This window comes from Peribacillus sp. NPDC097675 (assembly GCF_050277655.1).
In the GTDB taxonomy this organism is placed as follows: domain Bacteria; phylum Bacillota; class Bacilli; order Bacillales; family DSM-1321; genus Peribacillus.
Window position 1 is genome coordinate 288357 of sequence record NZ_JBNNSK010000001.1, and the last position, 115343, is coordinate 403699.

Sequence of the window (115343 nt, forward strand, 5' to 3'; positions counted from 1 at the left end):
ATAAAATGACCTGGCCCATAGATAAAGTAGCCTCGATAATCGGCAGGACCGAAGAAGAACTGAGACAGTCGATTTTGGAAGCGAAAGATCCATTCGTTTTTGGTGGGGATGAACCAATCGAGCTTACGGTGAATCAATCGAAAGCCATCAATGAATTGAAGATTCCAGGAGTATTTGCCGTGAATGAAAAGCTCTATCATGAACAAATACCTGCAGCACAATTGATTGGTACGACGAATATATCGGATGCCGAAAAGAAAAAGCGTTATCCGGATATGCAACTTTCCCCGGATACGAAAATTGGCAATACAGGTTTGCAAAGGACATTTGATGAATTTTTGCTTTCCGATGGAGAATCCAAGCTCGTGTTTCATGTAGACGCCAGTGGAGGTCCGATGTTCGGTGTGGATGTTAAATATGTGGAACCAGCAAATCCCCTTTATCCGGTGAAGGTCATTACGACGATTGATAAAGGCATTCAAGAAAAAGCTGAGAAACTTGTAGATGAACGCGGGATAAAAAAAGGCGGACTCGTACTGATTGACATTGAAAAAAGCGAAATCGTGGCCATGGTGTCCCGTCCCGCCCTTAATAAAAAAGACCCGAATGGTGAGGGAGCCATCAATATGATGCTGACTCAAAAGACACCGGGGTCAGTCTTTAAAACGGTTACGGCAGCAGCTGTCATTGATTACGAGGCTGCGAGCCCGACTAGAACGTTTGATTGTGATAGAACGATTGAAGGAGAGGCAGATAAACAGAGGGAGCTCGGCCGGTTGAATTTTGAGAATAGTTTTGCTCAGAGCTGTAACAGGACGTTTGCCGAGTTGTCAAAGGAAATAGCCGTAAAGGACCCGTCCTTTTTAGATAAATATGCGGAAATGTTAGGGGTCACTGGTCAAACAGGTTGGCAGGGGGATGTCTATCATACGGCCGTCACTCAGTTGTATCATGAACAAAAAGGTAAGGTATGGCATGATGAACAATTGAAGAAGGATCCGAAAATGATTGCCAAAACGTCAATCGGGCAACAGGATGTCCAAACCACGCCACTTGCCATTGCCAATATGATGGCGACCATTGCAAGAGGCGGGAAGAAAGAACAGGTGAAGGCGGTGTCGAAGGTGGAATTCGACAATGGTACGACAGTAGTCGATTTTCCTAATCAGATAATGGCTGGTGATACCATAAAACCTTATACTGCCATGAAATTGCAACATCTTTTACGAAAAGTGGTCACGGAAGAGAAAGGAACGGGGGCTTCTTTGCAGGACCTTCCTGTGGAAGTCGCGGGTAAATCGGGGACTGCTCAGACGAACATCGAAAAAGGAGAGCTCAATAAATGGTTTGCCGGTTATTTTCCATATAAGAATCCAAAATATGCCCTGGTCACGGTGAATCTTGAAACAAATGAAAGTAGTTCCAGCATGACCCCTCTATTTTCAGATATTGTAAAGGTTCTATATAGCAAGGACCAGGATATACGCGAGAATTGACGAAAAGTGTAGGAAACCTTCCCCTTCTATCTCAAGCTGAATCATGATAGAATGAGGCTGAAAGTAAAGGTAGGGAGGAATGGACCTTGGGCTCTAGATTCCATCAGAGAGATCAAAAACGAAAATTAAATAAAATATATAATATTGCGATTACAGTCGTGACGATTTTAATTGTCATTGTGGCAGCCACTATCTTCCTTAGTGATGAGGATTCCACAGATAAGGTTACAACTGAACCGAAACAAATCACTGAAAAGAATCAGAAGAAAGCTGAACAAACTAAAGAAAAAGAAGATGCACCAGGAGTCGAGCAGGATGAAGCCGATGATGAAGATTCAGAAGCGATAGACTCTACAGACGAAGAAAAGGACAAGGATGCCGAGCTTGTTGAAGTGGAGGCAAGCGGAGATAGCAACGTCGAGAAGGCTTATACGAGTGAGAACTGGCAACCTGTTGGCACAGAACAATCCGGTGAACATGCGACAAGTTTTGAAAAGGATTCTGTTGACTGGAATGAAATGCGAAAAGCGATTGCCCTTGGAGCTGGGGTGGACGAAGGTAGCATGAAGTTATGGTGGTTGCAAAACGGGGGATCCCCTAATACGGCCATCGGTACTGCTTCAGATGGAAATGAATCTCAAACATACCGTGTACATATCGAATGGGTGGAAGGTTCAGGCTGGAAGCCAGTCAAAGTGGAAGAATTGAAAGTGAATGATAAAAAGTAATGGTGAAGAATGAAGAACCCCCGATTAGCGTTTGCTTATCGGGGGTTCTTTTTCATTTTTTTGCTTTAAAGTGAACGACGGCGCTATAAAAGCGTCGGCCTTCTTCGCTGACAAACATTTGGTGTGAAACCGAGTGGACATGAAGCAAGATTGCTTTATTGATCTCTATCTGAGATTGGATTTTTTCTTCTAATTTCTTAATGCTTTCCGCTTCGAAGAATTCAATTTTATCTTCGAATAAGTTTAAGTCGAGTTGGAAATCCATTCTGTATTCCTCCAAGAATTTGATAGTGTTAGTGTACCATCAAATCTGGTATAACTGCCTAAAAAAATATGAACCGTTTTTATTTAATCTCATATTCTGTTTCTAGGCATGATTATTTATCATAAAAAGGTGATTAAAATGGGCAGAGAGTTTTTGAAGCTATTCGATGAATGGTCTAAAACGTATGATGAATCCGTCGAGGGACAGGATCTGGAATATCAAGAGGTTTTTAGGCACTATGACAAGATATTAGATCGTGTCGCAAGCCGGTCTCACGGTCATGTGTTGGAGTTCGGGGTTGGTACGGGGAACTTGACCGAGCGGATATTAGTAGCAGGTCTCACGGTATCTGGGATTGAACCGTCGGCCAGCATGAGGGAAATAGCGAGAAGGAAACTACAAAATAAAACAGAAATCGTTGACGGTGATTTCATTGAATTTCCTAGACCGAAACAAGTTGATTCTATCGTTAGTACGTATGCTTTTCATCATTTAACGGATGAAGAAAAAGAAAAAGCGATTGCCAGCTATGGAAAGTTACTGAATGCTGGTGGTAGAATAGTGTTTGCGGATACCATGTATCAATCGAAAGAATCGCATGAACAAGCGATTAGAGATGCAACGGATGCAGGCTTTCATAATTTGGCGAACGATTTGCAAACGGAATATTACACGACGATTCCTTTTTTGGAAAAAGTGCTAGAAACACATGGTTTTAAAGTGAATTTTGAGCGCTGCAATTCATTTGTCTGGATTATGGAGGCGGAAAAATTATAGGAAGAGGTTTTTACTAATGAAGGTAGCCATAATCGGAGCAATGGAAGAAGAAGTTACGATTTTACGTGATAAATTGGAAGGGTTGGAGCAGGTGACGATTGCCGGTTCTGAATTCAACACAGGAACACTTAACGGTATGGAGGTCATTTTACTAAAATCGGGAATTGGAAAAGTGAATGCAGCTATGTCGACTACGATTCTTTTAGAAAAATTCAAACCAGACGCGGTCATTAACACGGGTTCTGCAGGAGGATATCATCCTGATTTGAATGTGGGGGATGTCGTCATTTCAACTGAAGTGCGCCATCATGATGTTGACGTAACGATCTTTGGCTATGAATATGGTCAAGTGCCGCAATTGCCTGCGGCTTTCATCCCGGATGAAAAGCTTTTCGCTATAGCGGAAGAGGCTGCTAAAGAAATTAAGGATATCCAAGTCGCGAAAGGATTAATCGTGACGGGGGATTCATTCATGAATGACCCAGTCCGGGTTGAATTCGTCAGAGGCAAGTTCACTGATTTATATGCAGTGGAAATGGAAGCGGCAGCTATTGCACAAGTAGCACACCAATTCCAGACACCGTTTGTCATTATCCGTTCGCTTTCAGATATCGCTGGCAAGGAGTCCAATGTTTCCTTTGATCAATTCTTGGAAACGGCGGCGCTTCATTCAGCGGAACTGATCCTAAAAATGGTTAAAAAAATGAAATAAGTAATAAAACGGCATGTGATCAGCGGGAACCCTCCCGCTGATTATTCTTTATCTTTAAACCAACTAAGTTGGTATGAAAACTTAGAGAGGATGTCCACTATGAAGGTCATTCATAACATTCATGATTTGATTGGAAAGACGCCATTGATGGAAATCACTTCTTTTCCACTACCGGAAGATGTCCGGATTTATGCCAAATTGGAATTCCTAAATCCTGGTGGAAGCGTGAAGGATCGGCTCGGTCAAGAGCTCTTGAAGCAAGCGTTTGCTACCGGAGAATTAAAACGAGGCGGAACCATCATCGAACCGACGGCTGGAAATACAGGGATTGGTTTAGCCTTGGCTGCGATTAACCGCGGCATCGATGTGATTTTTTGCGTACCCAAGCAATTCAGTACCGAGAAGCAGGAATTAATGCGTGCCCTAGGTGCCAAAGTGGTGCAAACAGCTACAGAAGAAGGCATGAAAGGAGCGATTGCAAAATCAAAGGAACTCCTTGCCGAAATTCCAGGTGCCTATAGCCCGCAGCAGTTTGCCAATCCTTCCAATCCAGAAACGTACTATAAAACACTTGGCCCGGAAATATGGGAGCAACTCGAATGCAAGGTTGATGTGTTTGTTGCCGGTGCGGGAACAGGGGGGACCTTCATGGGGACATCACGTTATTTGAAAGAACAGAACCCGGATGTCAAAACCGTCATTGTCGAACCAGAGGGATCCATTTTAAATGGCGGGAAAATAGGACCACATAAAACGGAAGGAATCGGTATGGAGTTTTTGCCACCCTATATGGATGAAACTTATTTTGACAACATTCATACGATAAGCGATCAAGATTCCTTTGCCATGGTGAAAGAACTGGCCCTGAAAGAGGGGCTGCTTGTCGGGAGCTCCTCCGGTTGTGCTTTTGCGGCAACGTTGATCGAAGCAGAAAAAGCCCGTTCAGGAACGAATATTGTCGTCGTTTTTCCGGATTCAAGTGAACGATATTTAAGCAAGAATATTTATCAGGGAGGCCAATGACATGAGGAAAAAGACACAATTGATTCATGGTGGCATTTTCGGTGATGAAAAGACGGGAGCCGTTTCGGTACCAATCTATCAGGTGAGCACATACAAACAGGATGGTCCTGGAAAACACCGGGGCTATGAATATTCCCGTACCGGCAATCCGACCCGGAACGCTCTTGAGGAATTAATCAAGGAGCTTGAAGGGGGAGAACGGGGATTTGCTTTTGGATCAGGGATGGCAGCTATGACGGCTGTGATGATGCTCTTCAATCAAGGGGATCATATCTTACTCACTGATGACGTATATGGTGGCTCTTTTCGGGTGATGACAAAAATCCTGAACCGGTTTGGGCTGGAGGCGACCTTTATTGATACGAGTGATATGGACTCTATAGAAAAAGGAATCAAACAAAATACGAAAGCGCTGTTCATAGAAACCCCGACGAATCCACTTTTGAAAATTACCGATCTTGAAGAGCTTTCTAAAATAGCCAAAACACACCACCTGCTTACCATCGTAGATAATACGTTCAGTACCCCATATTGGCAGAATCCGCTTACGCTTGGTGCGGATATCGTCCTTCATAGTGCAACGAAGTATCTGGGAGGTCATAGTGACGTTGTAGCCGGCCTTGTCGTTGTAAATGATGAAAAACTAGGCGATGACCTGCATTTTGTTCAAAACTCTACAGGAGGCGTGCTGGGGCCTCAGGATTCCTGGTTATTAATGCGCGGAATGAAAACGCTTGGCATCCGAATGGAAGAACACGAAAGAAACACTACCGAAATCGTCCGTTTTCTAACGGGGCATGAAGCAGTTTTAAAGGTTCATTATCCAGGTCTCCTTAACCATCCCAACCATGAAATTTCCAAAAAGCAATCCCGTGGTTTTGGTGGCATGGTCTCATTTGATGTCGGCAGTGGGGAAAAGGCACAACAAGTGCTTGAGAAAGTGAAATACTTCACCCTTGCCGAAAGCCTGGGAGCGGTGGAGAGTCTCATATCCATTCCTGCATTGATGACACATGCCTCGATTCCAGCTGAACGACGGAAAGAATTGGGAATCACAGATGGATTGATACGAATTTCGGTCGGTCTAGAGGATGTAAAAGACCTGTTAGAAGATCTCGAGCAGGCACTAGAAGGATAATTGAGAAGTACCAGACACATCTTCTTGCCAATATTTACACCCTATCATCTGGAATTAATATGGTAGAATGAGATATAGCAAACTTACTAGTTAGAAAGATGGTGTGAATGGTATGAAAAAATTCCGTAAGAATCCAACGACGACAGCTCTACGTTCAAAAATGACGGATTTCAAACGATTTGCAATCACCTTATTATGTGTAGGGGCGTTCTTTTATATAGGGACGATACTTCCTACTAGCGATAAAACGGATGCATACACCAATGTTTATATGGGAGCGACTGTGCTATTCCTCAGTTTGTCCATCCTCTTTTTTTCTGTAGCCAAAAAATATAAAAGAATTTTGGACGAAATTGATGACCAAGATTCTTTTCAAGAATAGAAGTAAGCCTGCTCCTCCCTGTGAAATGGGAAGAGCAGGCTTTTTTAGTCTCCAGTTTATAAACAAAACATATAAATGAAAAATTTTCTAAAAAATGCAAAAAGTCTATTTACAAATCGCTTTTTATTGGATATACTTACCAAATAATATTCCAAAAGGAGGTCGAAGAAGATGAGAACATATTTACTTGAATCCGATATCATGCAGATTAGCTGGAGCGCACCAAAATACACTCATTTACTATTCGACCTGTGCCATGCGGAATATTCTTAAAGCAAATTGGCTTTATTAATCATTCAGACATAATGGCCGCAGGGAGAATCCTTATATCCTGCGGCCTTTTTATATTTTTTGAAAATCCCGCAGGAGGAAGGAACTTTCTGCGGCCTTTTTATGCCTTTTTGGTAAGCCGCCCCCTTAAAGGAGGTGATATTATGACACTGCATATGCTGTTTTTTACCATCACGATCAAAATGAAAAAAATGACGGCCGAGGAATGTTTGCAAGAAGAAAGGATCAGGAAATTACGTGATGCACACCTAGATAAAGCAATGAGGCATCGTCCTTTTTTCTAATCTATGATGCACAGTAGAGGGATTACAAAATTAAAGAAAGGTGGAGATCATATGATTAAATTGGCGTGTATAAAAGGAGAAAAACGGTGCTACTGGCAGGAGAAGGATACCGGCTAACGAATAAATGGATGATTTCACAGTATCGTCATGGTTTGTATGAAAAGTGTTCATAATAGCAGCGGTTGGCAACCATGAATACATGGTAAATTGATGGTAAGTTAAAATAACAAGGAGTGATTCAAGATGTTCTCAATCGTCATGGTCCTGGTTGTTACGACTGTCATTGGAACAGTAATCGCTGTGAATGTTTCTGTCGATGCCGATAAACCGCTGCACAACATCATGGACTATCTAAAATAGAAAAAACTCGGCGTTTTAGCCGAGTTTTTTCTATTTTAACAGCATGGCCCCGGACCTCCGCAGCCCCCGAATCCGAATCCACCAGGAATGAACCAGAATCCGAATAACAGCAGTAAGATGACGAGGACGACGATCAAGGCGATGCCAAGACCGAATCCACCTCCGCCATAACAAGGTGGTGGGCATGGAGCACCGTAATTATATCCGTATGGTCCATAGCCATATCCCATACAAATCCCTCCCTTCCTCTAAATTCCCTATCATTATATGTAAGTTTGTCTATGTTTGATTGGGATTATAAAAGAGGAATTACTAAATGGATTTCGTCTCCACGATTATGTTAATGTTTTTGGTGTTTTTTCTCAATATCGACATAGAGCTAGACCATGAATTGGTGAAAAGTTTACTTGGAATGGATGGATGTTCTTAAAGATTTAGTTCACTATTTGATCAACAACAGTATTTCTTTTAGTGGTACAGACAAGAACAAGCCCACAAGCGCATAGGTATGGATAGGGAACATCCAAAGAGGCGGGAGGATGAAACCAATGCCTGGAATACTTACTGCAGTCGGTTATCTCATCAAGGAATTTTACTTATTAGTTTCCTATGTGAAGAATAATGCTTTTCCCCAGCCATTATCATCACAGGATGAGAAGAAGTATCTTAAGCTTATGAGTGAAGGGGATGGGGAAGCTCGTAATATTCTCATTGAGCACAACCTTCGGCTTGTGGCCCATATCGTCAAGAAATTCGAAAATACGGGTGAAGATACCGAGGATCTCATTTCAATCGGTACAATTGGGTTGATTAAGGCTATCGAAAGTTATTCCGATGGAAAAGGAACGAAACTTGCCACTTATGCAGCACGTTGTATTGAAAATGAGATACTGATGCATTTACGCGCAACAAAAAAAACCAAGAAGGATATTTCCCTGCATGATCCAATCGGTCAGGACAAAGAAGGAAATGAGATTAGTTTAATTGATGTGTTGAAATCAGAATCAGAGGATGTCATTGATACGATTCAGCTCAATATGGAAATAGAAAAAGTGAAGAAGTATATTGACATTTTGGATGAACGTGAAAAGGAAGTCATTGTCGGACGGTTCGGATTGGATTTGAAAAAGGAGAAAACGCAGAGGGAAATTGCTAAGGAACTTGGCATTTCTCGAAGCTATGTATCACGGATTGAAAAGCGTGCCTTGATGAAGATGTTCCATGAATTTTATCGAGCGGAGAAAGAAAAGGAAAAGAAGGCGAAAGGATAACGTTTGTGCAAAACAAAGAGAGTGCGGAGGGTTGCTTCCGCACTCTTTTTGTTCCTATTTATTACGAATCAGGTCTGCAAAGGCATGGTAGATTTCCATACCCTGGAACAGGAAAAGACGTGATGCAGTTATTGAAAAGACTCCAATCATGATTAGGCGGAACCACATATCCATCACTCCTCGATTTTTTGTTTGTAAATCAGTGAGAGTGAGTAGCGATGTAATTCCCTTGATAAAAGACTGGACTGAAAAATCGTTGGCGATAATTTGAGAGAAAATAAAGGAAGCGACAACCGAATGATTCAATCACGAGCAATATGATGATGACTTGGCAGATGTTTAGGAAAGGGGTAAGTGGTAACTTCTTCTCGGCTTTTACAGAAAGGTGGAAGTCATGGTCTTCCTCAAGGGTCAACAGCTGACTATGATGGGCCAGTGGCAATGCCAAGAGTAGGAGGACAATAACTGAAAAGTGGATAAAGAGCTTCATAAGGGCCACCACCTTTTCGGAATGATTCGTCCCTTAATCATATCATGTTTATAAAAAGGGAAACGCAAAATAATTAGACAAAAACTTACTAAATACCCCTTATGAATAGGAAAAAATGGATGTACCCTCTATAATATAATGGTGTTGTCGATAAATAGGAGGCGGTTAAGAATGGGGTATGCTTTAAATTGGGATTTGGATGTCTTTTTTAAAGGGGGAAGCTCTTCAGGTGAATTCCTGCAGCTTTTGGAGGAAATAAAACAAGACGTCGAGATATTAGATCGCCTTGTATTCGAGATCGATCCAAAGGGTGATGAAACGGCTTTGAAAGAGGCCCTGGATCTTTATAAAATCACCCGTATGAAAGTGGCCCAGGCAGGTTCTTTCATTGGATGTCTCGAGGCTCAAGATGTTCAGGACAAAAAAGCGAGCCAGTTGAGGACGAACGTTTTGAAGGTAGAGGCATCCTTGCGAATGGTTTCATTCCGCCTGGATGAAAAGCTGGTTCAGTTCAATGATGACTGGTTCGAGGATATCCTCAAGAAAGAACCATTGAATGAACTTGCCTATATTTTGAATGAGCGTCGAGACCGTGCTAAAGAAAAACTTTCCGTTAAAGAAGAGTCTTTGATTACCCAGCTATCCATGGACGGATTTGAGGGGTGGAGCCAGATGTATGACACGATCGTCGGTTCGATGAAGGTTCCGTTTAAGGGTGAGGCACTCTCTGTTGGACAGGCGGCAAATAAATTTTCGGTGCCGGATCAAAGTGTTCGGAACGAATTGTTTATTGCTTGGGAAAACGCCTGGGAAGAAAAGAGTGAGTTGTTTGCAAGGACTTTGAATCATTTAGCGGGCTTTCGAATCAACGTGAATGAAAAAAGGGGTTGGGACGACATATTGAAGGAGCCCCTTGAAATCTGCAGGATGGAGAAAAAGACCCTTGAAAGCATGTGGGAGGTCATAGCTGACAATAAGGATCCACTTGTTCGGTATTTACAGAGAAAGGCTGAATTGCTTGATTTGGAGAAATTAAGCTGGTCTGATTTGGATGCACCGATTGCTGTTACAGCCACATCAAATGTTATGGATTATCAAGAAGGGGCAGATTTCATCATTCAACAATTCTCTAAGTTCGGAAGTACCTTAGCGGAATTTACTCAAATGGCCTTCGAAGAGAGCTGGGTTGAGGCGGAGGATCGACCAGGCAAAAGACCAGGCGGATTTTGTACAGGATTTCCGCTGGACAATCAATCACGGATCTTTATGACCTATTCGGGAACCCCATCGAATGTATCGACATTGGCCCATGAGTTGGGACATGCCTTCCATTCACATGTAATGGGAGATATTGATCCGTTAAATCGTTCTTATGCCATGAATGTGGCTGAAACAGCGTCAACATTCGCTGAGATGGTCGTATCGGATGCAGCTGTGAAAACCGCTACCACTGAGGAAGAAAAGCTGATTCTTTTAGAAGATAAAATTCAGCGTTCTGTATCATTACTAATGAATATTCATGCTCGTTTCATATTTGAGACCAGGTTTTATGAGGAAAGAAAACAGGGATATGTTAGTGCCGACCGCTTAAATCAATTAATGGTCGAATCACAGAAGGAAGCATTTGGGGAAGCACTATCTGAATATCATCCGACATTTTGGGCCTCAAAGCTTCATTTTTATATCACTGATGTGCCCTTTTACAATTTCCCATACACTTTCGGTTACCTCTTCTCATTAGGCATTTATGCGAAAGCCTTGAAAGAACCGGATGGATTTGAAGAGAAATATATAGCTCTACTTAGGGATACAGGGGCCATGAATGTAGAATCCTTAGCTGAGAAACATTTAGGCGTCGATATAACCACCCGTGATTTTTGGGAAGAAGCGGTTTCCGCCTGTATGCAAGATGTCGAGGAGTTCATGCGTTTGACCGATCCCCTTGTTCGAAAAGCGTAAAGAAACAGTGGATATAAGGACAAAAAAGCGGGTGCTTTAGGGCACCCGCTTCAATAAGCAATCAGACTTTTCTCAATTTAACTGGACTGACCATTAGTAATGATAATACAATCATAAGAAAGAAGAAAAAAGCTGGGTGGAAATATGGAATGGCAAGGTAGCTGAACGTGGCTACACAGCCAGCAACAGTGATGGGTACGCCAGTGAAATATCCATTATTCTCACTTATATTAAAGCGAGCGAGACGGAATGCACCGCAACCGATATAGAGAACAGTGACAAATGTACCTGGTGCCCCAAATTCTATTAAAATTCCTTGATATAATAGTAGAGCCGGTGCTACACCAAAAGAAATAATATCACACATGGAATCAAGCTCTTTACCTAATTCAGATTCAATGCTAAACTTCCTCGCAACCATACCATCAAAACGATCCGCTAGGGCAGCAAGGAAAATTAAAAGTAAACTGAAATTTAATTGGCCGTGAAGCACTGCTATTATCGCAAATCCACCGAGGGATAAATTCATTAAGGTTATTATATTAGCCGTTTGGTTTTTTAATTTTTTTATGGTTTGATCTAGGGCTTGTAGTAAAAACATCTTTTCCCTCCCTTCGAATAAAACAAAATAAAGTAAAGATTAGTAAACATAAGTATTTATTATATAATAATATTTTAATTAATACAATTTATGCAAGTGGTTTTTGAATTTCATAATAATTTGGAGTGGTGTTTAGGTGTATCAAACATTTTATCGTATTCTTATAGAACTTACGAACGGAAGGGTATCATCCGGCCTATTGAAACAGTTCAGTCAATCGAAGTTGAGTAAACCTTTGATTCCCTTTTATATAAAACAATTCAACCTTAATCAACAGGAATTCGGGGATGACAAGAAGTCCTATACTAACCTGCATGATTTATTTACGAGACAGCTAAAACAGGGGGCAAGGCCCGTTACGACAGAAAATTCTTCAGTGGCCAGTCCAGTGGATGGTGTACTCGAGGATGCTGGGGAAATTCGCACTGATAAAAAAATTGTGGTTAAGGGAAAGGTATATTCTATGGAGGAAATGGTGGGGGATGCTCAATTTTTAGAAAAATACCTAGGCGGTAAATATCTCGTGTTATACTTAAGTCCAAGCCATTATCATAGGATTCATGCGCCCATATCCGGTTCTGTCGTCAAAAGATGGACACTTGGGAAAAAATCATATCCTGTCAATAAATGGGGGATGAAATATGGTAAGGAGCCCTTGGCTAAGAATTATCGTACGATAACAGAACTGCAAAACGAGGCAGGCTGCTTGACGATGGTGAAGGTCGGGGCGATGTTCATCAATTCCATCGTCATCACGGATGATTCACAGCAATTAGAAAAAGGTCAGGAATTCTCTTATTTTAGCTTCGGTTCCACTGTGGTTCTTCTTTTTGAGAGAGATCGGTTTCAACTTGTTGAAAAAATATCCATTCCCGCTGAAGTCAGAGTCGGAGAAACGATTGGACATTTGACAGTCAAGGAAGAAGGGGTATAAAAATAAAAGGCTAACATCTATTTTGTCAGCCTATGTTCCTCATATTAAAATAATGAGCGGATCCTATGTGTTAAAGACCTTCGATGAATTTCCGTTTCGATCAAACGGATGAAATCTGAGCTAAGCTTTAAGTTTCTTGCTTTAAAATAGGATTCCAGCAACAAATCATCAGATAGTTTTTGCATTAGATCGCCATTTACGGCTGCCACCTCCCAAAAATTATGAGGAATATTTTATGTTTTTAGTCATATATTAGTAAGTTATCTTTGGTGTACCCCTACTGTATCAGAAATAACCGTGGAGAACAATCGTTCTGTTATCCACAGTCAAAAGTGGATAACCTGTGGTTAAGTTGTTTACAAAGTATGGAAAGAGATACATATCGCTATGGAAAATGTTAGTAAAGTTATCCACAGGTTGCTTAAAGGCAATATTTGTCGAAAACTTTTGGGAATTTTTAGGATTGTCTAGACTGCCAAAAGAAGTCGATTTATTTGGTTTGATTGAAAAATGCCTTTTCATATTAGAAAACATACATTATGATATTTCTTTACCATTAGACCTTCTTTCTCGATTTTTTTGAAAGTAAGCCAAAAATTCGATATGATAGAGACGGTAAATTTCAAAGTGAATATAGAGGTGTGTCAGTATGCTTAAATTATTTTTGCCAAGTGAACATGTTCAAAGCATTTTTGATATAGATCCTGATAAGTTGAAAGAAAAGGGGGTAAAAGGGGTTATTACCGATTTGGATAATACTCTTGTGGAATGGGATAGACCGACTGCAACCCCTGAATTAATCATTTGGTTTGATAAGTTACGTGCCCACGGGATTTTAGTAACGATCGTATCGAATAATAATGAGAAGCGCGTTCGTGCTTTTTCCGACCCTCTCCAGATCCCCTTCATTCATCAGGCTAGAAAACCGATGGCAAGAGCCTTCCATAAGGCAAGGAAGACGATGGGCTTGAAGTTAGAAGAAACGGTGGTGGTCGGGGATCAGCTGTTGACGGATGTACTTGGAGGAAATAGAGGTGGATTCCATACCATCCTCGTGGTCCCGGTAGCGCAAACGGATGAATTCCGGACAAGAATCAATCGTTATTTTGAAAGAAAAATCATGGCGTTCTTTAAAAGAAAAGGAATGATAGAATGGGAGGAACACAATTGAACAATCATCAAGAATTAGTATGCATCGGGTGCGGCGTTACGGTCCAGTCGGAAGATCCAAAGGAGTTAGGATACGCCCCTCAATCAGCACTGGAAAAAGAGAGTATCATTTGTCAACGTTGCTTTAAATTAAAGCATTATAATGAAGTACAGGATGTTTCTTTAACGGACGATGACTTTTTGAAAATCTTGAATAAAGTAGGGGAAACGGATTCTTTAATTGTTAAAATAGTCGATATCTTCGATTTCAATGGAAGTTGGTTGCCGGGGTTACACCGATTCGTCGGCCAAAATGACGTATTATTGATAGGAAACAAGGTCGATTTGCTTCCCAAATCCGTAAAACCTAATAAATTGATTAATTGGATGAAGAAATCTTCAAAGGAATTGGGACTGAATCCAATTGATGTCCTGCTCGTCAGTGCGGAAAAGGGAAAACATGTCCTTGAAGCGGCTGAAGCGATAGATAAGTATCGGAATGGGAAAGATGTCTACGTTGTAGGTTGTACGAACGTGGGTAAATCAACTTTCATCAATCGCCTCATTAAAGAAGTGAGCGGAGAAGGAGATATCATCACGACTTCTCATTTTCCCGGCACAACTTTGGATATGATTGAAATACCTTTGGATGATGGACAAGCCTTGATTGATACACCAGGAATCATCAATCATCACCAAATGGCTCATTATGTGGATAAACGTGACTTCAAAGTAATTATGCCGAAGAAGGAAATCAAGCCTAGGGTTTATCAGCTCAATGAAGCTCAAACATTGTTCTTCGGTGGCTTGGCCCGTTTGGATTATGTTTCCGGAGGCAGACGTTCCCTAACTTGTTATCTTTCAAATGAGTTGAACATTCACCGCACGAAACTGGAGAAAGCGGATGAACTATATAAGAATCACGCTGGAGAACTGCTAACGCCTCCACGTCCTGATCAATTGGAAGAATTCCCAAAATTGATTCCACATGAGTTTACCTTAAAAGAAGGTAAAATGGATATTGTGTTTTCAGGTCTTGGATGGGTTACGGTCAATGAGCCAGGAGCAAAGGTCGTTGCGCACGTTCCAAAAGGCGTAAATGTAATTGTCCGTAAATCATTAATCTAAAACCATAGGGGATGTAGCATTCTATGAATAAGATATATGGGGTAATAGGAGATCCAATAGCTCATTCGATGTCTCCGGACATACATAATGATGCTTTTGAAAAAGAAAATATAAAGGCCATTTATCACCATTTCCATGTGAAGCCAGAGAGCTTGCCTGATGCGATAAAAGGCATGAAAGCCCTTGGTGTATCAGGGTTTAACATCACCATTCCACATAAGACCCCAGTCATCCCACTTCTTGATGAAGTAGATGATTTGGCACGTGCCATTGGGGCGGTAAATACAGTTTTTAACGAAAAAGGCCGTTTTATAGGGTATAATACAGACGGAATAGGATTTTATAGATCTTTATGCGATGAAATATCAGGTGACATTAAGGCTAAAAAAACGTTAGTGATCGGAGCGGGCGGTGCTGCACGTGCGATTTATTTTACCCTTGTGAAAGAAGGCGTAAAGCAAGTTGATATTGCGAACCGGACGAAGGAGAGGGCAGCCCACCTTGTTTCTGATTGCCCATATGATAAAGAATCAAAGGCGCTCACGATTGACGAGGCGGAACAAAGCTTATCACATTATGATTTAATCATCCAAACAACATCTTGTGGGATGAGTCCAAAGTTGGATCATTCCCCAATGAGGTTAGACCAGCTTAAGGCTGGTGCATTTGTCAGTGACATTATCTATAATCCTTTGCAAACGCAGTTTCTTCGTGAAGCCAAAGAAAAAGGAGCGGAAACGCTAAATGGACTTGGCATGTTCGTCCACCAGGCTGCGTATGCTTTCGAGATTTGGACCGGAATCAAGCCGGATACATCAAGAATGACAGATATTGTCTTGAACAAACTAGGAGGTAACACATGTTAACAGGAAAGCAGAAAAGATTTTTACGTTCAAAGGCCCATCATCTAAATCCAATTTTCCAAGTTGGAAAAGGCGGGGTCAATGATAACCTCATCAAGCAAATCGGTGAGGCGCTAGAAGTCCGTGAATTAATTAAGGTGAGCATACTTCAAAACTGTGAAGAGGAACGCAACGATGTAGGACGTGCCTTATCAAAAGGTGCAAGAGCTGAATTGGTTCAAATCATCGGTAATACCATCGTATTATATAAAGAATCAAGAGAAAACAAGCAAATTAAATTACCTTAAGGAACTTACCTATCTTATGAAAAAAATTGGAATTCTTGGCGGTACATTCAACCCTCCTCATATCGGACATTTAATTATAGCTAATGAAGTGCTGGATGCTCTAGAGTTAGATGAAGTCAGATTTATGCCAAATCATGTTCCTCCCCATAAGGAAAAAACGGAGGAAGTTACGGATTTGGACAGGATGGCTATGCTTGAAGACGCTATAGCCGGGCATCCCTCTTTTTATATAGAAGGTATTGAAATTGAACGAAAAGGCACATCATATACACATGATACAATTAAATTGCTGAAAGAGCGTGAACCTGATACAGAATTCTTTTTCATCATTGGTGCGGATATGATAGAGTACTTACCTAAATGGCATCGGATTGACGAACTAGTGGATATTGTGCACTTTGTCGGGGTCAAACGGCCAGGCTATAATGAAAAAACGGAATATCCTATCACGATGGTTCAAGTACCGCAGATGTTCATTTCTTCCTCTATGATCCGGAGAAAATTACGGACGGGGAAAACCGTTAAATATTTATTAGCCGATCCAGTGGTGAAGTATATTAAAGGGAATGATCTATATGAATCGTGAGGAAGCGTTAGCGCGTGTCAGAGAACAAATCACCGAGCGCAGATATATTCATACATTAGGCGTGGTCGAGTCAGCCATGGAACTCGCAGAACGTTATGGCGCAGATGTTAAAAAGGCAGAACTGGCAGCCATTTTCCACGATTATGCGAAATTCCGTCCAAAAGAGGAAATGGAGCAAATCATTGTCTCTGAAAAAATGGCACCGGACTTGCTGGAATACAATATGGAGCTATGGCATGCTCCCGTTGGTGCTTACCTGGTGGAAAAAGAGGCCGGAATCACCGACCGTGAGATATTGGATGCAATTGCCTACCATACATCTGGTAGGGTAGGAATGAGCCTTTTGGATAAGGTCGTTTACCTTGCTGACTATATTGAACCTGGGCGTTCTTTTCCAGGTGTAGATGAGGTCAGGCAGACAGCCAAGGAAAACTTGGATCATGCGGTCATTCAGGCTTTACGGAATACAGTTGTATTTTTGATGAAAAGAAATCGGGCAATATACCCTGATACTTTTAAAACATATAATGATTTAATCATGAATTTGAAGGAGAAGATGTAATGACTGAACGTGAACTATTAACAATTGCAGCAAAAGCGGCGGACGATAAAAGAGCGGAGGATATCGTTGCTTTAAATATGCAAGGTATTTCTTTGGTGGCGGATTACTTTTTAATCTGTCATGGTAATTCTGAAAAACAAGTACAGGCCATTGCCCGTGAAATGAAGAGCAAAGCGGATGAGGCGGGAATCAATGTTAAACGTCTTGAAGGTTTCGACGAAGCAAAATGGGTACTAGTTGACCTAGGCGATGTCGTGGCACACGTTTTCCATAAAGATGAGAGAAACTATTATAACCTCGAACGTCTTTGGGGAGATGCACCTTTCGAAGATCTTGAGGGTGAACTGACTCAATGACGTACGAACGCTTTGCCTATGTATACGATGAATTAATGAAGGACGCTCCCTATGAAAAATGGTTATTAATTCTGACGGCGAAGCTAGAGCAATATGGAATAGAGGGAAGGAAAGTTCTGGACCTTGCCTGTGGTACCGGTGAGATAACCGTTGAGCTGGCACAACACGGCTTTGATGTATCCGGGGTGGACCTATCCGATGAAATGTTGATGGTGGCCAATGAAAAGGCGGCGAAGCAGGGATTATCGATTCCTTTTTTTCAGCAGGATATGGCAGAACTTGAAGGGCTCGGTCTATACGACTGTGTCACGATTTTTTGTGATTCTCTGAATTATCTTCGCGAGGAAGCTGATGTTGTAAAAACGTTCAGCCGGGTTCATGATCATTTGAAGGAAGGCGGATTATTTTTATTTGATGTCCATTCGATTTATAAAATGGAAGAAATCTTTCAAAATAATACGTTTGCTGTCAGTGATGAAGAAGTCTCTTACATTTGGGACAGTTTCCCGGGAGAAGAACCCTACAGCGTCGAGCATGACCTTAGCTTTTTTGTAAGGGACGATCAAAGCGGTTTGTACGACCGTTTTGATGAATTGCATTACCAGCGTACCTATTCGATAGAACAGTATAAAGAATGGCTACAACTTGCAGGATTTGAAACCCTGGAAATACTGGCGGACCTTGAAGAAGCACCACCCGTTGAAGAAACCGAACGGATTCTTTTCGTAGCCAGGAAATAATATGGGAAATAATAAGGGTCAGACCCCCTTTCGTGTACGAAAGGGGGTCTGACCCTTATTTATTTTTTCATTAAGAAGGAGTTTTGATTTTGGCTCCGAATATTAATAAGGATGGCCAAATTGTTTTTCGACTTCTTCCAAGTCTTCTGCGAACTTTTCATGTGTTGCATGAAAAAGATGATGAAACATCTCTCCGGTTTCTGCTTCTAATACCTTGATCCCTTCACCCGTTATCCCGCCTTTTACGCACACCTTTTCCTGTAAAGTCGGTAAGGTGTAAATGCCTTTGCCCAGTAGTTCCCCCAATCCTATCAACATGTTCCCAGTTAAAGTGGTTGCCGTTTTTTTATCAATTTTCGTGGTATCGACCGCCCCTTCAATAAAGGCCTGTGCTAAAAAGCTAAAGAAGGCAGGACCACAGCTGACGATGTCTGAAGCCACCCGGGTGATGTCATTTTCAATGATAATCGGTTCTGAGATGGACGAGGCCAAATCATGTAGCAATTTCCGCATCTCATCGGTGCATTTTTCACTGAAACTAAGTAACGACACGCCTGAGCCTACCCGGTTCGTTATGCTGGGGATGAAACGAGCACATGGCCCCTCCACCTCTGCCTCCAGCTGCGCGACAGAAAGCGGGCTTGTAATTGAAATCAGTACTTGTTCCTTTTTTATGTGGTGTTTTATATCTTGCAAAAGGCTGTGGATCTGTAGGGGTTTTACACACAGAAAGATTAAATCCGCTTTTTGGATTAGCTCAGCTGTGCTTGTTGCCAATTGGATGCCATGGTGCTTTTCCTTCAGTGCAGCAGCTTTAGAAAGCGTTCGATTGGTAATGATTAAATCAGCTGGCTCCAGTATATCCGCTTCAAGCCAAGCTTCTATCAAAATCGTCCCCATATTTCCCGTACCGATTACTCCAATTTTCTTCATGCCTTCAACTCCCTTCAAAGAAGCAAAACTTCTCATTAAACACTATGTAGATTTACCCTGTCTTATGCCAAAGCAATGATGAAACCGTACCGAGGGAGGCTCGATGAATGGATACAATCCTCAAAAAGAAAATCTCGTTGATTGCTGTTGCCGTAGTTATAGTAGCAATTGGCTTTTATCTTTTTTATCAACCTGAAAAGAAGCCGGGTGAAACAGAAGATATCTTTGCCATTTCAACAAGTGAAGAGACAACTGATGAAGTAAAACCGAAAACCGAGGCAGGACCTCAAATTATGAAAGTCGATGTAAAAGGAGCTGTGCAGGCTCCTGGCGTATTTACCGCTCAAGCAGGTGACAGGGTAATCGATTTGATATCAGAAGCGGGCAGTTTTACAGATAAGGCGGATAAGGACAAAGTGAACCTCGCTCAACTTGTGGAAGATCAAATGGTCATTTACGTACCAAAGAAGGGTGAGGAAGGGGCAGAAATCCCAGGAGGAATGCCTGCTACACTATCAAATGGGTCTACGGGTACTGACGGAGCAGCTGGTAGTTCGGGTGGCCAGGTGAACTTGAATACCGCTACACAAGCAGATTTAGAAACGCTTTCTGGGATTGGTCCATCAAAAGCAACGGCCATACTGGAATACAGGGACTCTATCGGAAAATTCAAGCAAGTAGAGGACTTGAAGAATGTGTCTGGGATAGGGGATAAAACGTTTGAAAAGTTAAAGGAGTCTATTTCGGTCCAATAAATACTGGCAATGGCTACACAAATGGCCGGGAAGAAGGTAGAATTGTAGAAAGAAATCTTACTGAGTTAAAGGGGACGACAACATGAACCGGATTAGCTGGGATCAATATTTCATGGCTCAAAGTCATTTGTTAGCTTTAAGAAGTACGTGTACTCGCTTGACTGTGGGTGCAACCATTGTGAGAGATAATCGGATAATTGCAGGAGGTTACAACGGTTCGATAGCTGGAGGGACCCACTGTATTGATGATGGTTGTTATATCATTGATAATCATTGTGTCAGAACGATACATGCGGAAATGAATGCGCTTTTACAATGTGCTAAATTTGGCGTGCCGACTGCGGAAGCAGAAATATATGTGACGCATTTTCCCTGCTTGCAATGCTGCAAATCGCTCATCCAGGCCGGGATTAAGGCTGTATATTATGCAGAGGATTATAAAAACCATCCGTATGCCATAGAATTGTTCGAACAGGCCGGAGTCAAGATGGAAAAGGTTGAAGCCAAAGGGGCCATCGATTTAAATGGTAAAGAGAAACAGGAATTTGTTCTTTCATTATTGAGTCAACTAGAACAAACCGGCCTAGAGAAAGAGGCTGTTTCCAATCTGGAAAAACAGGCCAAGAGGTTGTTCAATTAGTTTATGATAAGGAGGTTAGCATGAAAAGGCACCTTCTTTTTTTAGCTGTTTCGGCCACGTTAGGTGTTATGGCCCATTCATATTTTAGCTTGAAGCTTTTAATCTGCATCTTGTTTTTCTTTTGTTTTCTTTATTACTGGAGCGGTGGAAAGGGGAAGGTTCTTACTCTCCATGTTGTCACCATGGGCATCTTTTTAGGTTCCGCTTCAGTAACTGACATTCGAAACCAATCCATCTATGAGGGGTCGGAAAGTCATTTCCTCGTAACCTTTACTTCTCAGTTAAAACTTGATGGGAACTTACTAAAAGGTTTTATCACAAGTGGACAAGGTGAACATCTCCTATTACGGTATAAAATAGCTTCCGAACAAGAAAAAGAGGGGGTGATAGAGCACCTGCAAACCGGAATATCCTGTCCGGTACAGGGTAGTTTGCAAGTGCCTGAACCACATCGTAATGAAAACAGCTTCGATTATCAACGATATCTTTCCCTTCAGCATACCCATTGGATTTTAAAAGCCCATTCTATCTCTTTTTCTAAATGTAAGAAAGAGAAGAATTCTCTTGTCGTTTCGATTCAAAATTTTCGAATGAGAGGAATCTCGTATATCAAAGAACACTTTCCAAAAGAATCTAGCGGCTTCGTCACAGCACTTATTTTTGGTGATCAGAGTGAAATTGATGAAGAGGACCTGACGAATTATCAACGTCTCGGTCTTGTCCATCTACTGGCAATCTCGGGGCTTCATGTTAGCCTATTGACGGGCATGTTATTTTATCTAGGAATTCGTATTGGAATTACCCGTGAGAGAATGATTTTCCTCATCCTGGTCTTTCTACCGATTTATACGCTCCTGTCCGGAGGAAGTCCCTCTGTCCTGCGCTCCTGTTTAATGGCCATGCTGTTCTTTATCCTGATGCTCTTTAAAAAAAGATTGTCAGCGAGTGTTGCGATTGGCGTGATTTATATGGTTTTACTTTTTCTTCAGCCTAACATGCTCTATAATATTGGCTTCCAGCTATCCTTCGCAGTCACATTCTCCATTATCATGTCTTCGCGCATCTTCTTACACTATCCACAAAAGACCATTCAGCTTTTCATCATTAGTTCCATCTGCCAATTGGCAGCCCTTCCGATATTACTTTTTCACTTTTTTGAGGTATCCATTCTTGGTGTCCTGTTAAATGTCTTGTATGTACCTCTGTATTCCGTCATATTGCTGCCATTTTCATTGCTTACAGTTGTGGTGCATCTTGCCATACCACCTCTCGGTCAGCTGCTTATTTCCCTGATTAATGTGACATTCATGCTCTGTAATCGTGCGGCAGATGTGGCCACGGGTTTACCGATGGCATCGCTTGCCTTCGGTAAACCCAGTTTTATCATGATGTTGCTTCTGGTATTGTCTGTATTGGGCCTGTTTGTGTGCTGGGAGGTCTCATTTCGTACAAGTAAACTTTGGTGGGCAATGTTCATTTTCCTTTTGCTCCTTCAATTCAATTTTCAAAAGCTGTCTCCTTTCGGTGAAGTGCATGTTATTGATGTCGGTCAGGGAGACTCGATTTTAATAATCCTGCCGTTTAACGCGGGGAATTATCTAGTAGATACAGGGGGCCAAATAACATTTCCCTTAGAGGCATGGAAAAAGAAGCGAAAGACCTATAATACAGCAGAAGATACCATCATTCCGTTATTGAAAAGTAAAGGAATCCATCATTTGGACAAGCTGATTTTGACGCATGCGGATGCCGATCACATGGGCAGTGCCAAAGAGTTAATTGAACATTTTAAGGTTGAGGAATTGATTATTGGCGGATGGAGTGTAGACCAATATCAAGATAAAGACTTTATCTCGGTTGCTCGGGATAAGGGGATTAGTATGAATATGGTGAAAAGAGGAGATTCATGGAAGGTTGATGGTGCTGCGTTCCATGTTTTGAATCCATACAAAAAGGAAGAGAATACGAATGAGGCCTCTATTGTTTTGTACGCGGAAATAGGTGGATTCTCCTGGTTGTTCACGGGTGATATGGGGGAATCGGGTGAAAAGGAACTCATCGATACGTATCCACAATTACGGGTTGATATATTGAAGGTGGGCCATCATGGCAGCAAAACGTCATCCTCCATTCCTTTTCTTGAACAATTACACCCTAAAGCCGCTATCATTTCGGTAGGAAAAGAAAATAGGTATGGCCACCCTCACGATCAAGTGATGGAGACGATGGAAGAAAATAAGGTCAACGTGTTCAGGACGGACGAAGACGGAGCCATCATTTTCAAGTATTCCAAAAATGGTGGAACCTTTCGAAAGATTCTCCCATAGTATGTAGAAATCCAAAAGAAAGAGACTGCATCAGCAGCCTCCTTCAGGGAAAAATAAGTGCATGTTAAAATTAGGATCCTACTGCTTTAATGACGACAGCAATGGTGAACATGGCAGCGAAAAATACAAATGAACCGATGAATCCCATAGCAGAATCCGCGACGTCATCAGTCTTCGATTGGACATTCTTTTCGAATTCGTTCATTGTTTATCCCTCCTATTTCTGCTAATAGTATAAAACATTACCAAAAATAAATCCACAGGTCACATTTCTTCATTTCCTATACTGACAAGAGTTGTCACTTATAGTCTGCCTATTTGAGGTCAAAATAAAAGTACAAACAAAAGCAAGCGCGTGATTGTTCTACATGAATATCTATCGCTATCAAGAAAGTATTCCTAGGGCCTTTCTTGATAGCGTTCATATAGATCCGGAACTAGACCTTAAGGGGCTAGTTCCCTTTATAGCTTGTCAAATGGCTCATCCACCTATACCATTAGAGAAGAATACATAAAAAAGAGGCTGATTCTATTGGTATTAGACGTTTGGAAAAATATAAAAAAAGGGCAATTCGCTCCTATCTATTTGGTATATGGAACCGAAGCCTATTTAATTAATGAAACGAAGCAGCTGTTGATAGAGCACGTCCTTCAGGAAGATGAAATGGACTTTAACTTTTCTCAATTTGATTTAGAGGAAATTCCGATTGAAACGGCCCTAGAAGATGTAGAGACTCTTCCATTTATTGGTGAAAGGCGTCTTGTCTTCATGCAAAATCCATTTTTCCTGACTGCCGAAAAATCAAAGTCCAAGGTTGAACATAATGTGAAAAGATTAGAAGCCTATCTATCAGACCCAGTTCCATACTCTATTGTCGTATTGACGGCTCCTTATGAGAAACTGGACGAACGAAAGAAAATCACCAAAGAACTGAAACGTAAGGCTGTTCTTGTGGAAGCGAAGAAGCTTGGTGATCGTGAGTTGAAGGTATGGGTCAAAGAACGGGTCGCAGAGTACCATGTTCAGATTGATGACCAAGCAACGGAACTTCTTTTGGAGTTGGCTGGTACGAACTTGATGATGCTGACGAACGAATTAGATAAAATGGCATTGTATGTAGATGATGATAAGAGGATAACGGTCGAAGTCGTCGAAAAATTAGTGGCTAAATCACTTGAACAGAATATCTTTACACTTGTGGATTCAGTCTTGCAACGAAGAATGGAAAGTGCCATGACCATTCTCCACGACTTACTTCGGCAAAATGAAGAGCCCATTAAGATTTTAAGTGTGATGGCTGGACAAGTGAGGCTCATGTATCAAGTGAAGGAGCTCTCGCGACAAGGGTATAGTCAGCAAAAAATCGCTGGACAATTGAGGGTGCACCCATACAGGGTGAAACTGGCTCTTGAAAAAACAGGTAAATTCCAGGAACGAGAGCTGCTAAGCATTATTGATGACTTAGCGGAAGCAGATTATAAAATGAAAACCGGTCAGGCGGACAAAGCAATCACGCTTGAGTTATTACTATTGAAATTTAGATGAGGTTTTAAAGAGGGGACAGATTCATTCTGTCTTCTTTTTTTTGGGGTACAAAAAAAACGACCCGGAAGAGTCGTTTCGTTTTCATTAAGCGTTAAGAGCGTTAAGTCTTTTCGCTAAACGAGATTTTTTACGGGCTGCCGCATTTTTATGGATTAATCCTTTAGATGCAGCTTTGTCTAATTTTACAGCAGCTGTTAAAAGAGCTTCTTTAGCAGCTTCAACGTTTTCACCAGCTAATGCAACTTCAGCGTTTTTCACTGTAGTACGCATAGTAGATCGAACTGTAATGTTATGAACGCGTTTTTTGTCGTTAGTTTTCACACGTTTAATAGCAGATTTAATGTTTGGCATTCCGTTCACCTCCTACAAAGAAATCGAGATTATATGAACTCGACTTTTCAAATCCATATCAAATAGCACAAGTGATATTCTATCAGACTGCTTAAGATTATGCAATACTCCAGATTGAGAATCGAAAAGTAATTATATTTCCGAAATTTTTTCATCTCGTCATAAAGTATTGTACCAAAAAAATGAATAATACAAAAGCTAAAATGAAAGAATGTTTAAGAGAAGATAAAAATACTAGATTTGAACCCATTTAAAGAGCAGGAGGCGCTATGGTGAAAGAGTTGGACCTAAGTAATTATGGTATTCGGACAGATCTGGCAATTGAGGCGAAGGAAATTGCTCTTGAAATGAAAGGTGTTGTTGAAGAAAAAGATGTCTCTCATATCGAGGGTGTGATCATAAAAGAAAAAGAAGTGGATGATTTAAAGATTTCCTTAGTTGAGGTTACAGCTGAGGGGGAAAAGGAGATTGGAAAAAAACAGGGGAGCTATCTGACAATCGAGGTCCAGGGCATCCGACAGCAGGATACGGATACACAGCAACGGGTTGAAAAGGTATTCGCCAATGAGTTGGCCTATTTTTTAAAAAGGAACAAGCTTTCAAAAGAAAGTAGCTGCTTAGTCGTGGGTCTGGGGAATTGGAATGTGACACCAGATGCTCTAGGTCCTGCTGTTATTGAAAATTTGGTCGTCACTAGACATTTATTCGAGTTGCAGCCGGAGTCGGTTAAGGAAGGCTATCGCCCAGTCAGTGCGATTTCCCCGGGTGTGATGGGGTTAACGGGAATCGAGACGAGTGACATCATCAAAGGGGTCATTGAAAAAAGTAATCCTGATTTCCTTATCATCGTAGATGCCCTGGCAGCACGTTCGATAGACCGGGTGAATTCAACGATTCAAATAACGGATACAGGAATCCATCCAGGTTCCGGTGTCGGAAATAAGCGCAAGGAATTGAGCCAGGAGACTTTGGGTGTTCCGGTGATCGCCATTGGTATCCCGACCGTCGTGGATGCCGTATCGATCACGAGCGACACCATTGATTATATCTTGAAACATTTTGGCAAGGAGTTGAAAGAGGGAGATCGTCCTTCTCGTGCATTGGCTCCCGCAGGTTTCAATTTTGGGAAAAAGAAAAAACTAAAGGATGAGGATATGCCTGGAGAGCAGGAACGGCAGACTTTTTTGGGATTGATTGGTGTGCTTCCTGATGAAGAGAAGCGGAAATTGATCTATGAGGTGTTGTCACCGCTCGGTCATAATTTAATGGTCACACCCAAGGAAGTCGATGTATTCATCGAAGATATGGCCAACTTAATAGCAAATGGTTTGAATGCTGCCCTGCATGAATCAATCAATCAGGGCAATGCAGGCTTTTATACCCGCTAACAGTTTAGGTGCCCAAAAATGGTGTTCTACCCTTTCTAGCAAAGTCATAAGTATTAGTAGACAAGCTATAGAGAGGGTGGACGGATGAAAAGGAGAAAATCTCCAGGTATTATTACAGCTATTCATGGATCAACGATTGTAAAAACTTTTCTAAGTATTCTAGCTTTGCTTCTTTTTGTTTTTTCCGTCAGCGGAATCATGACGTCGCTAAGGCCGGAGTATCGCATCACATCGAATTCCGTACATACCGTTGCAAACCAATTCTCAGGTAAGATGCTGTTTTCGATACTGGCCAATGAAAATCATTATTTCTTCAGTGCGTTGCCTGAAGGGAAAGAACAATCGATTGTCATGGAACAGTTAGTGAAGCTTTCGACCAATATCTCAATGGAGGATCCTCGCAGCTTGCTAGGTCGGGAATTACCAGGCTTCTCAATTTTTGATAACGAGATTCTGGTGGCAGGTGAAGGAACGAACTATACGAATATGCCGTATGAATCTCCACCACCTTTAGAAGTGATGAATGATAAAAGAGACGCATCACTGCAAAATCTGGATGAAATAGAAGAACCGGATAAGAAAACAACGCCTAATCAACCCAAACAAACGACCAATGGCCGCAAGGTGGTAGAAATTTATCATAGCCACAATCGGGAGTCGTATCTTCCTTATCTGAAGGGTGTAACGAATCCTGACCTTGCCTACCATTCTGAAATCAATATTACAAAACTCGGAACACGAATGACGGCCGATCTCGCCGATAAAGGGATAGGCTCCTCTCTCAATAAGACGGATGTGATGGGGAACTTGAATAACAAGGGCTTGAATTTTACAAAAGCGTATCAGGAATCACGCAAAACCGTGCAGACTGCAATGGCGAATAATAAGAATATAGAATATCTCATTGATATCCATCGTGATTCAAAACGTAAAAAGCATACGACCATTACCATAAATGGTAAAGAATATGCCAAGATAGCTTTTGTTGTCGGAGGGGATAACCCGAATTACGAAAAAAATGCGGCACTTGCCAATAAACTGCATAAAGCGTTGGAAAAGAAATATCCAGGAATTTCGCGCGGAGTCATGAAACAGGGTGGAGCAAGAAATAATGGAGTCTATAATCAAGATTTGACAGGTAATGCGATGCTCTTGGAAATTGGCGGCGTCGATAATACATTTGAGGAAATGTATTTAACGGTCGACGCATTCACTGATGTGTTCAGTGAATTGTATTGGGATGCTAAATCTGTCGATGGTATCAAGGGAGAATCGGAAGCGCAGTAATTTGGAAGGAGTCTCTATCATGGTTCGATTTTGGTTGAAATGCATGGGAATAGTACTTGTTTTGTTTTTAGGTGTACTTATCGGGATGCAGCAGGCGAACGATGGCATGAAAAAAATGAAAGGGTATGAAGACCCTGCTTTGAATAGTGCTTTCACCATCAACCAATCGGAACAGGGAGAGGTGGAGGCGGATATCCTTGGACAAAAAGTGACGAGTCATGATATAGAAACGAAAAAAGAAAAACTGGAAGAAATGAAGGCATATAATTTCTTCTCATCTCTTGGTAAAAGTCTTGGTGAAATGGTATCAGGGGCCTTTAACGCACTTTTCAATATGATTTAGAGAAAAAGAAACTCTCCGAAAAGCCGCATTCTAATCTGAATGCAGCTTTTTTTGCTATTTCCTTCTACATAATGGTCTATCCTTGTAACTATTCTGTTGAATCTTGCATTTTCTATTGATATAATGAAAAATAGTGTATTGTGTCGACTATTAGGAGTGAACGTTATGAATAGAGAAGAGAAACTAAAAAGACAATCAAAGATTCGTAACTTTTCCATCATCGCTCATATTGATCATGGTAAATCAACATTGGCGGATCGTATCATAGAAAAGACGAACGCCATGACTCAACGTGAAATGAAGAGTCAACTGTTAGATTCTATGGACTTAGAACGTGAGCGTGGAATTACGATTAAATTGAATGCGATTCAATTGAAATATAAGGCGAAAGATGGCGAAGAATACATCTTCCATCTTATCGATACACCGGGGCACGTGGATTTCACGTATGAGGTTTCACGAAGCCTTGCTGCTTGTGAAGGTGCAGTTCTTGTTGTGGATGCTGCACAAGGCATCGAGGCCCAGACGCTTGCCAATGTTTATTTAGCATTGGACAATAACCTGGAAATCTTACCTGTCATCAACAAAATTGACTTGCCAAGTGCCGATCCTGAGCGGGTCCGGGGTGAAATCGAGGATGTAATCGGTTTGGATGCATCTGATGCAGTTTTATGCTCGGCTAAAGCTGGAATTGGAATCGAGGATATTTTAGAACAGGTCGTAGAATTGGTACCGGCACCTCAAGGCGATCCAGATGGACCGTTCAAAGCGCTTATTTTTGACTCTGTGTTTGATGCTTATCGTGGTGTAGTAGCTTACATCCGTGTTGTTGAGGGATCTATTAAAGTGGGCGATAAAATCAAAATGATGTCCACTGGTAAGGAATTCGATGTGACTGAATTGGGCGTCTTCAATCCGAAAGTTCAAATGCTTGATGAACTGACCGTAGGGGATGTAGGTTTCCTGACTGCAGCCATTAAAAATGTCAGTGATACAACTGTAGGGGATACGATTACGAGTGCCGTTAATCCTGCGACGGAAGCTTTACCGGGTTACCGGAAGATGAATCCGATGGTTTATTGCGGGTTATACCCGATTGACGCATCGAAATTCAATGATTTACGTGATGCATTAGAGAAACTAGAGTTGAATGATTCAGCTTTGCAATTTGAGGCAGAATCGTCTCAAGCGTTAGGATTTGGTTTCCGTTGTGGATTCCTTGGACTTCTTCATATGGAGATCATTCAAGAACGGATCGAACGTGAATTCAAAATCGATTTGATCACGACGGCTCCGAGTGTTATATATGACGTTATCCTTACAGATGGAACGTCAATTAAGGTGGATAACCCATCTAACATGCCGGATCCACAAAAAATCGAAAACGTCGAAGAACCTTATGTAAAAGCGACAATGATGGCGCCAACGGAATTTACAGGTACCATCATGGAAATCTGTCAAAATAAACGCGGTAATTTCATCGATATGGAATACGTTGATGAAACACGCGTAAGTATCCATTATGAGATTCCATTATCAGAAATCGTCTATGATTTCTTTGATCAATTGAAATCCAATACAAGGGGATATGCATCATTCGACTATGAGTTGATTGGGTATAAACCATCCAAGCTTGTGAAGATGGATATCTTATTGAATGGTGAAACGGTAGATGCATTGAGTTTCATTGTTCATAAGGACTTTGCTTACGAACGTGGAAAAATCATCGTTGAAAAGTTAAAGAAATTAATTCCAAGACAGCAATTTGAAGTGCCGATTCAAGCGGCTATCGGACAAAAGATCGTGGCCCGTTCTTCCATTAGCGCCATGCGTAAAAACGTACTGGCTAAATGTTACGGCGGCGATATTTCCCGTAAACGTAAATTGCTCGAAAAACAAAAACAAGGTAAAAAGCGGATGAAACAGGTTGGTTCTGTTGAAGTTCCACAAGAAGCCTTCATGGCTGTCCTGAAAATGGACGATACGACTCCAAAAAAATAAATGATAGTAGAAAAAAGAGGGTAGACAGGATCTAGCCTCTTTTTCTATCGGTTCATTCGAATAAACAAAGGTTGTGAACTTAATGATTAAAAGTGCTTACCTCCATATCCCATTTTGTGAACATATTTGCCATTACTGTGATTTTAATAAAGTATTTCTTCAAGGGCAGCCGGTTGATGAATATCTACGGATGATGAAAAGGGAAATGGAAATGCAACTGGCTAAATACCCGACAAAGAAATTGGATACGGTCTTTGTTGGTGGGGGAACACCCACTTCACTTGATGAAAAGCAGCTGTCCTTCCTTTGCGAGGCCATTAGTGAGACCCTTCCTTTCGATTCCAAGCAGGCTGAATATACCTTTGAAGCCAATCCTGGGGACCTTTCGAGAGAAAAGCTTGAGATTCTCTATCAAGCAGGTGTGAACAGGCTTAGTTTTGGGGTACAAAGTTTTAATGATGAATTATTGAAGCGCATCGGACGAACACACCGGGCATCTGAAGTTTATGAAACGATTCAGTTAGCTCAGGATGTCGGTTTCACCAATATTACGATCGACTTGATTTATGGATTACCGGGCCAAACGATGGAAGATTTTGAGGATACCCTAGCTAAGGCGCTTGCCCTGCAATTACCTCACTACTCTAGTTATTCTTTAATCGTCGAACCAAAGACGGTCTTTTACAATCAAATGAGAAAAGGTACATTGAAACTCCCTCCTCAAGAGCTCGAAGCTTCCATGTACGAGCGTCTGATGGAAGAGATGGAAAAGCATGGCCTTCATCAGTATGAAATCAGTAATTTTGCACGTCCTGGTTTTGAAAGTAAGCATAACCTGACATACTGGAATAATGTAGAGTATTATGGCATCGGTGCCGGAGCACATGGGTACACCAGTGGAAAAAGAGTGGCCAATCATGGTCCTGTAAAAAAATACATCACGCCTTTATTGGAAGGGGAGTTACCAGTTTTAGATGAACATACTGTGCCTCTTTACGAAAATATGGAGGAAGAGATGTTCTTGGGACTTCGAAAAACAAAAGGAGTCTCTCTTGAAACCTTTAAAGAGAAATTTTCTGTTGAAATGAAGGAGGTTTTCGGGAAAGAACTCGAAGACCAAATAAATAAGGGATTACTCAAGCTTGACGGTGGCTTTATTAGCCTTACGGAACGTGGGAAATTGCTTGGCAATGAAGTATTTCAAGCGTTTTTGGGTGTAGTTGAAACGGAATGATGGAAACCTACACAACTATAAACAATAAATTAGCGGTTTTCATTATTGACATCATAAGCGTCATTTGATAATTTATTAGTATATTAGCACTCAATAAGACAGAGTGCTAACAGAGGTGATCATACATGCTAACTGATCGTCAATTATTGATTCTTCAAGTGATAATCGAGGATTTTATCCATTCAGCCCAGCCAGTCGGATCACGAAGCTTGTCGAAAAAAGATGAAATTACGTTCAGCTCTGCCACTATTCGCAATGAAATGTCTGATCTTGAAGAACTTGGTTTTTTAGAAAAAACCCATACATCTTCAGGTAGAGTTCCTTCTGAAAAAGGGTATAGATATTATGTGGATCATTTACTTTCTCCTCAAGCTCCAAAAAAGAATGAAATGAAATTATTGAAATCCGTTTTTGTTGAGCGAATATATGAACTGGAAAAGATAGTCCAGAAATCAGCTAAGATTCTCTCAGAATTGACGAATTATACGGCAATTGTTCTTGGCCCGAAAGTCAATGAACATAAGCTTAAAAAAATTCAGATCATTCCATTGAGTCCTGAAACGGCAATAGCGATCATCATCACTGACACAGGTCATGTGGAAAATCGAATGATTTCGCTGCCTCTCTCTTTCGATATCAACGAAATTGAGAAAGTGGTCAACATTTTAAATGCCAGGTTAGTTGATGTACCGCTTGTCGAACTGAAGGATAAGATCTATAAGGAAGTGGCCGTTTTATTGAGTAGTCACATTCAAAATTATGGATCGATCGTTTCTGTTCTCGCGGACACACTTACGGATACCAAACCGGAGAAAATATTTTTCGGCGGAAAAACGAATATTTTGAAGCAGCCGGAGTTCCACGACATTGCAAAAGTCAGCACTCTTTTATCCATGATTGAGCAGGAACAAGGGTTTTATGATCTCATCACAAAGAACCCAGCTGGCATTCATGTCAAGATTGGCCGTGAAAATCAAAATACGGTGCTCGAAGACTGTAGCTTGATTACAGCGACATATTCAATCGGGCAGGAACAAGTGGGTACGTTAGCCATATTGGGCCCAACTAGAATGGAATATTCGAGAGTCATCAGCCTACTTTCTTTTTTCTCGAAAGATTTAACGACACTGATGACAAAGCTGTATCAAAAATAGGAGCCAAGGTAATAGTAAGGTGGCGGTACAAGGGTTGCCACCCCAACTATTACTTAAGCATAAATTGTATAATCCTTTAGGGGAGGTGAGATTGTGGAAAATAAAAACAATGAACAAACATTAAACAATGAAACAATCGAGGAAAGCACTGAGGAAGCGATATTCGCTGAAGAAGTGAATCCAACGGAAGAAACACAGGAGGAAACTCCAGTAGAAAAAGATGAGCTACAGGTAGCTCAAGAAAAAATTCAAGAACTAGAAGCCCGAATCGAAGAAATGGATAACCGTTATCTTCGTTTGCAAGCTGATTTTGATAATTCAAGACGCCGTGCAAAGCTTGATATGGAAGCGGCTCAAAAATATAGAGTGCAAAGTATAGCTGGAAATTTGGTAGAGGCTCTTGATAATTTTGAAAGAGCGACCAAAATCGAAGCAGATAATGAACAGACGAAGTCCCTACTTCAAGGACTGGAAATGGTCCATAAAGGCATTGTCGATGCATTGGCTAAAGAAGGTATTGAACCGATTAGTTCTGTCGGTGAGGAATTCGATCCTCGTTTGCACCAAGCGGTCATGCAAGTCCAGGATGAAAACTTTGGTTCGAACATCGTTGTGGAAGAATTCCAAAAAGGATATCTTCTTAAAGACCGAGTGATTCGTCCGGCCATGGTAAAGGTAAACGAATAAAGAAATCATTACATATAAATATTGGGAGGTAGTGTAACAATGAGCAAAATTATTGGTATTGACTTAGGAACTACAAACTCTTGCGTATCTGTACTTGAAGGCGGGGAACCAAAAGTTATCCCGAATCCAGAAGGAAACCGTACAACACCATCTGTAGTGGCATTCAAAAATGGAGAGCGTCAAGTAGGGGAAGTGGCAAAACGCCAAGCAATTACGAACCCTAACACAATCATTTCCATTAAACGTCATATGGGTACTAACCATAAAGAAGTAATCGAAGGAAAAGAATATTCACCTCAAGAAGTTTCTGCAATCATCCTTCAATACTTGAAATCATATGCAGAAGAATATCTTGGCGAAGAAGTAACTAAAGCGGTTATCACTGTACCTGCTTACTTCAATGATGCAGAACGTCAAGCAACTAAAGATGCTGGTCAAATTGCTGGTCTTGAAGTAGAACGTATTATCAACGAACCTACAGCTGCTGCACTTGCTTACGGCTTGGATAAAACGGATGAAGACCAAACGATACTTGTTTTTGACCTTGGTGGCGGTACATTTGACGTATCCATCATGGAACTTGGAGACGGAGTATTCGAAGTTCGTTCTACAGCTGGTGACAACCGCCTAGGTGGAGATGACTTTGACCAAGTAATCATTGATTATTTAGTAGAAGCCTTCAAAAAAGAGAATGGCATTGATCTTTCAAAAGACAAAATGGCTGTTCAACGTTTGAAAGATGCAGCTGAAAAAGCTAAAAAAGACCTTTCGGGTGTAACTTCAACACAAATTTCATTACCATTCATCACAGCTGGAGATGCTGGCCCACTTCACCTTGACGTAACGATGACTAGAGCGAAATTCGATGAGCTTTCATCAAGTCTTGTTGAACGTACAATGGGACCTACTCGTCAAGCATTGAAAGATGCTGGTCTTTCAGCTTCTGAAATTGATAAAGTCATCCTTGTTGGTGGATCTACTCGTATTCCTGCAGTTGTTGAAGCAATCAAGAAGGAAATCGGTCAAGAACCAAGCAAAGGCGTTAACCCTGATGAAGTAGTAGCAATGGGTGCTGCGATTCAAGGTGGCGTGTTAACTGGTGACGTTAAAGACGTGGTTCTTTTAGACGTAACTCCTCTTTCACTTGGAATCGAAACAATGGGCGGCGTATTCACTAAATTAATCGACCGTAATACAACGATCCCAACAAGTAAATCCCAAGTGTTCTCAACAGCTGCTGATAACCAAACAGCTGTGGATATCCATGTTCTTCAAGGTGAACGTCCAATGTCAGCGGATAACAAAACGCTGGGCCGTTTCCAATTGAGCGATATTCCACCAGCACCACGTGGAATTCCACAAGTTGAAGTAACATTTGATATCGATAAAAACGGTATTGTTAATGTTCGTGCAAAAGATTTAGGCACAAACAAAGAGCAAGCCATCACAATCAAATCATCTTCAGGTCTATCTGATGAAGAGATCGATCGTATGGTACGTGAAGCAGAAGAGAATGCTGAAGCGGATAAGCAACGTAAAGAAGAGGTTGAACTTCGCAATGAAGCTGATCAACTTGTCTTCCAAACGGAAAAAACGCTTAAAGATCTAGAAGGTAAAGTAGACGAAGCGGAAGTTACGAAAGCGAATGAAGCGAAGGATGAACTGAAAGCAGCAATCGAGAAAAATGAGCTTGAAGAAATCCGTACGAAAAAAGACGCTTTGAATGAAATCGTTCAAGCGTTGACTATGAAGCTTTATGAAGAAGCAGCTAAAGCTCAACAAGCAGCTCAAGAGGGTGCTGGTGAAGGCGAAGCTCAAGACGATAACGTCGTTGATGCTGAGTTCACTGAAGTGAATGAAGACGAAAAAAAATAAAAAGTAACCCGTTTGGGAAGCTAAAATAAATGGGCAGTGTAAGGCTGTCTGATTGTAGAAAAGTCAAAGTCAGGATATCTTGGCTTTGGCTTTTTTTACAATGCATGGAACGAACTTTAGGAATGATAGGAATTATAAAGAAAAAATAGCAGGTTGAGGGGATATTCTTCTTCTTTTACAAGAAAGTGTTCAAACTGTTTATGCTTTTCTAGTTGATTATTATCTTCTGACAGTGATAATATAATCTTTATGTGAATCGAATCGGGAGTGGATTTAGATATGAGTAAACGCGATTATTATGAGGTATTAGGTCTTTCGAAGAGTGCTTCGAAGGAAGAAATCAAGAAAGCGTATCGAAAGCTCTCCAAACAATATCATCCTGATATTAATAAAGCAGACGATGCTGCGGATAAATTCAAAGAAATCAAGGAAGCTTACGAAGTATTAAGTGATGAGCAGAAAAAAGCCCATTATGACCAATTTGGACATACAGATCCAAACCAAGGCTTCGGGGGCGGTCAAGACTTTGGTGGTTTTGGTGGATTCGAAGATATTTTCAGTAGTTTCTTTGGTGGCGGAGGACGCAGAAGAGATCCGAATGCACCACGTCAAGGAGCCGATTTACAATATACGATGACACTTACTTTTGAAGAAGCAGCTTTCGGGAAGGATACCGAAATTGAGATTCCTCGAGAAGAGAATTGTGATACGTGTAAAGGCTCAGGTGCAAAGCCTGGTACAAAAGTCGAGAACTGTTCACATTGTCACGGTACCGGTCAATTAAATGTTGAACAAAACACGGCATTCGGGCGTATCGTAAACCGCAGAGCCTGTCACCATTGTCAAGGAACAGGAAAAATCATTCCACACAAATGTTCAACATGTAAAGGTGAAGGGAAAGTTCAAAAACGTAAAAAAATCCAAGTCAAAGTCCCTGCTGGAATTGATGATGGTCAGCAGCTCCGTGTAACTGGTCAAGGGGAACCTGGAATCAATGGAGGTCCATCTGGAGATCTCTACGTAGTATTCCATGTTCGTACCCATGAATTCTTTGAACGGGATGGCGATGATATTTATTGTGAAATGCCGATTACGTTCACCCAATCAGCCCTAGGTGACGAAATTGAAGTACCAACACTGCATGGCAAAGTTAAATTGAAAATTCCTGCAGGCACACAAACGGGTACACGCTTCCGCTTGAAAGGAAAAGGTGTTCCAAATGTAAGAGGATATGGCCAAGGTGATCAACATGTCATCGTATTAGTGGTCACTCCAAAGAAATTAACGGAAAAACAAAAAGAACTTCTTCGTGAGTTCAATGAAATCAGTGGTCAATCAGGTATTGATGAACAAGAAGATGGCTTTTTCTCAAAGGTAAAGCGTGCTTTTAAAGATAGATGATTAAAAGTAAAAGAACAAATCGGGAGTTGGTAGATTATGAAGTGGTCTGAATTTGCAATCCATACAACAAATGAAGCGGTAGAACCTGTTTCAAATATCCTTCATGAGGCAGGTGCAAGCGGAGTTGTCATTGAGGATCCTCTTGAATTAGTCAAAGAACGTGAAAATGTCTTTGGCGAAATCTACCACCTGAACCCAGATGATTATCCGGACGAAGGTGTATTGATCAAGGCATATTTGCCTGTTAACAGTTTTCTAGGCGAAACCGTTGATGCTATTAAAGAATCAATCAATAATCTTCTGCATTTTGAAATTGATCTCGGTAAGAATGTTGTTTCAATTAGTGAAGTGAATGAGGAAGAATGGGCAACGGCTTGGAAAAAATATTATAATCCCGTCAAAATTTCTGAACGGTTCACCATTGTTCCCACTTGGGAAGAATATATGCCAGTTAGCAGTGACGAATTGATCATCGAATTAGATCCAGGCATGGCATTCGGGACGGGAACACACCCAACGACCGTTATGTGTATCCAGGCACTTGAACGTACCGTCGTGCCAGGAGACCTTGTGGTTGATGTAGGAACAGGTTCTGGAGTCTTGAGCATTGCAGCGGCTTTGTTGGATGCAAAAAGAGTTCAGGCACTTGACTTGGATGAAGTGGCTGTTCAGTCTGCCATTCAAAATGTTGAGCTGAACCACGTCCAGGAAAAGGTTTCGGTATCACAAGGGAACTTATTAGACGGAGTGGATGAACAAGCGGATGTCGTTGTGGCCAATATTTTGGCCGAAGTGATCATGCGCTTTACGGACGATGTTGCGAAAATTGTGAAACCAGGTGGGCATTTCATTGCCTCGGGAATCATTCAACCTAAAAAACAAGATGTAAAGGCTGCAATCATAGAATCTGGATTCACCATTGAGGAAACTATCCAGATGGAAGATTGGATAGCATTCATTGCTAAAAGAAACGATTAAATGAAGAGTTACTCTGATTATTTATAAGATAATCAGAGTACCTTTTTTTACAGGTGAACCTTGTAAGGCAGAGAGCAACCAGGAGAAATTCTTTGATTCTGGGTATGAGTTTTTTAGATTAGATGGAGTAGGTGACACTGTGCAGCGATATTTTCTAAATGAAAAAGCTTTTCAGGATCAAACCGTGATGATTACGGGTGATGATTTTCACCATATTGCAAGAGTCATGAGAATGGAACCAGGAGAGCGTATCCTGACTGTAAAAGGTAATGGTTTAATTGCGGTTACGGAAATCTCTGAAATTACGAATGATACAGTTATAGGAAACATTTTAGAATGGAAGAATGAAGAAAAAGAACTGCCCATCCAGGTGACGATAGCGAGCGGTCTGCCTAAAGGGGATAAGCTGGAGTATATCGTTCAAAAAGGGACGGAGTTAGGTGCTCTTAAGTTTATCCCTTTTATTGCGGCTCGTTCGGTGGTAAAATGGGACCACAAAAAGGTCGGCAAGAAGCTAGAAAGACTCCAAAAGATTTCTAAGGAAGCGGCTGAGCAGTCTCACCGTACAGTCGTTCCGATTGTGACGGAACCAATGACTGTCGATCAACTGATAGGTGTTGCTTCCGAATACGATCATACATTAATTGCTTTTGAAGAAGAGGCAAAGCGCGGTGAAACTTCCGTGCTTGCAGCGGTGTTGAAAGACATCACTGCAGGACAATCCATCCTTTTCGTTTTTGGTCCTGAAGGGGGCATATCAGAAAAGGAAATTGAGAAATTAACATCTTCCGGTTTTGTTGCATGCGGACTTGGACCTAGAATATTAAGAACTGAAACAGCACCTTTATATGCACTTTCCGCTGTTTCTTATCATGTAGAACTTTTGAGGTGATGAAAAATGGCAACGGTCGCTTTCCATACATTAGGCTGTAAAGTAAACCATTATGAAACAGAAGCTATTTGGCAATTATTTAAAACAGAAGGATATGACCGTGTTGAATTTGAAAACACATCAGATGTGTATGTCATCAATACGTGTACGGTAACGAATACGGGCGATAAGAAAAGTCGCCAGGTCATCCGTCGTGCTATCCGTAAGAATCCCAATGCCGTCATAGCGGTAACAGGTTGTTATGCACAGACGTCACCTGCTGAAATCATGGCAATCCCGGGCGTCGATATCGTGGTGGGCACTCAAGATCGGGGAAAACTACTGGCATACATTGAACAATTCAAGGTGGAACGTGAGCCGATCAATGCAGTCGGGAATATTATGAAAAACCGTATCTACGAAGAGTTGGATGTACCGGCCTTTACCGACCGAACTCGAGCCTCTTTAAAGATCCAGGAAGGCTGTAACAATTTCTGTACTTTCTGTATCATTCCGTGGGCACGTGGTTTAATGCGGTCTCGTGATCCCAAGGAAGTCATCCATCAAGCCGAGCAGCTTGTCGAAGCAGGTTATAAAGAACTCGTATTGACTGGTATCCATACCGGCGGTTACGGGGACGATTTGAAGGACTATAATTTGGCCATGCTATTACGTGATTTGGAAAAGGTCGAAGGACTTAAACGAATCCGTATATCTTCCATTGAAGCCAGTCAAATCACAGATGAGATCATTGAAGTGCTTACAAAGTCAAAAAAAGTCGTAAGACATTTGCATATTCCGATTCAATCTGGGTCTGATACGGTGCTAAAAAGGATGAGACGTAAATATACGATGGATTTCTTCGGAGATCGAATCGAAAAGTTAAAAGTGGCACTTCCTGGCCTAGCAGTTACATCTGATGTAATCGTAGGCTTCCCTGGAGAAACCGAAGAGGAATTCATGGAGACATATGATTTCATTAAAAAATATAAATTCTCCGAACTGCATGTCTTCCCATATTCAAAACGTACAGGTACTCCAGCCGCTCGTATGGATGATCAAGTGGATGAAGATGTGAAAAATGAACGTGTACATCGCCTTATTGCTTTATCTGACCAGCTAGCGAAAGAGTATGCATCCCAGTTCGAAGGAGAAGTCCTGGAAGTAATTCCTGAAACTCCATTGGAAAATGGCCTTTATGAGGGTTACTCTGATAATTATATGAAGGTGATCTTCCCGGCTACTGAAGAAATGGTCGGTGAAATCGTCAAAGTCAAGATAACAAAATCCGGATATCCACACAGTGAAGGACAATTTGTTACTATTCTGAAAGATATCCAACTACAGCAAGCAGCTAACCTTTAAGACAGCGTTTTTCGCTGTCTTTTTTTGTGTTATAGAGTTTTAAATGAACTTAAGGGTATAGTTTATATATATCGTCATTTTAAAATTAATATGGTATTATGAGAGGTACGGACAACTTTTTACTTTATTATTAAGGAGGATTATCAAATGAAAAATGTAGCAGGATTAATCGATCATACTTTATTAAAAGCGGACGCAACGAAAGAACAAATAAAGGTTTTATGTGAAGAAGCAAGAGAGTACAATTTCGCATCTGTATGCGTTAACCCGACGTGGGTGAAGTATGCAAGTGAGTTATTGAAAGGTTCAGAGGTGAAGGTTTGTACAGTAATAGGTTTCCCATTAGGTGCCTCTACTCCTGAAACGAAAGCTTTTGAAACTAAAGATGCCATCAGCAACGGAGCTCATGAAGTCGATATGGTCATCAACATTGGTGCATTAAAGGACAAGGATGATGAACTGGTTGAACGGGACATTCGTGCTGTTGTCGCTGCCGCAACTGGTAAGGCCCTATCAAAAGTCATTATCGAAACATCATTATTGTCAGAAGAAGAAAAAGTTCGTGCTTGTGAAATAGCTGTCAAAGCGGGAACCGATTTCGTAAAAACATCAACAGGCTTTTCAACGGGTGGAGCTACGGTGGAAGATGTAGCTCTTATGAGAAAAACGGTTGGACCGGACATCGGTGTTAAAGCTTCAGGCGGAGTTCGTAACACAAGTGATGCTGAGAAAATCGTAGAAGCGGGTGCATCTAGAATTGGCGCGAGTGCCGGTGTATCTATCGTAAAAGGTTTAACGGCTGATTCAGATTATTAATTTTCATTGCCGCATTCTTAGGAATGCGGTTATTTTTTTTGAGCACGATGAAAAAATAAAATGAAGTTGGAAAATTGGCGGGCGAAAGGTAAAACGATCAAAGAAGTGGTAATATTGAAAATTACACTTGCATGTGCAAGTTGTGTAGCTTTATTCTCAGTGAAAAAGGCAGCCGTTTGCTCTAGAAGGTCCACAAGAGGAAGGAAGGCGGCCACGCCTATCACATTCAGCCATATATGTGCATATGCTGTAAATGCAGCTTGTCTACCGGAACCGATACTCGCCATGTAGCCTGTGATACATGTGCCGATATTGGAACCGAGCATCATTATGATGGCGGAAGAGACGGTTAACTCACCACTCATTAAAAAACTCATCGCGATTCCGATGGTCGCGGAGCTTGAGTGAATCATTGCCGTTAGCAGGATACCGGCCAATAAAGCAAAAAATAAATGGTCTTCTATACCACTGATGACATGCTGGACAGCGGGAAAAGCCGCTATAGGCTTGGACAGCATTTTAAAGCCGCTCATCGCTGCGAAAATAGCGGATATGCCAATGAGTGACATCCCTGCGCTCTTCCATACGATCTTTGGCATAAAGCAAAGAATCGCACCGCTTATGACCCCTGGAATGATCCAACGGTCCAATGAAATGGTCATGAACTCAGCCGTAAAGGTGGATCCTATATTCGTACCTAGAATAATGCCGATTGTTTGTGGAAATGACAAACTTCCAGCAGAAACGAGTCCTACTGTCATGACCATGACTGCAGAGCTACTCTGGAGAATCCCTGTAAAAATTGTGCCGGCAAAAAAACCTTTCCATGGTTTATCGGTCACCTTAGAGAGAAAGGTTTTTAATTTAGCGCCTGACAGATTGAATAAGCCAATACGCAAAACGGCCATACCCACTAAAAATAAAGTGATGAATAATAGGAATAAGAATAGTTCATACATGATTGTCACCTCCTGAAAAGTTTATGGTCCCTAAGAGGCAGACATGCTATAAAAAGGTATGAAATTATCATTTGAAACAATTATGGTAATACCATAATAAAATTTGAAATAAGTTTCGTTTTATTGGTTGACCTGTCAAGGATGATATATTATAATTATTTAGTACATGTATAACATGTTGACAACTTGAGTTAGTGTGTTGTTTTCGGAGGGAGGGAAAGAGATGTCTAAAACCGTCGTTCGTAAAAACGAATCGCTTGAAGATGCTCTTCGTCGTTTCAAACGTACTGTATCTAAAGCAGGATCGCTTCAGGAAGCTAGGAAGCGTGAATTTTATGAAAAGCCAAGCGTAAAACGTAAGAAAAAGTCTGAAGCTGCTAGAAAACGTAAATTCTAAGAGAGGGTGGAAAGATGAGTCTTCTCGAGCGTTTAAATAATGATATGAAACAAGCGATGAAGAACAAGGAAAAGGACAAACTATCTGTTATTCGTATGTTGAAAGCTTCGCTTCAAAACGAAGCTCTAAAACAGAGACAAGATTTAACAGATGATGAAGAATTGACAGTGCTCTCTCGCGAATTAAAACAACGCAAAGACTCCCTCCAGGAGTTTGAAAACGCAGGTCGTTCCGATCTCGTGGATAAAGTCCGCACCGAATTGGGATACGTAGAGGCGTACATGCCTGAGCAACTATCAGAAGAAGAGGTTTCGGAAATCGTTATATCAACGATTGAAGAAGTCGATGCAACATCCAAAGCAGATATGGGGAGAGTTATGGGAGCTTTAATGCCTAAAGTTAAAGGCAAAGCAGATGGTTCTCTAGTAAACAAATTAGTACAACAACATCTATCATAAACTCGAAACCTAACCGCAGGCATTAGCCTGTGGTTTTTGTGTGTTTAAAGGAGTACGACACTCTTTTTATGCGTATAGTAATGGGTAAAGAGAAGACTGCTAACAAATTAATTAATTAAATAATTTTTATTGAAACCTTTTTCATATACATACGTATTAACTAAGTAAGTGACTATATTAAGCTAGATCTGATGAATGAGAATGAGGTTGCCCTTTAAGTTAATGGGGGCTGCCGAGCTTGCGCTTCATACGGGAAAGGAGGCGTTCCGTTGAAAATATGTCGTGATTTATCTGTTCTCTTATTCGGATTACTGCTTACCGTTTTTTTCATGGCGCCGGGTGCTTCTGCAAAGGAGAAAATTGTTTACCAGGTCCCAATTGAAGAAACCGTGGAAAAGGGATTGGCGGCTTTTTTAGAGAGAGCCTTGTCAATTGCGGAAGAAAACGATGCATCCCTTGTGATCTTTGAGGTGAATACCCCAGGTGGGGCCGTTGACGCTGCAGGGAAGATAGCCAAGTTACTATCTGATTCACCTGTAAAAACAGTGGCTTACGTCAATAACCGGGCTTTATCTGCGGGTGCCTATATTGCGCTAAGTGCCGATGAGATTTATATGGTTCCCAGTGCAACCATGGGGTCGGCAGCAGTCATTGATTCATCGGGAAATGCAGCAGGAAAGAAAGCGGAGTCTTATTGGTTGGCTGCCATGAAAACGGCTGCCGAACAAAACGGACGTGATCCCATTTATGCACAAGCCATGGCTGATGAGGATATCGATCTTCCGAAATACGGAGCCGAAACAGGTAAGCTACTGACATTCACTGCTGATCAGGCCAATAGGGCTGATTATAGTGAAGGGACTGTCTCGGGGCAAACTGAGTTGTATAGTATACTTGGGGTTGAGGACGCTGACATTCGTTCGATAGAGGAAAGTTTTCCGGAGAAATTAGCCCGATTTCTGACTAACCCTCTTGTGATTCCTATCTTGTTAACGATAGCAGGCATCGGAATCGTGGTGGAGCTATTTACACCTGGTTTTGGTATAGCGGGCTTTATCGGGCTCACGAGTCTCGTGTTGTTCTTTTATGGTCATTGGGTCGCGGGCATTACCGGCTATGAATCGTTAGCGTTATTCATCGTAGGAGTTATCCTGGTTATCATGGAATTGTTTCTCCCAGGGGGCATTATTGGCGTATTTGGCTTAACCGCTATTATAGGCAGTTTATTCCTCGCTTCAGAAAATCCGATTCATATGACGATTTCCTTGTTAATTGCGATTACCGCATCCATTTTGGTTTCTATCCTACTTGTAAAGGTGCTTGGTAAACAAATGAAATTTTTTAAAAAAATGATCCTAACCGACGCAACAAACACTGAGCAGGGATATGTTAGTTCTCCAAATCGATTGGATTTATTAGGTGCTGAAGGAAAGGCTATAACAGACTTAAGGCCATCTGGAACCGCCATAATAAATGATGAACGAATTGACGTTGTGACCGAAGGAAGTTTTATTTCCAAAGGGACGTTTGTCAAAGTTATAAAAGCTGAAGGGTCGAGGATTGTCGTTCGGCAAATTGAGGAAATAAATTATTAAGAATAAGGAAGGGTGAATGTTTAGGTGATAACTTCAAGTACTATAATTATCGTCTTGGTTGTAATTGCAGCCATCATCGTTTTATCTGTGTTTTTCACATTCGTGCCAGTTATGTTATGGATATCGGCTTTAGCGGCTGGAGTCAAAATCAGTATTTTTACATTAGTAGGGATGAGGCTTCGTCGAGTTATACCAAGTAGGGTCGTTAATCCGCTTATCAAAGCTCACAAAGCGGGAATCAATGTTTCGACGAATCAATTGGAAAGTCATTATCTTGCAGGAGGTAACGTTGACCGTGTCGTCAACGCACTGATTGCTGCAGAACGTGCCAATATCCCATTGCCATTTGAAAGAGGGGCAGCCATTGATCTTGCAGGGCGTGATGTGCTGGAAGCGGTTCAAATGAGTGTTAACCCTAAAGTAATCGAAACGCCATTCATCTCAGGTGTAGCGATGAATGGGATTGAAGTGCAAGCAAAGGCAAGGATTACCGTTCGCGCCAATATCGAACGATTGGTCGGTGGTGCAGGTGAAGAAACGATTATTGCGCGTATAGGTGAAGGGGTTGTATCGACAATCGGTACTTCTCAAAAGCATACGGATGTACTTGAAAACCCGGACTTAATCTCCAGGACCGTTTTATCTAAAGGTCTGGATTCAGGAACGGCCTTTGAAATTCTATCGATTGATATTGCTGATGTGGACATCGGGAAGAATATCGGAGCAATCTTGCAGACGGACCAGGCAGAAGCGGATAAGAAAATCGCCCAGGCAAAAGCGGAAGAACGTCGTGCCATGGCTGTAGCCTTGGAACAGGAAATGGTGGCCCGTGTTCAGGAAATGAGAGCGAAGGTTGTTGAATCAGAAGCAGAAGTACCACTTGCTATGGCAGATGCATTGAAAAGCGGAAATATCGGGGTAATGGATTATATGAATATCCAAAACATTACAGCGGACACAGATATGCGTGATTCCATCAGTAAGTTATCAGATAACCCAAAGGACAAAGATAATAATTAATTCCCAGAAGGGAGGTCTTTAAATGGGAGATCTCATTCAATTCTTTCTCAATAATCCATACCTTCTTATTATCTTGATTGGTGTCGCGACATCTATGTTAGGTAGAAAGAAGAAACAGTCGCAACAAAACAATCCTAACACTCCGCCGAAAAAGAGGTGGCAGGATGTCATGCAGGAGCTTCAAGGCGAGGTTCCACAAAAGGAACAACGGAAAACACCTATGTCGGCATCCGGTAATATAGATGAAAAGCATGTCGTTCAAACAGCTGAGATTGTCGATGAAACAAAAGCTCAAGCTGAAAAAAGAATTGCGGAACTACGCAGGCTGCAGCAGAAATATGAACAAGAGCGTGTTGAACAAAAGGAAAAAGCAGATCAAATTACCTCAAACCTATCTGATAATGGCAGTCCTGTTTATCATAAAGGTCCCTCCTTTAATAAAAAACAGTTGATTGACGGAATTATTATGTCTGAGGTGCTCGGACCTCCAAGGGCAAAGCGCAGTTTGCAAAGGTCAAGGAGATAATTCGGGCGACCGGTGTATCCGTTGATTTAATACACATGTAAAAATAGAATTTGCACCTTCATATTTTTGTGCTAGAACCCCCTTTCATTTCATACATTGAGATGAAAGGGGGTTCTTTTTTATGGCTCGTAATTGGGGAAAAAAAATGAAACAGCTTATGACCAAGACGATGGACCTTCCGCAAGATGTCATGATGGACCTGCCGCGAATTACAATGATCGGACAATTACATATATATATTGAAAATCATCGTGGCTTATTAGCTTTTACTGACAGCGAAGTGAGATTGATGCTGAAGAATGGGCAGCTGTTAATAAAGGGAAATGGCTTTGTCATCAAGACCATTTTGCCGGAGGAAATCATGTTGGAGGGCAAAATTGACAAGGTTTATTTTATCAATGAATGAACCCGGGAGGTATCCATGAAAAACCAATGGACAAACTATTATACAGGCTATGTAAAGGTGAAGGCGTACGGAAAAGGAACAGAAAGACTGATTAATATGTTGACTAGGAGAGGGCTTCATATCTGGGATGTGAAGCGCGTCGGCAGTGAATCCCTGATTTTTCACATGGATTTCAGGGAAATATCAAAGCTACGTCAGGTCTTGCGTAAAAGCGATTGCAAAGTGAAGTTCCTTCAAGGAAAGGGCATCCCGTTTCTCATGAAGCGGGTAATGAAGAATAGCGGATTCTTAGTAGGTTTAATTGCCTTCCTTATTTGCATTTTTGTTCTTTCCAATATGGTTTGGGGTATAGAAGTAAAGGACGCCAAACCGGAAACCGAGCATGCCATCCGTAAAGAGTTGGACAAGATGGGTGTGAAAATCGGGAAAATGCAATTCCTGGTAGACGATGTGGATACGATTCAGCGAAATCTCTCTGACCGGATTGGTGCCTTAACGTGGGTGGGAGTCGAGCTTAAGGGTACGACATACCATTTCCGAGTCGTTGAAAAACGTCAACCAAAGGAAGTGGAGAAAACCTCTCCGCAAAACTTGGTAGCTTCAAAAAAGGCAATCATTACCGAGATGTTCGTAGAAAAGGGACAACCTAAAGTGAAGGTAAATGATTATGTCACCAAAGGGCAACTTCTTGTTTCGGGACAAATTGGTAAAGAAGATAAGCCACAAATTGTTTCGGCACAAGGGAAAATAAGGGGACAAACATGGTACCAGGCCAAAGTGGAGGTCCCCTTAAAAACAAATTTCTCAGTTTACAATGGTAACGAAACAAGTAAGCATTATTTAAAAGTGAGCGACTTATCTCTACCCATATGGGGATTTAAAGACCCAGGATACAAAAAGCAGGTAAAAGAAACAACAGACAGGCCGTTTCACTTTTTGCAATGGGAACTGCCTCTGTCCTATAAAGTCGTGACATTAAGGAGTAAGGATGATATTGTCCGGAGTTATACGAAGGATGAAGCCATAACTGAAGGAAAGAAAATGGCACGAGCGGATTTACGAAAGCACCTTGATGAAGATGACGAGATTGTAGGGGAAAAAATTTTGCACGAAACCATGGAGAGTGGTAAAGTAAAATTATCTATACATTACCAAGTTATTGAAGATATTGCTGTAGGACAACCAATCATTCAAGGAGACTAGCGAATGGCAGATGACGTAAAGGTTATTAAGTTGGAAATTGAATCACCTAATGAAGCGGTCGCGTTATTAGGCAATGGGGATTCTAATGTAAAAGTGCTCGAAGATGAGCTAGGCATATCGGTTATTACTCGCGGAGAAGGAATCAGTGTTGCCGGTGAATTAGAGCGGGTGACAATGGGACAGGAAATTCTGAAGGCCCTGTTATCGGTCATTAGGAAAGGGATTACGATAAGTTCTAGGGATGTCCTTTATGCTATAGAATTGGCTCGCAAGGGGACGTTGGAGTATTTCGGAGAATTATATGAAGAAGAAATTGCGAAGACGGCTAAAGGGAAATCCATTAAAGTTAAGACAATTGGTCAAAGATACTATATACAGGCAATCAAGAAGCTCGATTTAGTATTTGGAATCGGCCCTGCTGGGACAGGGAAAACTTATCTTGCTGTAGTGATGGCGATCAATGCTTTGAAGAATGGTCAGGTTAAACGGATTATCTTGACCAGGCCTGCCGTGGAGGCTGGTGAAAGCTTGGGTTTCTTGCCGGGAGACTTAAAGGAAAAGGTAGATCCGTACTTACGCCCGTTATATGACGCCCTCCATGACCTTCTAGGGATGGAACAGACTCAAAGGATGATTGAACGCGGTACGATAGAAATCGCTCCCTTGGCCTATATGAGGGGACGTACGCTTGAGGATGCCTTTGTGATTTTGGATGAGGCCCAGAATACGACCGAGGCCCAAATGAAGATGTTCTTAACGAGGCTTGGATTTGGTTCGAAAATGGTCATTACGGGAGACCGGACACAAATTGACCTTCCTAAAGGGATGAAGTCAGGTTTGGTCCGTGTTGAGGAAATCCTGAAAAATGTCAAAGGTCTCTCCTTTGTTTATTTTGAACAAAGTGATGTGGTAAGGCACCCGCTTGTTGCCAAAATCATTACTGCCTATGAACAAGCAAAGGAATAAGTGAAATCCGCCATTGATTGGCGGATTTTTTCATGGTGATTCATAGTCCTTATTCAATTAAAAGGTGAATTTACGGTAATGATGGGTGTTTCGTCATAACAATGGTGAAAAATAAGAAGAAAACTGTTATGATTTTACATATCTAAGATATTAACATCATTTTTAGGAGGACCTTCTTTGAATCGTATCCAAAAATTTTTCACTAAAATAAAAGGGCTGTTGGTCCATCGTTTTTTTCAAGTGCTTTTGTTCATCATACTCGGTTTGTTTGCATATGTGTTAATGCTGTCCAATGTAAAGCCTGAAAAAGTCCAAGTGGAACTTTTTAAGCCTGCAGAACAGACCATTCGATCCACCAAGACTATAGAAGATACATATAAAACTGCAAAAGAAAAAGAAGAAATATCTAAACAGGTGGCAGATGTTTATACCTTAAAAAAAGAATATGCAAAAAATAAGGTCGATCTGATTTCTTCCATATTTGATTCAGCGATTGAGGTAAAAAAAGAAACGGATCCTAATAAGGGCAGTAAAAAAGATATCAAAAAGACAGATGGTCAAAAGGTATCCATATTGAAAGAAAAATTGACAGAGGAGGTCAATAAAAACATCGAAGAATCTGTTTTCCTTGCATTGGTCCAAGCAGATGAAGATGAGTTGGAAATTGCAAGGGATTCAACGATCACGGCCGTAAATAACGTGATGAGTGATCGAATTTCAGCGAGTGATGTCGAAAATGCCAAGAAAAAAGTGGTCGATGAACTGAGTTATATGAGCATAAATAGTGATATGAAAAAGGTCTCTACATCACTTGCCCGCTCAGCCATCATTCAGAATGTTTTTTTTGATAAAGACAAAACAGAGGAACAACGTCGAAAAGCAGTAGAGAGCGTAGAGCCTATAAGGATCCTACAGGGCCAGATAATCGTAGAAGAAAATCAGTTGGTGGACCGAGATGTGTACAGGCAGCTTGAATTGGCTGGTTTTTTAAGTACCGAGTCAACGATCTACCCATATGTAGGCCTCCTACTATATATCCTTTTAACGTTTACAGCTTTTTATTACTTCTTTTACTATTCCATAACGAAAAGGGATAATAAGTACAATCAATTATTGATTTTCAGCTTAGTTTTCATTTTTTCCATGGCAACCATGAAAACAGTCAGCATTTTCGCTGAACTTAAAGATACGAATTTGGAGTACATTTTCCCGGCGGCCATGGCGGCCATGCTTATCAAGATATTATTAAATGATAAATTAGCTGTAGGGATGACAATTTTATTAGGTTCTTATGGTACGATAATATTTAATGGCGATACGCCAGGAAATCTCGACTTCTCGATGGGGTTATATATCATTTTTAGCGGACTGATGGCAATCATTATATTATCGCGCTCAAATTTCAAATCTAAAGTGCTGATAGCTGGTTTAATGATGTCATTCATTAATATCGCTTTTGTATATTCGCTTATTTTTATTATGGATGGACATTATACAAAAATAGAATATTTATACCATGCAGCTGCGGCTATTGGGTCTGGGCTTGGTTCAGCTGTATTGACGATGGGACTGCTTCCGTTTTTTGAGTCTGGATTTGGGATTTTATCTTCAATAAAGTTAATTGAACTTTCCAATCCAAATCATCCTCTCTTGCGAAAAATTTTGATTGAAGCACCTGGAACGTACCACCATAGTGTAATGGTAGCCAATTTAGCGGAATCGGCATGTGAAGCCATTGGCTCAAATGGTTTGCTTGCAAGGGTCGGTTCGTATTATCACGATATAGGAAAGACAAAACGGCCACATTTTTTCATTGAGAATCAGCTGAATGAAGAAAATCCGCATGATAAGCTACAGCCTGAAACAAGCAAGGACATTATCACTGCACATGCCATCGATGGTGGAGAGATGCTTCGCAGTCATAAGTTCCCAAAAGAAATTGTAGATATTGCGGAACAACATCATGGAACCACTTTATTGAAGTTTTTCTACCACAAGGCCTGCAAGGAAGATGAAGCGACGTGTGAAGCCGATTACCGGTATCCCGGCCCAATGGCTAAGATGAAGGAAGTGGCCGTCATTGGTATCGCTGATAGTGTAGAGGCTGCAGTCAGGTCTATGAAGCACCCTACGCCCGAGAAGATTGAAGAACTGGTAAGTTTCATTATCAGTGACCGGATTCAAGACGGTCAATTTGATGAATGTGACATTACTATGAGAGAATTAAGCATCGTAAAGCATTCGCTTTGTGAATCGCTGAATGGTATTTTCCACTCAAGGATCGAGTATCCTGACATGGATAAATTAGGACAGAAGGTGAAAAAATGATTTTAACAATGGATTTAATTGATGAAACGAATGAAGTAACGGAAAAGGGCCAGCAGCTTGTTGAAAGCATTTTGCAATTTGCGGCGAAAAAGGAAACCATCGAAGAAGGGACGGAACTCTCCGTCACTTTTGTAGACAACAAACGGATTCAGGAGATTAACAAAGAATATCGTAATAAGGATTCGGCTACAGATGTCATTTCTTTTGCTCTGGAAGAAATGGGCGAGGAAGAAGTCGAGATTATTGGGGCAGAAATGCCTCGCATGCTTGGAGATATTATCATTTCGATTGAACGGACAAAAGAGCAGGCCGAGGAATATGGTCATTCTTTTGATCGTGAACTTGGCTTTTTAGCCCTACATGGTTTTCTTCATTTATTGGGCTATGACCATATGACCGAGGAAGATGAAAAAGTGATGTTTTCTAGACAAAAGGAGATATTGGGGGAATATGGGCTCTCGAGAGAAGGGTAAACCAAAATATCCACTCGTCAAAAGCTTTTCATTTGCTTGCCAGGGGATTTTGGAAGCGGTGCGGACCGAACGGAACATACAAATCCATTTCGTGGTGATGCTAGTTGTTGTGTTCTTTGGCTGGTATTATTCATTGGACGGAATGGAATGGTTGTTTATTTTGGCGGCAATTGCTGGTACGATTGCATTAGAATTAGTGAATTCGGCCATTGAACGGGTTGTAGATTTAGTGACAGACCAAATCCATCCTCTTGCCAAGCAGGCAAAAGATATTGCAGCCGGGGCTGTATTCATATATGCTATATTTTCTATAATAGTTGGATTGATTATTTTTTTACCGAAATTGGGTATTATGTAAGTTCTTTTTATTCATCCGAAATGTATCCAATATAGAGGGGGAAATGTGAAATGAATACGAATGAATTGATTGAGGAAGCTAAAAAGGCTAGGGAGAAGGCTTATGTCCCTTATTCGAAGTTTAAAGTAGGCGCTGCATTATTAACGGCCGATGGTAAGGTTTATCATGGTTGTAATATCGAAAATGCAGCTTACAGCATGTGCAACTGTGCGGAAAGAACCGCATTATTCAGTGCGTATGCCCATAATGACAAGCAGTTCACGAAACTAGCGGTGGTGGCAGATACTGACCGACCGGTTTCCCCTTGTGGAGCTTGCAGGCAAGTTATCTCAGAACTATGCGATCAAGACATGGTTGTCGTTTTAACCAACTTGAAAGGTGATACCAAAGAACTAACAGTACAGGAATTGCTTCCAGGAGCTTTTTCACCGGAGGATCTAAATGAATAAATTAGTTAACGATACACAGGTAAAAGGATACAAATCAGGTTTCATCTCCATCATTGGCCGTCCAAATGTCGGCAAAAGTACATTTTTGAACCGAGTAATCGGCCAGAAAATCGCAATCATGAGCGATAAACCACAAACAACTAGAAATAAGGTGCAAGGTGTCCTTACGCAAAATGATTCACAAATGATTTTCATTGATACACCGGGCATTCATAAACCAAAGCATAAGCTTGGCGACTTTATGATGAAGGTAGCGACAAATACCTTGAAAGAGGTCGATTTGATTCTGTTCATGATCAATGCGGAAGAAGGCTACGGTCGTGGTGATGAGTTTATCATTGAAAAACTACAAAGCGTTAAAACACCGGTTTTCCTTGTAGTCAATAAGATTGACACGATGCACCCTGATGAACTGCTGCCTATCATTGAAAAATACCAAAAACTATATCCATTCGCTGCCGTGGTGCCCATCTCAGCACTTGAAGGTAATAATGTGGATACACTGCTTGGTCAAATTAAGGAGCATCTACCTGAAGGTCCACAGTTTTACCCAGCCGATCAAGTAACAGACCATCCGGAACGTTTCATTATTTCTGAATTGGTTCGTGAAAAGGTGCTGCACTTGACTCGAGAAGAGATTCCGCATTCCGTGGCTGTCGTGATCGATTCAATTAAAAAAATGGATAACAGCGACACCATTAACGTTATGGCGACCATCATTGTCGAACGGGATTCACAAAAAGGAATCGTCATCGGTAAGCAAGGGAAAATGCTGAAAGAAGTCGGCAGCCGTGCGAGGATTGACATTGAGAACCTATTAGGTTCTAAAGTTTTCCTTGAATTATGGGTTAAAGTCCAAAAGGATTGGCGTAATAAAGCAAGCCAGTTACGTGATTTTGGATTCGATGAGAAAGAATATTAATTAACAAATTTTACGCTTCATGAAAGTGTGAAAAACGGCCAAGCTAATCTATAAGGACGGATATTTATCTTATTGCTAGTCACTATGAAAGGTGGGCTTTACATGTTGGATTTTACCTGGGAGTTATTTAGTGAGACAGGTAATGTGGACACCTATTTGCTTTATAAGGAGATAGAAGTCGAAAGGCAGGAAAGACCATTAGCATCGAATGAAGAGCTAGCTGATATTGATTTTCCTGTTTCTTAAGGATTAGCTTGGCAAGTATGGGTGGTGTCTTTTATGCTTCAAAAATGCGAAGGCATTGTCATAAGACGGACTGCATATGGAGAAAACAATAAAATTATTACGATTTATACCCGGGAGCTAGGGAAAATAGGGGTTATGGCAAGAGGGGCGAGCAAGCCAAACAGCAGGCTTGCCGCCGTGACCCAGCTTTTTTGCTCCGGGTATTTCCTTGTTACGACATCGAGCGGCCTTGGAGGACTACAGCAGGGAGAGATGGTCGACTCACTTCGTTTTATTAGGGAGGACCTGTTTGCCACTGCCTATGCTTCCTATATCGTGGAATTGCTCGATAAGAGCGTGGATGATAAGAAGGCAAATCCATATCTGTTTGAATTGCTTTCACAAACTTTGCATTACATAAATGAAGAATACGATGCTGAAGTATTGAAATTCATTTTCGAAATGAAAATGCTTCCTGTCAATGGGATTAATCCAGTATTGAACCAATGCGCTGTCTGCGGGGAGACCGAAGGGGAATTTGCTTTTTCTCTAAGGGAAGCCGGTTTTATTTGTCATCGCTGTTTGGATAAAGATCCCTATCATTATAAAATTTCACCTTCAGCTGTCAAACTCCTGAGAATTTTCTATTATTTTGATTTATCTAGGCTTGGAAACATATCCGTTAAACCGGAGACGAAAAAAGAATTGGCGAAAATCATTGATGCCTATTATGAAGAATATTCAGGGCTACATTTAAAGTCCAAAAAGTTCTTAAAGCAGATTGATTCAATGAAAGATATGTTTTAAGTTCGTACTATTGACATTCCTTGCTTGTTTGTATAAAATTTTAATCATCAAAATAAGAAGAATGCATTGATGGAAAAGAGTACCTGTCATTATTCATACAAGCGAACCCGGGATGGTGCAAGCCGGGATATGGAGATACAGGGAAGGGCGTTCCGGAGCATGATAGGTTTGAAAAGAGGCCGTTTCAATGACGGCAATTAGGGTGGAACCGCGGGTAAACTCTCGTCCCTATGCATTTACGCATAGGGACGGGAGTTTTTTGTTTGCCTAAGAAAATAACCGGTAAAAGAGAGTTCCCGTCCCTGAATTAACGTAAGCCGTTTTAAATAATCTGGAGGTGTACGATGAATATTCAAAATATGATTTTAACTTTGCAAAAGCATTGGTCTGAACAGGGCTGTATTTTAATGAATGCTTATGATGTCGAAAAAGGTGCCGGAACGATGAGTCCTTATACTTTCTTAAGAGCTATTGGACCAGAGCCATGGAGTGTTGCATACGTGGAGCCTTCACGTCGTCCTGCAGACGGTCGTTATGGAGAAAATCCTAACCGTCTTTACCAACATCACCAATTTCAAGTCATCATGAAGCCGTCTCCGGATAACATCCAGGAACTTTATTTGGATTCATTACGTAAGTTGGGCATTGATCCGCTTGAGCATGACATTCGCTTCGTTGAAGATAACTGGGAGAACCCGTCCCTTGGTTGTGCGGGTCTTGGCTGGGAAGTATGGCTGGATGGTATGGAAATTACCCAATTCACTTATTTCCAACAAGTAGGTGGTCTTGAGTGTAAGCCGGTTTCCGTCGAAATTACATACGGCATCGAACGTCTGGCATCATACATTCAGGAAAAAGAAAATGTTTTTGAACTTGAATGGACGGACGGATTTACGGTACGCGATATTTTTGGGCAACCGGAATACGAGCATTCGAAATATACATTCGAGACATCCGACCTTGATATGCTTTTCCAACTTTTCACGATGTATGAAAAGGAAGCACATCGTCAAATGGATGAAGGCCTTGTACATCCTGCCTATGACTATGTATTAAAATGTTCACATACTTTTAATCTTTTGGATGCGAGAGGTGCCATTTCAGTAACGGAGAGAACGGGTTATATTGCCCGTTGTCGTAACTTAGCGCGTAAGGTTGCTAAAACCTTCTATGAAGAGCGGGAAAAATTAGGATTCCCGATCCTGAAAGTGAAAGGGGAAAATACAAATGAGCAAGCGTGATTTGTTATTGGAAATTGGATTGGAAGAGCTACCGGCTCGTTTTGTTACAGCCTCTATGAAACAATTATCCGATAAAGTACAAAAATGGTTGAGCCAAAAAGCGATTGAATTTGGTGAAGTTGAAGAGTTTTCAACACCAAGACGTCTGGCGATATTGATAAAAGATGTAGCAGAGTCGCAAAAGGACATCGAAGAAGAGGCAAAAGGACCAGCTAAGAAAATTGCTGTGGACAGCGAAGGAAACTGGTCAAAAGCGGCATTAGGATTTGTAAGAGGCCAAGGCATGACGGCTGAAGATATATATTTTAAAGAACTTAAAGGCGTAGAATATGTTCATGTGAATAAATTCATCAAAGGACAGCCGACAGCACAACTATTATCTGAACTGCAGGACATCATAACTGGCATGACCTTCCCGAAAAATATGCGTTGGGCCAATCAAGAGCTTCGTTTTGTTCGTCCGATTAAATGGTTGATTGCTTTATTCGGGAAAGAAGTGGTTCCATTCACTATCGCTGACGTAGAAACGGGTAAAGAAACAAAAGGTCACCGGTTCCTAGGTGAAAGTGCAGTCATTGAAACTCCTGACCAATACGAAAAATCGCTAAACGAACAGTTTGTCATGGCTAATCCTGACAAACGTCGTCATATCATTTTAGAACAAATTAAAAACCTAGAACAAGAGAACGGCTGGATTATCCCAGTAGATGAAGATCTTCTGGAAGAAGTAAACAATTTAGTCGAATATCCAACTGTGTTATTTGGTCGTTTTGAAGAAGAATTTCTTGAACTTCCTTCACAGGTATTAATCACTTCGATGAAGGAGCACCAACGTTATTTCCCTGTAAAGGATCAAGAAGGAAAGCTGCTTCCTTTCTTCGTGACCGTTCGAAATGGGGATAACCGCCACTTGGATAAAGTATCAAAAGGGAACGAAAAAGTATTGCGTGCCCGTTTATCCGATGCGGATTTCTTCTACAAAGAAGATCAGAAAAAAGAGATTGCTGACGCTTTGAAGAAGCTTGATAGCATCGTGTACCATGAAGAAATCGGTACACTTGCCGAAAAAACGGGTCGTGTAACCGAAGTGACTGGTGCATTGGTGGATGCTTTAAATCTAAAAGTGGATAAAGAATTGGCGCTCCGTGCTGCCAAAATTGCCAAATTTGATCTCGTGAGTCATATGGTTTATGAGTTCCCTGAATTGCAAGGGTATATGGGTGAAAAATATGCCCTACTAAAAGGCGAAGCAAAGGAAGTAGCAGCTGCAATCAATGAACACTATATGCCACGCCATGCGGATGATGATGTACCGCCTTCTGAAATAGGGGCGCTCGTTAGTGTAGCTGAAAAAATCGATACACTTGCATCGTTCTTTGCTATTGGAGTAATCCCTACCGGTTCTCAAGATCCATATGCTTTAAGAAGGCAAGCGAGCGGAGTCGTTCAAATTCTAGCAGAGAAAAAATGGGATATTACTATAGAGGAATTAATCACTTTAGGTCTGAAAGGACTTGAAGCTAAAGGCCTTTTGAAACGTGATCTCGCAGATGTAAAATCGGATATGCATACCTTCTTTAAAGCACGTGTGAAGCATTTACTTCAGGAACTACACATTCGCTATGATCTAATTGACGCTGTCTTGCACAATGAAATGGGTTATATCCATTCTATTGTTGAACGGGCTCAGGTATTGGAAGCGAAAAAAGATGAAGCAGGCTTTAAAGAAAGTCTTGAAGCGTTAAGCCGTGTCATGAATATCGCGGTGAAATGCGACGATAAGGTAACGGTGAACCCAGCTGCCTTTGAAAATGAGCAGGAAAAAGCGATTTATGAGAAATTCGGCACTGTCGCTTCTCAGTATGCTAAAACAAATGATGAGATGGAGCATTTCGACTTGCTTATTTCGCTTCAAAGCGAAATCGAAGCTTATTTCGAGCATACTATGGTCATGGCAGACGATCAATCCGTACGTAATAATCGCCTATCGCTTATGAAAGAAATCAGCGATTTAGTGTCAAGTTTTGCGGCCGTGAATAAAATAATCCTTTCATAAATTCAATAATCGGAGCCCTTTTTGCTAAGGGTTTCCGATTAATAAACTAATATAAAGATGAAAACTGCTTTTATCAAATGATATAGTATATAATTATTACATAAAGATCCTTTGTTACTTTACTCTGCGAAAAGCAGTGGGGTGGTGATTACAATTCAATTGAATAAGCGTCAGGAACAGATTTTACAAATTGTTAAAGAGAATGGACCGATTACTGGGGAGCATATTGCAGATAGATTAAACCTTACGAGGGCAACGCTTCGTCCGGATTTGGCTATCTTAACGATGGCTGGCTTTCTCGATGCGCGACCGCGTGTCGGGTATTTTTATACAGGCCGCTCAGGTACACAGCTCTTGACAGATAGCCTGAACCATCTGTATGTACGAGACCATCAATCGATTCCGGTCGTTGTGGACGAGGGTATTTCTGTATACGATGCGATTGTCATGATGTTCTTGGAAGATGTCGGTACGATGTTTGTAGTGGATAAGCACGCTTTACTCGTTGGCGTACTTTCAAGGAAAGACTTGCTTCGTGCAAGTATAGGAAAGCAAGAACTTAATTCCATCCCGGTCAATATCATTATGACAAGGATGCCCAACATTACGATGTGTACCAAAGAAGATTTATTGATTGATGTTGCAAAGAAATTGATCGAGAAACAAATTGATTCATTACCTGTCGTTAAAGATACAGAAAAAGGTTATGAGGTAATTGGAAGAGTAACGAAAACCAATATAACAAAAGCATTCGTAGCTTTAGCTGATGAAGGCTATTAGGGGGCTTGCAAAGAGAATGACGGAGAATATGAACGGTTCTATTATATATGTTGTATCGGATTCAGTTGGGGAAACAGCGGAATTAGTAACAAAAGCAGCAGCTAGCCAGTTTTCTAGTTCTGCTTTTACGATTAAACGGATTCCGTATATTGAAGATGAACAAAACGTGGATGAAGTAATTTCATTGGCTAAATTGGATGGGGCAATCATTGCCTATACCCTTGTGAAGCCTGCTATTAGAGACTACATGAAAGCACAGGTGGAAAAAGAAAACCTGTCTGCTTATGACATTTTAGGACCGCTCATGGATATCCTTCAGGAAAGAACGTCTAAAGGACCTCTTAATGAGCCTGGGCTAGTAAGAAAGCTTGATGATGAGTATTTCAAACGGGTTGAAGCCATCGAGTTTGCCGTTAAATATGATGATGGACGAGATCCTCGTGGGATTTTACGCGCGGATATCGTGTTGGTTGGTGTTTCTCGCACGTCCAAAACACCTCTATCTCAATATTTAGCCCATAAACGTTATAAAGTGGCCAATGTGCCTTTAGTGCCAGAGGTGGAGCCACCAGAAGAACTATTCCTAGTGCCTCCTGAAAAATGTATTGGGTTAAAGATAAGTCCCGAAAAGTTAAACTATATTCGTAAAGAAAGATTAAAGTCACTTGGACTGAATGATCATGCCATATATGCAAATGTAGAGCGTATCAAAGAAGAGTTGACATACTTTGATAAAATTATTTCGAGGCTGGACTGTCCAATCATTGATGTTACGAATAAAGCAGTCGAAGAAACAGCCAATCTAATTATGAATATCCTACAAAATAAAAATCGGTGATAGATAGATTTTCTAAAATGGAAATCAATGAAAATGTGAGCTGGACACTTTTAGTGTTAGCTCACATTTTCAGCTTAAGGACGAATGGAATATCAATGTAAAATATAGAATATATTTACATAGTTTTTTCTTTTATTAAAATATTCACAACCTGATTTTTGTGGAAATAAAATACTACATCTAATTGATAGCATCTTTTAATAAAATAGATTATAATAAAAAATTGTGAGAAAAAACTAATCTTAAGGTTTAGACTTAATTATTAAGGAATAAACTAAGGATTATAAGAAGTCAAGGTTTTATCATAAAAAAATTCGACATATTCAGTATAATTGATACTGACTTGAGATTAAGTGGGGTTACCGCCTGTTTTAAGGAGACATAAGTAAGAAGTCATTTGAAAACTTAGCATATGTCCTTCAAGATTGGTTTTGTGAACTTCATTATATCTCGATAAAGTTTAGGGGAGAAAAAGGATTATGCAGAATGATGTAGAATTAAAAGGTATGATAATTAAACCAATGATACATGTTGATGCCGATGCATGTCCGGTGAAAGATGAAATCCTTCATTGTGCAAGACGGTACGATGTCGATGTCTGTTTTGTTGCATCGTATAAAAATATGATGAACAATCCGGAAGGCAAATGGGTATATGTCGATGCAGATAAGGAAGCAGCAGATCTTCATATAGTGAATTCAGTAAAAAAGGGTGATATTGTTGTTACTGCAGATATTGGATTAGCTGGTACCTTGCTACCTAAAAGCGTTTATGTTCTATCCCCAAGGGGAAAAGAATACACAAACGAAAATATTTCCATGCTTTTAGACATGCGTTATCAGTCAGCAAAACTTCGCAGGCAAGGTAAGCATACGAAAGGACCGAAAGCCTTTACAAAGGATGATCGAACAAATTTTACAAATAAACTTTTGAAAACTTTGTCGAACTTTGCAGGGAATCCGGATTCAATATCGAATTAAAAAACTATCACCAAAATTGCAAGGTGAAAAAATGACAAATGGTCGTATAGAAGATGAAAAGATAAATCAGATTAGAGAAGCAGTGGATATCGTCGATTTGATTGGGGAATATGTTCAGCTGAAAAAACAAGGGCGGAATTATTTCGGTCTTTGTCCTTTTCATGGCGAAAACTCTCCATCATTTTCCGTTTCGACAGAGAAGCAAATTTTCCATTGTTTTGGTTGTGGAGCTGGCGGAAATATTTTTACCTTCTTAATGGATATAGAAGGTTATAATTTTGTGGAATCTGCAAAGGTCTTGGCCGAAAAAGGGAATGTGCCTTTAGAAGTTGAAATAAATAAGGATTCCAAACGGTCGAATATGCCGGCAGGGTCTCAACAGATGCTAGAAGCCCATGACTTGCTTCGAAAGTTTTACAATCATCTTCTCGTAAATACGAAGGAAGGCCAGGAAGCTCTGGAGTATCTCCTTGATAGAGGATTTACCGAAGAAACGATTGAAAAGTTCCAAATCGGTTATTCACTGGACTCATGGGACTTTGTTTCCAAGTTTCTCTTAAAAAGAGGCTTTCCACCCGAGTTTATGGAACAGGCTGGGCTTATTATTTACAGAGAAAAAGATGAGTCATACTTTGACCGTTTCAGAAATAGAGTCATGTTTCCAATTATGGATCATCAAGGGAATACGATTGCGTTTTCGGGCAGAGCAATGGGGGATGATGAGCCCAAATATCTGAATAGCCCCGAAACACCGATCTTTAATAAAAGTAAAACTTTATATAATTTCCATCATGCGAGGCCACACATACGCAAAAAAGAACAAGTCGTGATTTTCGAGGGCTTTGCCGACTGTATTTCAGCAGTCCGTGCTGGAGTAGAGAATTCGGTTGCTACGATGGGGACCGCTCTAACCGATCAGCATATCCAGCTTCTAAAAAGGAATACAGACCAGATTTTAATCTGTTATGATTCAGATTCCGCAGGTTTGAATGCGGCCAACCGTGCGGTTAATATGTTACAGGAAGCTGACTTTACCGTTAAGGTAGCACTAATGCCTGATAATATGGACCCCGATGACTACATAAAGGAATTCGGTGAGAAAAGCTTCGTTTCTGAAGTAATAGGGGCCAGTTTAACCTACATGGCATTCAAAATGCATTATTTACGTCGAGGAAAAAACGTGAATAATGAAGGAGATCGAATTCAGTATATCGAAGAAGTCCTTAAAGAAATTTCGCGTTTGCCAAGTGCAGTGGAGAGGGATCATTATCTTCGGCAGCTATCCTCTGAATTCACGCTCTCATTGGATGCACTAGAACAGCAACAGCGACAGGTATTTTTTGCAGAACGTAAAAAGGGCACACTACCTCAGCCTGCTGCTCAAAAGAAAATGACCCTGCAATATGAGCATAAATTAAAACCTGCTCACCACAATGCTGAGATTAAGTTGATTGCCCATATGCTTAAAAGCAGGGAATTGACCTATAAAATTCAACAGTTACTTGGACAAACAGTCTTTCATGTAGATGAACATCAGGCCATCATCACGTATTTATATGCTTTCTATGAAGATGGACACGAGCCTGATCCAAGCTTTTTCCTAACTTATTTACCGGATCCAAACTTGAGAAGGATCGTTTCGGAAATAGAAATGATGTCAGTGAATGAGGAAGTTTCCGATAAAGAACTGACTGATTGTATAAATCAAGTGTTGAAATATGAAAAGATGTTAAAGATAAAAGAAAAGCAGGCGGAAGAAAAAGATGCGGTGAGACGCAGTGATTATGTGGCTGCTGCAAAAATTGCGATGGAAATCATAAAGTTGCGAAAAATGTTGTAAGTTGTTTAGGTGTAAGTCTTGGAAGGAGGGGAACTAATGGCTGAAAAACCAGCACGTTCCAAACAAGTTGATAATGAATTTAGCCTTGAACAGGTTAAAGAAAAATTAATAGAGCTAGGTAAAAAAAGAGGCTCTTTGACCTTAGAAAAAATCGCCGAAAAAATTGGCGGTTTCGAATTAGACTCCGATCAAATGGATGAGTTCTATGAGGTGCTAGCTGAAAATGGAATCGAAATTCTCACGGATGGTGAGGAAGAAGATGATGAAGATGATCCAGATTCCAAAAAACTTGCAAAAGAAGAGGAATTTGACTTAAATGATTTAAGTGTTCCCCCTGGCGTTAAAATCAATGACCCTGTCCGTATGTATTTGAAAGAAATCGGTCGTGTTGACCTTCTGTCGGCAGAAGAGGAAATCTCTTTAGCAATGCGAATCGAAGAAGGGGACGAAGAGGCGAAGCGTCGTCTAGCTGAAGCCAATCTCCGTCTAGTAGTCAGCATAGCTAAACGTTATGTAGGTCGTGGTATGCTTTTCCTTGATTTAATTCAAGAAGGGAACATGGGACTTATCAAGGCGGTAGAGAAATTCGATTACCGTAAAGGATACAAGTTCAGTACGTATGCAACATGGTGGATTCGTCAGGCCATTACTCGTGCAATAGCCGACCAAGCAAGAACTATCCGTATACCGGTGCATATGGTAGAGACAATCAATAAATTGATTAGGGTTCAAAGGCAGCTCCTTCAAGATCTTGGACGTGAACCTTCTCCAGAGGAAATTGCAGAAGATATGGATTTAACTCCGGAAAAAGTCCGTGAAATCTTGAAAATTGCTCAAGAGCCAGTTTCCTTGGAAACGCCAATTGGTGAAGAAGATGATTCACACTTAGGTGATTTCATTGAAGACCAAGACGCAACTTCTCCATCTGAGCATGCAGCATATGAATTGCTGAAAGAACAGCTTGAAGATGTGTTGGACACACTGACAGATCGTGAAGAAAATGTCTTGCGACTTCGTTTTGGCCTAGACGACGGCCGTACACGCACTCTAGAAGAGGTGGGTAAAGTGTTTGGAGTTACCCGCGAGCGTATCCGTCAAATCGAAGCTAAGGCACTACGCAAGCTTAGACATCCAAGCCGTAGTAAACGCTTGAAAGATTTCCTAGAATAGAATAATGCCCTATACAGAGCCCTCTTTGAATGCCCAGCGTTCTGGAGCGGCTCTTTTTTTAGCTATTGACTCACCGAAAGGGAAATTCCCTAGGGTAAATGCAAAAATACTCGTTAATTTACTCACATAAAGAACAGAACGACATGAGGATGTGTATTCATGGATGAAACAAGAAAGAAAATCATCATTCAAGAAATTAACTCCTGGAAGGAAAGCCGTATGCTTCCGGAACAATATTGCAATTATTTACTAGCCTTGTATAGTCAAGGTGAAGCTCAACCTGTTCAGTCCATGAAAAACAAAAAAGAAAAGAAAGGACTATTTACTGGATTGGCAATGGGTGCTCTTTTTTTTATTGTTGTATTTTTGAATTATTTTACTGAAATATCCATCATAATGCAAATGGCCGTGACAACTTTCTCGATCATCGCTTTTCTTTTTTTAATTCGTCGCTTCATTTACAAGAATATCCTTTTACAGTTCTCATTAATAGGATTGTCATTATTATTGTTAATGGAAACGGTGCAAGTCAGTGAGTTATTTGCTCCAGGAAAGAGAAGTATCCTATACCTCTGTTTATTTTTTAATTGCGGGCTTTGGATATGGATTGGCAAAAAGCATAAGTTGCTCTATTTTTCTATCGCAGGTTTTCTGGGATTGGTTGTAATCGCTTATTTTTTATTGATATAATTAAATTTGGAAAACTTGTTTACTTTTACTTAATAGGGGTATTATGGAAAAATGTACAATAAATTCAAAATAGTTCGAAATTATACATAAACTTTTGACGAAATTAAGAAAAAATATAATATATTCTATTTTTGGCTTTTACTTGAAACTCTTTTCGAGTAAAATAATATATAGCAATTTGTATATAATATTAAATATGGTAAGTTTAGGTTTTACATAGGGGAGGAAATACTATGAATCGCAATCCAGTCATGCCTTTTATTATTATTATGGTTTTTGGTATTGGGCTTATGTTTTTACTTTCTTTCAAAGGCTTAGGCGATGCTAAGGACCTTGCTAAAGAAAAAGAAGGTGGCGAAAAGACGGAGGAAAAAGAAACGGCCTCATCTTCACCTGAAGACATCTACAAACAAAATTGTATCTCATGTCATGGTAATGCCTATCAAGGTGGGGTTGGTCCAGCCTTAAAAGGTGTGGGAGACCGCCTATCGGAAGCAGAAGTTAAAGAGGTTATTACCAATGGTCGAGGAGCTATGCCTCCAGGTTTAGTTGAAGAATCGAACCTGGATGCGATGGCCAAGTACATTCACGGGTTAAAATAGTCATGAAGCTGATTCAAAACGGATAATTCGTTTTGGGTCAGCTTTTCTTTTATTCCTATTTATGTGTTGGAAGCCTACAAATCCCCCTCGTTCTGTAATTTTCCCTTGGAACTTGTTATAATCTAATGGGAAACGAACGTTATAAAATATGAATATGAAATAAGAGAGTTGATATTATAATGAATCATGAGAAATTATCAAAGAGATTAGAAAGTGTTGCATTACATATACCGAAAGGAAGCATTCTAGCTGATATCGGATCCGATCATGCTTATCTACCTTGTTATGCGGTAACCAATGGCCACTGCGATCATGCTATAGCTGGTGAGGTAGTGGAGGGTCCTTATCAGTCCGCTCTTAAACAAGTGAAGTCGACTGGATTATCTGACGTCATAGAAGTACGTAAAGGTGATGGGCTAGAGGTATTGAAACCAGACGAAGCTACATGCATTACCATTGCAGGTATGGGCGGGACATTGATCTCAAGTATATTGGAAAATGGCAAAGGAAAGTTGGGGAAGGCAGAGAGACTGATTCTTCAACCCAATGTTGGGGAAGTCAACGTGCGTAACTGGCTATTTGCTAACGGTTGGGAATTAATCGATGAGGATATTTTGGAGGAAGACGGAAAAATCTATGAAATCCTGATTGCTGAAAAAGGAGATCCCCTTCAACCTTATCATGAAAATAAGCAAGTTGGGCTGATGTTTGGTCCGTTTTTACTCAAGAAATTCAGTGATACCTTCATAAAGAAATGGCAACATGAGAAGCGTCACTTTGAAAGAATCATTGAGCAATTGGATGCAAGTGGCCGAAGTGGGTTAGAAGCGAAACGGCGGGAATTAGAAGTGCAGGTTAATCTCATCGAGGAGGTGCTCAAAGGATGAAAAAAGCTAATGGTATGCAGATAATCGAAATGTTTGAGCAGTTTTCCCCGAAACGATATGCTATGGATGGAGATCCAATCGGACTTCATGTCGGTCAATTGAATAAGCCTGTTTCGAAAGTGATGATTGCACTGGACGTCCTTGAAGAAGTCGTGGATGAAGCGATAGAAAAGGGTGTCGAGCTGATTATTGCTCATCATCCCCTGATCTATCGGCCATTGAAGAAAATTGATACAACAAATGCTAGTGGCCGAATCATCGAGAAACTAATCAAGCACGATATTGCCGTATATGCTGCACATACCAACTTGGATGTGGCTAAAGGTGGCGTGAATGATTTACTTGCCGATGCACTGCAACTGCAAAATACAGAGGTCCTCGTCCCCACCCATGAAATCCCTCTAATGAAATTGGTTGTGTATGTACCAAAGGAAGACGAAGAAAAGGTAAGACAAGCATTGGGAAATGCGGGAGCGGGTTCGCTAGGGAATTATAGCTACTGTTCGTTTACTGTTGAGGGTACAGGGCGCTTCTTACCGGGTGAAGGAAGTAAGCCGTCAATCGGTTCACAAGGCAAGCTTGAAAGTGTTTCCGAAGTGCGGATTGAAAGTATATTCCCTAAAACTATTGAAAAGACATTACTTTCCGCTATGATTAAAGCTCATCCGTATGAGGAAGTGGCTTATGATATTTATAAGTTGGAGAACAAAGGTGAATCCTTGGGATTAGGGAAAATTGGAGTGCTCGCTGAAGAAATGACCCTCGAACAATTTGCAGAGCATGTGAAAAAGACACTTGAAGTGGATAAGGTTCGTGTGGTTGGAGACCTGAACAGTACAATAAAAAAAGTCGCGGTCCTTGGTGGAGATGGAAATAAATATTTCACGACCGCTAAATTCAAGGGTGCCGATGTATATGTAACAGGTGATATGTATTATCATACGGCTCACGATGCCATGGCAATCGGTTTGAATATTGTGGATCCGGGTCATAATGTCGAGAAAGTGATGAAAAAAGGTGTAGCAAGAACTTTGGAAAAGATGTGCGGTGATAAAAACTTGGATGTCGAATTCATATCTTCTGAAATCAATACAGACCCTTTTAGATTTATTTAAGAGGACAAAAAAAGACAGCCACGGTGGCTGCCTTTTTTTTAAGATTTTTTCACTTTGATTTTAGGTAAGATTTTATGCAGTGGTGTTTTCTTAACGGTATTCCAAGTCGATTCGTCATTAGGTTCATATTGTTCCAGGAATGTTATGACCTCTTTTGTAATCGGAGTTGGTGTAGACGCTCCGGAAGTGACAGCCACTGTTTTTGCGTCTTTTAGCCACTCGAGGTTCAGCTCGGAAATATCGGCAATGCGATACGCTGTGGTGCTTGCAATTTCTTCAGATACTTGTGCAAGTCGATTGGAGTTATTACTTTTTGGATCACCGACAACGATTAAAACATCTGCTTCTCCGGCTTGTTGGGCCACAGCCTCTTGACGGACCTGTGTAGCTAAACAAATTTCCTTATGGACTTCAGAATGTGGGAACTTCTCTTTCACTTTTTCCATAATGTCCACGACATCCCATTGGCTCATTGTCGTTTGATTGGTCACGATGATTTTTTCGCTATTTAACGACAAGGCTTCGACATCATCGGCATTTTGTACAAGGTGAACGACATCAGGAGCTACACCAACAGCTCCCTCTGGCTCAGGGTGACCTTTTTTGCCGATATAGATAATTTGATATCCTTCTGCTTCTTTTTCCCTAATCAAGTCGTGTGTAGCGGTAACGTCCGGGCAAGTTGCATCAAGTGTGACAAGGCCTTTTTCCTTTGCAATCTTTCGGATTTCAGGAGAAACACCGTGAGCCGTAAAGATGACAGTTCCCTTTTCAACCTGATTGATGATTTCATTTCGGTTGCTGCCGTCGAGCGTTATGATTCCTTCTTCTTCAAAAGCGTCGGTAACATGCTTGTTATGAACGATCATTCCTAAGATGTAAATAGGACGTGGCAAGGTTTTATCTAAAGCCGCATTCCTGGCAATGACCATGGCATCCACTACACCATAGCAATAGCCGCGCGGGGAGATTTTATTTACTTTCATCTATGTGTCCTCCTTCAAAGGCAAGAAACTTACGTTTATACCTTTCTATTATATAAGACCATAGATGATTTTACAAAATATCATATTTCATGATTGTTGCCACCGAATGAATTGTTTATTGGCTAAATATAAAGCTTAGGACCAGAGGTTCTACTTCTTTTCTTTTGTGGACGAACTTCGGTTGCCGGTTCAACAACGATATCCGATTCACGCATATCATTCTTCAGGGTTGGTTCCTGGGCTACTGTAGCTGTAGTTACCGGCTTATTTTCTTCTGCTGGTGTTTCTGTGTTTTCACTGGATATACTGCGGAAAACCTTCCACATGGAGGGCAAGTTTTTGATTACGGGACCATATTGCTGAACCATTGGAGTGAATTGTTCGGCTGCTTGGAGTACCTTTTGCGTATTATTGAGCATATTGTTGATCGAATCCGGTTTAGTCAAATTATCCAGGATTCCGCCGCCGCTACTTCTTGAAGAAGAATTATTTGTAGTGGAGCCGGCTGGTGCGAATAAGTTAGGTGGCGCGGCATTTTGTTTGGATTTACCTAGTATTCTGGATAATAGTCCTTCTTTCTTCGGAGGTAGCTGATCGTTTCTTTGTTGTTGATTGTTTGGACCCCGAAAAGCTTGTGGTCCCTGAAAGCCCTGAGACCTTCCTTGCCCCATTCTCATTGGCTGCGAAAAGTTGTTGGGTGGCTGTTGTGGTCCCCAAAATGGTCCAGGTGGTTGCATCCTTCGGCCATTAGGTTGTTGGAAACCAGGACCAGGGGGGCGATTTCTATCTGGAAACATAGGTTTCACCTCCTTATGTTTATATGCTGATGTGTTCCTCCATATAAATTATGCAACATGACAAAAAAGGTTTGAGGAAAGAAGAGATGGTATGTTGTGAAGTGGCCGGAAAGAAGGTAAGATGGTAACGGTAGTCTTTTTGCTCCATGTCTGCGGGGGATACGCTATGACCAGGACAGGTGCTTTTCTTTTGCAAGAGTCCATTGAGAGAACTGACCAGGCGCTTGCGCTTTTTGTATAATCCAGCTTCAGCACCTAGCTCGCTGTGAAAAAGATGATTGGCCTCATAAGGCAAAGAACGCCTTACGGTCCACTCCCTATTTTCTTCACGAGCTATCAAGGCGCTTGCGCTTTTTGTATAATCCAGCTTCAGCACCTAGCTCGCTGTGAAAAAGATGATTGGCCTCATAAGGCAAAGAACGCCTTGCGGTCCACTCCCTATTTTCTTCACGAGCTGACCAGGCGCTTGCGCTTTTTGTATAATCCAGCTTCAGCGCCTAGCTCGCTGTGAAAAAGACGATTGGCCTCATAAGGCAAAGAACGCCTTACGGTCCACTCCCTATTTTCTTCACGAGCTATCAAGGCGCTTGCGCTTTTTGTATAAAATTTATTATAATAATAAGACGTGTCTAATGAAAGACAAGAATAAAGGAGATATTTGATGAAACAAAACCAATTTGAACGATTTAATTTGAAGAGCTACATTCTAGATGCAGTTCGTACTCTAGGGTTCGATAAGCCGACGGAAATACAAGAACGCGTGCTCCCGTCGCTTTTAAAGGGAAGTAGCTTAATTGGACAGTCGCAGACAGGTACAGGGAAGACTCATTCCTATTTGCTGCCGATTATGAATAAGCTTGATGCTGGGAAAAACGAAGTTCAAGCGATTATTTCCGCACCAACCCGTGAATTAGCGAATCAAATCTATAAAGAAGCTTTGAAAATTGCGGAACATTTCCCTGAGGAAGAGCAAATTCAAGTACGTTGCTATATCGGTGGTACCGATAAACAGCGGATGATCGATAAATTGAAAACACAGCCACAGTTAGTCATTGGTACTCCAGGAAGAATCAAGGACTTGGTTGAGGCTCAGGCACTTCAGGTATATACAGCTTCGATGCTGGTGGTTGATGAAGCGGACCTTATGCTTGATATGGGCTTCCTAGAAGATGTTGATCAATTTGCTTCACGTATGGCCGAAAAAATTCAAATGCTTGTTTTTTCTGCAACCATTCCGGAGAAATTAAAGCCGTTCCTGAATAAATACATGGAAAACCCGAAATATGTCCAAGTGAATCCTAAACAGGCGACAGCTGCTAAAATTGAACATGTCCTGATACCACTTCGTCATCGTAACAGAGAACAGTTACTGCATGACATCATCGTTCGTTATAATCCGTATTTGGCTATTGTTTTCACCAATACGAAAAAAATGGCGGATCATGTGGCTAATTCGCTAATTGAAAAAGGCTTGAAAGTTGGCCGAATTCATGGGGACTTATCGCCTCGTGACCGTAAAAAAATGATGAAACAAATCAATGACTTAGAATATCAATTCATCGTTGCAACCGATTTGGCTTCTCGTGGAATTGATATTGAAGGTGTCAGTCATGTCATCAATTATGAATTACCGACGGACTTGGATTTCTATATTCATAGGACTGGAAGGACTGCCCGTGCTGGATATTCAGGGGTGGCCGCAACCATTTATGGTACGTCTGATGAAGATGCCCTGAACCGCCTTGAAAAGATGGGAGTCGAATTCCATGATGCCGATATTCAAAATGGCGAATGGGTTGATTTAGAAGAACGGAATAAACGGAAAAACCGTAAGAAACAGAAATCCGACATAGATGTTAAGGCTAGCAGACATGTTAAGAAGCCATCTAAAGTTAAGCCTGGTTATAAGAAGAAAATTCAACGTGATGTTGAAAACTTTAAAAAACGCGAACGCCGTATACAAAGAAAGAAATGAAAAGGGAGTAATTAAATGCTGAAGATTGGGTCGCATGTGTCAATGAGCGGGAAAAATATGCTACTTGCTGCGAGTCAGGAAGCGGTTTTATATGGTTCCAACACTTTCATGGTCTATACAGGAGCCCCGCAAAATACGAGACGTAAGAAAATCGAGGATTTGAATATTGAAGCAGGTAGATTGCATATGGACGAAAATGGAATCAGTGATATTGTGGTTCATGCCCCATATATAATCAATATAGCGAATACGACAAATCCAGCCACTTTTGAGCTAGGGGTCAATTTTTTACGCAGTGAAATAGACCGGACTGAAGCGATAGGATCACGGCAAATTGTCCTTCATCCTGGAGCCCATGTCGGTGCAGGTAGTGAAGTCGGCATCAAAAGGATCATTGAAGGTCTAAATGAAGTGCTTTCCGCTGATGATAAAGTGCAAATTGCCCTTGAAACGATGGCGGGTAAGGGTACAGAATGTGGCCGAACTTTTGAAGAATTAGCAATGATCATGGATGGTGTAACCCATAATGATAAGCTATCTGTATGCTTCGATACTTGTCATACACATGATGCTGGATATAATATCGTCGAAGATTTTGATGGCGTCCTGAATGAATTCGACAAAGTGGTCGGAATCGAGCGAATAAAGGTACTCCATATTAACGACAGTAAAAATGTACGTGGTGCGCATAAGGACCGTCACGAAAACATTGGTTTTGGCCATATTGGCTTCAAAGCATTGAATGACGTTGTCCATCATCCACAATTAGTCGATATTCCAAAAATCTTGGAAACTCCTTTTGTTGGAGAGGACAAAAAGGATAAAAAGGCACCGTATAAATTCGAAATCGATATGTTTAAGAACAAGCAATTCGATGAGGGTTTACTGGAAAAAATCATGTTGCAATTGTAAGTAGTAGAGGAGAAGGGACGATTCATCGACATGACGATGAATCGTCCCTTCTTTTACATAAGAATGAATCATTTCATATTTTTTGGTTATAAGTTGGCGGTAAGGTTGTTGAATAGAGTTTCGATTGCCCGGGCCGTATTGGCTCCGGCTACTTGAGTGATTTGGCCCAGAACATTTTGCCGTTGACGAATGTCGAAAATATTGATGTTTTTACCGGCCAGCAAGGCAGTAATATCATATGCTTGTTTTTGGGTTAAGCTAATCTGATGTTGTCTTGCAAGGGACAGTAGTTCATCTGGACGTATCTGATTTATTTTATGGTTGACCATCATTTCAAATAATTTCACACGATCTCCTCCTCCTTTAAAACATATGAAGGAAGATAGGGTATGTGAACTTGAAACTTTTGGGATGAGCAGAAAATTATTGATTAGGATTTATAGATTGTTACAATATCCTTTGAAGCCTGGAGTGAATTCTTTACTTCTTACCTACTTTGATTTATACTAACCTTTGTTAATCGTAATGATTCTTAAAAAAAAGGTGATTGTTTTGAATAATGTAATGAACCCCATCGTTAAATTAGAAGATATATCTTACAAATATACAAAAGATTTAGTGTTGGAGCATGTCTCACTTGAAATTCCTAAAGGGGCCTTTTTAGCAATCGTCGGACCGAATGGGAGCGGTAAATCTACTCTTTTGAAGTTGTTACTCGGTGTGTTTAAGCTCCAAAAAGGGAAAATCGAAGTATTTGGGGAAGATATACGACGCTTTAAAGATTGGCAGAAGGTGGGTTTTGTCTCCCAAAAGGCAAATTCTTTCAATTCGGGTTTTCCTGCTACCGTATTCGAAGTGGTTCAAAGCGGGTTGACTAAAAAAATTGGCCTGTTTAAATTTGCAAGCAAAGAGGATAAGAAAAAGGTGAAGGATGCACTACAGTCTGTGGATATGCTGGAGTTCCAGAACCGAAATATTGGTGAATTATCCGGTGGTCAACAGCAGAGGGTGTTCATTGCCCGTTCGATTGTCAGTGAGCCGGAATTGCTAATATTAGACGAACCGACTGTTGGTGTTGATTCAAAAAATGTCCATCAATTTTATGAAATGCTAGAAATGCTAAATAAAAAATTGGGAATCACCCTGATTTTAGTTACACATGATGTGGCTACTGTGACCGATAAAGTCACACATGTTGCCTGTTTGAATAAGGTGCTTCATTTCCATGGAGATGCCATAGAATACAATGGACTGAATGAGGAAGAATTGTCTTCTATTTATGGACACGGTGTTCAGTTCTTAAACCATAATCATTAATAAGTTTTGGAGGATAGCCCAATGATATCGGGGATATTGCAATTTGAATTTTTGCAGAATGCTTTTTTGACCGGAATCATCATCGGAGCGATTGCGCCACTTGTAGGCGTTTTTGTCGTGGTAAGACGGATGTCTATGATCTCCGATGCACTCAGTCATGTAGCGTTAGCAGGAATTGCGTTTAGTTTACTGCTTCAGAAAAGTTTTCTTTCTCTTGCCGGATTAAATCCACTTTATATTGGAATGGCTTTTTCGGTTGGAGGTTCGTTGTTTATTGAAAAATTAAGAGGGGTGTACAAACACTATCAAGAGCTGGCCATCCCCATCATCATGGCTGGGGGCATGGGGCTCAGTGTTATTTTCATTTCCGTTGCAGATGGCTTTAATACGGATTTATATGGTTATTTGTTCGGAAGTGTCAGCGCAGTAAGCCGTACAGACTTATATCTCATTATGGGAGTCGGCATAGCAGTCGCTTTAATGCTGGCTTTATTGTATAAAGAACTATTTTTATTATCCTTTGACGAAGAGCATGCAAGGGCTTCGGGGATTCCCTATCAAGCCATTCATTTTATCTTCATCGTAATGGTGGCATTGGTCATCGCTGCATCGATGAAAATCATCGGTATATTACTTGTATCTTCGCTAATGACTTTGCCTGTTGCTGCAAGTCTTCGCTTTGCGAAAGGCTTTAAGCAAATGATTGTTTATTCCATACTATTTGGAGAAGTATCTGTCGTAGGGGGATTGATTTTATCTTACAATATGGATCTCGCTCCAGGGGGAACAATCGTTATCATCGCTGTGCTAATACTTATCTTTTCAATTTTTATGGATAAGTGGAAAAATCGATAGGTGGGGTGATTTTTTGAACGTAACAACAGCCATGCAATTACTTAAAGATAAAGGCTTTAAACATACAGGGAAAAGAGAAGAAATGCTGGCTCTTTTCTCTTCAAGTGATAAATATTTAACAGCTAAAGATGTGCTCGAGAATATGAAGCAAGACTATCCTGGCTTAAGTTTCGATACGATATACCGAAATCTTTCCTTGTTTGTCGAACTTGGTATTTTTGAGATGACTGAATTGGAAGGGGAAAAGCATTTCCGATTTACTTGCGGCCATTCTTCACATCACCATCATTTCATTTGTTTGAATTGTGGTAAAACTAAGGAAATTGAAGTATGCCCCATGCAGGAGCTTCAGGAAAGTTTGAAGGACTATGAAGTTTCTGGTCATAAATTCGAAATTTACGGACGATGTCCTGTCTGCATATCGGTAGAATCGTAAAAAAACCATTGACATCTGCCAATGGTTTTTTGGTTCTACTTTATGCTTACCGGTTTTGCAGATAACCAATGTGTCACCCATTGAGATGCCTCCAGCCAGTTATTGACCCGGAAGACTCTATCCGGGACCGGACCTTGGTTATAGGGGGTATTGAATAGTAGGACAGGAATTTTACATTCTTCGGAAATGGAAACGGCATTGTCATACTTGTCCTCTAAAAAGATGTCAACAGCGTACTTCTTTGCTGTAGCCACCTTATCATGGGAACCGACTAATTCCAAGTGATTGTATTGGAGCTGGTTCTTCGTAAACCAGTCCTTTGTTACATCAAGAAGACGGTCACTTCTGGCACTGATGAAATATAAATCGGCTAGGGTCATCCAGTTCTCCAGGATATCCTTTGCTCCATCGGCCATCAAAGACTCTGCATAGATGGTCGGTTCGGTATCGATGAACCATTTTGAGAATTCTTCTTTTGGAACATTGACGAAGGGGAATAAATCATATTCATTAATGTCTTCATAGGTTAAATTTAATTGAAAAGCTTTATTTAAATAGGGGACTAAGGTATCAGGTCTTGTTATAGTCCCGTCTATATCGATGCCAAATCTTTTTTTCACGATGACTCTCTCCTCATTATCAACAGTGGTTTTAGTGTATCATAATCAAGTATGGTATTGGAAACAATCCATATTTATTACCAAGACATGAAACCTTTTTCATGAGGGTATTTCCTTATTATACATACACTATAAATGCTCCTAAAATCGAAAGTGAGTGATGGATGAATGGAAGAAGACCAATACTCCATGAATGACAAGGACCATACAACAGAAGAGGGAAAAGACCCAGTTGTTATCGTGGATGATCAACATCATGAGCGGTATTATTCCGAAGAGAATGCGGCAGACCAAAGAGGATATCAAAAAAGAGAAGAGACATCTGTGGCAAATAGTCGTTATCAAGAAGAAACTTCTGCAGAACTTGCCACATTGCCAAAGGAAAACCGGAGGTATAATAAACGCTCAGAAGATTCTGAGAGGACGTCGAATGGAGCTGGTGTTGGAGCCATTGCCTTAATCCTATCCATTCTGTCGCTGTTTATGATGCCATTCATCATGGGGATTCTTGGGATCATCTTTGGATTTTTAGCCCGTAAACGGGGGTCTAGCATGGGCTCATGGGCTATAGGGATAGGTGCTGTTTCCATCATTGTCGGCATTTTTATCTTGCCATTCTTTTAGGAGCATATTTAGCTGTTTTCGATACCCAAATCGGAAATGGCTTTTTTAGTGGAACAAAAAAAGTCCTGATGAGCTCAGGACTTTTTTCTGTTTTATTTAGTTATCACTGCAGCCGCTGCTTCAGCTTCGGCTCTTTGTTTTGCATAATACTCTTCAGCAATTTTATCGATTTCTATTTTTAGTTCCTCAACCATTGTTTCTTCAGGAACTTTACGAACGATTTTCCCTTTTCTAAATAGCAAGCCTTCTCCGCGTGCTCCGGCAATGCCTATATCAGCCTCACGGGCTTCACCAGGACCATTTACCGCACAACCTAGGACAGATACCTTAATTGGGGCTTTGATCGTCTGGATGTACTCCTCGACCTCATTTGCGATGGCGATAAGGTCAATTTCAATACGTCCACATGTAGGGCATGAGATTAGGGTAGCCATATTAGAAGCAAGCCCGAAAACTTTAAGAAGTTCCCTTGCTACTTTAACTTCTTCAACAGGGTCTGCGCTTAATGATACACGCATTGTGCTACCTATCCCTTGACTAAGGATGGCGCCTAGTCCAGCCGCACTCTTAACCGTACCAGAGAAGAGTGTACCCGATTCAGTAATTCCCAGATGTAAAGGATAATCAAAAGCTCTTGCAGCTTTTTCATAAGCTTCGAGTGCCAAAGAAACATCTGATGCTTTCATTGAAACGATGATGTCATGGAAATCAAGATCTTCTAGGATCTTAATGTGGTGCAATGCACTTTCGACCATGCCATCTGCTGTTGGATAGCCATATTTATCAAGGATTTTCTTTTCAAGAGAACCTGCATTTACTCCGATACGAATCGGAATGCCTTTAGCTTTAGCAGCTGTTACCACGGCTTCTACTTTTTCGCGGCGACCGATATTTCCAGGGTTGATCCGTATTTTGTCCGCTCCGCCTTCGATAGCTTTTAGGGCTAGCTTGTAGTCAAAATGGATATCGACCACTAGCGGGATATGGATCCGTTTTTTAATTTCAGGGATAGCATCTGCTGCTCTTTCATCTGGGCAAGCGACACGTACAATTTGGCATCCTGCTTCTTCAAGACGAAGGATTTCTGCAACGGTTGCTTCAACATCATGCGTTTTTGTCGTTGTCATGCTTTGTATGATTACTTCATTATTGCCGCCAATTGTTAAGTTTCCAACTTTAATTGGCCGCGTCTTAGTGCGATGTATGATTTCACTCAAGTGGAATTCTCTCCTTTAGGAAAAAATCAATTTTGATTTTTCATTTAGTTCACTAAAATATTGTATCAATGTCCATACCGGTTGACAAGGAATTGGACGTATTACTTTTTTATTATGAAGAAAGTATACTATTTTCAGTCGGGATTGACATGGTTATATGTTCTATTTAAGCAAGAAGTTAGCATCACTTCGAATATATTAGCTGAAAAATGGTTCACTTCGACTTATTTGTAAATCGGAATTTTATATGTTTTACCTATTTGCATGTTCTCTGGCTGTAACCCTTCATTCAAACTTTGAAAGTCAGATATGATTTCTTCAATTGGTTTGTTCGTTGCTTCTTTTTCCTTCTCTATGATGGAAAGTAAGGTATCTCCAGGTTTGATGAGGATTTCTTTATATGCTATTGAAGGGTTCTCGGGCTTGTCCACTGGCAAGGATGGCTGGACTGGAGTTGATGTTAATTGTGAAGTGGGCAGGGTTCCTGTGGTTAAATCGAAATAAATAATAAATAGAATGAAACAAAATGATATAAATAGCAGGATCCTTTTCATTTTTCCATCCCCCCAAGTTTGTCTTTCATACATATATACTTGGAAGGGTGTAAAATTATGCCTAAAAACGGGCATTTTTCATGCTGAGGGTTTATTTATGGTCTTTTAGGTTTTAAAGATTTTAAAGAATGAACATTATCATATACATTGGTGCTTAGAAAACGGCGAATTACTTTTGAAGTTAAACCAATCCTTACGGAAATGCAAAAAAATAGTTGGTTAGGTTTAAAAAAATCCAGACAAGTCTGGATTTTTTTATTCATATTATATTTTATCGAGTGTATGAGCTGACTCCTTAATAGATAAGTGGAGAATAATCAACGAAACAAACCAGCTAATGAAGGAAGCGAATGGGACAGCTGCTTGAAAAGCCTCCATGATGGTAAAGAAAATAGTGGATAGGGTGATACTGTACGCGGCTATTCGCCATAAATGTCTATAAGAAATAGAACGACCCGATGTGCTTCTAAATATAATTCCGAACGCAGCAAGAATGGTCACTTTCAAGAATGAACCAGCTGTTGTAAATAAATATAAAGTCAGTAGAAGCAACGGCATGATAATCGGGAGGACGGATGCTACTGAATTGATCCACTTGAATAAATCCTCGTTATTCCCTTCCAAAAGCGAATAAGGAGAAGTCTGAGCATTACCATTTGATACAAATACAAGTTCAGATTTTAAAAGGGCGACTGCTTCGTCCGATTTGGCCGAAATATCTTTGGGAGTCAGAGATCCAGTACCATCCAAAAATATCTGATAGCCATTTTTTTTAACTACGAATGGCTCGTTGGTATCGGTCGTTAATGTACCATTCTTGATTTCAAAATCGGGCAGGTCTCCTGATAGAGTATCTTCAAGGGCATTTATTCCATTCGTTATCATTGTACCTAAGTAAAATGCGGAAGGGAGGAAGAAAATGAGGCTCAATACAAATACATATAATATGGTCTTACCGATTCCTTGGTTTCGAAAGGAAGCGATATCTTTAGGTGAATAGAGACTCACCCATAGTTGTTTGAATACGTTCATATTTTCAGCACCTATCTTGTGATATTTCCCCTCAAGTTTAACGACAGTAATGGAATAAAACAACCTGTATCGGCATTCTATGGTTTCATTCGTACATAAAAGGGCAAATATGAAGGGATAGGAGTAGGTGTATATAAAATTGAAGGGATGTTTTATTTTTGGATACACTATTTTGGATTATTATTAGCTTGATGTTCATAATCGGTTTTGTCGGTTTGATTTTTCCCATCATTCCAAGCGTGTTATTCATATTTGCCGGTATTTTGTTATACGGACTCTTTTATTCCTTTGAATCCTTTGGTTGGTTTTTCTGGACTGTCCAAATTTTATTTGTCATTTTACTATTCTCGGCAGACTATATAGCCAACATGGTCGGCATCAAGAAATATGGCGGGACTAAGGCTGGGGTATGGGGCAGTACGATTGGTCTTCTTGTCGGTCCTTTTGTGATTCCGTTTGTGGGAATTTTAATTGGGCCCTTTATAGGAGCCTTCTTGGCGGAAATGATTGTTCACAAAAAAGATATGGCTTCTGCGGCGAAAATTGGTCTTGGTTCCGTAGTGGGCTTTATAAGCAGTGTTTTTACAAAAGGGATCATCCAGCTTCTTATGATTGGGTATTTTTTATTTGCGGTATTCTCATAAGTGCTCCAAATAAAAAAATATAGGCATAAGGTTTGAATCGTAAAAGAAATTTTGGTAATCTTAATCTAACGAGCTTTAGGAATCTACAGATGACTAAGGCCCTTTAAAAAAACAGCTTACATAGGGAGGAATTTTATTATGGCTTTTGAACTTCCACAATTACCTTACGCATACGATGCGTTAGAACCACACATCGACAAAGAAACAATGAACATTCACCACACGAAACATCACAACACGTATGTGACAAACCTAAACAAAGCTCTAGAAGGAAACGAAGAGCTTCTTAGCAAAAGCGTAGAAGAAATCGTCGCTAACCTAGATGCAGTACCTGAAGCTGTTCGTACAGCTGTACGCAACAATGGTGGCGGACATGCTAACCATTCATTATTCTGGGAAATCCTTTCACCAAACGGTGGTGGACAACCAACTGGAGAATTAGCAGATGCTATCACTTCAAAATTTGGCAGCTTCGACAGCTTTAAAGAAGAGTTCGCTAAAGCGGCAACTACTCGTTTCGGTTCTGGCTGGGCGTGGCTTGCAGTTAATAACGGTGAATTAGAAGTTACAAGCACACCAAACCAAGATAATCCTTTATCAGAAGGTAAAACTCCAATTCTTGGATTAGACGTTTGGGAACATGCTTACTACCTAAATTACCAAAACCGTCGTCCTGAATACATCAATTCTTTCTGGAATGTTGTTAATTGGGATGAAGTTGCAAAACGTTACAGTGCAGCTAAATAATAATTAAGCATCGATAATAAGGCGGGAATCCTTTTGAGGGATTTTCGCCTTATTTTTTTGTGAAAAAAATAGAAGTTGTTAAGGGATTCAACTTACATGTTACTGGATCTTTGTATTCGCATAGTCAGGCCAATCAATTAGTTTTCTTTACCTTTTTCACATAAATGCCTTTGTTTCTTCAAACACTAGAGTGGAATTTGAAGGGGAGTTAAAACAATGGGTATTTTAGTGAAATGGAAGGGAGAGGCGAGAGCGAATAAAGATTTGCAGCTTCTCTTACTGATTGGCGGATTGTATAGCCTTAGTGTCGCTTTATCCAATACATTTGTTAATGTGTATCTGTGGAAACAATCCGGTCAAATTATTGATATTGCTGTGTACAATTTAAGTATGGTACTTTTTCAACCAATTACATTTGTCTTTGCTGGAAGGTTAGCGAAAAAAGTCGACCGGATTATTGTCTTGCGGTTAGGCGTCAGTTTCATGGCCCTATTTTATTTGACTGTTCTTATAGTTGGAACACGGGCCACCGATTATCTTTTCTTGCTGGGTGCATTGTTAGGCATAGGCTATGGATTTTATTGGCTTGCTTATAATGTACTGACTTTTGAAATTACCGAACCGGATACAAGGGACTTTTTCAATGGATTCTTAGGGGCTTTGCATTCATTCGGAGGAATGATTGGACCTATTCTTTCGGGGTTTATCATATCGAGGCTTGAAAAGTTCACGGGGTATTCCATCGTCTTTGGCTTATCGCTACTCTTATTTACCATCGCGGTGTTTCTCAGTTTTTCGTTAAATAGGCGACCCGCTCACGGTAAATACTTTTTTATAAAAGTTTGGAAAGAAAGAAAAAACAACAAGAACTGGAACTTAATCACACTTGCCCATTTCTTTCAGGGACTGAGGGAAGGAACATTCATGTTCATTATTTCCATCACTATCTTTGTGCAAACGGGAAGTGAGCTGGCTTTAGGAAGTTATGGACTATTGAACTCAGCCGTGTCCTTTGTGGCCTACTTTTTTGTTTCACGGTACATAAAACAACGCATGCGAAAGAATGCGATTCTTATCGGGGGCATTTTACTTTATATGGGAGTCTTGCTCATCGCCTTTGATGTCACATTCGGTAAGCTTTTAGTTTATGGTGGCATCGTAGCTGCCGCGTACCCACTTCTGCTTGTGCCGTATATATCATTAACTTATGACATCATAGGCAAGGCTAAGGATGCTGCAAAAATGAGAATAGAATACGTTGTTGTCCGTGAACTATTCGTACATTTTGGAAGGATAGTATCGGTAGTAGGCTTCATCTTAACGGTCATGATGTTTGATTTGAAACAGAGTTTGCCCATATATCTATTAATTGTTGGAGCGGGACATATGGTGATTTATTGGTTTATCAGGAAAATCGATATCTATGATCATAATTGAAAAAAGGCCTTATGGGGCCTTTTTTCATTACAGAAATGAAAAGCAGGTAGATTGTTTATTTGAGGGAAGTTTTAATGTGTCTAATATTTCTAGAACAAGAAGGTAGAAAAAAACAAGATTGTTCTATAGAATAGTATAGGACTATCATGATTATGGATAAAGGAAGTGTGGCTTGGTGTGGTGAGTACAAAGAAAAAGAAAAAGACGCATGTACCTTTCAGATTGAATGTTCTTTTCTTTTTAGTATTTGTTTTGTTTTCTGGACTGATTTTGCGTTTGGGGGTCGTACAGATTGTATACGGCGATGATTACCGGCGCGAGATTGAAAGAACAGAAGAAGTAACCGTGAACAATTCGGTACCCCGTGGTAAAATGTATGACCGAAATTTGAAGTTGATGGTCGACAATCAACCACTGGATGCAATTACATATACAAGAAAGCAAGGTACGAAACAAACAGAAATGGTCGAAACGGCCGAGAAGCTAGCAAAGTTGATTGATAAAGAAACGGATAAAGTCACGGAACGTGATCAAAAGGATTACTGGATATTGAATCATCCAAAGCTTGCGGAGAAAAAGATTACGGATAAAGAAAGAAAAAAGGTAGAAGAGGGAGAGCTTAAAGAAGCTGACTTGTATAAGCTGCAACTCGAACGAATTACCGAAGATGAAATAAAGCTATCTAAAAAAGAAATGGAAGTCCTGGCCATTTATAGGGAATTCGCCAGTGGCTATGCATTGACTCCACAAATCGTAAAAAATAAGGAAGTAACGAAAGAAGAGTTTGCAAGGGTCAGTGAAAATCTTGATTCCCTTCCAGGCGTGGATATATCGACGGATTGGGATCGCTTTTATTCCTATAATAAAACGCTTAAGTCTGTGCTAGGAAAGGTCTCTTCATCTGAAGAGGGATTGCCTAGCGAAAGCCTGGGCTATTATTTAGCACGTGATTACAGTCGAAATGACCGTGTCGGTAAAAGTTATATCGAATTGCAATATGAAGATGTACTTCAAGGACAGAAGGCAAAGGTCAAGAATGTTACCGATAAATCAGGAAATGTTATAGATTCTGAAGTCATTAAGGAAGGACAACGGGGGAAAGACCTGGTGTTGACGGTAGATATAGATCTACAGCTTGCCACGGAGGCAATCATTGAAAAACATCTCATTAGCAAGAAGAAATTGGGGAACACCAAATTCTTGGATAGAGCGTTTGTCGTGATGATGGACCCAAAAACAGGAGAAGTTTTAACGATGGCCGGAAAAAAATATGACAAGGATGAAAAAACGGGGAAAAGAACTATTAATGACTTCGCATTAGGAAACATCACGACTTCTTATACGATGGGATCTGCTGTGAAAGGCGCCACTGTTTTGACCGGTTATCAACAAGGGGCCATTCAGCCCGGTACATTCTTTTATGATACAAAGCTAAAAATCAAAGGTACAAAGGAAAAAGGTTCTTATAGTAATTTTGGGAACATAAACGATTTAACAGCTTTAAAAGTTTCTTCTAACGTTTACATGTTCAGAACGGCGATTAATATTGCAGGTGCACATTATGTACCGAATGAGCCCTTGAACATTAAATCCAGTGCATTTTCAACGATGCGTAATTCATTTGCCCAGTTTGGTTTAGGAGTTCGTACGGGAATCGACCTCCCGATGGAAATGAATGGTTTTAGAGGTTCGGAAACAACCCCGGGTAAGTTACTTGACTTTGCTATCGGACAGTATGATACATACACCCCTATGCAACTTGCACAATATGTGTCCACGATTGCTAATGGTGGGAATCGTATGGAACCGCACCTAGTTAAGGAAATACGTGATCCGGTTGACGATAATGACGAGCTGGGTCCCATATCAGAAGAAATATCACCAAGTGTCTTGAACCGTCTGGATATGAAGGACGAATGGATCAATCGTGTCCAAGATGGCTTTGAAAAGGTGTCGATGGAAGTAGGCGGAACAGCTTATTCTTATTTTGGAAATAAGCCCTATACCGTAGCGGCCAAAACTGGTACGGCTGAAGCATTTTATGATGGACCGAGTAGAACGGATTATAGTGAGCCACAAGCCACAATGAACATCACACTCGTGGGATATGCTCCAGCTGAAAATCCGGAAGTCGCATTTGCTGTTGTCGTTCCCTGGGCTTACCAAGGACATTCAGGTCATTCAATGAGTAAAGAAATAGGTGCAGAAATCATGGATGCTTATTTCAATCTTAAAAAGGAACGGTCTGAGAAAAAGGACGCGGATGCAACGACCGATTTGAAAGTTGAAAACGGCAAAGAAATCCAAAAAGAGCAAGCTGAGATAAGAGATAGTCAGGAAAATGAATAATAAATGAAAAGTGACACGTTTTTGGATCATCCAAAAACGTGTTTTTTTATGTTCAAATGAGGGAGGAGAGGGATTTTCCTGTAACTTTACAATAGGTGAACATTCATTTACTGAATATTTACAATTCCTTTAAACGAGGTTTACAGTTTAATCGTATGATTTGTATGTAGGACAAATTAATCATAAAAATATTAGGGGGATTTACGCATGAGATATTTCAAAGGGATGGCCATGACAGTAATGATGAGTGGAGTCATTGCAGTTGCTGCAGGTTGCGGTTCGGATGATTCGACTAAAGCAGGCAATGCAAAAGGAGAAGGCTCTAGTTCATCTCAATTGGCAGGAGACGTGATCATGGATGGTTCTTCAACGGTATTCCCGATCGCGGAGGCAGTCGCTGAAGAATATATGGCTAAACAACCAAAAGTGAAAGTTTCTGTAGGGTCTTCAGGAACGGGTGGTGGATTTAAAAAATTCATCGCTGGTGAAACTGATTTAACGAATGCGTCCCGTCCAGTCAAAGAAGAAGAAAGCACATTAATTGATGAAAAAGGAATCGAATATACAGAACTGAAACTAGCGTTTGACGGCATTTCAATAATAGTCAATAAAGATAATGATTTCATCGAACACCTGACAATCGACGAACTAAAAGAAATATGGACCGACAATGGGACTGTGAAGAAATGGTCTGATATACGTCCGGAATGGCCAAAAGAAGAGATCAAATTTTACTCACCAGGGACAGACTCGGGCACATACGATTATTTCAATGAAGTTATACTGGAAGAACAGCCGATGGTGGAAAATGCGACACTTTCAGAAGATGATAATGTGCTAGTACAAGGAGTGGAAGGGGACAAGAATGCCATTGGCTTCTTCGGATTCGCGTACTATGCAGAAAATAAAGATAAATTAAAGGTCGTTTCCATCGATAATGGCAATGGGCCCATAGAGCCAACTCATGAAACGATTAAAAGCGGGGATTATGCTCCGTTGTCCCGTCCTTTATTCACTTATGTAGCAAACAAAGCGATTACAGAGAAAGAACAAGTAGCGGACTATACAAAATTCATGATTGAAAATGCGGGAGAACTTTCAGAAGAAGTAGGTTATATCAGCCTACCGGAAGAGGAATATCAGAAGGATCTTGATAAGTTGAAAGAAATAAAAAAATAGAAAGCTTAACAGGCTATTCACTTCCGCTTCTTCCTATGGAAGCGGGGTGGGGAAAGCTTGGAACCCAAATATTGCGTGTATGAAATGGGGGAGACATGTTGGAACTGAAACAAGCAGAAACCTATTCTGTACAGCAAATGATTCTGGAAAAGAAAAGAAAACAAAGATGGAATCTAGAGAAAATGATTCCTGTTCTGTTGTTCCTGACCGCAGCACTATCAGTTTTAACGACCATCGGAATCATTTTCACTCTAATTTTTGAAACGTTTATATTTTTTGAGAAGGTGTCCATAGTTGAATTCTTTACAAGTGCTAAATGGTTGCCGTTCGCAGCTACACCTTCTTATGGAATTATGCCCCTTGTTGTAGGCACATTGAAGATAGCCGTAATCGCGTCCATCGTTGCTGTTCCAATAGGACTTGCGACTGCCATTTTCTTGAGTGAATATGCATCAGAGAAAACACGGAGAATTATTAAGCCAATTCTAGAAGTATTAGCCGGAATCCCGACGATTGTTTACGGATTCTTTGCCTTAACCTTTGTTACACCGGTTTTACGTGATCTTTTCCCTTTCCTGGAAATGTTCAATGCGCTTAGTCCCGGAATCGTTGTAGGAATCATGATCATGCCGATGATAGCTTCTTTGTCGGAGGATGCACTCGTCTCAGTACCTATGTCGATTCGCGAAGGGGCATATGCTTTAGGTGCCACAAAGCTTGAAACAACAGTGAAAGTGGTACTTCCAGCTGCTGTATCCGGAATTGTTTCGTCCATCGTCCTTGCTTTGTCCAGAGCAATTGGTGAAACGATGATCGTAAGTGTAGCAGGTGGTTCAACTCCTAATGTGAACATGGACGTCACCTCATCGATACAAACAATGACAGCCTATATCGTACAGGTAAGTAGTGGTGATGCAGGGTACGGTACTACGATTTACTACAGCATATATGCGGTCGGAATGACGCTGTTCGCCTTTACGCTGATCATGAATCTATTGGCACAGTTCATCTCCCGCAGGTACAGGGAGGAATACTGAACATGAAACTGATAAATAAAGATCTTGTGGCAAAAAAAATGCCCATTAGGCTGGCGATTAATTCGATATATAAAGGGTTATTCTTCTTGGCAACCTTATTTGGGCTCCTTGTATTGGCCATCTTATTTTATCGGATAGTGACTCAAGGGATTGGTTATCTGGATGGTGATTTCCTCCAAAACTTTGCATCCCGAAAACCCGAAGATGCTGGGATAAAGGGAGCCTTAATCGGTTCGTTATGGTTGATGATTGTCGTAGCCCCGGTTGCTCTTTTCTTGGGCGTTGGAACGGCCATTTACTTGGAGGAATATGCGAAAAGGAATTGGATCACCACATTTATAAAGACTAATATATCTAACTTGGCAGGAGTTCCCTCCATTGTATTCGGATTGCTTGGTTTGACGGTCTTCGTCAGGGCACTAGCCTTAGATCGCTCCATCTTGGCAGCTGGTCTAACGATGAGTCTACTAGTCTTGCCAGTCATCATCGTAGCGGCACAGGAAGCTATTCGAGCGGTACCACGTGAATTAAGAGATGCATCTTATGGAATGGGGGCAACCAAATGGCAGACCGTCTTGAAAGTGGTACTTCCAGCTGCCATACCAGGGATACTAACAGGTGGAATACTCGCTTTATCTCGAGCGATTGGAGAAACAGCACCATTAGTTGTGGTGGGCATTCCACTATTCATTGCCTTTTTACCAAGATCACTCATGGATACTTTTACGGTGCTTCCTATGCAAATCTATAACTGGACATCACGACCACAAGAAGAATTCCAGCAGGTGGCTGCTGCAGGAATCATAGTGTTGCTTATTCTGCTGATTTTCATGAATTCTATTGCTGTTTTCATTCGAAATAAATTCCAAAAAAGATACTGAGCGGAGGAGAATAGTATGAACATGACGTTAACGAAAAAAGAGAATTCATCAATTGAAATGGAAGAAATTTTGCCAGTTTCTTCTGGGGACATAGTATATAAAACGTCAGATCTCAATTTATGGTATGGGGAAAATCACGCGTTAAAAAATATCAATCTGGATATGAATCAGAATGAAGTGACCGCAATCATCGGTCCCTCAGGATGTGGAAAATCCACTTTCATCAAAACGTTGAACCGGATGATTGAACTTATACCAGGCGTTAGAACAACGGGAGAGATTAAATACCGGAAACGTAACATCCTGGATCATTCATACAAAGTAGAGGATTTGAGAACACAAGTTGGTATGGTTTTTCAAAAACCGAACCCATTCCCTAAATCAATCTATGAAAATGTGATATATGGACCCAAACTTCATGGAATCAAGAATAAAAAGATCTTGAGTGAAATTGTCGAAAAGAGCTTAAAAGGGGCTGCTATTTGGGGTGAAGTAAAAGACCGCCTTCATGAAAATGCATATGGGCTTTCCGGAGGGCAGCAACAGCGACTTTGTATCGCTCGTTGTCTAGCGATTGAACCTGATGTCATTTTGATGGACGAACCGACCTCAGCTCTTGATCCTATCTCTACTCTAAAAATAGAAGAATTGATTCAGGAACTGAAAAAGGATTTCAGTATCGTAATCGTTACCCACAATATGCAACAAGCAGCCCGAATCTCTGATAAAACGGCTTTCTTCCTAAATGGTGAAGTAATCGAGTATGACAATACCAACACCATCTTTTCGAACCCGACGGATAAAAGAACCGAAGACTATATTACTGGACGTTTTGGATGAATGACAAGGAGTTGGCTTAATGATTGTACGCGAAAATTTCGAACTTCAGTTGAAAGAATTGCAAGAAAAAGTAATTGAGTTATCTAACTTGGCTTCGAACGCCATCATTAAATCGTTTATGGCGCTTGAGAACAGGGATGTTGAAGAAGCACTTGAAGTAATCGATGATGATACGAAAGCGGATTTATTGGAAGAGGAAATCAATGACTTTGCCATTCTGCTAATTGCTAAGCAACAACCGGTCGCCATTGATCTGCGGAGGATCATTGCTGCCATCAAAATCGCTTCTGATATTGAGAGGATGGCAGACTTTGGCGTTAACATTGCCAAATCGGCCATCCGTATCGGCGACCAGCCTTTCATTCTTCCTTTAACCCATTTAAAACAGATGTATGATATCACGTTAAAGATGATGGAGCTTTCCGTTAAGGCTTTTGAAAGGGAAGATGTTACGCTTTCTCGGGAAATCATTGAAATGGACGATGAAGTCGATCGCTACTATGGAGAAATGATTCGAAGTCTCCTTCGACTTTCGGACGAAAAGAACCTGCAGCAGGTTACCCAGCTTTCTTTTATTGCCCGTTATCTAGAAAGAACCGCTGACCATACGACGAATATTGCTGAAAATATATATTTCCTTGTTAGAGGACGATATATTAGCCGTAATGAATAAAAGGGCTAAAAAAGAGACATTCTGTGGGCGGTTAGCCAATCAAAATGTCTCTCTTTTGTATTATTGCGTCAATGTTTTGGCCAGTTGTCGGTACGACATATTATCGGTCACGACAAACTTCCCAATTTGAATGTTCTTGGAGAAGCCCTGTTCATTGACGTAAGCCTCAAAACCTGTAGCATCATCGATAATCTTTTCTTTTTCCAGTTTTTTTGATATTTCTAATGTAGTCATATTTGCCTTCACCTCTATGGTATAGGAGACGACTGAATTTTCTTTCTCAGGAATTTGCTCCTGTTTTTCTTCTTTCTTGTCAGTTCTCTTCTCTTCTTTTCCAGAATTCAAGGTTTCATCTTTCGGTAAGGATGTGATATATCCCTTTTTGTTTAGTACTTCCTTAGCTTGATCAATGGTCGGTACCGTTTCTTCAGCTGGACCTATCGTATAATAGTAACCGGCGAAGACTGCTGTGGAAAAAATGATGCCGGCTGAAAAGGCCTGAAGCGTCACTTTATTCATCTTCGTTTCCTCGCATTCTATGTTCTTCAATCACCGAAAGGGTTTGTTCCTTAGATAATGAGGATTGTTTGGCGATTTGGTCTAATGAAAGTCCTTGGCTATACAAAGCAAGAACCTGGCTCTTTAAAATCTTATGAATGGGCTCCCTTTCATTAGGAGAAATAGTAGCTTTGTATTTTGCACCCTCAGTGTGGATCGGGCCATCCTGGATAACAAATTCCTCCTCCAGTATCTTCACTTTCTTTTTTAGTTGATAGATATCCTGCATATAGGTTATGGTCATTTGTTCTAAGTCCTCTTCTAACTTGGCAACCTTGTCTTGTTTGAAAAACGAAATAATAAGAAGGATGATCGCCAAAGAGAATAATAGAATGATTAAGCTTTCCATGTTTTCACCTCAGTAGAGAATTTTCGACATTTACATCTATTTTACACATATTTATTAATAAATTGGAGAATTTCCTATTAATATCTTTTTAAGATAGCGTTTCATTGGTTAGTCTGTTGTATTTTTTTTCAGGATTTGTCGAATTCATACCTGATTTCTTATATGAAAATAAAATTGGATTTTAAATTAAGTTTTAAATCCTTAATTTTCAAAAGTTAATATATTTCGACAAAATGTGTTTATTGTCCATTAGGGAATTCAATGCTAACATAAAAGTAATAATAAACTGAAAAAAATGAATTATTAGATTATTTGTTTAGTAGTGCATGTACTTTCTTAAACTGGTGTGCAGGATCTCAAAGGATTTAGTTTTGCTGTCAGCGCCTATCGATAAGTTTTATATAAATTAGAGAAGAGAAAGGGATGATTTTATGAGTTCATTATCCGCATATATGCCACAGGATAACCGGGAAGCATTTCGAAAGGGGTTAAAAGCGGGGCTATGGATGGACGAGAGTTTCGATTGGTATCCTGAAGAGGATATGATGAGTCATCCTGGAGGGGAAATAAGATCACTTTTACAAACATTTACCGAGGGGCAAATTACTTTTTCAAAGTTCACGATAAGAAATACATCATTTGAGCCTAAATATCCTAAAATGTTCTTTCACTATGAAAACGCTTTCGAGAAGCAAGCTGTCGCATTTTATAGTCCAGGTGAACGAGCAATCTTACATGTTGCAACTCAATCTATTGCTTTATTAGGTGGGATTGTGAAGGGGAAAGGTATATCCCAATACTGTATTCAAGGTAAAGGGAGTCTTTATCAAGATGGATGCTTTAAATCGCTGAAAGAAGGGCTTCTTGCCTACTCACCGCTTGCTAAGGGAGAGGTCACTAGCATGTTCACCCTGGAAACGGAAATACTCCCGAAAGAATGTGTGGAAGTAGTGGCTTGGGCCATTCATGCCGAAACAAAAGATGAAGCCAAATTCCTGAATAATAAACTGCTCCTATCTATGCAAAACGTCGAGAATTAAGAAAGAAACATGGTAAATTATTTTTTCCCGAAAAACATACTAGTAATTCACAATGAATAATGCTATTATAGAAAAGTCCTATGTGAAAAAGTCAATATGTTTGGAGGGAAATACACATGCGCGTAAATATTACATTAGCTTGCACTGAATGTGGAGACCGTAACTATATTTCTAAAAAAAATAAACGTAACAATCCAGACCGTCTTGAGCTTAAAAAATACTGCTCAAGAGAAAAACGCAGCACAACTCACCGCGAAACAAAGTAAGCAACAGGATTTTTCCTGTTGTTTTTTTTTGCTTTCTTTTTACTAATTCCCTCCTAACCATACATGATTAAATTTTTCGACAGCTTAATCTTCCAGCTTTCGTAAATGAGTTCTTTTTATGAGATACTTATATCAGTAGTCATAAAGGAGTAGAAAAAGATGAGAGAGAATAAGAAGATACTCCGGCAACGCATTCGAACTCGTTTATTGGAAATGAGTAACGAAGAGCATGAGGACCTATCGAATAAAATTGCCGAAAATTTATTTACACTGGAAGAGTGGAAAAAGGCAAAAACAATCGGAATCACCATTTCTATTCCTCCAGAAATTTCAACAGTGATGATTATTGAACAAGCGTGGAGGGAAGGCAAATCAATAGCCGTACCGAAGTGCTTTCCTGAAGAGAAGACAATGGAATTTAAGAAAATCACTTCCTTCAATCAGTTAGAATCCGTTTTTCATGGTCTTCTTGAGCCAATAGAGGAGACGAATAAAGTGTCTCTCGGTGAAATGGATCTATTGGTTGTCCCCGGACTGGCTTTTTCAAAAGAAGGATACCGCCTAGGGTTTGGTGGAGGTTATTATGATCGCTTCCTTTCTCATTACCGAGGCAAGACGTTAGCTCTTACATACGATGTACAATTAATTGATGATTTGCCGATAGAGGTGCATGATATCGCTGTTGGTAAACTGATTACGCCTACGAAAATCTTACGGACATATGCCCATTAGGCAAGAAAAGATTTGATTATCATTTTTCGCTCATAAAATTCCCTTTCTGTATCACACTAAGGATAGGAGGGATGGTTATGCTTCGATTAATTGTACAAATCTTCTTGATTGGTTTAGTGGTTTACGCAGGTTTTAAAAATCGTTATCGACTGGTGAATGTTGCCCTATCTAATAGCATGGTGAGAAAATTTCTCGTGACCAAATCCTTAAACATGCCCATAATAAGGGATAAAATGATGCAAAGCATGTTTACACAAACTAAAAGATGACCGAGTGGAAGGAACCTTATGAGAGGGTTCCTTTTTTTGTTAGGTACTTTACAACTCTTTTTTTACTTTTGCCAAATATTCGTCTATAGTTTTAATTAGAAATAACAAGGATTATTTAAGGATAAGATTCATTAGAAAGTGGGGAATGTAGTGGGATTTAAAGAGGATTATCTGTTTTGGGAGATTGTCAGGTTGCTATCGGTTCAATATGATTACCGCATGATTACCGTAACAGAGAACCATGAGGAAATATGGCTTGAAAGTGAAAAAAATACGGAATTTCCAGTGGTCAGACTGATACGTCATGACCTTGATTGGGCAAACTGGCTAAAAAGGGATATCGACCGAACCTTAAAGAATGGCGAGCAAATCAGGAAAAAATTATATAAAAAACCAATCAACATCCTAAGCGTCTATGTAAGTAAGTTTGCTCCGGTTGATGATTATGAATTCAGTATCCAACCAGCAATCGTTCAAAAAACGAAAGTGAATACATTTATTTTTATAGGTGAAACTGTTTCCACTTCGATAAAAAATCTTGAAGCTACACTGAAAAAACCACTTCCGATTTCCGTTCCGGAAGAAGAGGAGATGGAGGAAAGTCAAGTTCTAGAGTTAAAGAAGACCGCCATCTCGGCGTCAGTCAAAAAGGCTAAGGCGGAACAAAAAGTATTTCGAAATGCTAAACCATTTTTCACTTATATATTGATAGCGATCCAAGTTGCAGTGTTCATATTGATGGAGTTTAGTGGGGGAAGCACAGATACTAAGACTTTGATCGAGTTTGGGGCTAAGTATTCGCCTTATATCTTACAAGGGGAATGGTGGAGATTCTTTACCCCCATGATTGTCCATATTGGATTTATCCATTTGCTCATGAATACATTTTCGTTGTATTTAATTGGGGCGGAAGTGGAACGGATATACGGAAACACTAGATTTCTACTCATCTATATATTTGCTGGATTTGCAGGAACATTAGGTAGCTTCATTATGACCCCGACCCTTTCAGCAGGAGCAAGTGGAGCAATTTTTGGCTGTTTTGGGGCACTTTTGTATTTTGGAATGGTCTACCCAAAATTATTTATGCGTACGATGGGGTCAACTGTCATTGTTCTGATCATCATTAACCTGATTTATGGTTTTTCCGTTCCAGGCATTGATAATGCAGGGCATATAGGCGGACTAATCGGTGGTTTCCTGGCCGCGGGAGTGGTGCACTTACCTAAGTCGAAAAACCTGTTACGTCAGATGGCTTTTTTAATTGGGACTGTGCTGCTGACTTACTTTTTACTGCAATACGGATATAATAATCAGAAACAGGATGATGAGACCATGGCTATACTGGCCCAGGATTACATGGCGGATGGTGAGGAAGGGAAAGCGGAGAAAATGCTGGCCGACTATGTGGAGGGGAATTCTGACGCACCGATTTCTCACTTCATTCTAGGAAACCTAAACTTTGATAATGAGGACTTTGATGAAGCCCGTTACTACTTTGAAAAAGCGATTGAACAAAATCCTGAATTACATGAAGCACATTATAATCTGGCTTTGACTTATACAAGGCTCGAACTAATGGACGAAGCGAAAGAGCAGGCCCAAAAGGCTGTTGAGCTTGCTCCAAAGGAAAAATCATATAAGCAACTGCTTGAAGAATTAGAATAATAATAAGGCTATAGTTTTTGGCGCAGCAAATTTGGGGTGCCATCTTTACTGGTGAAAAGGACTAGTATTTCACTTTTATCTTTTGCTATAAGCAGTTGGGGGATGGTGCTACCTTGTGGACTCACAGTGGAGCCATCCTCCTTTCTTATGCTTAAAACATAATTTTTATAAAGTCCTTCCCATAGTTTACCGACAATCTCTTCCCTTTGAAATGAAGGGAAACTAGAAAGCCACTGATTTTTTTTTGCGGGTAAATCAGTTAACAAAATAATTTTGTATTGATTTAGATTAACTTGAAATGTCTTTTTGGCTTCATCCAAACTGTGTTGAGTGATTTCCTTCGTCACGCTGTCCAGCACATTTTTCCACTCTTTCTGCTCCTCGGAAAGTGGATTATGAAAGGATTGGAGATTGGGCGTGGACACAGCATAAAGTTTATCTTTACTCATTTGCTGTGCGCTAGTGAAGATGGTATCAGAAGGATGCAATTCGGCATAATGGAAGGTAATTGCATCGTAAAGGCCACTCTCACTTTCCTTGGTCTTGGCAGTTTGGGAAAGATCTTTTCTGTTTTGTTTCCATTTCCTTAAAGTACCTTCTAATTTCCCATTCTTAAAAAGGAGGGATACATCCTGACGTAAATAGGCGGACCGATCCAATGAGGAACGAACATCCCAGTTAAGGGAATAGGTTTCTTTTCCAGTTTCTTTCACCACCAAATGAGTAGAGGCCTGTTCAAATTGGAGGGAAGAGTCAATTGGAAAGAAATTTATCGTTTCTTCTACCTGAGGTGTGTCTGAAAAATATAAGATAATAAAAATAGTAGCCAGTACTAAAAAAACGGTATACTTCATTTGTAGTTTCATTTGTCTCCTCCGTTTTGTAGGATGAATGGCTATAAGGTGAGGTATTCATGGAATACTGGATAAATTCGAATATCGGGATGTCTTTTCCTTATGTACATCATATGAATAGGGATGGACATGTATGAGAAGTACTAAAAAAACATGGAAGATTTTCACATGGAAAAGGGATAGGCTATACTTTTATAGAAAATAGTAAAGAGGTTTAGTATGAAAACATATTATGATTTACAACAATACCTGAAAAAATTTGGGACATTTATCTATTTCGGTGATCGTGTGGCCGAATTGGAAATGATGCAAGCTGAAATTAGAGAAATTCACCAGATGGGAATGATGGACACGAAGGACTATCAGATGGCGATTCTTTTAATTAGGCAGCAACTGACTCTGGAAAGAGAAAAAAAAGAGAAAAAAAGGTGATTGTATGGAAAAGATGCTGTTAGGGGTAGACTTGGGTGGAACCACTACCAAGCTTGCTCTAATCACCACTTATGGAGAGATGATCAGTAAGTGGGAAATTGCGACCGACAAATCCGAAAATGGAAAGTTTATAACCATGAATATCGCCAAGGCGATCGACGCCAAGTTGGCGGAACTTAATGAGCCAAAAAGTAAAGTGTTAGGGATAGGTATGGGTGCTCCAGGACCTGTCAATTTCTCGAATGGTTCCATCTATGAAGCTGTTAATCTTGGATGGAAGGACTACCCTTTAAAGGATCTATTGGAAGTCGAGATATCCCTTCCGGCCGTGATCGAGAACGATGCCAACATGGCAGCATTGGGTGAGATGTGGAAAGGCGCGGGTGAAGGAGCTAAAGATCTTGTATGTGTAACGCTTGGAACAGGTGTAGGCGGAGGGATCATTCATAATGGCCATATTGTCCATGGAGCAAGTGGAGCTGCCGGGGAAATTGGTCATATGACCGTTGTAACAGACGGAGGGGTTCCCTGCAACTGTGGGAAGGTTGGATGTTTGGAAACGGTCGCTTCAGCAACCGGCATCGTACGCCTTGCATCTGAAGCTTTGGCTACGGACGACAATTTGAGCCTTCTGCAACAAAGAATAGATGAGGGGAATCCATTATCTTCTAAATTGATTTTTCAATGTGCAGGGGAGGGCGACCCTTTGTCAAAAACTGTGGTGAATCGAGTGGGCAATTATTTAGGCTTGGCATTATCACATATTGGCAATATCATGAATCCTGAAAAAATCGTGATTGGCGGTGGTGTTTCTCATGCAGGAGATATACTACTTGAACCTGTCCGTCAAGCGTTTGAAAAGTATGCTTTTAATCGAGTCCGTGAGTCGACAAAAATCCATCTCGCAACCCTTGGAAATGATGCGGGGGTCATCGGGGCTGCCTGGCTTATTAAGAATCGGTTGAATCCATGAATACCTTTTTGATTTAACGGTGTGCTAGGATGAATTTTGGATAAAAAGCTTGTGGTGGAGATGAAGATAAAAAGTGGCTCTTAAACGATGGCTCTAAGTGAAGAAAAACTCCCTAAAGAAGAAAGGTTCTCACATTTTTCCGTTCTTCATTTCATAACTATTAAGGAATGGAAGGGGACGGTAATGAATGATTATCATTAGCAGATATGGCGATAGTTTGGACTATTACAGTAGTCTGTTTCGAATCCCGATTGAGTTGGTCGAGGAGGCTAACGGAAACCTTCAAGGCATTCTGCAAAAGGGGATCTATGTGAATATTCCTGGTTTCATCCTTCAGAAGGAACTGAGAGACGATCTTGATCTGGTGGCGATATCCATTCATTATCAACTGCCCATGGATGCATTGTTACTGGTTAATCAATCGGAGCAAGTACCTTTTTCGGTACCAGTTCGAATCACGGATCCCCTTCTTAATCCGGAGAAATTCTATGATTATCAGTCGCTTCTAGATGATTTGGAGACTTTATCAGTGCATTACCCATTTATACAGGTTGAATCGATTGGTAAGAGTGTGTTAGGTAAAGAGTTGCTAGAAGTTAGTTTCGGTCAGGGGGAAAAGGTCATTCATTATAACGGTTCTTTTCATGCTAATGAATGGATCACCTCGGCCATCTTGATGAAATGGTTGAATGAGTTGCTTCTTGCTTTAACAAATGATGATTGCATATGTGGGAAGGCTTGCCTGCCTTTTTTCCAGGAAGTGACCATTTCGATGGTTCCCATGGTCAATCCTGACGGTGTTGATCTTGTCCTTAAGGGAGAGACAGCGGCCGAAGGGTACTCAGATGTGCTGGAGATGAATAATGGGAACCCTGCTTTCTATGCGTGGAAGGCCAATATACGCGGAGTGGATTTAAACAATCAATATCCAGCCAAATGGGAAATTGAAAAACAGAGAAAAGTGCCACAGTCACCGGCACCAAGGGATTTTCCAGGCGAATCCTGTTTGTCGGAACCAGAAGCGATTGCCATGAAAGAATTGGCAGAAAGGCGGAACTTTACTAGAGTCCTGGCTCTCCATACCCAGGGTAAAGAGTTTTATTGGGGGTATGAAGGCTTAGAACCGCAGCAAAGTGCTGAAACCGCAAAAGAGTTTGAAGAGAGAAGCGGATACCGTGCAGTCCAATATGTCGACAGCCATGCAGGATATAAAGATTGGTTCATTCAGGAATTCAAGAAAGAGGGTTATACGATAGAATTAGGCAAAGGAATCAATCCACTACCCTTATCACAATTTCCTTCAATATACAGAGAATCCGTGCATATTTTAATGGCAGCCTTATATATGTGAAGGTGATTATTTTCGGAATATACTTCCAAAGAAATATAAGATGATTAATCGCCACATTTTCACTTTTTTCCTTTATAATGAAAGACATAAGAGGTTCATTCTGTAAATCTCTTACTCTTTTCTAATGTCTTGCTCACACATATGCCAGGCGTTTAGTTTTAAAGGGAGGTGTGTGGAGATTAAAGTGTTTAATGTAGCCCTCACTCAATTGCTGCCTATCTGTAAGATAGTAAGCATCGTTTTATTGTGTATCTCCACTACCCTTCTGATCTCGGCTTGTGAGCCTTCCAATGACCTTAGTAAACCCATGGCTGATACGGAAAAAGAACATTCCCAATCCAACCAGAAAACCTCAATAAGTACATTCGAAATTCCTGTTTCAGAAAAGGATAAGATTGAAGCTATTTATGGTTGGCTGGATTCCAACACCATCTTATATGCTGAAAAGAAAGATGGTACCGATTTCCCACAATTAATGGAATGGAATGTAGAAACAAATGCTTCGACCATTTATTATCAGCCTGCTTCCGATTTTACCGAAGTATCAATCAGTCCATCTGGTATGCATGTGATGATTTCTTCCTTCACATCATCAGGTAAGGCTTCCATCACTATCTTGGATCGAACAGGTAATCCGCAATATTCACTAGTGATACCTGCCTATGAATTGGCCTTTGATTGGAATGCATACCAAGAGGGTATGTTGTTTGTTACCAGTTTTTATGAAGATTGGACATACAGCAGTTATGTGATAAATGCAGAAGAGCAAACGGTTCGATCACTTGATTTTCCACAGCCTTTTGCTCAATGGGATAGTGAGAACGGACTGATGTTTCTTGATTGGAATAGGAATGAACCTGCTTTGACGGCTCCTTTAGAAAGAAAAGCGTTGAATGATGTGGCAGAGGAAAATTTAATGTTGGACGTCATTCATTTCAAAAAAGTGAAAACTGCGCTTATGACTATTCAAGTGGAGACAGAAAAACAAGATCGAGGTACATACGCATTTTATGATGATACAAATAAACCGATCCATTCTTTTTCCGTACCACTATTAAAAAGCTTTTCAGATTGGGTGATACCAGCCTATGATATCATTGAAAAAGATAAGGAACTAGTAACGTTCGTTCCTATAGAATCAAAAGATGCTGACCAATATGAAAGTAAGTTTACTTTAACTAAAATGAATTGGGAAACAGGTGCACAAGAAGAATTGATGAAGGACATGGAAAATGAACCATTGAGCTGTTCGCTTGATGGCAATCTATGCTTATATGGGAATCAATTCGAAAAAATAATTGATATGAAAACCCATCAAATAAAAAACTTATTCTAAGTAATTGAATGAACTAAATCAAAAGCTCGCCGCTTGGGCGAGCTTTTTCTTTTAATGGGCAACTGGAAAACCGCTGTTGATGATAGTCATAACAGTGAACCAGCCAAATACGGCTGCACTGCCTGCTGCGAATATGAAGCCTAAGAAGTTTCTTTTTTTAATTGTGGTAACGACAGCTGCTACACCCAATATTGCCACAAGTCCGAAAATGACCATTAATACCATATCAAAACCCCCTTTTCCCTAATTCAAAAACCCAATCCCTAATAATATACCCAGAGATTAAAGCAACTACCAAAAATATGTAGAAAAGATTGCATTTGTTAATATTTTAATATTTTTTCAATTGTTTGTCGAGGGTTAAAAGGTGACACTTCTATGTCGTGGGTAAATTGATTTAACCTTAAGGGCCAAGTTGGTGTAAGATAAGGGTAACAAAAATACATTGGAGTTGTTGATGATGAAATGGACTCAAATACCTCTAGGGCCTTTGCAAACAAATTGTTATATCGTTTCCAAAGGGGAGAAGTGCTTGATTATTGACCCGGGCGAGGAGCCACAAAAAATCATTCAGTACATACAGACGAAAAAATTCAAACCACTAGCCATATTATTGACGCATGCTCATTTTGACCATATCGGAGCATTGGATGCCATCCGCGAGCATTATGAGATTCCTGCGTACATTCATGAAAGGGAAGCCAAGTGGCTGCTTGATCCTGCCTTAAATGGTTCACAGAACTGGTTTCCCGAAAATCCCATGCGGATGAAGCCGGCTGATCATATCCTTGCAAGTGAACAGGAACTTACTATTGGCGATTTCACTTTTGAGGTACTGGAAACACCGGGACACTCGCCAGGTAGCATTTCCTATTATGCAAAGGAAGAACGGCTTCTCTTTTCGGGAGATGTTTTATTCCAGGGAAGCGTTGGCAGAACCGATTTAATAGGGGGTAGTGAATCGGTGCTTTTAAAAAGTATTGATACGAAATTGTTGCCGCTCTCTGATGATACGATTGTCTTCCCAGGGCATGGCCCCATTACGACAATTTTAGATGAAAAGGATACGAATCCCTTTTTAAAATAAATAATGTTGCAGGTGCTGATTCGGGCACCTGTTTTATTTGGCATGAATTTAATTGTTTGAATATTCAAATATAAGAATCTATACTGAATGTATTAGGGAACTGGAGGTGGGAATATGGAGAAGGCCTTGCATGGAATGATTAATAATAGTCTGCAGAAAAGAATTTCCTATCATGATTATATGGAATCTGTTCTCTACTCACCCACTTTAGGCTATTATATGCGCGAAAAAGAGAAAATCGGTAAGAACGGAGATTTCTATACTTCAGGTAATATTGGGGATTCATTTGGGAGGACACTGGCCAGGTGGTTTGTTTTCTTAATTAAGGAAAGAGGGCTTCCTCCTAATGTTGTTGAAATGGGCGCTGGAACTGGAAAGCTTGCCTATGACATTATTGGTTACATAAAAGAAGAAGAACCCCTGTTATGGGAGGAGTTCACTTATATCCTTGTGGAAAGCAGTCCTTATCATAATAAGCTACAGCAAAAGAGGCTGAGTCCATGTAAACAAGTCGTATTAGCCGCTGATCTTGAAGAGTGTCCCTTGATAAATGGAATCTTATTTTCCAATGAACTTTTCGATGCATTGCCCGTGCATATCATCGAAAAGGAAAAGGGTGAACTTTTAGAAATATTTATCACGATAAAAGAAGATAAATTAACGGAAATAAAGGAACCTCTTGAAAATCCTCATATCCTTTCCTATCTGGAAGAACATAATATTATATTGAATGAACATCAACGTTACGAAATACCGCTTAAGATGATTAAAGAATATGAGAGAATGACTCACCATCTCCAGTCCGGACTTCTTCTTACAATTGATTATGGATATACGGAAGCTGAATGGAAAGAGCCCGCTCATCGCCTTGGTAGCTTAAGAGCTTTCTCTCAACATACATTGGTAAATGAAGTACTTGAACGTCCCGGTGAAATGGACTTGACTACACATATACATTTCGACACCCTTATTAAACTTGGAAATAATAATAATCTAACATTGAAGGGGTTATTAGGACAGAATGACTTTTTGCTGAAAGGGGGAATTTTAGAAGAACTGAAGAATCATGAAGAGACTGACCCGTTCTCTGAACCTGCAAAGCATAACCGTGCGATTCGAAGCTTAATCATGCCAGGGGGACATAGCCAATATTTCAGAGTCTTGCTGCAAACAAAAAACTTAGACGAAAAAGTGACCCTATTTCGTAAATAAGATTATTAAAACCCATGGACTGATCGTCCATGGGTTTATGTATTTTGCTCTTAATGTGCAGCACCTGGGGTCATCATAAATACGCTCCAGTAGGAAAATCCTGCAAAGAAAACGGTAAGATAGGCACCAAAAACATAAATATACATGCGTTCAGACAACTTCAGGTAACTCAATAGTACAAAAAATCCGGTTTGTGCGAAGAATAGTAAAGACGTTTGGTGCATATGTCCAAGATAAAAGAAAATTGCCATAATCCCTGTCCAAAAGCCACAAACTCTAAACATGCGTTCCATCTGAATACCTCCCTATGTCTAGTCGTGTTCATTCTAAATAATTATAAATGAAATTGTAAGGTAATGTAAAGGATGCCTTTTGTTTCTAGGCGAGGATAGAGGCATTATAAGAACATGTTACGCAGTTAGCCATCATATTATCCATTTCCACAAGTTCGACATTTTCAAATAATGATTCAAACATACCTTTTAAGAAGAAATTGTGCATCGTACAGATTGTATTGGGATCTGCTGAGGTAACTTCTTTAAAGGGGCAGTTATAAATTCGAAAGAATATTTTATTATGATCCTCATCTACCATTATTTCGGGAGAGAACCCTGCAATCGTTGCAGCATTTTTAAGCATGCTGACTTTTTCATCGAAGCTCAGGTTGTCAATGGAGGTAGATTTGATTCTCAATTGTTGATTTATCAACTCTTCTCCGAACGATTTACCAGTCTCATAAAGCGCCTTTTTTCCTGCATCGCCCAGTGTCATCATTGTCTGAATGGCAATCTTTGAAAGGAGCTGATAGTCCCTGAAAGGAAAATGAAGTTGAATAACTTTATCTGATAAGCGGTAGATCCTGCTAGGACGTCCGCCTTTTCCCGTTTTTCGTGCCTCTGATGTCAGCATATCTACATCTTCAAGTTTAGATAGATGGAGGCGGGCCACATTGGGATGAATTTCAAAGGAGTCAGCGATTTGCTGGACAGAGACCCCATGATGATTATTCACGATATATTGATAGATATAATATCGTGTTGGATCTGCTAGTACGTTGGTGATTCTTAACGTTTGTTCCATTGTGTCCTCCTAATTCCAAGTTTAACTAATTATATTATAATACAGACAAAAAAAATTGGAATGAAAGAACCAACAAATTTACCTTAATTAAGAAAATGTTCACATTTCAATCGGATTTATAGAGTAAAAATATATACAAACATTATACAAATGTTGTACAATATCGTTATAGAAAGAAAAAAACACAATATGTGAACGGAGAGTGATAAAAGATGGAACGATTAACTTTCTTCTCGTATCCAAGCTGCACATCTTGCCGTAAAACAAAAAAATGGTTGAAGGCCAATCACGTGAGCTTCGATGAGCGTCATATATTCAAAGATACCCCAAACGAGAAAGAATTAAAGCGTATTCTCGAATTAACGACCGAAGGAATGGATGAGGTCTTGGCAACAAGAAGTGAAGCATATAAAAACTTAGACGTTAACATTGATGAGATGGTACTTTCCGATGTACTTCATCTATTGACAAACGAGCCAAAATTATTAAGACGACCGATTCTAATAGATGGTGAAAAGCTAGTGATAGGTCATAATGAAGATGCTTTACGAAATTTAGTTTCTCATAGCCTGGATTTGAAAATGAGCATATAAGTCTATTCTCGAATTTATTTTCGAGAATTTTTTTTATTAGGAAGGAATTTGTCTTATAACGTCGAAAATCTACTACAAGAAAATATGGAGGTGATGAATGATTGATATCGATTGAAAAAACAGCAGAAAAAATCCTTACCAATGCCATTAGACTATCGGCATCGGATATCCACTTTTTACCACGCAGGGAAGGCCCCCTCATTCAATTTAGAATTGATAACAAGCTCGTACCTCAAGAAAACCTCTCTTTCTTTGAAACGGAAAGGCTCATTTCCCATCTGAAATTTCTTGCCGCAATGGATATTGGCGAGAAAAGAAGGCCCCAAACCGGAGCCATCACCGTCAACCTGGCCAATAAAGTGGTTGGACTTCGACTTTCTACCTTGCCGACCACACATTCCGAGAGTTTGGTAATCCGATTGATCCCCCAGCAAAATATTCTACCTCTACAAAAGTTATCCTTGTTTCCCAATACCGCTCAAAAACTAATAGCCCTTTTGAAACATTCCCATGGGATGATCATATTCACAGGACCAACCGGAAGTGGAAAAACGACGACCTTGTATTCCCTTCTTCATCATGCACAAGAGATGATCAACCGAAATGTCATCACGCTTGAGGATCCGATTGAAAATGAATCAGAAAAAGTATTGCAAGTCCAAATTAATGAAAAGGCGGGCATAACGTATTCTGTCGGTTTAAAGGCGGCACTCAGGCATGACCCCGATATTATCATGGTCGGGGAAATAAGAGACTCCGAAACGGCCAAGATTGCAGTCAGGGCTGCCTTAACTGGCCATTTGATACTCACAACTATGCATACAAGAGATGCCCAAGGAGCCATTTCTAGGCTACTTGAATTCGGTGTAAGCTGGCTAGAGATTGAACAGAGCTTGATTGGCGTGACTGCTCAAAGATTGGTCGAGCTGAAATGCCCGCATTGTGAAGGTGAATGTAAGCCTGACTGCTCAATGACATACCGAAATAAGAGGGCAAGTGTGTATGAATTGCTTCATGGAAAAAGTCTAGCTGAAGTTCTGCAGGTGACGAAAGAGGAACAAGGAAAGGGGAAGGCCACTTACCGTCAGTTAAAAGACGAAATAGGGAAAGCGGTAGCGATGGGCTATGTGAATCAAGATGAATTTGAAAGGCTGGTTTACGAGGAGACCGAAAAGTAAATGGACGTTAAAAGAACAAGCTGTCTTTATTGCGAAGCTAGGTGAATTATTAGCCCATGGCTATCCCTTGGCCGAAGCAATCCACTTCCTGGAGTTCCAAGAATCGAAGAAAAAGTCCGGGGATTTCAATCGGGCTATTGAAGATTTAAGAAGTGGACACCCGTTGCATCAAGTGTTAACGAACCTTAAATTCCATCCAGAACTAGTGAGTTTTATATTTTACGGCGAACAATATGGCGACCTTGATCGAGCGTTGAAGGAAGGGGGACTTTATTGGAAGAAGCGAACGGAAGATACAGAAAAAGTGAAAAAGCTAATGGTCTATCCGATTTTCTTGTTCTTCTTTGTGAGCATCGTATTTTACGTTCTCCAGAGTGTTCTTCTTCCCAAGTTTCAAACAATTTTCTTTACGATGAATGTTAAACAGAATCTAATTCTGAATTTGTTGGCTGCTTCTTCAGGTATCCTCCCAACCATCCCCTTTATCCTTCTTGTATTGCTCCTTTTCTGTTATTTATTCAAGCAATTTTGGTTCGATAAGCTATGTCCCTTGAGGCAACGGCGACTATTATTGAAAATCCCTCTGGCAGGTCCCTTTTTTAAACTCTACGAAACATACTTTTTTGCAAGTCAGTTCAGCGGGTTGCTCGCTGGGGGACTATCCATTAACCAAAGTATTAAGTTATTCTCCATAAACCAGCAGCAACCATTCTATCAAAAACTTTGTTCCATCATTAAAGATGATTTGATGGAAGGGAGATCTCTAGAAGTAATCTTTCAGGAACAGCCATACTTCGATAAGAACTTGTCGATTATCACAGCAAATGGACAAAAGTACGGCCGGTTGGATTCGGAGTTACTTCACTACAGCCGTTTTTTACTGGAAAAGATTGAAGAAAGAATGAATACGATCATGAAAATCATACAACCGCTTCTCTTTTCATTAATTGGGCTATTGATTATTTCTATCTATTTGGCTGTCTTACTGCCAATGTTTTCTCTTCTCGATGGAATATAGGTACTAGAAAAAAACAGGAGGTGAATCTGCTCCGAAAATAATTGTGTGATACCTGTTATTTTCTTGTTTAGCAGATTGATATGAAGAAATATTTAAATGAGAAAGGCTTTACATTAATTGAGATGCTTATCGTATTGCTCGTTATTTCGATTCTATTGATCATCACCATACCAAACATCACAAAACATCAATCAACCATCCATTCCAAGGGTTGTGAAGCGTTTGTAAAAATGGTTCAGGCTCAAGTCCAGGCCTATGAAATCGACAATTCCAAGTTGCCTTCCGGTATTAGTGAATTGGAAACGCAAGGGTATCTTAAACAAAAATCCTGTCCGAATGGGGATAGCATCAGTATAGACAATAAAGGAAAGGTTACGGTCGTTGAGTAGCGACCTTGGGAGGGTTAGCCCTTCATCCGGAGGTTACACCATGTCGGAAACCCTAATTGTCCTGGTAGTATTTCTTCTGTTAAGTGCATTAGGTCTTAACTTATACCCGAATTTTTTTAAAGGAATGGAAAATAAAATGTTCCTTAATCAATTGAATGAAGATATTTTTTATGCTCAACAGTATGCAATAAGCCACGAAAGTTTGATTTATTTTTATATGGATAACGAGAGAGGTGTTTACACCATTTATTCATATAAGGAAGAAGGGATACTAGAGAGGACAATCCCGAAAGATATACGGTTTTTGAAAGGGACGTTGGGGGCTGCGTTTTATTTTAATCAGTATGGAAATGCATCGAAAGCCGGTACGATGACGATTGATACGACGAATGGGAAATACAAGCTAGTAGTCAATATTGGTAAAGGGAGGTTCAGGATTGAGAAACAGTAAAGGATACGTCTATTTAGAAATGATAGCTTCCGTTTCCATCTGTGTATTCTTAGTGGTGTCCATTCTGCCAATCCTTGTAGAGTCGATGTCCAATCGGAAAAATGTAGTCTTAAGGGCTGACGCCCACTATTTGCTGTATGAAAGGTTGTCGGCATACATGGACGGAGAGATAGGAGCTGTTAAAGAGGATATTACGTATCAGGAAAGACTATATGAATTGACCTGGAGTGCCCAAAAGGGGGGTTCCGATATGGTTGAAGGATGTGTTCGATATGAAAACGCAGCGGAAGAATATGAATCGATTTGTGATGTTGCGAAAAAATGAAGGGTTTACAATGATTGAAATGCTTTTTTCCTTAATGATCTTGATGACTATTTCACTCTTTGTCCTACAGCTTTTTACAATCATTCAAACACAGATAGGAACGAAAAATAAAATTCACCCTAAAGAGTGGGAGATTTTCACCTTGCAAATGCAACAGGAAGTCAGAAGCTCTAAAAGCCAGGATGTGGTGGGAAATAAATTGTTTTTACTGTCAGGTGAAGATTTATCCATGATTGAACAATATAATGACAAGCTTAGAAGACGTGTTAATGGCGAGGGCCATGAGGTCATTCTTCAGAACATATCGAATGTAGAAGTGGAAAAGAATGGCGATGTTATTGAGATCCATATAACGGATAAATCAGGTAAGAATTTCATACGGAAATTTCATCCTTTCCTTAAGAATCAGTTGGTGGCTGATGAATAATCAAAAAGGAGTCGTATTCCCGATGGTTATGATTATAGCTAGTGTATTTATCATGTTCTCAATCTTGATGATTGATCAATTTGTCATCGATAAAAAATTTTATAAAGAAGTAGAAGAGACGGAAATTTCCGATCACTTAGTGCATCTAGCCGTTAATGAGGTGACAGCCGAATGGGATGGAGAGTTACCTAAAAGCATTCAGGGGGATATCTCGTATCCGAATGGTGATGTGCATTATAAATTAACGAAACAAGATGTTCGTTATGCCTATATCGAATTTGCATCCTTGTCCAGGAATAATCGGACAAGTCGAATCATCATTCTTTATGATAAAAAAATAGGTAGAGTAATAGAATGGATAGAAAAACTCAAGGACTAGCCGTTCTTCTGATCTGAAGTACTGAAGATGAATAAGGGCGTACGATTAAAAGAAGCATATTTCGGACATACTTAGTCAGGGGTGATTTATATGTCGACAAATGCTTATATCAAATATATTACACAGCAAATCGTACAGTACTTCAATTTATCGAAGAGGGAAAGAAAAGAAAAACGGCTTCACCGAAAAGAGGATAAAGAACCTACTGTCTCTCATTGGTTCGGTATCGTTCCTTTTGCATTGTCCATGTTCATACGTAAAATCAAAAAGAGAAAGCAGATGTCTTGAGCTTCCGTTCAGACATCTGCTTTTTTTTGATTTGTTTAGGAGAAAGTTATGCTAATGCTCGGTCGGATAAATAAAACACCCCACCATTGATGATGGAAATTTGTATGTTTGGTTCATATTGGGCCTGCAATGCCTGTTTCTCGGTAAAATAGCTTTCACTTTTCTCCTCCATATCCTTATAGAAATGTTCCAACAATTCAAGGTCGGTCTGCCAACGTACCATAGCTTCTTCTGCCCAGGCATGGTCATCATTCTCAAAGCTTTTACGAATATAGGTATCAAGCCTGGACAAACCGCTTTTTGGCATGATTAAAGGCGAAAGGGTAAACGAGTTATCCGGTATTTTTGGAGTGACCTTGAGCGGCAATAAACGTTCGTGAAATCCTTCTATGATCTCCCCGGAAATCAAATTAAGACCAATAGACATGAAAATATCTTTTTTTCTGTCACATTGATAAGATATCTTTACGTTTTGTGTTAGCCAGGGGAGCAATGGACTTTGTCCGGTTTTTAAGAGAGGTCTATCCTCAAAAAGCCTGATGAAACCTGCCAGTCTTTTGGTTGATTGGATGATTTGGTGAAGCCGTGGCGACCCAAAGTGAATTTTTTCCCCTTTCATATCTGGTGGTGCCAGTTCGGGGTGCGTGATGAAAGTGAGTTGACCAGGATTTGGTATCCCCCCGGTTTTTTCGAGATAATGCCAATAAAAAGGTCTGTTCATCAGTTCCTTATCCATTTCAACTGTTAACTGAACTGTGAGATAGGCTGAGGTATCTTCTAGCACAACACAGTCATTCGCTTGAAAGTAGGTTAATAAAAAATCATGAATTTCCTGTTGCTGCATGAATTTCACCATCCTTCATATCTTGTGCGAACTGAATCATGGAAGTTAAATTATCCATTTTTATTTTCATTTCGCCTTCCGTTTTGGATTCTCCGACAACATCTATTAAATATTCCTCGATATTGGTTATTTCCAATTTTGTTAATATATCATCCAATTCCCCTATGACCTTTTCAAACAGATGAATTTTCTCATATAACAATTTCAATATATGTTCTTCCACAGTATTTTTCGTTGCAAAGTTATAGATCATGACGTCTTCCTCTTGCCCAAGCCGATGAATCCGTCCAATCCTTTGTTCTAATCTCATTGGATTCCAAGGTAGATCAAAATTAATCAAATGGTGGCAAAATTGCAGATTGATTCCTTCTCCACCAGCCTCGGTGGCAATCAAAACTTGGATTTTCTTTTGAAAGAGTTCCCTCATCCAATCTTTTTTCCCACGCTTAAATCCACCGCGAAAGGGTACGGAAGAAATGCCGTGTTGCTGTAAATACCATTGAAGATAAAGTTGGGTAGCCCGGTATTCGGTGAAAATGATCACCTTGTCATCAATTCTTTTAATAAGTTCCAAAGCTTTCTCAGCCTTTGAATTCTGTTCGGTAAGATTCACCTTCTCGAAAAGTTCATCTAACTTTGATTCGAATTCAGCGCTCGGTTCTTTATATTTTTCCTTCATATTCTTCAATGTATAGTAGACTGCTTCTCTGCTACTGCATGCTTCCCTTTGGAGGGTAAGTGAAGAAAAAGCGCTTCCCTTCGTACCTTCTGACATCGGTTTAAACTTGGTTACGGCATCATACAAGGCTTGTTCTGTCGGTGAAAATTCAATGATAATCGTTTCGACATTCCGCTTCGTCCATTCTATCCCCGTATCGGCACGGCGATTCCTTATCATGACCGTATTGACGAGGTCCTTTAAATGCTCATCTTCAAGAATGTTCCGACCTTTCCCTTTATATTTCTCGGAAAAGAGTGTGGCATTCCCTAAGTGTCCAGGTTTTAATAAAGAAACGAGATTAAAGATTTCTTCGACTTTATTTTGAATCGGAGTTGCAGTCAGCAATAAACAAAATTTCTTTTTAAGATTTTGAACAAATTCATAGTTCTTCGTTTTATTATTTTTAAGTTTATGAGCTTCATCGATAATGATAAAGTCATATTCTAAATTAGAGATGATATCCCGATGGGGGGCTCGTTTAGCCGTATCGATGGACGAAATAACGATATCACATGATTCCCATACATAACTCTTTCTCTGTACGACTGCGGGAATATGAAATTTAGTATTCAATTCGAAAGCCCATTGGGTGACAAGTGATGCAGGCACAAGGATCAAAACTTTCTTGACTAGGCCGCGAATCATATATTCTTTTAAAATCAATCCTGCTTCAATCGTCTTACCAAGTCCGACTTCATCAGCCAATATGGCTTTGCCATTCATATCTTCAACTGCCTGTCGCGCTGCTTCTAATTGATGGGGAAGCGGCGTGAGGTTTGGAAGATGTTTTGGGGCTTGTAGACCCTCGAAATCAGGAATGATCAGGTTCTCTTCCATATGGACAGCCAATTTATAAAGGTCCCAGTTTCCCCACGGTCCATCATTTTCCATCTTTTGAAGAAATTCATCATTCCACTCAGAACTGAAGGATATATTAATTTTCATTGATACTTGCTCCTTCTTAACACGTAATTTTCTTATTTGTTGTTGGACCCATGTCGATCATGTAATAAAATCTTTCTCTACGAAAGTTATTGCAGAGAAAAGTATCTTGGGGTAGGATGTAAATATATTTAGAAAATTGCAATAGTAATGAAATATAAGAATGAGTTTACAAATCTTAGTATTCATAGTATTAGCATTCGGCGCATGCTTTATCCAAGATTAACAAAGCATAGATATTGCATTAGTTCTAGATATTTGAAAAACGTTCAGTCGGGAATTGTTGATTTTTTAACCATTTCCATTAATAAGCGGGTGATGGTAAGGGGAGAGACTACATATCTATAGATGTAGCGCCGAAGGAGCAAGCTTAGCAGTGAATCTCTCAGGCAAATGAACTCTTATCGGACGCGACTCTGGAGAGCGCCAGACTACTAATGATGGCCACCAAAGGGGAAAACCTATTATATAGGTAAACTTTCAGGTTTCAGGACAGAGAAAAAGCCAGTTTGGCTTTCTCTGTCCTTTTTTGTGTCCTTTTTCACATTTAATGGATTCTAGGGAAAACAGCTGGTGATAAAGGTAAGCATTCATAAATAGGGGAGGTCATTTTTTGAGCACTTTGAAAAGAACGCCATTATTCGAGGTTTATAGTGAAAACGGTGGGAAAACGATAGATTTTGGTGGTTGGGAACTTCCGGTACAGTTTTCGGGCATTAAAGATGAACACGAAGCTGTACGTACGAAAGCAGGCTTATTCGATGTATCGCATATGGGAGAGATAGAGGTGAAAGGCCTTGAAAGCCTTGTCTTTTTACAAAAGATGCTGACAAATGATGTATCTAAGCTGAAAAAGGGTGGAGCATTATACACGGCCATGTGTTATGAAAATGGAGGGACGGTTGACGATCTTATCGTTTATCAAAAAGCGGATGACGATTATCTGCTCGTGGTTAATGCAGCCAATATCGAAAAAGACTTTAATTGGCTTCAGGCTAATGGTATGGAAGGTGTCAAAATCCATAATGTTTCAAACGATTATGCACAACTCGCTTTGCAGGGCCCCCATGCAGAAAAAATATTGCAAAAAATAACCGAAAATACGGATTTGAGCACGATTGGCTTTTTTAAATTTAAAGAAGACGTCGACATTCATAATATATCCACGATGGTTTCACGTACAGGGTATACGGGAGAAGATGGCTTCGAGATATACTGCCAGAGTGAAGATGGTCCTGCCCTTTGGAGAGCGATTTTGGAAGCCGGTAAGGAAGAAGGAATACAACCGATTGGATTGGGGGCTCGTGATACCCTCCGGTTTGAAGCAAAACTACCATTATACGGGCAGGAACTTTCACCGGATATCACTCCAATCGAAGCCGGTATTGGATTTGCGGTTAAAACGGAGAAGGATTCTGACTTTTTTGGGAAAGCTGTGCTTCGTGAACAAAAGGATAAAGGGGCACCGCGTAAGCTTGTTGGTATCAAGATGATCGAACGTGGCATACCTCGGCATGGCTATAAAGTATACAGCGGGGACAAAGCCATTGGTGAAGTAACGACAGGGACTCAGTCGCCAACATTGAAAAAAAATGTAGGATTGGTGCTTATAGATAAGAACCATTCAGATCTTGACACCGAAGTTGAAGTAGAAATACGCTCAAAAAGACTGAAAGCTATTATTATAAATACGCCTTTTTATAAAAAAAGAGGAAAGTAGAAGGGAATGGTCCATAAGATGAAACATCGTTACTTACCGATGACAGAACAGGATAAACAGGAAATGTTGGAAGTTATAGGAGTCAAAACTGTAGATGATCTTTTCAGTGATATTCCAGAAAGCGTTCGCTTTCAAGGTGAATATGACATAAAACCAGCCAAATCGGAACCAGCTTTACTGAAAGAATTATCAAAACTAGCTTCCAAAAATGCGGATCTTAAAAACTATGTATCCTTCCTTGGAGCGGGTGTATATGATCATTATTCACCTGTCATTGTGGATCACGTCTTATCCCGTTCGGAGTTTTATACAGCCTACACCCCTTATCAGCCGGAAATTTCTCAAGGGGAACTTCAGGCCATTTTTGAATATCAAACGATGATTAGTGAATTGACGGGTATGGAGGTTGCGAACTCCTCCATGTATGACGGGGGAACGGCATTAGCCGAAGCAGCCATGCTTGCTGCCGGTCAAACACACAGGAAAAAGATCCTCATCTCAGCAACAGTACATCCAGAATCAAGAGAAGTGGTGAAAACATATGCCAAAGGACAACGTGTTGAAGTCATCGAGATTCCTCATAAAAATGGTGTCACGGACTTGGCAGCATTAAAGGACCTGGCTATGGATGATATTGCAGGCGTGATTGTACAGTACCCGAACTTTTTCGGACGCATCGAACCGTTGAAGGAGATGCAAGAGCTCATACATAATGTGAAATCCATGTTCATCGTGTCCAGTAATCCACTTGCACTTGGTGCATTGACCCCACCAGGTAAACTGGGTGCTGATATCGTGACAGGCGATGCCCAGCCATTCGGAATTCCGGCCGCCTTCGGTGGACCTCATTGCGGATATTTTGCGGTCACGAAGAAACTGCTCCGTAAAGTCCCAGGCCGTCTAGTAGGGCAGACGGTTGATGAAGACGGGAAACGTGGATTTGTACTGACGCTTCAGGCACGAGAGCAACATATACGCCGTGACAAGGCGACATCCAATATATGTTCCAATCAGGCATTAAATGCATTAGCAGCCTCTGTGGCGATGACGGCACTAGGGAAAAAGGGCGTCAAAGAAATGGCTGTGCAAAATATTCAAAAAGCTCATTATGCAAAAAAAGCACTACAGGAACATGGAATAGAAGTTGTATTTGAAGGACCCTCATTTAATGAATTCGTCATTAAACTTTCTCTTCCCTTCAAAGATGTCAATAATAAGCTCTTTGAAAAAGGAATGATTGGCGGCTTTGATTTAGGTTCGGTTTATCCGGAGTTGCCAAATCATATGTTAGTGGCAGTTACGGAACTTAGAACAAAAGAAGAAATCGATGCATTTGCGCAGGAACTGGGAGGGCAACTATGAATAATCAAGATCAATCACTCATTTTTGAAATCAGTACATCCGGTCGAATTGGATATAGCCTTCCGGAAATGGATGTAGCGGGCGTTTCACTCGAGGAGATCATTCCTGCTGATTATATACGTGAAAACGAAGCTGAGCTTCCAGAGGTTTCAGAGCTGGATATCATGCGTCATTATACGGCTCTATCAAAGCGGAATCATGGTGTGGACTCTGGGTTCTATCCGCTCGGGTCCTGCACGATGAAGTATAATCCGAAAATCAATGAAAACGTAGCAAGATATAATGGTTTTTCCCATATCCATCCCTACCAAGATCCATCGACCGTTCAAGGTGCTTTGGAGTTATTATATGATCTACAGGAACATTTAATTGAAATTACGGGAATGGACCAGGTGACTTTACAACCGGCTGCGGGTGCGCATGGTGAATGGACGGGTCTAATGATGATAAGGGCTTTCCATGAAGCCAATGGGGACTTAAACCGGACGAAAGTCATCGTTCCCGACTCGGCTCATGGAACGAATCCGGCATCGGCAACGGTCGCCGGTCTGGAAACGATAACCGTGAAATCCAATGAATTCGGGCTCGTGGACCTTGAAGATTTGAAACGAGTCGTAGGTCCAGATACGGCAGCACTAATGCTGACGAATCCGAATACGTTAGGCTTATTCGAAGAGAATATCCTCGAGATGGCACAGGTTGTTCATGAGGCTGGTGGAAAATTATATTATGATGGAGCTAACCTCAATGCCGTTCTTTCCAAAGTCCGCCCAGGAGATATGGGATTTGATGTTGTGCATTTGAATCTCCATAAAACATTCACCGGCCCTCATGGAGGCGGAGGACCTGGATCTGGTCCAGTAGGGGTAAAGGCGGAACTGATTCCCTATTTGCCTAAACCGCTTGTGATCAAAGATGGTGATCAATATGTTCTTGATTATGACCGTCCGCAATCCATTGGACGCGTCAAGCCCTTTTATGGTAACTTCGGCATCAATGTAAGGGCATATACGTATATCAGGTCGATGGGTCCGGACGGTCTTAAGACCGTTACCGAGAATGCAGTCATCAATGCAAATTATATGATGCGTAGGCTGGAGCCGTATTTCGATTTGCCGTATAACCGTCATTGTAAGCATGAATTTGTACTAAGTGGACGTAGGCAAAAGATGTTGGGTGTTCGCACATTGGATATCGCCAAAAGGTTACTGGATTTTGGGTATCACCCACCAACCATTTACTTTCCGTTAAATGTAGAAGAGGGAATGATGATTGAACCGACTGAAACGGAGTCAAAGGAAACGTTGGACGCTTTTATTGATGCAATGATACAAATAGCCAAAGAGGCAGAAGAAACCCCTGAAATCGTTCAGGAGGCGCCTCATACAACAGTAATTAAACGCCTGGATGAAACATTGGCTGCCAGGAAACCAATTCTTCGTTATCAAGGTTAACGATTCGTATAAAAAAATCCCTGCCAACTGGCGGGGATTTTTTCGTTTGGGCATTCCTATGTATCACGTGGAAATAAGACGCTTAATTGTTATTCATGCTTCCCTTTCCCGTACCGAACACAAAATGCACTTATTTCTTCGCCTTAATCTTACCTGTCCACATTTTGAATCCGCCTTTTAAATGGAAAAGTTCTCTGTAGCCCTTCTTGTATAGCATGGCTGCAGCTCTTCCACTAATGATTTCACTTTGAGCGTACAAATAAACAGGCTTGTCCTGTCTAATTTCGACTAACCGGGTCTTCATTTGTGTCATAGGGATATTTCTTGCGCCTAAGATATGGCCATTATCAAAATCATTGGGTTCCCGCACATCGATTAATTGCACTTTTCTGTAGTTTGCAATAAATTCTTCCTGTGTTAAGGTTTTAACGATCTTACGTTGACGGAACCAATTAAAAAGTGAATATGCAACGATGGCTACTATGATGACGATTAGTGTATATAAAATCTCCAAACATAAAAACTCCCTTCTACCTAAACGAATACAGACAATGTCTATTATATAATTGGTTGCACCAATAATCAAAAAAAACTTCATAAATATTTCTAGCTTTTCTTCCTTTCTTTTTAAGCGTGCAAAACTCTGGTAAACTACTATTTGTGAGTTTTTTTAAAGAGGGTCTAATGAGCCTAGCGGAAAAGAGGGGTAAGTATGGCAAAAGAAAAATGGGGATTCATTGATTCAGGTAATTGTTCGGCTGCTTATAATATGGCAATGGATGAAGCGCTCCTAAACTGGCAGAGTAATGGAGAAATTCCACCCATTATCCGATTTTACGGGTGGAAACCAGCTACATTGTCAATTGGGTATTTTCAAAAGGCAGAAGCTGAAATAGATCTAGCAGAAGTTAAAAGGCAAGGTTTAGGTTTCGTCCGCAGACCTACAGGAGGACGGGCTGTTTTGCATGAACATGAATTAACCTATAGTGTAATCCTCCCCGAGTCCTATCCGGGAATGCCAAATACAGTTACAGAAGCATATCGAGTGATTTCTGAAGGAATATTAATAGGGTTTAGAAATTTAGGATTGGATGCTTATTTTTCTGTGCCGGAAACCGAGCAGGAAAAAGCGCTGTTAAAATCACCAAAGTCCTCAGTCTGTTTCGATGCCCCAAGCTGGTATGAGCTAGTCGTTGAGGGAAGAAAAGTTGCTGGCAGTGCACAAACGAGGCAAAAAGGTGTGATCCTTCAACATGGAGCTATCCTGCTTGAACTTGATGAGGATAAGTTATTTAGTGTATTTAAATTCTCCGATGAGCGGAAAAAAGAAAAAATGAAAAATAATCTAAAGAATAAAGCAGTGGCGATCAATGATCTTGCCGGTAGAAAAATATCAATTCTCGAAGCGAAACAAGCCTTTGAAAAAGGATTTGCTGAAGGACTGTCGATTGAATTGGAACCATTTGAACTGAATGGACAGCAATTACAGGAAGTGAAGGACATTGCCAAAAATAAATACGAAAGCGATGACTGGAATTTTTTGAGGTAGAAAAAGCAAGAGAATGAAATTCGATAATAAATAAGTTTTTTCAGATTTGTGTGAACAAGTTTGCTTTTCCTTTAACGTCAGGGCTTTGAAAGAGGTAGACAAAAAGCAAGGTTGAAATTCATTGAAATCTGTCGAAAATTTATTCAAAATCGACATTTTCCTCCCTTTTGCTAACTCAGTTAATAGATTTATCGTTTGACAAAATCAAAAGACAATCAACGTGGACACAATATATAGTAGTTTAAATAATTACTTAAACACTACATGTTGAATTTTGAGTTTCGCTATGATAAATTTAGTGTAACTTGTTAAGCGAAACGGACATGTAGACTACATATTGATTTTTGCAACAAGAACGGATCTTGAAACATGTAAAGGAGAGGGAATTATGTCAGTTGTAATTAAAGAAGCTTTAAAGGTTGATCTAGAAAGGTTGAATAAAGATATATCTTTATTTCCCCAAGTTCATCCTGTAACGGCTGATATGAAAATGATGCATAAAGGCGTGTCTCGTCTGGTTATGCTTGACCGCTATTCTTTTAAGGATACTGAAAAAATCACACTCTCTGCTGGCGATTTTGTAGTATTGACCATTAAAGAAGATCCGAAATTTCCTGCACGTGGACTTGGCTATATCGTTGAAATTGATTGGGAATCGAAAAAGGCGAAGGTTTTGGTGGATGATGAGTTCCGCGGAGTGCTAGATAATCCAGAAGAAGTGGAAACAGGAATTATTAATCGGCCGCTTGATATTATCGAAAAGCCGCTTGAAATATATTACGAACAAATTGCCAAGCGTAATGCAACGGGTCTGGCTTCAGTAGAAACGACTGAAGAGAAAAGAACAGAATGGTTCCAAAAATTTTATGAGGAACTGAAGGACCTTAATTTTGTGCCGGCCGGCCGTGTTTTATATGGTGCAGGTTCCAACACGGATGTGACGTATTTCAATTGTTACGTAATGCCATTCGTTCCAGATTCCCGGGAAGGGATTTCTGAACATAGGAAACAAGTTATGGAAATCATGAGCCGTGGAGGCGGAGTTGGTACGAATGGTTCGACGCTGCGCCCAAGGAATACCCTAGCGAAAGGGGTTAATGGGAAGTCTTCAGGATCCGTTTCATGGCTTGATGATATAGCGAAATTGACTCACTTGGTTGAACAGGGTGGGAGTAGACGTGGTGCCCAAATGATCATGCTTACCGATTGGCATCCTGACATTGCTGAGTTCATAATTTCTAAAATGCAAAATCCAAGGATTCTTCGTTATCTCATGGAGAATACGAAAGATGAAACCATAAAAAAATATGCATCGGATAAATTGAAATTCACGCCGCATACCGAACAGGAAATGGCCATGTATCAAGGAATCATCAATTATAAAGAGATTCCAGGCCAAGGTGGATTCAATGAGAAAATCATTAGGGAAGCCGAGGAAAAAGTTCGTATAGGCGGAACATATAGTGTCCATAATCCGGACTTCTTGACTGGTGCCAATATTTCAGTCTGTTTAACGAAGGAGTTCATGGAAGCCGTCGAAAAAGATGGTGAATATGAATTGCGTTTCCCAGATGTCGAAAGCTATGATGCGAAAGAAATGGCGATTTATAATGAAGAATGGCACAATGTGGGTGATGTGCGCGAATGGGAGAGAATGGGCCATAAAGTCCGTGTCTACCGTAAAATCCGTGCTAAAGAGCTTTGGAATTTAATCAATATATGTGCGACGTATTCTGCTGAGCCTGGGATATTCTTCATT

128 protein-coding genes, 2 riboswitches and 1 other annotated feature (2 of these 131 cut by a window edge) are annotated in these 115343 nt (G+C 40.5%); of the genes, 102 read left to right on the forward strand and 26 right to left on the reverse strand.

What is annotated here, in order from left to right:
• Both ACQKL5_RS01360 and ACQKL5_RS01365 read left to right on the forward strand, forming a co-directional pair.
• On the forward strand, positions 1-1496 hold the 3' portion of the coding sequence (locus tag ACQKL5_RS01360) for a peptidoglycan D,D-transpeptidase FtsI family protein (protein ID WP_427606189.1). Its footprint begins 256 nt before the window's first position; only the last 1496 of its 1752 coding nucleotides appear in the window; the start codon falls outside the window, past its left edge; the stop codon is at positions 1494-1496.
• Between the two features lie 86 nt (positions 1497-1582).
• Positions 1583-2224, forward strand: a complete 642-nt coding sequence (locus ACQKL5_RS01365) for a DUF1510 family protein (RefSeq protein ID WP_427606190.1) — start codon at positions 1583-1585, stop codon at positions 2222-2224.
• A gap of 52 nt (positions 2225-2276) precedes the next feature.
• Here ACQKL5_RS01365 and ACQKL5_RS01370 read toward each other — a convergent pair whose 3' ends face one another.
• Entirely contained in the window at positions 2277-2489 is a 213-nt protein-coding gene (locus tag ACQKL5_RS01370; RefSeq protein WP_427606192.1) for a DUF2536 family protein, read from the reverse strand.
• A 138-nt stretch (positions 2490-2627) separates the two neighbouring features.
• Here ACQKL5_RS01370 and ACQKL5_RS01375 point away from each other — a divergent pair, with 138 nt between their 5' ends.
• From ACQKL5_RS01375 to ACQKL5_RS01400, 6 genes are all read left to right on the forward strand, one after another.
• Complete coding sequence (locus tag ACQKL5_RS01375; protein WP_427606194.1) at positions 2628-3266, forward strand: class I SAM-dependent DNA methyltransferase; 639 nt, start codon at positions 2628-2630, stop codon at positions 3264-3266.
• 16 nt (positions 3267-3282) lie between these two features.
• A complete protein-coding gene (gene mtnN / locus ACQKL5_RS01380) occupies positions 3283-3978 on the forward strand; it encodes a 5'-methylthioadenosine/S-adenosylhomocysteine nucleosidase (RefSeq protein WP_427606196.1) in 696 nt (231 codons plus the stop codon).
• 99 nt (positions 3979-4077) lie between these two features.
• Entirely contained in the window at positions 4078-5001 is a 924-nt protein-coding gene (locus tag ACQKL5_RS01385) for a PLP-dependent cysteine synthase family protein (protein ID WP_427606198.1), read from the forward strand.
• Position 5002: 1 nt separating this feature from the next.
• Positions 5003-6139, forward strand: coding sequence for a bifunctional cystathionine gamma-lyase/homocysteine desulfhydrase (locus ACQKL5_RS01390; protein WP_427606200.1), 1137 nt, complete (start codon positions 5003-5005; stop codon positions 6137-6139).
• 112 nt (positions 6140-6251) lie between these two features.
• Positions 6252-6521, forward strand: coding sequence for a YrhC family protein (locus ACQKL5_RS01395; protein ID WP_427606202.1), 270 nt, complete (start codon positions 6252-6254; stop codon positions 6519-6521).
• A gap of 434 nt (positions 6522-6955) precedes the next feature.
• Positions 6956-7096 (forward strand): YrzI family small protein, encoded by a 141-nt coding sequence (locus ACQKL5_RS01400; protein ID WP_427606204.1) that lies wholly within the window; start codon positions 6956-6958, stop codon positions 7094-7096.
• 395 nt (positions 7097-7491) lie between these two features.
• Here the strand turns inward: ACQKL5_RS01400 and ACQKL5_RS01405 are convergent, their stop codons facing one another.
• Positions 7492-7686, reverse strand: a complete 195-nt coding sequence (locus tag ACQKL5_RS01405; protein ID WP_427606206.1) for a YjcZ family sporulation protein — start codon at positions 7684-7686, stop codon at positions 7492-7494.
• A 318-nt stretch (positions 7687-8004) separates the two neighbouring features.
• Between ACQKL5_RS01405 and sigK the strand changes: the two genes are divergently transcribed.
• Positions 8005-8727 (forward strand): RNA polymerase sporulation sigma factor SigK, encoded by a 723-nt coding sequence (gene sigK, locus ACQKL5_RS01410; protein ID WP_427606208.1) that lies wholly within the window; start codon positions 8005-8007, stop codon positions 8725-8727.
• Positions 8728-8926: 199 nt separating this feature from the next.
• On the opposite strand, the gene ACQKL5_RS01415 is transcribed toward sigK, so the two are convergent.
• Positions 8927-9217, reverse strand: a complete 291-nt coding sequence (locus ACQKL5_RS01415) for a hypothetical protein (protein ID WP_427606210.1) — start codon at positions 9215-9217, stop codon at positions 8927-8929.
• 171 nt (positions 9218-9388) lie between these two features.
• Between ACQKL5_RS01415 and ACQKL5_RS01420 the strand changes: the two genes are divergently transcribed.
• On the forward strand, positions 9389-11176 hold the full coding sequence (locus tag ACQKL5_RS01420) for a M3 family oligoendopeptidase (protein ID WP_427606212.1): 1788 nt from the start codon (positions 9389-9391) through the stop codon (positions 11174-11176).
• A gap of 61 nt (positions 11177-11237) precedes the next feature.
• Here the strand turns inward: ACQKL5_RS01420 and pssA are convergent, their stop codons facing one another.
• On the reverse strand, positions 11238-11777 hold the full coding sequence (pssA, locus tag ACQKL5_RS01425; protein WP_427606214.1) for a CDP-diacylglycerol--serine O-phosphatidyltransferase: 540 nt from the start codon (positions 11775-11777) through the stop codon (positions 11238-11240).
• 136 nt (positions 11778-11913) lie between these two features.
• On the opposite strand from pssA, the gene ACQKL5_RS01430 reads away from it, so the two are divergent.
• Positions 11914-12711, forward strand: a complete 798-nt coding sequence (locus tag ACQKL5_RS01430) for a phosphatidylserine decarboxylase (protein WP_427606215.1) — start codon at positions 11914-11916, stop codon at positions 12709-12711.
• A gap of 44 nt (positions 12712-12755) precedes the next feature.
• Here the strand turns inward: ACQKL5_RS01430 and ACQKL5_RS01435 are convergent, their stop codons facing one another.
• On the reverse strand, positions 12756-12896 hold the full coding sequence (locus ACQKL5_RS01435) for a sporulation histidine kinase inhibitor Sda (RefSeq protein ID WP_402869651.1): 141 nt from the start codon (positions 12894-12896) through the stop codon (positions 12756-12758).
• A gap of 464 nt (positions 12897-13360) precedes the next feature.
• Between ACQKL5_RS01435 and ACQKL5_RS01440 the strand changes: the two genes are divergently transcribed.
• Genes ACQKL5_RS01440 through ACQKL5_RS01475 form a run of 8 tightly spaced genes read left to right on the forward strand, consistent with a single transcriptional unit; the run spans position 13361 to position 18382 of the window.
• Complete coding sequence (locus ACQKL5_RS01440; protein ID WP_427606217.1) at positions 13361-13882, forward strand: YqeG family HAD IIIA-type phosphatase; 522 nt, start codon at positions 13361-13363, stop codon at positions 13880-13882.
• On the forward strand, positions 13879-14988 hold the full coding sequence (gene yqeH / locus ACQKL5_RS01445) for a ribosome biogenesis GTPase YqeH (RefSeq protein ID WP_427606219.1): 1110 nt from the start codon (positions 13879-13881) through the stop codon (positions 14986-14988). Before ACQKL5_RS01440 ends, yqeH begins: the two co-directional genes overlap by 4 nt.
• Positions 14989-15011: 23 nt before the next feature.
• Entirely contained in the window at positions 15012-15854 is an 843-nt protein-coding gene (gene aroE, locus ACQKL5_RS01450) for a shikimate dehydrogenase (RefSeq protein ID WP_427606221.1), read from the forward strand.
• Positions 15848-16138 (forward strand): ribosome assembly RNA-binding protein YhbY, encoded by a 291-nt coding sequence (yhbY, locus tag ACQKL5_RS01455; RefSeq protein ID WP_427606222.1) that lies wholly within the window; start codon positions 15848-15850, stop codon positions 16136-16138. The genes aroE and yhbY overlap by 7 nt, the downstream gene beginning before the upstream one ends.
• A 16-nt stretch (positions 16139-16154) precedes the next feature.
• Positions 16155-16724, forward strand: coding sequence for a nicotinate-nucleotide adenylyltransferase (locus tag ACQKL5_RS01460; protein WP_427606223.1), 570 nt, complete (start codon positions 16155-16157; stop codon positions 16722-16724).
• Positions 16714-17286: a bis(5'-nucleosyl)-tetraphosphatase (symmetrical) YqeK gene (gene yqeK, locus ACQKL5_RS01465; protein ID WP_427606225.1), complete on the forward strand. Its 573-nt coding sequence runs from the start codon at positions 16714-16716 to the stop codon at positions 17284-17286. Before ACQKL5_RS01460 ends, yqeK begins: the two co-directional genes overlap by 11 nt.
• Positions 17286-17642, forward strand: a complete 357-nt coding sequence (gene rsfS, locus ACQKL5_RS01470) for a ribosome silencing factor (protein ID WP_402966040.1) — start codon at positions 17286-17288, stop codon at positions 17640-17642. Before yqeK ends, rsfS begins: the two co-directional genes overlap by 1 nt.
• Positions 17639-18382, forward strand: coding sequence for a class I SAM-dependent DNA methyltransferase (locus tag ACQKL5_RS01475; RefSeq protein ID WP_427606228.1), 744 nt, complete (start codon positions 17639-17641; stop codon positions 18380-18382). The genes rsfS and ACQKL5_RS01475 overlap by 4 nt, the downstream gene beginning before the upstream one ends.
• A 102-nt stretch (positions 18383-18484) precedes the next feature.
• On the opposite strand, the gene comER is transcribed toward ACQKL5_RS01475, so the two are convergent.
• Positions 18485-19315 carry a late competence protein ComER gene (gene comER, locus ACQKL5_RS01480; RefSeq protein ID WP_427606230.1) on the reverse strand — a complete coding sequence of 277 codons (831 nt, stop codon included), beginning with the start codon at positions 19313-19315 and terminating at the stop codon, positions 18485-18487.
• A gap of 107 nt (positions 19316-19422) precedes the next feature.
• On the opposite strand from comER, the gene ACQKL5_RS01485 reads away from it, so the two are divergent.
• The 3 genes from ACQKL5_RS01485 to ACQKL5_RS01495 all read left to right on the forward strand — a co-directional run bounded on the left by ACQKL5_RS01485 (position 19423) and on the right by ACQKL5_RS01495 (position 23037).
• Complete coding sequence (locus ACQKL5_RS01485; protein WP_427606232.1) at positions 19423-20070, forward strand: helix-hairpin-helix domain-containing protein; 648 nt, start codon at positions 19423-19425, stop codon at positions 20068-20070.
• Positions 20071-20152: 82 nt separating this feature from the next.
• Entirely contained in the window at positions 20153-20710 is a 558-nt protein-coding gene (locus ACQKL5_RS01490) for a ComE operon protein 2 (protein ID WP_427606234.1), read from the forward strand.
• 20 nt (positions 20711-20730) lie between these two features.
• Entirely contained in the window at positions 20731-23037 is a 2307-nt protein-coding gene (locus tag ACQKL5_RS01495; protein ID WP_427606235.1) for a DNA internalization-related competence protein ComEC/Rec2, read from the forward strand.
• Between the two features lie 70 nt (positions 23038-23107).
• On the opposite strand, the gene ACQKL5_RS01500 is transcribed toward ACQKL5_RS01495, so the two are convergent.
• Positions 23108-23242 (reverse strand): YqzM family protein, encoded by a 135-nt coding sequence (locus tag ACQKL5_RS01500; RefSeq protein WP_081108861.1) that lies wholly within the window; start codon positions 23240-23242, stop codon positions 23108-23110.
• Positions 23243-23569: 327 nt separating this feature from the next.
• On the opposite strand from ACQKL5_RS01500, the gene holA reads away from it, so the two are divergent.
• Complete coding sequence (gene holA, locus ACQKL5_RS01505; RefSeq protein WP_427606237.1) at positions 23570-24583, forward strand: DNA polymerase III subunit delta; 1014 nt, start codon at positions 23570-23572, stop codon at positions 24581-24583.
• Positions 24584-24667: 84 nt separating this feature from the next.
• Here the strand turns inward: holA and rpsT are convergent, their stop codons facing one another.
• Positions 24668-24934 (reverse strand): 30S ribosomal protein S20, encoded by a 267-nt coding sequence (gene rpsT, locus ACQKL5_RS01510; RefSeq protein ID WP_402966026.1) that lies wholly within the window; start codon positions 24932-24934, stop codon positions 24668-24670.
• A 269-nt stretch (positions 24935-25203) separates the two neighbouring features.
• On the opposite strand from rpsT, the gene gpr reads away from it, so the two are divergent.
• From gpr to deoC, 13 genes are all read left to right on the forward strand, one after another.
• Positions 25204-26322, forward strand: a complete 1119-nt coding sequence (gpr, locus tag ACQKL5_RS01515; protein WP_427606239.1) for a GPR endopeptidase — start codon at positions 25204-25206, stop codon at positions 26320-26322.
• Between the two features lie 84 nt (positions 26323-26406).
• Positions 26407-27609, forward strand: coding sequence for a stage II sporulation protein P (spoIIP, locus tag ACQKL5_RS01520; protein ID WP_427606241.1), 1203 nt, complete (start codon positions 26407-26409; stop codon positions 27607-27609).
• Positions 27610-27628: 19 nt separating this feature from the next.
• Positions 27629-27952, forward strand: coding sequence for a YqxA family protein (locus tag ACQKL5_RS01525; RefSeq protein ID WP_427606243.1), 324 nt, complete (start codon positions 27629-27631; stop codon positions 27950-27952).
• 165 nt (positions 27953-28117) lie between these two features.
• A complete protein-coding gene (gene lepA / locus ACQKL5_RS01530; protein WP_427606244.1) occupies positions 28118-29953 on the forward strand; it encodes a translation elongation factor 4 in 1836 nt (611 codons plus the stop codon).
• Between the two features lie 82 nt (positions 29954-30035).
• Complete coding sequence (gene hemW, locus ACQKL5_RS01535) at positions 30036-31187, forward strand: radical SAM family heme chaperone HemW (protein ID WP_427606246.1); 1152 nt, start codon at positions 30036-30038, stop codon at positions 31185-31187.
• Between the two features lie 125 nt (positions 31188-31312).
• Positions 31313-32341 carry a heat-inducible transcriptional repressor HrcA gene (gene hrcA, locus ACQKL5_RS01540; protein ID WP_402966014.1) on the forward strand — a complete coding sequence of 343 codons (1029 nt, stop codon included), beginning with the start codon at positions 31313-31315 and terminating at the stop codon, positions 32339-32341.
• A gap of 90 nt (positions 32342-32431) precedes the next feature.
• The gene (grpE, locus tag ACQKL5_RS01545) at positions 32432-33028 is read left to right on the forward strand and encodes a nucleotide exchange factor GrpE (protein WP_427606595.1); all 597 of its coding nucleotides are present in this window, start codon (positions 32432-32434) and stop codon (positions 33026-33028) included.
• 39 nt (positions 33029-33067) lie between these two features.
• Complete coding sequence (gene dnaK / locus ACQKL5_RS01550) at positions 33068-34903, forward strand: molecular chaperone DnaK (RefSeq protein WP_427606248.1); 1836 nt, start codon at positions 33068-33070, stop codon at positions 34901-34903.
• Positions 34904-35182: 279 nt separating this feature from the next.
• A complete protein-coding gene (gene dnaJ / locus ACQKL5_RS01555) occupies positions 35183-36304 on the forward strand; it encodes a molecular chaperone DnaJ (protein ID WP_402966010.1) in 1122 nt (373 codons plus the stop codon).
• A gap of 36 nt (positions 36305-36340) precedes the next feature.
• Positions 36341-37282, forward strand: a complete 942-nt coding sequence (prmA, locus tag ACQKL5_RS01560; protein ID WP_427606250.1) for a 50S ribosomal protein L11 methyltransferase — start codon at positions 36341-36343, stop codon at positions 37280-37282.
• Between the two features lie 139 nt (positions 37283-37421).
• Complete coding sequence (locus ACQKL5_RS01565; protein WP_427606252.1) at positions 37422-38174, forward strand: 16S rRNA (uracil(1498)-N(3))-methyltransferase; 753 nt, start codon at positions 37422-37424, stop codon at positions 38172-38174.
• 6 nt (positions 38175-38180) lie between these two features.
• Positions 38181-39518 (forward strand): tRNA (N(6)-L-threonylcarbamoyladenosine(37)-C(2))-methylthiotransferase MtaB, encoded by a 1338-nt coding sequence (gene mtaB, locus ACQKL5_RS01570; protein ID WP_427606254.1) that lies wholly within the window; start codon positions 38181-38183, stop codon positions 39516-39518.
• A 147-nt stretch (positions 39519-39665) separates the two neighbouring features.
• Complete coding sequence (deoC, locus tag ACQKL5_RS01575) at positions 39666-40334, forward strand: deoxyribose-phosphate aldolase (protein WP_402965998.1); 669 nt, start codon at positions 39666-39668, stop codon at positions 40332-40334.
• Positions 40335-40363: 29 nt separating this feature from the next.
• Here deoC and ACQKL5_RS01580 read toward each other — a convergent pair whose 3' ends face one another.
• Positions 40364-41293: a Na/Pi symporter gene (locus tag ACQKL5_RS01580; protein ID WP_427606256.1), complete on the reverse strand. Its 930-nt coding sequence runs from the start codon at positions 41291-41293 to the stop codon at positions 40364-40366.
• Between the two features lie 223 nt (positions 41294-41516).
• Here ACQKL5_RS01580 and rpsU point away from each other — a divergent pair, with 223 nt between their 5' ends.
• The 26 genes from rpsU to ACQKL5_RS01710 all read left to right on the forward strand — a co-directional run bounded on the left by rpsU (position 41517) and on the right by ACQKL5_RS01710 (position 65625).
• The gene (gene rpsU / locus ACQKL5_RS01585; RefSeq protein WP_028391853.1) at positions 41517-41690 is read left to right on the forward strand and encodes a 30S ribosomal protein S21; all 174 of its coding nucleotides are present in this window, start codon (positions 41517-41519) and stop codon (positions 41688-41690) included.
• Between the two features lie 14 nt (positions 41691-41704).
• Positions 41705-42148, forward strand: coding sequence for a GatB/YqeY domain-containing protein (locus ACQKL5_RS01590; RefSeq protein WP_427606258.1), 444 nt, complete (start codon positions 41705-41707; stop codon positions 42146-42148).
• Between the two features lie 269 nt (positions 42149-42417).
• A complete protein-coding gene (locus tag ACQKL5_RS01595; RefSeq protein WP_427606259.1) occupies positions 42418-43743 on the forward strand; it encodes an NfeD family protein in 1326 nt (441 codons plus the stop codon).
• Between the two features lie 27 nt (positions 43744-43770).
• Positions 43771-44763, forward strand: a complete 993-nt coding sequence (gene floA / locus ACQKL5_RS01600; RefSeq protein WP_427606596.1) for a flotillin-like protein FloA — start codon at positions 43771-43773, stop codon at positions 44761-44763.
• 22 nt (positions 44764-44785) lie between these two features.
• Entirely contained in the window at positions 44786-45289 is a 504-nt protein-coding gene (locus ACQKL5_RS01605; protein WP_427606261.1) for a hypothetical protein, read from the forward strand.
• 121 nt (positions 45290-45410) lie between these two features.
• Complete coding sequence (yqfC, locus tag ACQKL5_RS01610; protein ID WP_427606263.1) at positions 45411-45695, forward strand: sporulation protein YqfC; 285 nt, start codon at positions 45411-45413, stop codon at positions 45693-45695.
• Positions 45696-45710: 15 nt separating this feature from the next.
• Positions 45711-46898: a sporulation protein YqfD gene (yqfD, locus tag ACQKL5_RS01615; RefSeq protein WP_427606265.1), complete on the forward strand. Its 1188-nt coding sequence runs from the start codon at positions 45711-45713 to the stop codon at positions 46896-46898.
• 3 nt (positions 46899-46901) lie between these two features.
• Positions 46902-47864 (forward strand): PhoH family protein, encoded by a 963-nt coding sequence (locus tag ACQKL5_RS01620; protein WP_427606267.1) that lies wholly within the window; start codon positions 46902-46904, stop codon positions 47862-47864.
• Between the two features lie 177 nt (positions 47865-48041).
• Positions 48042-50192 carry an HD family phosphohydrolase gene (locus ACQKL5_RS01625; protein ID WP_427606269.1) on the forward strand — a complete coding sequence of 717 codons (2151 nt, stop codon included), beginning with the start codon at positions 48042-48044 and terminating at the stop codon, positions 50190-50192.
• On the forward strand, positions 50189-50665 hold the full coding sequence (ybeY, locus tag ACQKL5_RS01630) for an rRNA maturation RNase YbeY (protein WP_427606271.1): 477 nt from the start codon (positions 50189-50191) through the stop codon (positions 50663-50665). Before ACQKL5_RS01625 ends, ybeY begins: the two co-directional genes overlap by 4 nt.
• Complete coding sequence (locus ACQKL5_RS01635; RefSeq protein WP_427606273.1) at positions 50643-51023, forward strand: diacylglycerol kinase family protein; 381 nt, start codon at positions 50643-50645, stop codon at positions 51021-51023. Before ybeY ends, ACQKL5_RS01635 begins: the two co-directional genes overlap by 23 nt.
• A 50-nt stretch (positions 51024-51073) precedes the next feature.
• Positions 51074-51472 carry a cytidine deaminase gene (locus tag ACQKL5_RS01640; RefSeq protein WP_427606275.1) on the forward strand — a complete coding sequence of 133 codons (399 nt, stop codon included), beginning with the start codon at positions 51074-51076 and terminating at the stop codon, positions 51470-51472.
• A complete protein-coding gene (gene era / locus ACQKL5_RS01645) occupies positions 51465-52394 on the forward strand; it encodes a GTPase Era (protein WP_427606277.1) in 930 nt (309 codons plus the stop codon). The genes ACQKL5_RS01640 and era overlap by 8 nt, the downstream gene beginning before the upstream one ends.
• A gap of 102 nt (positions 52395-52496) precedes the next feature.
• Positions 52497-52640 carry a YqzL family protein gene (locus ACQKL5_RS01650; protein WP_427606279.1) on the forward strand — a complete coding sequence of 48 codons (144 nt, stop codon included), beginning with the start codon at positions 52497-52499 and terminating at the stop codon, positions 52638-52640.
• Positions 52641-52673: 33 nt separating this feature from the next.
• Positions 52674-53426 carry a DNA repair protein RecO gene (gene recO, locus ACQKL5_RS01655; RefSeq protein ID WP_427606281.1) on the forward strand — a complete coding sequence of 251 codons (753 nt, stop codon included), beginning with the start codon at positions 52674-52676 and terminating at the stop codon, positions 53424-53426.
• Between the two features lie 57 nt (positions 53427-53483).
• Positions 53484-53659, forward strand: a binding site (T-box leader).
• Positions 53660-53770: 111 nt separating this feature from the next.
• Positions 53771-54667, forward strand: coding sequence for a glycine--tRNA ligase subunit alpha (glyQ, locus tag ACQKL5_RS01660; RefSeq protein ID WP_427606283.1), 897 nt, complete (start codon positions 53771-53773; stop codon positions 54665-54667).
• Positions 54654-56723: a glycine--tRNA ligase subunit beta gene (glyS, locus tag ACQKL5_RS01665; RefSeq protein WP_427606285.1), complete on the forward strand. Its 2070-nt coding sequence runs from the start codon at positions 54654-54656 to the stop codon at positions 56721-56723. The genes glyQ and glyS overlap by 14 nt, the downstream gene beginning before the upstream one ends.
• A gap of 141 nt (positions 56724-56864) precedes the next feature.
• The gene (locus ACQKL5_RS01670) at positions 56865-57503 is read left to right on the forward strand and encodes a helix-turn-helix transcriptional regulator (protein WP_402965951.1); all 639 of its coding nucleotides are present in this window, start codon (positions 56865-56867) and stop codon (positions 57501-57503) included.
• A gap of 16 nt (positions 57504-57519) precedes the next feature.
• Positions 57520-58341 (forward strand): pyruvate, water dikinase regulatory protein, encoded by an 822-nt coding sequence (locus ACQKL5_RS01675; protein ID WP_427606287.1) that lies wholly within the window; start codon positions 57520-57522, stop codon positions 58339-58341.
• A gap of 479 nt (positions 58342-58820) precedes the next feature.
• On the forward strand, positions 58821-59321 hold the full coding sequence (locus tag ACQKL5_RS01680) for a YaiI/YqxD family protein (protein WP_427606289.1): 501 nt from the start codon (positions 58821-58823) through the stop codon (positions 59319-59321).
• A gap of 31 nt (positions 59322-59352) precedes the next feature.
• On the forward strand, positions 59353-61161 hold the full coding sequence (gene dnaG, locus ACQKL5_RS01685; protein WP_427606290.1) for a DNA primase: 1809 nt from the start codon (positions 59353-59355) through the stop codon (positions 61159-61161).
• A gap of 36 nt (positions 61162-61197) precedes the next feature.
• On the forward strand, positions 61198-62331 hold the full coding sequence (rpoD, locus tag ACQKL5_RS01690) for an RNA polymerase sigma factor RpoD (RefSeq protein ID WP_402965939.1): 1134 nt from the start codon (positions 61198-61200) through the stop codon (positions 62329-62331).
• 159 nt (positions 62332-62490) lie between these two features.
• Complete coding sequence (locus ACQKL5_RS01695; RefSeq protein ID WP_427606291.1) at positions 62491-63021, forward strand: hypothetical protein; 531 nt, start codon at positions 62491-62493, stop codon at positions 63019-63021.
• Between the two features lie 233 nt (positions 63022-63254).
• Complete coding sequence (gene cccA / locus ACQKL5_RS01700) at positions 63255-63623, forward strand: cytochrome c550 (protein WP_427606292.1); 369 nt, start codon at positions 63255-63257, stop codon at positions 63621-63623.
• Between the two features lie 179 nt (positions 63624-63802).
• The gene (locus ACQKL5_RS01705; RefSeq protein ID WP_427606293.1) at positions 63803-64510 is read left to right on the forward strand and encodes a tRNA (adenine(22)-N(1))-methyltransferase; all 708 of its coding nucleotides are present in this window, start codon (positions 63803-63805) and stop codon (positions 64508-64510) included.
• Positions 64507-65625, forward strand: a complete 1119-nt coding sequence (locus tag ACQKL5_RS01710; protein ID WP_427606294.1) for a Nif3-like dinuclear metal center hexameric protein — start codon at positions 64507-64509, stop codon at positions 65623-65625. The genes ACQKL5_RS01705 and ACQKL5_RS01710 overlap by 4 nt, the downstream gene beginning before the upstream one ends.
• Positions 65626-65663: 38 nt before the next feature.
• Here ACQKL5_RS01710 and ACQKL5_RS01715 read toward each other — a convergent pair whose 3' ends face one another.
• The 3 genes from ACQKL5_RS01715 to ACQKL5_RS01725 form a co-directional block, all read right to left on the reverse strand.
• Complete coding sequence (locus tag ACQKL5_RS01715) at positions 65664-66611, reverse strand: 4-hydroxy-3-methylbut-2-enyl diphosphate reductase (RefSeq protein WP_427606295.1); 948 nt, start codon at positions 66609-66611, stop codon at positions 65664-65666.
• Between the two features lie 122 nt (positions 66612-66733).
• Entirely contained in the window at positions 66734-67408 is a 675-nt protein-coding gene (gene vrrA, locus ACQKL5_RS01720; protein ID WP_427606296.1) for a VrrA/YqfQ family protein, read from the reverse strand.
• A gap of 19 nt (positions 67409-67427) precedes the next feature.
• Positions 67428-67784, reverse strand: a complete 357-nt coding sequence (locus ACQKL5_RS01725) for a hypothetical protein (RefSeq protein ID WP_427606297.1) — start codon at positions 67782-67784, stop codon at positions 67428-67430.
• A gap of 285 nt (positions 67785-68069) precedes the next feature.
• Between ACQKL5_RS01725 and ACQKL5_RS01730 the strand changes: the two genes are divergently transcribed.
• Complete coding sequence (locus ACQKL5_RS01730) at positions 68070-69383, forward strand: DEAD/DEAH box helicase (protein WP_427606298.1); 1314 nt, start codon at positions 68070-68072, stop codon at positions 69381-69383.
• Between the two features lie 15 nt (positions 69384-69398).
• Positions 69399-70295: a deoxyribonuclease IV gene (locus ACQKL5_RS01735; protein ID WP_427606299.1), complete on the forward strand. Its 897-nt coding sequence runs from the start codon at positions 69399-69401 to the stop codon at positions 70293-70295.
• Between the two features lie 86 nt (positions 70296-70381).
• Here the strand turns inward: ACQKL5_RS01735 and ACQKL5_RS01740 are convergent, their stop codons facing one another.
• Entirely contained in the window at positions 70382-70642 is a 261-nt protein-coding gene (locus ACQKL5_RS01740) for a DUF2624 family protein (protein ID WP_427606300.1), read from the reverse strand.
• Positions 70643-70859: 217 nt separating this feature from the next.
• Here ACQKL5_RS01740 and ACQKL5_RS01745 point away from each other — a divergent pair, with 217 nt between their 5' ends.
• From ACQKL5_RS01745 to ACQKL5_RS01755, 3 genes are read left to right on the forward strand one after another with little or no spacing between them, the layout of a single operon-like run.
• Positions 70860-71612 (forward strand): metal ABC transporter ATP-binding protein, encoded by a 753-nt coding sequence (locus ACQKL5_RS01745; RefSeq protein ID WP_427606301.1) that lies wholly within the window; start codon positions 70860-70862, stop codon positions 71610-71612.
• A 21-nt stretch (positions 71613-71633) separates the two neighbouring features.
• A complete protein-coding gene (locus tag ACQKL5_RS01750) occupies positions 71634-72467 on the forward strand; it encodes a metal ABC transporter permease (RefSeq protein ID WP_427606302.1) in 834 nt (277 codons plus the stop codon).
• A 13-nt stretch (positions 72468-72480) separates the two neighbouring features.
• The gene (locus ACQKL5_RS01755) at positions 72481-72903 is read left to right on the forward strand and encodes a Fur family transcriptional regulator (RefSeq protein ID WP_427606303.1); all 423 of its coding nucleotides are present in this window, start codon (positions 72481-72483) and stop codon (positions 72901-72903) included.
• A gap of 35 nt (positions 72904-72938) precedes the next feature.
• Here the strand turns inward: ACQKL5_RS01755 and ACQKL5_RS01760 are convergent, their stop codons facing one another.
• On the reverse strand, positions 72939-73523 hold the full coding sequence (locus ACQKL5_RS01760) for a 5' nucleotidase, NT5C type (RefSeq protein ID WP_427606304.1): 585 nt from the start codon (positions 73521-73523) through the stop codon (positions 72939-72941).
• Between the two features lie 189 nt (positions 73524-73712).
• Here ACQKL5_RS01760 and ACQKL5_RS01765 point away from each other — a divergent pair, with 189 nt between their 5' ends.
• Positions 73713-74147, forward strand: a complete 435-nt coding sequence (locus tag ACQKL5_RS01765; RefSeq protein WP_427606305.1) for a hypothetical protein — start codon at positions 73713-73715, stop codon at positions 74145-74147.
• Positions 74148-74239: 92 nt separating this feature from the next.
• On the opposite strand, the gene ispG is transcribed toward ACQKL5_RS01765, so the two are convergent.
• From ispG to ACQKL5_RS01780, 3 genes are all read right to left on the reverse strand, one after another.
• Complete coding sequence (gene ispG, locus ACQKL5_RS01770; RefSeq protein WP_427606597.1) at positions 74240-75355, reverse strand: flavodoxin-dependent (E)-4-hydroxy-3-methylbut-2-enyl-diphosphate synthase; 1116 nt, start codon at positions 75353-75355, stop codon at positions 74240-74242.
• 233 nt (positions 75356-75588) lie between these two features.
• Complete coding sequence (locus tag ACQKL5_RS01775) at positions 75589-75918, reverse strand: hypothetical protein (protein ID WP_427606306.1); 330 nt, start codon at positions 75916-75918, stop codon at positions 75589-75591.
• A gap of 264 nt (positions 75919-76182) precedes the next feature.
• Positions 76183-76950, reverse strand: coding sequence for a DUF1189 domain-containing protein (locus ACQKL5_RS01780; RefSeq protein ID WP_427606307.1), 768 nt, complete (start codon positions 76948-76950; stop codon positions 76183-76185).
• A 158-nt stretch (positions 76951-77108) separates the two neighbouring features.
• On the opposite strand from ACQKL5_RS01780, the gene ACQKL5_RS01785 reads away from it, so the two are divergent.
• From ACQKL5_RS01785 to phoU, 9 genes are all read left to right on the forward strand, one after another.
• A complete protein-coding gene (locus ACQKL5_RS01785) occupies positions 77109-77594 on the forward strand; it encodes a DUF456 domain-containing protein (protein ID WP_427606308.1) in 486 nt (161 codons plus the stop codon).
• Positions 77595-77732: 138 nt separating this feature from the next.
• Positions 77733-78341, forward strand: coding sequence for a superoxide dismutase SodA (gene sodA, locus ACQKL5_RS01790; protein ID WP_402965885.1), 609 nt, complete (start codon positions 77733-77735; stop codon positions 78339-78341).
• Positions 78342-78557: 216 nt separating this feature from the next.
• Positions 78558-79778 carry an MFS transporter gene (locus ACQKL5_RS01795; protein ID WP_427606309.1) on the forward strand — a complete coding sequence of 407 codons (1221 nt, stop codon included), beginning with the start codon at positions 78558-78560 and terminating at the stop codon, positions 79776-79778.
• Positions 79779-79958: 180 nt separating this feature from the next.
• A complete protein-coding gene (locus ACQKL5_RS01800) occupies positions 79959-82127 on the forward strand; it encodes a peptidoglycan D,D-transpeptidase FtsI family protein (RefSeq protein WP_427606310.1) in 2169 nt (722 codons plus the stop codon).
• Positions 82128-82334: 207 nt separating this feature from the next.
• On the forward strand, positions 82335-83306 hold the full coding sequence (locus tag ACQKL5_RS01805; RefSeq protein ID WP_427606311.1) for a PstS family phosphate ABC transporter substrate-binding protein: 972 nt from the start codon (positions 82335-82337) through the stop codon (positions 83304-83306).
• Between the two features lie 137 nt (positions 83307-83443).
• The gene (pstC, locus tag ACQKL5_RS01810; protein ID WP_427606598.1) at positions 83444-84343 is read left to right on the forward strand and encodes a phosphate ABC transporter permease subunit PstC; all 900 of its coding nucleotides are present in this window, start codon (positions 83444-83446) and stop codon (positions 84341-84343) included.
• Positions 84344-84345: 2 nt separating this feature from the next.
• Positions 84346-85224, forward strand: coding sequence for a phosphate ABC transporter permease PstA (gene pstA / locus ACQKL5_RS01815; protein WP_427606312.1), 879 nt, complete (start codon positions 84346-84348; stop codon positions 85222-85224).
• 57 nt (positions 85225-85281) lie between these two features.
• Complete coding sequence (gene pstB, locus ACQKL5_RS01820) at positions 85282-86064, forward strand: phosphate ABC transporter ATP-binding protein PstB (RefSeq protein ID WP_427606599.1); 783 nt, start codon at positions 85282-85284, stop codon at positions 86062-86064.
• A 19-nt stretch (positions 86065-86083) separates the two neighbouring features.
• The gene (phoU, locus tag ACQKL5_RS01825) at positions 86084-86737 is read left to right on the forward strand and encodes a phosphate signaling complex protein PhoU (protein WP_427606313.1); all 654 of its coding nucleotides are present in this window, start codon (positions 86084-86086) and stop codon (positions 86735-86737) included.
• A 60-nt stretch (positions 86738-86797) separates the two neighbouring features.
• Here phoU and ACQKL5_RS01830 read toward each other — a convergent pair whose 3' ends face one another.
• Positions 86798-87256 carry a hypothetical protein gene (locus tag ACQKL5_RS01830; RefSeq protein ID WP_427606314.1) on the reverse strand — a complete coding sequence of 153 codons (459 nt, stop codon included), beginning with the start codon at positions 87254-87256 and terminating at the stop codon, positions 86798-86800.
• Positions 87249-87644, reverse strand: coding sequence for a hypothetical protein (locus ACQKL5_RS01835; protein ID WP_427606315.1), 396 nt, complete (start codon positions 87642-87644; stop codon positions 87249-87251). The genes ACQKL5_RS01830 and ACQKL5_RS01835 overlap by 8 nt, the downstream gene beginning before the upstream one ends.
• 431 nt (positions 87645-88075) lie before the next feature.
• Between ACQKL5_RS01835 and ACQKL5_RS01840 the strand changes: the two genes are divergently transcribed.
• From ACQKL5_RS01840 to ACQKL5_RS01860, 5 genes are all read left to right on the forward strand, one after another.
• A complete protein-coding gene (locus ACQKL5_RS01840) occupies positions 88076-88684 on the forward strand; it encodes a hypothetical protein (RefSeq protein ID WP_427606316.1) in 609 nt (202 codons plus the stop codon).
• Positions 88685-88800: 116 nt separating this feature from the next.
• On the forward strand, positions 88801-88950 hold the full coding sequence (gene rpmG / locus ACQKL5_RS01845) for a 50S ribosomal protein L33 (protein ID WP_028391797.1): 150 nt from the start codon (positions 88801-88803) through the stop codon (positions 88948-88950).
• Positions 88951-89109: 159 nt separating this feature from the next.
• Positions 89110-89682, forward strand: coding sequence for a 5-formyltetrahydrofolate cyclo-ligase (locus ACQKL5_RS01850; RefSeq protein WP_427606317.1), 573 nt, complete (start codon positions 89110-89112; stop codon positions 89680-89682).
• 77 nt (positions 89683-89759) lie between these two features.
• The gene (locus ACQKL5_RS01855; RefSeq protein WP_427606318.1) at positions 89760-89951 is read left to right on the forward strand and encodes a hypothetical protein; all 192 of its coding nucleotides are present in this window, start codon (positions 89760-89762) and stop codon (positions 89949-89951) included.
• Between the two features lie 150 nt (positions 89952-90101).
• Positions 90102-91619: a rhomboid family intramembrane serine protease gene (locus tag ACQKL5_RS01860; RefSeq protein WP_427606319.1), complete on the forward strand. Its 1518-nt coding sequence runs from the start codon at positions 90102-90104 to the stop codon at positions 91617-91619.
• Positions 91620-91627: 8 nt separating this feature from the next.
• Here the strand turns inward: ACQKL5_RS01860 and ACQKL5_RS01865 are convergent, their stop codons facing one another.
• A complete protein-coding gene (locus tag ACQKL5_RS01865; RefSeq protein WP_427606320.1) occupies positions 91628-92485 on the reverse strand; it encodes a hypothetical protein in 858 nt (285 codons plus the stop codon).
• Positions 92486-92692: 207 nt separating this feature from the next.
• On the opposite strand from ACQKL5_RS01865, the gene ACQKL5_RS01870 reads away from it, so the two are divergent.
• From ACQKL5_RS01870 to ACQKL5_RS01885, 4 genes are all read left to right on the forward strand, one after another.
• A complete protein-coding gene (locus tag ACQKL5_RS01870) occupies positions 92693-92905 on the forward strand; it encodes a YqgQ family protein (protein WP_427606321.1) in 213 nt (70 codons plus the stop codon).
• Between the two features lie 4 nt (positions 92906-92909).
• Positions 92910-93878, forward strand: a complete 969-nt coding sequence (locus ACQKL5_RS01875) for an ROK family glucokinase (RefSeq protein WP_427606322.1) — start codon at positions 92910-92912, stop codon at positions 93876-93878.
• A gap of 187 nt (positions 93879-94065) precedes the next feature.
• Positions 94066-95229, forward strand: a complete 1164-nt coding sequence (locus tag ACQKL5_RS01880) for a M14 family metallopeptidase (RefSeq protein ID WP_427606323.1) — start codon at positions 94066-94068, stop codon at positions 95227-95229.
• A gap of 172 nt (positions 95230-95401) precedes the next feature.
• Positions 95402-96565, forward strand: a complete 1164-nt coding sequence (locus tag ACQKL5_RS01885) for a hypothetical protein (RefSeq protein WP_427606324.1) — start codon at positions 95402-95404, stop codon at positions 96563-96565.
• A 51-nt stretch (positions 96566-96616) separates the two neighbouring features.
• On the opposite strand, the gene ACQKL5_RS01890 is transcribed toward ACQKL5_RS01885, so the two are convergent.
• On the reverse strand, positions 96617-96790 hold the full coding sequence (locus ACQKL5_RS01890) for a DUF2759 domain-containing protein (protein WP_427606325.1): 174 nt from the start codon (positions 96788-96790) through the stop codon (positions 96617-96619).
• 235 nt (positions 96791-97025) lie between these two features.
• Here ACQKL5_RS01890 and ACQKL5_RS01895 point away from each other — a divergent pair, with 235 nt between their 5' ends.
• Complete coding sequence (locus ACQKL5_RS01895; protein ID WP_427606326.1) at positions 97026-97652, forward strand: MBL fold metallo-hydrolase; 627 nt, start codon at positions 97026-97028, stop codon at positions 97650-97652.
• Positions 97653-97766: 114 nt separating this feature from the next.
• Positions 97767-98864, forward strand: coding sequence for a class I SAM-dependent methyltransferase (locus ACQKL5_RS01900; RefSeq protein WP_427606327.1), 1098 nt, complete (start codon positions 97767-97769; stop codon positions 98862-98864).
• Positions 98865-98914: 50 nt separating this feature from the next.
• Here the strand turns inward: ACQKL5_RS01900 and ACQKL5_RS01905 are convergent, their stop codons facing one another.
• Positions 98915-99157, reverse strand: coding sequence for a DUF2626 domain-containing protein (locus ACQKL5_RS01905; RefSeq protein WP_427606328.1), 243 nt, complete (start codon positions 99155-99157; stop codon positions 98915-98917).
• Between the two features lie 85 nt (positions 99158-99242).
• On the reverse strand, positions 99243-99944 hold the full coding sequence (locus ACQKL5_RS01910) for a helix-turn-helix transcriptional regulator (protein WP_427606329.1): 702 nt from the start codon (positions 99942-99944) through the stop codon (positions 99243-99245).
• Between the two features lie 212 nt (positions 99945-100156).
• Here ACQKL5_RS01910 and ACQKL5_RS01915 point away from each other — a divergent pair, with 212 nt between their 5' ends.
• From ACQKL5_RS01915 to ACQKL5_RS01955, 9 genes are all read left to right on the forward strand, one after another.
• Complete coding sequence (locus ACQKL5_RS01915; protein WP_427606330.1) at positions 100157-100537, forward strand: Spx/MgsR family RNA polymerase-binding regulatory protein; 381 nt, start codon at positions 100157-100159, stop codon at positions 100535-100537.
• A gap of 101 nt (positions 100538-100638) precedes the next feature.
• The gene (gene comGA / locus ACQKL5_RS01920; RefSeq protein ID WP_427606331.1) at positions 100639-101715 is read left to right on the forward strand and encodes a competence type IV pilus ATPase ComGA; all 1077 of its coding nucleotides are present in this window, start codon (positions 100639-100641) and stop codon (positions 101713-101715) included.
• A complete protein-coding gene (gene comGB, locus ACQKL5_RS01925; RefSeq protein ID WP_427606332.1) occupies positions 101675-102733 on the forward strand; it encodes a competence type IV pilus assembly protein ComGB in 1059 nt (352 codons plus the stop codon). Before comGA ends, comGB begins: the two co-directional genes overlap by 41 nt.
• Positions 102734-102813: 80 nt before the next feature.
• Positions 102814-103122: a competence type IV pilus major pilin ComGC gene (gene comGC / locus ACQKL5_RS01930; RefSeq protein ID WP_402965816.1), complete on the forward strand. Its 309-nt coding sequence runs from the start codon at positions 102814-102816 to the stop codon at positions 103120-103122.
• A gap of 40 nt (positions 103123-103162) precedes the next feature.
• Positions 103163-103573 carry a competence type IV pilus minor pilin ComGD gene (gene comGD, locus ACQKL5_RS01935; protein ID WP_427606333.1) on the forward strand — a complete coding sequence of 137 codons (411 nt, stop codon included), beginning with the start codon at positions 103163-103165 and terminating at the stop codon, positions 103571-103573.
• Entirely contained in the window at positions 103560-103898 is a 339-nt protein-coding gene (locus ACQKL5_RS01940; RefSeq protein ID WP_427606334.1) for a hypothetical protein, read from the forward strand. Before comGD ends, ACQKL5_RS01940 begins: the two co-directional genes overlap by 14 nt.
• On the forward strand, positions 103846-104325 hold the full coding sequence (comGF, locus tag ACQKL5_RS01945) for a competence type IV pilus minor pilin ComGF (RefSeq protein WP_427606335.1): 480 nt from the start codon (positions 103846-103848) through the stop codon (positions 104323-104325). The genes ACQKL5_RS01940 and comGF overlap by 53 nt, the downstream gene beginning before the upstream one ends.
• Positions 104318-104704: a competence type IV pilus minor pilin ComGG gene (comGG, locus tag ACQKL5_RS01950; protein ID WP_427606336.1), complete on the forward strand. Its 387-nt coding sequence runs from the start codon at positions 104318-104320 to the stop codon at positions 104702-104704. Before comGF ends, comGG begins: the two co-directional genes overlap by 8 nt.
• 90 nt (positions 104705-104794) lie before the next feature.
• Complete coding sequence (locus ACQKL5_RS01955; protein ID WP_427606337.1) at positions 104795-104992, forward strand: YqzE family protein; 198 nt, start codon at positions 104795-104797, stop codon at positions 104990-104992.
• A gap of 46 nt (positions 104993-105038) precedes the next feature.
• Here the strand turns inward: ACQKL5_RS01955 and ACQKL5_RS01960 are convergent, their stop codons facing one another.
• A complete protein-coding gene (locus tag ACQKL5_RS01960; RefSeq protein WP_427606338.1) occupies positions 105039-105836 on the reverse strand; it encodes a YqhG family protein in 798 nt (265 codons plus the stop codon).
• Positions 105814-107502 carry a DEAD/DEAH box helicase gene (locus ACQKL5_RS01965; protein WP_427606339.1) on the reverse strand — a complete coding sequence of 563 codons (1689 nt, stop codon included), beginning with the start codon at positions 107500-107502 and terminating at the stop codon, positions 105814-105816. The genes ACQKL5_RS01960 and ACQKL5_RS01965 overlap by 23 nt, the downstream gene beginning before the upstream one ends.
• A 312-nt stretch (positions 107503-107814) precedes the next feature.
• Positions 107815-107910, forward strand: a riboswitch (glycine riboswitch).
• A gap of 3 nt (positions 107911-107913) precedes the next feature.
• Positions 107914-107997, forward strand: a riboswitch (glycine riboswitch).
• 115 nt (positions 107998-108112) lie between these two features.
• Here ACQKL5_RS01965 and gcvT point away from each other — a divergent pair.
• Genes gcvT through gcvPB form a run of 3 tightly spaced genes read left to right on the forward strand, consistent with a single transcriptional unit; the run spans position 108113 to position 112035 of the window.
• The gene (gcvT, locus tag ACQKL5_RS01970) at positions 108113-109219 is read left to right on the forward strand and encodes a glycine cleavage system aminomethyltransferase GcvT (protein WP_427606340.1); all 1107 of its coding nucleotides are present in this window, start codon (positions 108113-108115) and stop codon (positions 109217-109219) included.
• 18 nt (positions 109220-109237) lie between these two features.
• Complete coding sequence (gcvPA, locus tag ACQKL5_RS01975) at positions 109238-110581, forward strand: aminomethyl-transferring glycine dehydrogenase subunit GcvPA (protein ID WP_427606341.1); 1344 nt, start codon at positions 109238-109240, stop codon at positions 110579-110581.
• Positions 110578-112035 carry an aminomethyl-transferring glycine dehydrogenase subunit GcvPB gene (gene gcvPB / locus ACQKL5_RS01980; protein WP_427606342.1) on the forward strand — a complete coding sequence of 486 codons (1458 nt, stop codon included), beginning with the start codon at positions 110578-110580 and terminating at the stop codon, positions 112033-112035. Before gcvPA ends, gcvPB begins: the two co-directional genes overlap by 4 nt.
• 130 nt (positions 112036-112165) lie before the next feature.
• Here the strand turns inward: gcvPB and ACQKL5_RS01985 are convergent, their stop codons facing one another.
• The gene (locus tag ACQKL5_RS01985) at positions 112166-112549 is read right to left on the reverse strand and encodes a rhodanese-like domain-containing protein (protein WP_427606343.1); all 384 of its coding nucleotides are present in this window, start codon (positions 112547-112549) and stop codon (positions 112166-112168) included.
• Between the two features lie 198 nt (positions 112550-112747).
• Here ACQKL5_RS01985 and ACQKL5_RS01990 point away from each other — a divergent pair, with 198 nt between their 5' ends.
• Both ACQKL5_RS01990 and ACQKL5_RS01995 read left to right on the forward strand, forming a co-directional pair.
• Positions 112748-113584 (forward strand): lipoate--protein ligase family protein, encoded by an 837-nt coding sequence (locus ACQKL5_RS01990; protein WP_427606344.1) that lies wholly within the window; start codon positions 112748-112750, stop codon positions 113582-113584.
• Positions 113585-113972: 388 nt separating this feature from the next.
• Positions 113973-115343, forward strand: the 5' portion of a protein-coding gene (locus tag ACQKL5_RS01995; RefSeq protein ID WP_427606345.1) for a vitamin B12-dependent ribonucleotide reductase. 1200 nt of this gene lie beyond the right edge of the window; only the first 1371 of its 2571 coding nucleotides appear in the window; the start codon lies at positions 113973-113975; the stop codon falls past the right edge of the window.

Bases quoted from the DNA above. Each gene is read 5' to 3' on its own strand.
- mtnN (WP_427606196.1), top strand. From the start codon at position 3,283: ATGAAGGTAGCCATAATCGGAGCAATGGAAGAAGAAGTTACGATTTTA.
- ACQKL5_RS01640 (WP_427606275.1), top strand. From the start codon at position 51,074: ATGAATACGAATGAATTGATTGAGGAAGCTAAAAAGGCTAGGGAGAAG.
- ACQKL5_RS01745 (WP_427606301.1), top strand. From the start codon at position 70,860: ATGAACCCCATCGTTAAATTAGAAGATATATCTTACAAATATACAAAA.
- pssA (WP_427606214.1), bottom strand. From the start codon at position 11,777: ATGTTTTTACTACAAGCCCTAGATCAAACCATAAAAAAATTAAAAAAC.
- rsfS (WP_402966040.1), top strand. From the start codon at position 17,286: ATGACTGAACGTGAACTATTAACAATTGCAGCAAAAGCGGCGGACGAT.
- rpsU (WP_028391853.1), top strand. From the start codon at position 41,517: ATGTCTAAAACCGTCGTTCGTAAAAACGAATCGCTTGAAGATGCTCTT.
- ACQKL5_RS01500 (WP_081108861.1), bottom strand. From the start codon at position 23,242: ATGAACGAATTCGAAAAGAATGTCCAATCGAAGACTGATGACGTCGCG.
- ACQKL5_RS01915 (WP_427606330.1), top strand. From the start codon at position 100,157: ATGGAACGATTAACTTTCTTCTCGTATCCAAGCTGCACATCTTGCCGT.
- aroE (WP_427606221.1), top strand. From the start codon at position 15,012: ATGAATAAGATATATGGGGTAATAGGAGATCCAATAGCTCATTCGATG.
- ACQKL5_RS01375 (WP_427606194.1), top strand. From the start codon at position 2,628: ATGGGCAGAGAGTTTTTGAAGCTATTCGATGAATGGTCTAAAACGTAT.
- ACQKL5_RS01490 (WP_427606234.1), top strand. From the start codon at position 20,153: ATGAACCGGATTAGCTGGGATCAATATTTCATGGCTCAAAGTCATTTG.
- ACQKL5_RS01395 (WP_427606202.1), top strand. From the start codon at position 6,252: ATGAAAAAATTCCGTAAGAATCCAACGACGACAGCTCTACGTTCAAAA.
- ACQKL5_RS01605 (WP_427606261.1), top strand. From the start codon at position 44,786: ATGGGAGATCTCATTCAATTCTTTCTCAATAATCCATACCTTCTTATT.
- pstA (WP_427606312.1), top strand. From the start codon at position 84,346: ATGAAACTGATAAATAAAGATCTTGTGGCAAAAAAAATGCCCATTAGG.
- ACQKL5_RS01390 (WP_427606200.1), top strand. From the start codon at position 5,003: ATGAGGAAAAAGACACAATTGATTCATGGTGGCATTTTCGGTGATGAA.
- ACQKL5_RS01955 (WP_427606337.1), top strand. From the start codon at position 104,795: ATGTCGACAAATGCTTATATCAAATATATTACACAGCAAATCGTACAG.
- lepA (WP_427606244.1), top strand. From the start codon at position 28,118: ATGAATAGAGAAGAGAAACTAAAAAGACAATCAAAGATTCGTAACTTT.
- ACQKL5_RS01750 (WP_427606302.1), top strand. From the start codon at position 71,634: ATGATATCGGGGATATTGCAATTTGAATTTTTGCAGAATGCTTTTTTG.
- ACQKL5_RS01905 (WP_427606328.1), bottom strand. From the start codon at position 99,157: ATGGAACGCATGTTTAGAGTTTGTGGCTTTTGGACAGGGATTATGGCA.
- ACQKL5_RS01850 (WP_427606317.1), top strand. From the start codon at position 89,110: ATGAGAGAGAATAAGAAGATACTCCGGCAACGCATTCGAACTCGTTTA.
- ACQKL5_RS01400 (WP_427606204.1), top strand. From the start codon at position 6,956: ATGACACTGCATATGCTGTTTTTTACCATCACGATCAAAATGAAAAAA.
- recO (WP_427606281.1), top strand. From the start codon at position 52,674: ATGCTTCAAAAATGCGAAGGCATTGTCATAAGACGGACTGCATATGGA.
- ACQKL5_RS01705 (WP_427606293.1), top strand. From the start codon at position 63,803: ATGAATCATGAGAAATTATCAAAGAGATTAGAAAGTGTTGCATTACAT.
- rpmG (WP_028391797.1), top strand. From the start codon at position 88,801: ATGCGCGTAAATATTACATTAGCTTGCACTGAATGTGGAGACCGTAAC.
- ACQKL5_RS01960 (WP_427606338.1), bottom strand. From the start codon at position 105,836: ATGCAGCAACAGGAAATTCATGATTTTTTATTAACCTACTTTCAAGCG.
- ACQKL5_RS01835 (WP_427606315.1), bottom strand. From the start codon at position 87,644: ATGGAAAGCTTAATCATTCTATTATTCTCTTTGGCGATCATCCTTCTT.
- ACQKL5_RS01440 (WP_427606217.1), top strand. From the start codon at position 13,361: ATGCTTAAATTATTTTTGCCAAGTGAACATGTTCAAAGCATTTTTGAT.
- ACQKL5_RS01830 (WP_427606314.1), bottom strand. From the start codon at position 87,256: ATGAATAAAGTGACGCTTCAGGCCTTTTCAGCCGGCATCATTTTTTCC.
- pstB (WP_427606599.1), top strand. From the start codon at position 85,282: ATGGAAGAAATTTTGCCAGTTTCTTCTGGGGACATAGTATATAAAACG.
- cccA (WP_427606292.1), top strand. From the start codon at position 63,255: ATGAATCGCAATCCAGTCATGCCTTTTATTATTATTATGGTTTTTGGT.
- ACQKL5_RS01880 (WP_427606323.1), top strand. From the start codon at position 94,066: ATGATTATCATTAGCAGATATGGCGATAGTTTGGACTATTACAGTAGT.
- ACQKL5_RS01855 (WP_427606318.1), top strand. From the start codon at position 89,760: ATGCTTCGATTAATTGTACAAATCTTCTTGATTGGTTTAGTGGTTTAC.
- rpoD (WP_402965939.1), top strand. From the start codon at position 61,198: ATGGCTGAAAAACCAGCACGTTCCAAACAAGTTGATAATGAATTTAGC.
- ACQKL5_RS01495 (WP_427606235.1), top strand. From the start codon at position 20,731: ATGAAAAGGCACCTTCTTTTTTTAGCTGTTTCGGCCACGTTAGGTGTT.
- hrcA (WP_402966014.1), top strand. From the start codon at position 31,313: ATGCTAACTGATCGTCAATTATTGATTCTTCAAGTGATAATCGAGGAT.
- ACQKL5_RS01910 (WP_427606329.1), bottom strand. From the start codon at position 99,944: ATGGAACAAACGTTAAGAATCACCAACGTACTAGCAGATCCAACACGA.
- yqfC (WP_427606263.1), top strand. From the start codon at position 45,411: ATGGCTCGTAATTGGGGAAAAAAAATGAAACAGCTTATGACCAAGACG.
- yhbY (WP_427606222.1), top strand. From the start codon at position 15,848: ATGTTAACAGGAAAGCAGAAAAGATTTTTACGTTCAAAGGCCCATCAT.
- spoIIP (WP_427606241.1), top strand. From the start codon at position 26,407: ATGAAAAGGAGAAAATCTCCAGGTATTATTACAGCTATTCATGGATCA.
- ACQKL5_RS01840 (WP_427606316.1), top strand. From the start codon at position 88,076: ATGAGTTCATTATCCGCATATATGCCACAGGATAACCGGGAAGCATTT.
- ACQKL5_RS01680 (WP_427606289.1), top strand. From the start codon at position 58,821: ATGCAGAATGATGTAGAATTAAAAGGTATGATAATTAAACCAATGATA.
- ACQKL5_RS01650 (WP_427606279.1), top strand. From the start codon at position 52,497: ATGTTGGATTTTACCTGGGAGTTATTTAGTGAGACAGGTAATGTGGAC.
- comGD (WP_427606333.1), top strand. From the start codon at position 103,163: ATGTCGGAAACCCTAATTGTCCTGGTAGTATTTCTTCTGTTAAGTGCA.
- ACQKL5_RS01710 (WP_427606294.1), top strand. From the start codon at position 64,507: ATGAAAAAAGCTAATGGTATGCAGATAATCGAAATGTTTGAGCAGTTT.
- ACQKL5_RS01735 (WP_427606299.1), top strand. From the start codon at position 69,399: ATGCTGAAGATTGGGTCGCATGTGTCAATGAGCGGGAAAAATATGCTA.
- ybeY (WP_427606271.1), top strand. From the start codon at position 50,189: ATGATTTTAACAATGGATTTAATTGATGAAACGAATGAAGTAACGGAA.
- pstC (WP_427606598.1), top strand. From the start codon at position 83,444: ATGATTCTGGAAAAGAAAAGAAAACAAAGATGGAATCTAGAGAAAATG.
- ACQKL5_RS01370 (WP_427606192.1), bottom strand. From the start codon at position 2,489: ATGGATTTCCAACTCGACTTAAACTTATTCGAAGATAAAATTGAATTC.
- sigK (WP_427606208.1), top strand. From the start codon at position 8,005: ATGCCTGGAATACTTACTGCAGTCGGTTATCTCATCAAGGAATTTTAC.
- deoC (WP_402965998.1), top strand. From the start codon at position 39,666: ATGAAAAATGTAGCAGGATTAATCGATCATACTTTATTAAAAGCGGAC.
- ACQKL5_RS01675 (WP_427606287.1), top strand. From the start codon at position 57,520: ATGACGGAGAATATGAACGGTTCTATTATATATGTTGTATCGGATTCA.
- ACQKL5_RS01965 (WP_427606339.1), bottom strand. From the start codon at position 107,502: ATGAAAATTAATATATCCTTCAGTTCTGAGTGGAATGATGAATTTCTT.
- ACQKL5_RS01435 (WP_402869651.1), bottom strand. From the start codon at position 12,896: ATGCAAAAACTATCTGATGATTTGTTGCTGGAATCCTATTTTAAAGCA.
- dnaG (WP_427606290.1), top strand. From the start codon at position 59,353: ATGACAAATGGTCGTATAGAAGATGAAAAGATAAATCAGATTAGAGAA.
- ACQKL5_RS01715 (WP_427606295.1), bottom strand. From the start codon at position 66,611: ATGAAAGTAAATAAAATCTCCCCGCGCGGCTATTGCTATGGTGTAGTG.
- ACQKL5_RS01405 (WP_427606206.1), bottom strand. From the start codon at position 7,686: ATGGGATATGGCTATGGACCATACGGATATAATTACGGTGCTCCATGC.
- ACQKL5_RS01900 (WP_427606327.1), top strand. From the start codon at position 97,767: ATGGAGAAGGCCTTGCATGGAATGATTAATAATAGTCTGCAGAAAAGA.
- ACQKL5_RS01580 (WP_427606256.1), bottom strand. From the start codon at position 41,293: ATGTATGAACTATTCTTATTCCTATTATTCATCACTTTATTTTTAGTG.
- sodA (WP_402965885.1), top strand. From the start codon at position 77,733: ATGGCTTTTGAACTTCCACAATTACCTTACGCATACGATGCGTTAGAA.
- rpsT (WP_402966026.1), bottom strand. From the start codon at position 24,934: ATGCCAAACATTAAATCTGCTATTAAACGTGTGAAAACTAACGACAAA.
- ACQKL5_RS01795 (WP_427606309.1), top strand. From the start codon at position 78,558: ATGGGTATTTTAGTGAAATGGAAGGGAGAGGCGAGAGCGAATAAAGAT.
- vrrA (WP_427606296.1), bottom strand. From the start codon at position 67,408: ATGTTTCCAGATAGAAATCGCCCCCCTGGTCCTGGTTTCCAACAACCT.
- comER (WP_427606230.1), bottom strand. From the start codon at position 19,315: ATGAAGAAAATTGGAGTAATCGGTACGGGAAATATGGGGACGATTTTG.
- yqfD (WP_427606265.1), top strand. From the start codon at position 45,711: ATGAAAAACCAATGGACAAACTATTATACAGGCTATGTAAAGGTGAAG.
- ACQKL5_RS01415 (WP_427606210.1), bottom strand. From the start codon at position 9,217: ATGAAGCTCTTTATCCACTTTTCAGTTATTGTCCTCCTACTCTTGGCA.
- dnaK (WP_427606248.1), top strand. From the start codon at position 33,068: ATGAGCAAAATTATTGGTATTGACTTAGGAACTACAAACTCTTGCGTA.
- comGB (WP_427606332.1), top strand. From the start codon at position 101,675: ATGAATTTGAAAGGCTGGTTTACGAGGAGACCGAAAAGTAAATGGACG.
- ACQKL5_RS01460 (WP_427606223.1), top strand. From the start codon at position 16,155: ATGAAAAAAATTGGAATTCTTGGCGGTACATTCAACCCTCCTCATATC.
- ACQKL5_RS01780 (WP_427606307.1), bottom strand. From the start codon at position 76,950: ATGAACGTATTCAAACAACTATGGGTGAGTCTCTATTCACCTAAAGAT.
- ACQKL5_RS01590 (WP_427606258.1), top strand. From the start codon at position 41,705: ATGAGTCTTCTCGAGCGTTTAAATAATGATATGAAACAAGCGATGAAG.
- ACQKL5_RS01805 (WP_427606311.1), top strand. From the start codon at position 82,335: ATGAGATATTTCAAAGGGATGGCCATGACAGTAATGATGAGTGGAGTC.
- gpr (WP_427606239.1), top strand. From the start codon at position 25,204: ATGGTGAAAGAGTTGGACCTAAGTAATTATGGTATTCGGACAGATCTG.
- ACQKL5_RS01875 (WP_427606322.1), top strand. From the start codon at position 92,910: ATGGAAAAGATGCTGTTAGGGGTAGACTTGGGTGGAACCACTACCAAG.
- hemW (WP_427606246.1), top strand. From the start codon at position 30,036: ATGATTAAAAGTGCTTACCTCCATATCCCATTTTGTGAACATATTTGC.
- comGG (WP_427606336.1), top strand. From the start codon at position 104,318: ATGAATAATCAAAAAGGAGTCGTATTCCCGATGGTTATGATTATAGCT.
- ACQKL5_RS01765 (WP_427606305.1), top strand. From the start codon at position 73,713: ATGAATGACAAGGACCATACAACAGAAGAGGGAAAAGACCCAGTTGTT.
- phoU (WP_427606313.1), top strand. From the start codon at position 86,084: ATGATTGTACGCGAAAATTTCGAACTTCAGTTGAAAGAATTGCAAGAA.
- ACQKL5_RS01420 (WP_427606212.1), top strand. From the start codon at position 9,389: ATGGGGTATGCTTTAAATTGGGATTTGGATGTCTTTTTTAAAGGGGGA.
- glyQ (WP_427606283.1), top strand. From the start codon at position 53,771: ATGAATATTCAAAATATGATTTTAACTTTGCAAAAGCATTGGTCTGAA.
- ACQKL5_RS01620 (WP_427606267.1), top strand. From the start codon at position 46,902: ATGGCAGATGACGTAAAGGTTATTAAGTTGGAAATTGAATCACCTAAT.
- glyS (WP_427606285.1), top strand. From the start codon at position 54,654: ATGAGCAAGCGTGATTTGTTATTGGAAATTGGATTGGAAGAGCTACCG.
- ACQKL5_RS01730 (WP_427606298.1), top strand. From the start codon at position 68,070: ATGAAACAAAACCAATTTGAACGATTTAATTTGAAGAGCTACATTCTA.
- ACQKL5_RS01890 (WP_427606325.1), bottom strand. From the start codon at position 96,790: ATGGTATTAATGGTCATTTTCGGACTTGTGGCAATATTGGGTGTAGCA.
- era (WP_427606277.1), top strand. From the start codon at position 51,465: ATGAATAAATTAGTTAACGATACACAGGTAAAAGGATACAAATCAGGT.
- ACQKL5_RS01525 (WP_427606243.1), top strand. From the start codon at position 27,629: ATGGTTCGATTTTGGTTGAAATGCATGGGAATAGTACTTGTTTTGTTT.
- ACQKL5_RS01870 (WP_427606321.1), top strand. From the start codon at position 92,693: ATGAAAACATATTATGATTTACAACAATACCTGAAAAAATTTGGGACA.
- ACQKL5_RS01635 (WP_427606273.1), top strand. From the start codon at position 50,643: ATGGGCTCTCGAGAGAAGGGTAAACCAAAATATCCACTCGTCAAAAGC.
- ACQKL5_RS01485 (WP_427606232.1), top strand. From the start codon at position 19,423: ATGGATACAATCCTCAAAAAGAAAATCTCGTTGATTGCTGTTGCCGTA.
- gcvPB (WP_427606342.1), top strand. From the start codon at position 110,578: ATGAATAATCAAGATCAATCACTCATTTTTGAAATCAGTACATCCGGT.
- ACQKL5_RS01990 (WP_427606344.1), top strand. From the start codon at position 112,748: ATGGCAAAAGAAAAATGGGGATTCATTGATTCAGGTAATTGTTCGGCT.
- mtaB (WP_427606254.1), top strand. From the start codon at position 38,181: ATGGCAACGGTCGCTTTCCATACATTAGGCTGTAAAGTAAACCATTAT.
- ACQKL5_RS01775 (WP_427606306.1), bottom strand. From the start codon at position 75,918: ATGAAAAGGATCCTGCTATTTATATCATTTTGTTTCATTCTATTTATT.
- ACQKL5_RS01385 (WP_427606198.1), top strand. From the start codon at position 4,078: ATGAAGGTCATTCATAACATTCATGATTTGATTGGAAAGACGCCATTG.
- ACQKL5_RS01895 (WP_427606326.1), top strand. From the start codon at position 97,026: ATGAAATGGACTCAAATACCTCTAGGGCCTTTGCAAACAAATTGTTAT.
- comGC (WP_402965816.1), top strand. From the start codon at position 102,814: ATGAAGAAATATTTAAATGAGAAAGGCTTTACATTAATTGAGATGCTT.
- prmA (WP_427606250.1), top strand. From the start codon at position 36,341: ATGAAGTGGTCTGAATTTGCAATCCATACAACAAATGAAGCGGTAGAA.
- comGF (WP_427606335.1), top strand. From the start codon at position 103,846: ATGAAAACGCAGCGGAAGAATATGAATCGATTTGTGATGTTGCGAAAA.
- ACQKL5_RS01475 (WP_427606228.1), top strand. From the start codon at position 17,639: ATGACGTACGAACGCTTTGCCTATGTATACGATGAATTAATGAAGGAC.
- dnaJ (WP_402966010.1), top strand. From the start codon at position 35,183: ATGAGTAAACGCGATTATTATGAGGTATTAGGTCTTTCGAAGAGTGCT.
- gcvPA (WP_427606341.1), top strand. From the start codon at position 109,238: ATGAAACATCGTTACTTACCGATGACAGAACAGGATAAACAGGAAATG.
- yqeK (WP_427606225.1), top strand. From the start codon at position 16,714: ATGAATCGTGAGGAAGCGTTAGCGCGTGTCAGAGAACAAATCACCGAG.
- ACQKL5_RS01695 (WP_427606291.1), top strand. From the start codon at position 62,491: ATGGATGAAACAAGAAAGAAAATCATCATTCAAGAAATTAACTCCTGG.
- ACQKL5_RS01865 (WP_427606320.1), bottom strand. From the start codon at position 92,485: ATGAAACTACAAATGAAGTATACCGTTTTTTTAGTACTGGCTACTATT.